General features: G+C 44.3%; 106 protein-coding genes (2 of these 106 cut by a window edge). 30 read left to right on the forward strand and 76 right to left on the reverse strand.

The genetic code is table 11. From position 1 onward, the window contains the following. From IGJ15_RS10715 to IGJ15_RS10740, 6 genes are all read right to left on the reverse strand, one after another. Positions 1–711 carry the 5' portion of a homoserine O-succinyltransferase gene (locus IGJ15_RS10715; RefSeq protein WP_010747802.1) on the reverse strand. It extends 258 nt beyond the left edge of the window, so 711 of the gene's 969 nt are visible here — the first part of the coding sequence; its start codon is at positions 709–711; its stop codon lies beyond the left edge, outside the window. Between the two features lie 398 nt (positions 712–1109). After that, positions 1110–1880, reverse strand: coding sequence for a C39 family peptidase (locus IGJ15_RS10720; protein WP_194186030.1), 771 nt, complete (start codon positions 1878–1880; stop codon positions 1110–1112). 138 nt (positions 1881–2018) lie between these two features. Continuing rightward, positions 2019–2630, reverse strand: coding sequence for a hypothetical protein (locus IGJ15_RS10725; protein ID WP_034857664.1), 612 nt, complete (start codon positions 2628–2630; stop codon positions 2019–2021). A 118-nt stretch (positions 2631–2748) separates the two neighbouring features. Then, positions 2749–3636 carry a 16S rRNA (adenine(1518)-N(6)/adenine(1519)-N(6))-dimethyltransferase RsmA gene (gene rsmA / locus IGJ15_RS10730; protein WP_194186031.1) on the reverse strand — a complete coding sequence of 296 codons (888 nt, stop codon included), beginning with the start codon at positions 3634–3636 and terminating at the stop codon, positions 2749–2751. Beyond that, entirely contained in the window at positions 3633–4205 is a 573-nt protein-coding gene (gene rnmV, locus IGJ15_RS10735) for a ribonuclease M5 (RefSeq protein ID WP_194186032.1), read from the reverse strand. The genes rsmA and rnmV overlap by 4 nt, the downstream gene beginning before the upstream one ends. Beyond that, positions 4198–4968: a TatD family hydrolase gene (locus IGJ15_RS10740; RefSeq protein WP_194186033.1), complete on the reverse strand. Its 771-nt coding sequence runs from the start codon at positions 4966–4968 to the stop codon at positions 4198–4200. The genes rnmV and IGJ15_RS10740 overlap by 8 nt, the downstream gene beginning before the upstream one ends. A 185-nt stretch (positions 4969–5153) precedes the next feature. Here IGJ15_RS10740 and IGJ15_RS10745 point away from each other — a divergent pair, with 185 nt between their 5' ends. From IGJ15_RS10745 to IGJ15_RS10755, 3 genes are all read left to right on the forward strand, one after another. After that, positions 5154–5870 carry a hypothetical protein gene (locus IGJ15_RS10745; protein ID WP_194186034.1) on the forward strand — a complete coding sequence of 239 codons (717 nt, stop codon included), beginning with the start codon at positions 5154–5156 and terminating at the stop codon, positions 5868–5870. Between the two features lie 173 nt (positions 5871–6043). After that, positions 6044–6904, forward strand: a complete 861-nt coding sequence (locus IGJ15_RS10750; protein WP_015509322.1) for a metallophosphoesterase — start codon at positions 6044–6046, stop codon at positions 6902–6904. 134 nt (positions 6905–7038) lie between these two features. Then, a complete protein-coding gene (locus IGJ15_RS10755) occupies positions 7039–7212 on the forward strand; it encodes a hypothetical protein (RefSeq protein WP_010747796.1) in 174 nt (57 codons plus the stop codon). Between the two features lie 28 nt (positions 7213–7240). Here IGJ15_RS10755 and IGJ15_RS10760 read toward each other — a convergent pair whose 3' ends face one another. Both IGJ15_RS10760 and IGJ15_RS10765 read right to left on the reverse strand, forming a co-directional pair. After that, positions 7241–8998 carry a metal ABC transporter permease subunit gene (locus tag IGJ15_RS10760; RefSeq protein WP_194186035.1) on the reverse strand — a complete coding sequence of 586 codons (1758 nt, stop codon included), beginning with the start codon at positions 8996–8998 and terminating at the stop codon, positions 7241–7243. Between the two features lies 1 nt (position 8999). Continuing rightward, positions 9000–9722 carry a metal ABC transporter ATP-binding protein gene (locus tag IGJ15_RS10765; RefSeq protein ID WP_060791832.1) on the reverse strand — a complete coding sequence of 241 codons (723 nt, stop codon included), beginning with the start codon at positions 9720–9722 and terminating at the stop codon, positions 9000–9002. A 573-nt stretch (positions 9723–10295) separates the two neighbouring features. On the opposite strand from IGJ15_RS10765, the gene IGJ15_RS10770 reads away from it, so the two are divergent. After that, the gene (locus IGJ15_RS10770; RefSeq protein WP_034857667.1) at positions 10296–11810 is read left to right on the forward strand and encodes a flavocytochrome c; all 1515 of its coding nucleotides are present in this window, start codon (positions 10296–10298) and stop codon (positions 11808–11810) included. An 83-nt stretch (positions 11811–11893) separates the two neighbouring features. Here the strand turns inward: IGJ15_RS10770 and IGJ15_RS10775 are convergent, their stop codons facing one another. The 4 genes from IGJ15_RS10775 to IGJ15_RS10790 all read right to left on the reverse strand — a co-directional run bounded on the left by IGJ15_RS10775 (position 11894) and on the right by IGJ15_RS10790 (position 17471). Continuing rightward, a complete protein-coding gene (locus IGJ15_RS10775; protein ID WP_194186037.1) occupies positions 11894–13960 on the reverse strand; it encodes a beta-galactosidase in 2067 nt (688 codons plus the stop codon). 9 nt (positions 13961–13969) lie between these two features. Further along, a complete protein-coding gene (locus IGJ15_RS10780) occupies positions 13970–14824 on the reverse strand; it encodes a sugar ABC transporter permease (RefSeq protein WP_010747791.1) in 855 nt (284 codons plus the stop codon). A 1-nt stretch (position 14825) separates the two neighbouring features. After that, complete coding sequence (locus tag IGJ15_RS10785) at positions 14826–16061, reverse strand: carbohydrate ABC transporter permease (protein WP_016608233.1); 1236 nt, start codon at positions 16059–16061, stop codon at positions 14826–14828. A 138-nt stretch (positions 16062–16199) separates the two neighbouring features. Then, positions 16200–17471, reverse strand: a complete 1272-nt coding sequence (locus tag IGJ15_RS10790; protein ID WP_201688730.1) for an extracellular solute-binding protein — start codon at positions 17469–17471, stop codon at positions 16200–16202. A 254-nt stretch (positions 17472–17725) separates the two neighbouring features. Here IGJ15_RS10790 and IGJ15_RS10795 point away from each other — a divergent pair, with 254 nt between their 5' ends. Further along, positions 17726–18724 (forward strand): LacI family DNA-binding transcriptional regulator, encoded by a 999-nt coding sequence (locus tag IGJ15_RS10795; RefSeq protein WP_201688727.1) that lies wholly within the window; start codon positions 17726–17728, stop codon positions 18722–18724. Positions 18725–18806: 82 nt separating this feature from the next. On the opposite strand, the gene IGJ15_RS10800 is transcribed toward IGJ15_RS10795, so the two are convergent. The 17 genes from IGJ15_RS10800 to IGJ15_RS10880 all read right to left on the reverse strand — a co-directional run bounded on the left by IGJ15_RS10800 (position 18807) and on the right by IGJ15_RS10880 (position 39805). Beyond that, positions 18807–19328 carry a GNAT family N-acetyltransferase gene (locus IGJ15_RS10800; protein WP_086294879.1) on the reverse strand — a complete coding sequence of 174 codons (522 nt, stop codon included), beginning with the start codon at positions 19326–19328 and terminating at the stop codon, positions 18807–18809. A gap of 17 nt (positions 19329–19345) precedes the next feature. Continuing rightward, positions 19346–20107 carry a YibE/F family protein gene (locus IGJ15_RS10805; RefSeq protein WP_167822994.1) on the reverse strand — a complete coding sequence of 254 codons (762 nt, stop codon included), beginning with the start codon at positions 20105–20107 and terminating at the stop codon, positions 19346–19348. Beyond that, positions 20104–21135 carry a YibE/F family protein gene (locus IGJ15_RS10810; RefSeq protein WP_430599069.1) on the reverse strand — a complete coding sequence of 344 codons (1032 nt, stop codon included), beginning with the start codon at positions 21133–21135 and terminating at the stop codon, positions 20104–20106. Before IGJ15_RS10810 ends, IGJ15_RS10805 begins: the two co-directional genes overlap by 4 nt. Positions 21136–21303: 168 nt before the next feature. Further along, positions 21304–22263 (reverse strand): D-2-hydroxyacid dehydrogenase, encoded by a 960-nt coding sequence (locus tag IGJ15_RS10815; protein WP_015509314.1) that lies wholly within the window; start codon positions 22261–22263, stop codon positions 21304–21306. Then, positions 22260–23591 carry an APC family permease gene (locus IGJ15_RS10820; protein ID WP_010747783.1) on the reverse strand — a complete coding sequence of 444 codons (1332 nt, stop codon included), beginning with the start codon at positions 23589–23591 and terminating at the stop codon, positions 22260–22262. The genes IGJ15_RS10815 and IGJ15_RS10820 overlap by 4 nt, the downstream gene beginning before the upstream one ends. A 123-nt stretch (positions 23592–23714) precedes the next feature. Then, entirely contained in the window at positions 23715–24935 is a 1221-nt protein-coding gene (locus IGJ15_RS10825; protein WP_010747782.1) for an MFS transporter, read from the reverse strand. Positions 24936–25123: 188 nt separating this feature from the next. Further along, entirely contained in the window at positions 25124–25723 is a 600-nt protein-coding gene (locus IGJ15_RS10830; RefSeq protein ID WP_005225521.1) for a YczE/YyaS/YitT family protein, read from the reverse strand. Positions 25724–25830: 107 nt separating this feature from the next. Continuing rightward, a complete protein-coding gene (locus tag IGJ15_RS10835) occupies positions 25831–27315 on the reverse strand; it encodes a response regulator transcription factor (RefSeq protein WP_005225520.1) in 1485 nt (494 codons plus the stop codon). Further along, complete coding sequence (locus IGJ15_RS10840; protein ID WP_074535017.1) at positions 27308–29056, reverse strand: sensor histidine kinase; 1749 nt, start codon at positions 29054–29056, stop codon at positions 27308–27310. Before IGJ15_RS10840 ends, IGJ15_RS10835 begins: the two co-directional genes overlap by 8 nt. Continuing rightward, a complete protein-coding gene (locus IGJ15_RS10845) occupies positions 29049–29669 on the reverse strand; it encodes a DUF624 domain-containing protein (protein ID WP_154694300.1) in 621 nt (206 codons plus the stop codon). The genes IGJ15_RS10840 and IGJ15_RS10845 overlap by 8 nt, the downstream gene beginning before the upstream one ends. A 278-nt stretch (positions 29670–29947) precedes the next feature. Beyond that, on the reverse strand, positions 29948–31417 hold the full coding sequence (locus IGJ15_RS10850) for an ABC transporter substrate-binding protein (RefSeq protein ID WP_154694299.1): 1470 nt from the start codon (positions 31415–31417) through the stop codon (positions 29948–29950). A gap of 27 nt (positions 31418–31444) precedes the next feature. Continuing rightward, on the reverse strand, positions 31445–32365 hold the full coding sequence (locus IGJ15_RS10855; protein ID WP_005225516.1) for a carbohydrate ABC transporter permease: 921 nt from the start codon (positions 32363–32365) through the stop codon (positions 31445–31447). A 13-nt stretch (positions 32366–32378) separates the two neighbouring features. After that, positions 32379–33314: an ABC transporter permease gene (locus tag IGJ15_RS10860; RefSeq protein ID WP_005225515.1), complete on the reverse strand. Its 936-nt coding sequence runs from the start codon at positions 33312–33314 to the stop codon at positions 32379–32381. A gap of 186 nt (positions 33315–33500) precedes the next feature. Next, positions 33501–34892: a glycoside hydrolase family 1 protein gene (locus tag IGJ15_RS10865; RefSeq protein WP_016613579.1), complete on the reverse strand. Its 1392-nt coding sequence runs from the start codon at positions 34890–34892 to the stop codon at positions 33501–33503. Further along, complete coding sequence (locus IGJ15_RS10870; RefSeq protein WP_154694297.1) at positions 34885–35760, reverse strand: ROK family protein; 876 nt, start codon at positions 35758–35760, stop codon at positions 34885–34887. Before IGJ15_RS10870 ends, IGJ15_RS10865 begins: the two co-directional genes overlap by 8 nt. A 3-nt stretch (positions 35761–35763) precedes the next feature. Beyond that, positions 35764–38442 carry an alpha-mannosidase gene (locus IGJ15_RS10875; RefSeq protein WP_231435231.1) on the reverse strand — a complete coding sequence of 893 codons (2679 nt, stop codon included), beginning with the start codon at positions 38440–38442 and terminating at the stop codon, positions 35764–35766. Between the two features lie 73 nt (positions 38443–38515). After that, entirely contained in the window at positions 38516–39805 is a 1290-nt protein-coding gene (locus IGJ15_RS10880; RefSeq protein WP_005225511.1) for a glycoside hydrolase family 125 protein, read from the reverse strand. 155 nt (positions 39806–39960) lie between these two features. Here IGJ15_RS10880 and IGJ15_RS10885 point away from each other — a divergent pair, with 155 nt between their 5' ends. After that, positions 39961–41013 carry a GntR family transcriptional regulator gene (locus tag IGJ15_RS10885; RefSeq protein WP_005225510.1) on the forward strand — a complete coding sequence of 351 codons (1053 nt, stop codon included), beginning with the start codon at positions 39961–39963 and terminating at the stop codon, positions 41011–41013. 5 nt (positions 41014–41018) lie between these two features. Beyond that, positions 41019–43169: a GH92 family glycosyl hydrolase gene (locus IGJ15_RS10890; RefSeq protein ID WP_412045729.1), complete on the forward strand. Its 2151-nt coding sequence runs from the start codon at positions 41019–41021 to the stop codon at positions 43167–43169. Between the two features lie 85 nt (positions 43170–43254). On the opposite strand, the gene IGJ15_RS10895 is transcribed toward IGJ15_RS10890, so the two are convergent. After that, a complete protein-coding gene (locus IGJ15_RS10895) occupies positions 43255–44061 on the reverse strand; it encodes an HAD-IIB family hydrolase (RefSeq protein WP_430599071.1) in 807 nt (268 codons plus the stop codon). 172 nt (positions 44062–44233) lie between these two features. Here IGJ15_RS10895 and IGJ15_RS10900 point away from each other — a divergent pair, with 172 nt between their 5' ends. The 5 genes from IGJ15_RS10900 (at position 44234) to IGJ15_RS10920 (ending at position 51419) form a co-directional block, all read left to right on the forward strand. Beyond that, on the forward strand, positions 44234–45229 hold the full coding sequence (locus IGJ15_RS10900) for an ROK family protein (RefSeq protein ID WP_005225505.1): 996 nt from the start codon (positions 44234–44236) through the stop codon (positions 45227–45229). A gap of 37 nt (positions 45230–45266) precedes the next feature. Next, complete coding sequence (locus tag IGJ15_RS10905) at positions 45267–47108, forward strand: FAD/NAD(P)-binding protein (protein ID WP_430599072.1); 1842 nt, start codon at positions 45267–45269, stop codon at positions 47106–47108. Between the two features lie 191 nt (positions 47109–47299). Next, on the forward strand, positions 47300–48238 hold the full coding sequence (locus IGJ15_RS10910; RefSeq protein WP_005225502.1) for an AAA family ATPase: 939 nt from the start codon (positions 47300–47302) through the stop codon (positions 48236–48238). Between the two features lie 2 nt (positions 48239–48240). Next, entirely contained in the window at positions 48241–49284 is a 1044-nt protein-coding gene (locus IGJ15_RS10915) for a DUF58 domain-containing protein (protein ID WP_005225501.1), read from the forward strand. Beyond that, the gene (locus tag IGJ15_RS10920) at positions 49281–51419 is read left to right on the forward strand and encodes a transglutaminase-like domain-containing protein (protein ID WP_034868395.1); all 2139 of its coding nucleotides are present in this window, start codon (positions 49281–49283) and stop codon (positions 51417–51419) included. The genes IGJ15_RS10915 and IGJ15_RS10920 overlap by 4 nt, the downstream gene beginning before the upstream one ends. 58 nt (positions 51420–51477) lie before the next feature. Here IGJ15_RS10920 and IGJ15_RS10925 read toward each other — a convergent pair whose 3' ends face one another. Beyond that, complete coding sequence (locus IGJ15_RS10925; protein ID WP_005225499.1) at positions 51478–54129, reverse strand: cation-translocating P-type ATPase; 2652 nt, start codon at positions 54127–54129, stop codon at positions 51478–51480. A 349-nt stretch (positions 54130–54478) separates the two neighbouring features. On the opposite strand from IGJ15_RS10925, the gene IGJ15_RS10930 reads away from it, so the two are divergent. Continuing rightward, positions 54479–55222 carry an NADPH-dependent oxidoreductase gene (locus IGJ15_RS10930; RefSeq protein WP_005225498.1) on the forward strand — a complete coding sequence of 248 codons (744 nt, stop codon included), beginning with the start codon at positions 54479–54481 and terminating at the stop codon, positions 55220–55222. Between the two features lie 119 nt (positions 55223–55341). On the opposite strand, the gene IGJ15_RS10935 is transcribed toward IGJ15_RS10930, so the two are convergent. Then, complete coding sequence (locus IGJ15_RS10935; protein ID WP_005225497.1) at positions 55342–55692, reverse strand: hypothetical protein; 351 nt, start codon at positions 55690–55692, stop codon at positions 55342–55344. Between the two features lie 160 nt (positions 55693–55852). Here IGJ15_RS10935 and IGJ15_RS10940 point away from each other — a divergent pair, with 160 nt between their 5' ends. After that, entirely contained in the window at positions 55853–56161 is a 309-nt protein-coding gene (locus IGJ15_RS10940) for a DUF5960 family protein (RefSeq protein ID WP_008378984.1), read from the forward strand. 128 nt (positions 56162–56289) lie between these two features. After that, on the forward strand, positions 56290–56496 hold the full coding sequence (locus IGJ15_RS10945; RefSeq protein WP_010747766.1) for a hypothetical protein: 207 nt from the start codon (positions 56290–56292) through the stop codon (positions 56494–56496). 143 nt (positions 56497–56639) lie between these two features. On the opposite strand, the gene IGJ15_RS10950 is transcribed toward IGJ15_RS10945, so the two are convergent. Then, on the reverse strand, positions 56640–56933 hold the full coding sequence (locus tag IGJ15_RS10950; RefSeq protein WP_005234725.1) for a hypothetical protein: 294 nt from the start codon (positions 56931–56933) through the stop codon (positions 56640–56642). A 311-nt stretch (positions 56934–57244) separates the two neighbouring features. Here IGJ15_RS10950 and IGJ15_RS10955 point away from each other — a divergent pair, with 311 nt between their 5' ends. Further along, entirely contained in the window at positions 57245–57700 is a 456-nt protein-coding gene (locus tag IGJ15_RS10955; protein ID WP_309420008.1) for a type II toxin-antitoxin system HicB family antitoxin, read from the forward strand. Between the two features lie 161 nt (positions 57701–57861). On the opposite strand, the gene pepV is transcribed toward IGJ15_RS10955, so the two are convergent. Next, positions 57862–59286 (reverse strand): dipeptidase PepV, encoded by a 1425-nt coding sequence (pepV, locus tag IGJ15_RS10960; RefSeq protein ID WP_005225493.1) that lies wholly within the window; start codon positions 59284–59286, stop codon positions 57862–57864. 159 nt (positions 59287–59445) lie between these two features. Here pepV and IGJ15_RS10965 point away from each other — a divergent pair, with 159 nt between their 5' ends. Next, positions 59446–60282 (forward strand): NAD(P)H-hydrate dehydratase, encoded by an 837-nt coding sequence (locus IGJ15_RS10965; RefSeq protein ID WP_034868393.1) that lies wholly within the window; start codon positions 59446–59448, stop codon positions 60280–60282. A gap of 74 nt (positions 60283–60356) precedes the next feature. On the opposite strand, the gene IGJ15_RS10970 is transcribed toward IGJ15_RS10965, so the two are convergent. From IGJ15_RS10970 to IGJ15_RS11010, 9 genes are all read right to left on the reverse strand, one after another. Then, positions 60357–62411 (reverse strand): beta-galactosidase, encoded by a 2055-nt coding sequence (locus IGJ15_RS10970; protein ID WP_005225491.1) that lies wholly within the window; start codon positions 62409–62411, stop codon positions 60357–60359. 1 nt (position 62412) lies between these two features. Further along, positions 62413–64644 carry an alpha-galactosidase gene (locus IGJ15_RS10975; protein ID WP_430599074.1) on the reverse strand — a complete coding sequence of 744 codons (2232 nt, stop codon included), beginning with the start codon at positions 64642–64644 and terminating at the stop codon, positions 62413–62415. 8 nt (positions 64645–64652) lie between these two features. Then, positions 64653–65120 carry a hypothetical protein gene (locus IGJ15_RS10980; protein WP_034868387.1) on the reverse strand — a complete coding sequence of 156 codons (468 nt, stop codon included), beginning with the start codon at positions 65118–65120 and terminating at the stop codon, positions 64653–64655. A 52-nt stretch (positions 65121–65172) separates the two neighbouring features. Further along, positions 65173–66507 (reverse strand): PTS sugar transporter subunit IIC, encoded by a 1335-nt coding sequence (locus IGJ15_RS10985; protein ID WP_005234719.1) that lies wholly within the window; start codon positions 66505–66507, stop codon positions 65173–65175. Positions 66508–66607: 100 nt separating this feature from the next. Then, positions 66608–67642 (reverse strand): LacI family DNA-binding transcriptional regulator, encoded by a 1035-nt coding sequence (locus IGJ15_RS10990; protein ID WP_225000976.1) that lies wholly within the window; start codon positions 67640–67642, stop codon positions 66608–66610. 141 nt (positions 67643–67783) lie between these two features. Further along, positions 67784–68386, reverse strand: coding sequence for a hypothetical protein (locus IGJ15_RS10995; protein ID WP_005225485.1), 603 nt, complete (start codon positions 68384–68386; stop codon positions 67784–67786). Further along, complete coding sequence (locus IGJ15_RS11000) at positions 68383–69243, reverse strand: carbohydrate ABC transporter permease (protein ID WP_005225484.1); 861 nt, start codon at positions 69241–69243, stop codon at positions 68383–68385. Before IGJ15_RS11000 ends, IGJ15_RS10995 begins: the two co-directional genes overlap by 4 nt. Beyond that, a complete protein-coding gene (locus tag IGJ15_RS11005) occupies positions 69243–70154 on the reverse strand; it encodes a carbohydrate ABC transporter permease (RefSeq protein ID WP_005234717.1) in 912 nt (303 codons plus the stop codon). The genes IGJ15_RS11000 and IGJ15_RS11005 overlap by 1 nt, the downstream gene beginning before the upstream one ends. A 133-nt stretch (positions 70155–70287) precedes the next feature. Then, positions 70288–71604, reverse strand: a complete 1317-nt coding sequence (locus IGJ15_RS11010) for an ABC transporter substrate-binding protein (protein ID WP_430599075.1) — start codon at positions 71602–71604, stop codon at positions 70288–70290. A gap of 243 nt (positions 71605–71847) precedes the next feature. Here IGJ15_RS11010 and IGJ15_RS11015 point away from each other — a divergent pair, with 243 nt between their 5' ends. After that, positions 71848–72366 (forward strand): isochorismatase family cysteine hydrolase, encoded by a 519-nt coding sequence (locus IGJ15_RS11015; RefSeq protein ID WP_005225481.1) that lies wholly within the window; start codon positions 71848–71850, stop codon positions 72364–72366. Between the two features lie 55 nt (positions 72367–72421). Here IGJ15_RS11015 and IGJ15_RS11020 read toward each other — a convergent pair whose 3' ends face one another. Beyond that, positions 72422–72706: a hypothetical protein gene (locus IGJ15_RS11020; protein WP_005225480.1), complete on the reverse strand. Its 285-nt coding sequence runs from the start codon at positions 72704–72706 to the stop codon at positions 72422–72424. 287 nt (positions 72707–72993) lie between these two features. Between IGJ15_RS11020 and IGJ15_RS11025 the strand changes: the two genes are divergently transcribed. The 4 genes from IGJ15_RS11025 to IGJ15_RS11040 all read left to right on the forward strand — a co-directional run bounded on the left by IGJ15_RS11025 (position 72994) and on the right by IGJ15_RS11040 (position 75760). Next, positions 72994–74127 (forward strand): alcohol dehydrogenase catalytic domain-containing protein, encoded by a 1134-nt coding sequence (locus IGJ15_RS11025; RefSeq protein ID WP_005225479.1) that lies wholly within the window; start codon positions 72994–72996, stop codon positions 74125–74127. 19 nt (positions 74128–74146) lie between these two features. Further along, entirely contained in the window at positions 74147–74491 is a 345-nt protein-coding gene (locus IGJ15_RS11030; RefSeq protein WP_034868385.1) for a YrhK family protein, read from the forward strand. 28 nt (positions 74492–74519) lie between these two features. Continuing rightward, complete coding sequence (locus tag IGJ15_RS11035) at positions 74520–74735, forward strand: DUF378 domain-containing protein (RefSeq protein WP_008379021.1); 216 nt, start codon at positions 74520–74522, stop codon at positions 74733–74735. A 182-nt stretch (positions 74736–74917) separates the two neighbouring features. After that, positions 74918–75760, forward strand: a complete 843-nt coding sequence (locus tag IGJ15_RS11040) for a hypothetical protein (protein WP_005225476.1) — start codon at positions 74918–74920, stop codon at positions 75758–75760. A gap of 63 nt (positions 75761–75823) precedes the next feature. Here IGJ15_RS11040 and IGJ15_RS11045 read toward each other — a convergent pair whose 3' ends face one another. The 3 genes from IGJ15_RS11045 to IGJ15_RS11055 form a co-directional block, all read right to left on the reverse strand. After that, positions 75824–76603 carry a sulfite exporter TauE/SafE family protein gene (locus IGJ15_RS11045; RefSeq protein ID WP_005225475.1) on the reverse strand — a complete coding sequence of 260 codons (780 nt, stop codon included), beginning with the start codon at positions 76601–76603 and terminating at the stop codon, positions 75824–75826. 99 nt (positions 76604–76702) lie between these two features. Next, entirely contained in the window at positions 76703–77437 is a 735-nt protein-coding gene (locus IGJ15_RS11050) for an ABC transporter permease (protein ID WP_005225474.1), read from the reverse strand. Beyond that, positions 77434–78153, reverse strand: coding sequence for an ABC transporter ATP-binding protein (locus IGJ15_RS11055; RefSeq protein ID WP_034868383.1), 720 nt, complete (start codon positions 78151–78153; stop codon positions 77434–77436). The genes IGJ15_RS11050 and IGJ15_RS11055 overlap by 4 nt, the downstream gene beginning before the upstream one ends. 96 nt (positions 78154–78249) lie before the next feature. Between IGJ15_RS11055 and IGJ15_RS11060 the strand changes: the two genes are divergently transcribed. The 4 genes from IGJ15_RS11060 to IGJ15_RS11075 all read left to right on the forward strand — a co-directional run bounded on the left by IGJ15_RS11060 (position 78250) and on the right by IGJ15_RS11075 (position 81990). After that, the gene (locus IGJ15_RS11060; RefSeq protein WP_171805155.1) at positions 78250–79002 is read left to right on the forward strand and encodes a polysaccharide deacetylase family protein; all 753 of its coding nucleotides are present in this window, start codon (positions 78250–78252) and stop codon (positions 79000–79002) included. After that, positions 78999–79976, forward strand: a complete 978-nt coding sequence (locus IGJ15_RS11065; protein ID WP_005225471.1) for an ABC transporter substrate-binding protein — start codon at positions 78999–79001, stop codon at positions 79974–79976. Before IGJ15_RS11060 ends, IGJ15_RS11065 begins: the two co-directional genes overlap by 4 nt. 115 nt (positions 79977–80091) lie before the next feature. Beyond that, positions 80092–81528 (forward strand): IS1182 family transposase, encoded by a 1437-nt coding sequence (locus tag IGJ15_RS11070; RefSeq protein WP_010748976.1) that lies wholly within the window; start codon positions 80092–80094, stop codon positions 81526–81528. Between the two features lie 57 nt (positions 81529–81585). After that, positions 81586–81990 (forward strand): arsenic metallochaperone ArsD family protein, encoded by a 405-nt coding sequence (locus tag IGJ15_RS11075; protein WP_034868676.1) that lies wholly within the window; start codon positions 81586–81588, stop codon positions 81988–81990. Positions 81991–82046: 56 nt separating this feature from the next. On the opposite strand, the gene IGJ15_RS11080 is transcribed toward IGJ15_RS11075, so the two are convergent. Beyond that, positions 82047–83309 (reverse strand): PTS sugar transporter subunit IIC, encoded by a 1263-nt coding sequence (locus tag IGJ15_RS11080; protein WP_010747740.1) that lies wholly within the window; start codon positions 83307–83309, stop codon positions 82047–82049. 109 nt (positions 83310–83418) lie between these two features. Then, the gene (locus tag IGJ15_RS11085; RefSeq protein WP_034868378.1) at positions 83419–84075 is read right to left on the reverse strand and encodes a YczE/YyaS/YitT family protein; all 657 of its coding nucleotides are present in this window, start codon (positions 84073–84075) and stop codon (positions 83419–83421) included. Between the two features lie 113 nt (positions 84076–84188). Between IGJ15_RS11085 and IGJ15_RS11090 the strand changes: the two genes are divergently transcribed. Next, positions 84189–84839, forward strand: coding sequence for a cyclic nucleotide-binding domain-containing protein (locus IGJ15_RS11090; protein ID WP_205821257.1), 651 nt, complete (start codon positions 84189–84191; stop codon positions 84837–84839). A 121-nt stretch (positions 84840–84960) separates the two neighbouring features. Here the strand turns inward: IGJ15_RS11090 and IGJ15_RS11095 are convergent, their stop codons facing one another. The 3 genes from IGJ15_RS11095 to IGJ15_RS11105 all read right to left on the reverse strand — a co-directional run bounded on the left by IGJ15_RS11095 (position 84961) and on the right by IGJ15_RS11105 (position 88965). Beyond that, positions 84961–86403, reverse strand: coding sequence for a glycoside hydrolase family 32 protein (locus IGJ15_RS11095; RefSeq protein WP_005225466.1), 1443 nt, complete (start codon positions 86401–86403; stop codon positions 84961–84963). A 43-nt stretch (positions 86404–86446) separates the two neighbouring features. Beyond that, positions 86447–87823, reverse strand: coding sequence for a PTS transporter subunit EIIC (locus IGJ15_RS11100; RefSeq protein WP_005225465.1), 1377 nt, complete (start codon positions 87821–87823; stop codon positions 86447–86449). Positions 87824–87969: 146 nt separating this feature from the next. After that, positions 87970–88965, reverse strand: a complete 996-nt coding sequence (locus tag IGJ15_RS11105) for a LacI family DNA-binding transcriptional regulator (RefSeq protein ID WP_005225464.1) — start codon at positions 88963–88965, stop codon at positions 87970–87972. A gap of 363 nt (positions 88966–89328) precedes the next feature. Between IGJ15_RS11105 and mazE the strand changes: the two genes are divergently transcribed. Further along, the gene (mazE, locus tag IGJ15_RS11110) at positions 89329–89559 is read left to right on the forward strand and encodes a type II toxin-antitoxin system PemI/MazE family antitoxin (RefSeq protein WP_005225463.1); all 231 of its coding nucleotides are present in this window, start codon (positions 89329–89331) and stop codon (positions 89557–89559) included. Positions 89560–89790: 231 nt separating this feature from the next. On the opposite strand, the gene IGJ15_RS11115 is transcribed toward mazE, so the two are convergent. Next, entirely contained in the window at positions 89791–91101 is a 1311-nt protein-coding gene (locus IGJ15_RS11115; protein WP_005225462.1) for an NCS2 family permease, read from the reverse strand. Between the two features lie 160 nt (positions 91102–91261). Continuing rightward, positions 91262–91861 (reverse strand): NUDIX hydrolase N-terminal domain-containing protein, encoded by a 600-nt coding sequence (locus IGJ15_RS11120; protein ID WP_005225461.1) that lies wholly within the window; start codon positions 91859–91861, stop codon positions 91262–91264. Between the two features lie 189 nt (positions 91862–92050). On the opposite strand from IGJ15_RS11120, the gene IGJ15_RS11125 reads away from it, so the two are divergent. Continuing rightward, on the forward strand, positions 92051–93055 hold the full coding sequence (locus IGJ15_RS11125; RefSeq protein WP_225000995.1) for a DUF389 domain-containing protein: 1005 nt from the start codon (positions 92051–92053) through the stop codon (positions 93053–93055). Positions 93056–93098: 43 nt separating this feature from the next. Here the strand turns inward: IGJ15_RS11125 and IGJ15_RS11130 are convergent, their stop codons facing one another. The 19 genes from IGJ15_RS11130 to IGJ15_RS11220 form a co-directional block, all read right to left on the reverse strand. Continuing rightward, the gene (locus IGJ15_RS11130; RefSeq protein WP_005225459.1) at positions 93099–93725 is read right to left on the reverse strand and encodes a zeta toxin family protein; all 627 of its coding nucleotides are present in this window, start codon (positions 93723–93725) and stop codon (positions 93099–93101) included. After that, positions 93726–94592 (reverse strand): class II fructose-bisphosphate aldolase, encoded by an 867-nt coding sequence (locus IGJ15_RS11135; RefSeq protein ID WP_005225458.1) that lies wholly within the window; start codon positions 94590–94592, stop codon positions 93726–93728. Positions 94593–94614: 22 nt separating this feature from the next. Then, positions 94615–95007, reverse strand: coding sequence for a hypothetical protein (locus tag IGJ15_RS11140; protein ID WP_005225457.1), 393 nt, complete (start codon positions 95005–95007; stop codon positions 94615–94617). A gap of 18 nt (positions 95008–95025) precedes the next feature. Continuing rightward, a complete protein-coding gene (locus IGJ15_RS11145; RefSeq protein WP_005225456.1) occupies positions 95026–96315 on the reverse strand; it encodes a PTS sugar transporter subunit IIC in 1290 nt (429 codons plus the stop codon). Between the two features lie 31 nt (positions 96316–96346). Continuing rightward, positions 96347–96649, reverse strand: a complete 303-nt coding sequence (locus IGJ15_RS11150; RefSeq protein WP_005225455.1) for a PTS sugar transporter subunit IIB — start codon at positions 96647–96649, stop codon at positions 96347–96349. Positions 96650–96673: 24 nt separating this feature from the next. After that, positions 96674–98743, reverse strand: a complete 2070-nt coding sequence (locus IGJ15_RS11155) for a BglG family transcription antiterminator (protein ID WP_005225454.1) — start codon at positions 98741–98743, stop codon at positions 96674–96676. 236 nt (positions 98744–98979) lie between these two features. Continuing rightward, positions 98980–100029: an FUSC family protein gene (locus IGJ15_RS11160; RefSeq protein WP_005225453.1), complete on the reverse strand. Its 1050-nt coding sequence runs from the start codon at positions 100027–100029 to the stop codon at positions 98980–98982. 261 nt (positions 100030–100290) lie between these two features. Continuing rightward, complete coding sequence (locus IGJ15_RS11165; protein ID WP_430599076.1) at positions 100291–101511, reverse strand: NAD(P)H-dependent oxidoreductase; 1221 nt, start codon at positions 101509–101511, stop codon at positions 100291–100293. 26 nt (positions 101512–101537) lie between these two features. Then, positions 101538–102143, reverse strand: coding sequence for an NADPH-dependent FMN reductase (locus IGJ15_RS11170; protein ID WP_005225450.1), 606 nt, complete (start codon positions 102141–102143; stop codon positions 101538–101540). Between the two features lie 24 nt (positions 102144–102167). Then, positions 102168–103106 (reverse strand): FAD:protein FMN transferase, encoded by a 939-nt coding sequence (locus tag IGJ15_RS11175; RefSeq protein WP_010747726.1) that lies wholly within the window; start codon positions 103104–103106, stop codon positions 102168–102170. Between the two features lie 201 nt (positions 103107–103307). Beyond that, on the reverse strand, positions 103308–104159 hold the full coding sequence (locus tag IGJ15_RS11180) for a helix-turn-helix domain-containing protein (protein WP_010747725.1): 852 nt from the start codon (positions 104157–104159) through the stop codon (positions 103308–103310). A gap of 66 nt (positions 104160–104225) precedes the next feature. Beyond that, a complete protein-coding gene (locus IGJ15_RS11185) occupies positions 104226–104948 on the reverse strand; it encodes a deoxynucleoside kinase (protein WP_005225447.1) in 723 nt (240 codons plus the stop codon). A gap of 15 nt (positions 104949–104963) precedes the next feature. Continuing rightward, positions 104964–105404, reverse strand: coding sequence for a nucleoside 2-deoxyribosyltransferase (locus IGJ15_RS11190; protein WP_010747724.1), 441 nt, complete (start codon positions 105402–105404; stop codon positions 104964–104966). Next, positions 105401–105979, reverse strand: a complete 579-nt coding sequence (locus tag IGJ15_RS11195; protein ID WP_010747723.1) for an LOG family protein — start codon at positions 105977–105979, stop codon at positions 105401–105403. The genes IGJ15_RS11190 and IGJ15_RS11195 overlap by 4 nt, the downstream gene beginning before the upstream one ends. A gap of 323 nt (positions 105980–106302) precedes the next feature. Continuing rightward, positions 106303–106710, reverse strand: a complete 408-nt coding sequence (locus tag IGJ15_RS11200) for a helix-turn-helix domain-containing protein (RefSeq protein ID WP_005225444.1) — start codon at positions 106708–106710, stop codon at positions 106303–106305. 245 nt (positions 106711–106955) lie between these two features. Continuing rightward, positions 106956–108179, reverse strand: coding sequence for an amidohydrolase family protein (locus tag IGJ15_RS11205; RefSeq protein ID WP_010747722.1), 1224 nt, complete (start codon positions 108177–108179; stop codon positions 106956–106958). Positions 108180–108195: 16 nt separating this feature from the next. Next, a complete protein-coding gene (locus IGJ15_RS11210) occupies positions 108196–109557 on the reverse strand; it encodes a hypothetical protein (protein ID WP_005225442.1) in 1362 nt (453 codons plus the stop codon). 349 nt (positions 109558–109906) lie between these two features. After that, entirely contained in the window at positions 109907–110830 is a 924-nt protein-coding gene (gene msrA, locus IGJ15_RS11215; protein ID WP_010747721.1) for a peptide-methionine (S)-S-oxide reductase MsrA, read from the reverse strand. A 324-nt stretch (positions 110831–111154) separates the two neighbouring features. Next, a complete protein-coding gene (locus tag IGJ15_RS11220) occupies positions 111155–111700 on the reverse strand; it encodes a cysteine hydrolase family protein (protein ID WP_005225439.1) in 546 nt (181 codons plus the stop codon). Between the two features lie 120 nt (positions 111701–111820). Between IGJ15_RS11220 and IGJ15_RS11225 the strand changes: the two genes are divergently transcribed. After that, the gene (locus tag IGJ15_RS11225) at positions 111821–112228 is read left to right on the forward strand and encodes an Lrp/AsnC family transcriptional regulator (protein WP_010747719.1); all 408 of its coding nucleotides are present in this window, start codon (positions 111821–111823) and stop codon (positions 112226–112228) included. Between the two features lie 224 nt (positions 112229–112452). Here IGJ15_RS11225 and IGJ15_RS11230 read toward each other — a convergent pair whose 3' ends face one another. From IGJ15_RS11230 to truA, 3 genes are all read right to left on the reverse strand, one after another. After that, complete coding sequence (locus IGJ15_RS11230) at positions 112453–113826, reverse strand: C40 family peptidase (RefSeq protein WP_230209433.1); 1374 nt, start codon at positions 113824–113826, stop codon at positions 112453–112455. Between the two features lie 569 nt (positions 113827–114395). Continuing rightward, positions 114396–115154, reverse strand: a complete 759-nt coding sequence (gene map, locus IGJ15_RS11235; protein WP_005225436.1) for a type I methionyl aminopeptidase — start codon at positions 115152–115154, stop codon at positions 114396–114398. 42 nt (positions 115155–115196) lie between these two features. Continuing rightward, positions 115197–115343, reverse strand: partial view of a tRNA pseudouridine(38-40) synthase TruA gene (truA, locus tag IGJ15_RS11240; RefSeq protein WP_005225435.1) — the 3' portion only. Its footprint extends 591 nt past the window's final position; only the last 147 of its 738 coding nucleotides appear in the window; its start codon lies beyond the right edge, outside the window; its stop codon occupies positions 115197–115199.

The raw sequence follows: 115343 nt of genomic DNA on the forward strand, positions 1-115343 counted from the left end.
GTGGTATTCAAAATGCCCTAGCAAGAAGGCATTTTTATGATCTTCTGATACGAAGATGGAAGGCCCTGTTTCAACACCCGCTGCCAAGATTTCTAAAGGCGCTTGGGCGAGCTGGCCCTCATCGATGCCAGTATAGCGCGAATGAGGCGTATAAAAAACGTCGTCAAAACCGCGAACGAGCGGATGAAAATGCGTGACTGCTTGTTCGAAGACACCGAACAACTTGCTTGGGTACAACACTTTGTCGATACCATAATGGTAATAAAGACCTGCTTGTGCACCCCAACAAATATGCAGGACTGAAGTGCAATTCGTCTGGCTCCAATCCATGATCTCTTGCAGTTCTTGCCAATAATCAATGGCTTCAAAGGCCATTTTTTCAACAGGGGCACCAGTGATGATCAAGCCGTCGAATCGTTGGGACTGGATCACTGAGAATTCTTGATAGAACTTTTCCATGTGATCGACAGACGTGTTTTTACTTTCGTGGTACTTCATTTTCAGTAAAGTTACTTCAATTTGCAGCGGACTTTGAGAAAGCAGGCGCAGCAATTGATTTTCTGTGGCGATCTTTTTCGGCATTAAATTGACAATCGCGATCTTCAAGGGACGAATCTCTTGTTTCGCCGCTTTATGCTGCAGTAAGGCAAAGACATTTTCTTTTTGGAGAACCGCTGCAGCGGGTAGTTCTTTGGGAATAATGATCGGCATTGCTTCAACTCCTTACAGATAAATTTCTTGTTGAAAAGAAGGCGAACAGTTTCGGCTGAGAAAAACAAAAAAAGCCGCCCTTTTATCCTTACGGATAAAAGGGACGACTTGATGCGCGTTACCACCCTAATTCGTGCTATTCTCACAAATAACACCTCAACAGTACACTATGATACTTGGCGCTGTAACGGGCGCATGCCGTTTTGCTGGCGTGAACCAACAAAAAAACTCAGAGCTCATCTTCACTGATCACCGCATGTCTCCTTTTTCACCAACCGGAGTCTCTGTACCTTTGTTGATCTGCTACTCTTCTCTTCAACGTTATCGAAATCTTTGTTTAATTTTAAAAAATTATAATTGTTTTTTCATTTACTGTCAACGGCAAGTTTATTTTTTTCTTATAGTTCTTCTAAATATAAATATTGTTGCCCCATTTTTTCATAAATCGTTGCTAAGTCTTCTTTGCTGACTTCACGATCCTTATATCCATAAGGGTCGTTGACATACATCATATCACCATCAATGCCGGTGATCACCACCGAATGGATCAATGCCGTCACAAGGATTTGCCCACTTTTGGTCTCCCATTCAAAGAAATCCGTATCAGCAGGTACTTGTAATTCTAACGTAGCAATCATCCAAACTGGTTTCCCAGATTGCAATACTTTGACGATCTCATCAAAGCTTTTGTCTCGTCCACTAACGACTTCATATTGCTCTTTCACAATTCTTTCGGCAACATCGGTGATCGGCTCAACGTCAACACCCATCGCGCTATCGCCGCCATAAATGTTTCCAACAAAACCTTCTCGTGGATCTCCATGGTGATCGTAATCTTCATAAAGCGGGACATAGGCTAATTCTTCTGCCAATTGATTTTTATTGGTATCAAATCCGTAAAAATTCAAGAGCATCGATAAAGCTGTTACTTCACAGCCATTCCCTAACGCAACTTCATCGAATTGATTTTCTAACGGAACATCTAATTGAATAACCTCACTGTATTCAGGCTCTGGTGTTTGTTCTTCATCCGAAAGTGCTAGTGTCAATTCATCCTCTATCTTTTCAAAGGGGGACTGCCCGTTCTTACTGTCATAAAAAATCAGCAGAAAGAAGAGCATCAAGACGAACATACCTAAAAGTAACCGTTTTAACTTTTTCTTCTTCATCTACTTCCTCCTCTTGTATATTATAACTTATTTCTGTTTATTATTTCACTATAATAAACTTTTTAGGAAGGAGTATTTTCTTAATCTAAACACAAAAAAATAGACCCGTTTAGGCAGCGGGTCTATTCAAACTGGCGCTTATGCCGCTTCCTTCTGTTTCTGAATAAAGCGTCCTTTTGCTTTCGAAAACGAACGAATATCAAATTGTTTGCTTAAGGCACCTGCAACAAAATAAGCCAAATTGAAATCGATCAAGCTATGGATCAAACCGCCGATCCCCATCAAAACGAACAAGAAATAGTAGAAATTACCATCGAATGCGGTCCCTGGTACATTTCCTGTGAAGTAAAAGGCGGCAACGACTGCCATTTCTACGGCAGAATGGATCAGTCCGATAATCAAGTTAAAGCTCTGAAATTTGATATTCAATAAAGAGGGTTTGCCATTTTTCAGTAAAATATCTGGGTGCTTCTGTAAATAAAAGGCACCGATGACGGCAAAAACAACATGGGACAATGCCCGTAAAGCAATGATTGGTGGCAGTGTTAAGAAAAAGCCAAAGGTCGTTCCTAAAGCTACCGCGATCGCCATCGCTGGTGAAAAGAACATCGCCACAAAGACGGGCACATGGCTAGCTAAGGTAAAAGATGCAGGTCCGATGACGATTTTGGGCATTACCATGGGAATGACGATCCCCATGCCGATTAACAATGCAGCGATCGTTAAATGGCGGATGGAATGATTTTTCATTTATACTCTCTCCTTCAATGTGTCATGACAGTTCTGTCTTGCTTATTCTACTGGTATTTCCACGAGGTGTCAAGACACAAAAAAACGAATGTTTATTCAACATCCGTTTTTATTGAAGTTATCCTTTACGCGCTTGCATTTCATTGCTTAATTTGGCAAATTCCGCTAACGACAGCGTTTCTCCACGTCGTTTCGGATCGATCCCACTTGCTTCTAAGCTGTCTGCCAACCACTGTTTGGTTGTTTCATCTTTTCCATAGCTATTTTGCAAATTGTTCCAAAGGGTTTTACGACGCAGCTGAAAGGCTGCTTTCGTTAATTTGAAAAACTCTTTTTCATCGGTGACTGCGACTGCTGGTTGTGATCGACGCGTCAATTTCAAAATAGCCGAATCAACATTCGGTTGGGGCACAAAAACGGTTTTCGGGACGATGAATGCCAGCTTTGCTTCCATGTAGTATTGCACAGCGATCGACAACGAGCCATAGGCTTTAGTCCCAGGAACTGCTGAGATTCGATCAGCCACTTCTTTTTGCATCATAACGACCATTTCATCTACTTTTACCTGAGACTCTAAAAAGTGCATCATAATTGGCGTAGTGATGTAGTAGGGCAAATTTGCGACAACTTTTAATGAAGCAGCCGTATCGCTGAATTCTGACCGAATGGTCGTTGATAGGTCTGCTTGCAAGACATCTTGATGAATGATCTTTACGTTTGCGTAAGACTGCATCGTATCAGCTAATACAGGGATCAACCGATCATCGATTTCAAACGCCAACACTTGCTTGGCGTGTTTTGCCAACTGTTCGGTCAGCGCACCAATTCCAGGACCAACCTCGATGACGTTTGTCGTCTCGTCAATGCCTGCAGTTTCTACGATTTTCCGTAAAATATTCGGTTCTGTTAAGAAGTTTTGTCCTAAACTTTTTTTAAAGGTAAAGCCATGTTTCGCTAAAATCTCTTTGGTTCTTGAGGGGGTTGCTATATCCCGTTCTTCCTTCACAATTCTTCCTCCACTGTTTTCATTGCTTCTGCCAACTCTGCGTCGGTGATACGAAACATTGCCAGCCGCTTCTCTAATTGTTTGCCGTTCGTATAGCCGATGCGTAAAAGATCTCCTAGCCGCTCTCGTTTCTCTTTCGCTCCAGCCCCTGCGATCAAGCCATACGCTAACAACTGTTGCCGATCAATGGTCCCTTCACTGACTTCATTTGAAGCAATCGGGGTTACGACTTTTCGCAAGGCTTCTTTCAACGCTTCATGGCTGGCGTGTTCCACGCCTAAACTGCCCTTGCTTTTCGGTGCTGCCTGACTGCGCGGTAAAAAGGCATGCTTGGCATCAGGAACGACTTCCATAATGATTTTGCGGATCTTTTCTCCCGAAAAATCGGGATCGGTAAACACGATGACCCCTCGTGTCTCTTGGGCGTGCTCGATTTGATCAAGGATCGTGTCATCGATCGCCGAACCGATCGTCTCGATGGTATCTACATCGAACACTTCTTGCAATCGGCGGGTGTCGTCTTTGCCTTCGACGACAATGATTTCTTCGATTTTCGGTTTATCAGTCATTGATCCTAAACAAGCGATGGGCATTTTTTTTCGTGTAGGCCGCAACATCAGCAACCGCTTCTTGCCGCAGCTCCGCGATTTTATTCACTACATAGTGAGTATAGCCCGGTTCATTGCGCTTGCCGCGATAAGGAACAGGGGCTAAATACGGCGCGTCAGTCTCAACAAGTAGCCGATCTTGTGGCACGACTTGCGCAGCTTCTTGTACCTCCGTCGCCTTTTTGAAGGTCACGACACCACTAAAGGAAATATACATTCCTAGGTCCAAGAACTTTTTCGCCCATTCGCCGTCCCCACTAAAGCTGTGCATGATGCCGCCGATCGTTTGGACTTTTTCATCCTTTAAAATCGCATAGGTATCTTCTAAGGCTTCACGGGTATGAATACTGATAGGCAGTTGATGTTCACGGGCGATCGCCATTTGCCGACGAAAGACCTTTTCTTGAACTTCCTTCGGATCTTCCATCCAGTGATAGTCTAAACCAATTTCACCTAGGGCAACGACTTTTGGTCGTTCCAAGCGCTCTTGCAAATAGGTTTCCACTTGTGGGGTATAAGAACCAGCTTCGGTTGGATGCCAACCGATAATACTGTAAATACCAGGATATTCTTTGCTTAATGCTAACGATTTTTCAATCGTTGGCTGATCGAAACCGACGACCGCCATCTCCGTTACTCCTAGTTCTTGCGCACGGGCGACCGTTTCGGGAATGTCTTCGTTAAACTGTTCTGCATTCAAATGTGTATGAGAATCAAAAATCATGAAATCTCCTCCTTAGTCCTTCTATACTCTAGCATATTTTGACGGTTTAAGAAACGAATCCTCTTCGCTTTTTTCAGCAGTTTAAGAAAACTTTCAGCAAGCAAAAAAAATCCGCCCAAAGTTGGAGGACGCCGAAGCTGATTTTCTCTATACTGAGGGTAACGAAATCGTATGGAGGTGGAAATATGGAACGATCAAAAATTGATCCCGGCCGCTTTTTTTCTGGCCAAAAAGCAGCAACGAAAGGCACGTTAAAACATCAATATCATTACTATCGGCAGCAAAATGCCCATCAAGCATTCAACAGCGATTTTCAGAGAAATTTCCAGCATGATTTCCCGAATTTTGCTACCTGGCTAAAATTGCAGGAACAGACACCACAAAAGAATCAAACAGCGACTTTTTCTCACTGGTTATTGGTTGGTTTCTTCGGACTTTTGACAGCAGCAAGTTTTTCGCAACAGCTCTTATTCCTACTTTTTGTCTTTGTCTTAGCCGCTCTCGTCAAAGGACCTGGCATGATCGTATGGGGCATCGTGTATTCCTTCTTAGTTAGTCTGTTCCCGCCATTGGGTATCGTTCTTTCTGGCTTATTTTTCTTACTGACCCTGCGTCAATTAACCAAAAACGTCACTTTCGTTTTGACTGCATTGTACTTTTACGGTTATCCCTTTGTCATCACAGCCCTCCAACACTTTACGAATTGGGACCCGCAATGGCTGTGGGTCGGCAGTATCGGTTTTGCCTTGATCAGTGGCCATTTTGTCTTAAAGCAAAACTATCCCTTTGCTTCAAGTAAAAGTCTCGCATGGGCGATCATCTCCGTCCCTTATGATTGTGTCATGGCTTTGATCCCCGTCAAACACAAAGCACGCTTTAAACGTTTGGTGAAAATCAAATAATTACGATCTAGGATACAAAAGTCGGCTATTACAGCCCCTTTTGTATCTTTTTTTCATGGAAGAAACAAACGAAATACGATGGATATTTTTTGTTATTTTTGCTTTCGCATGATTGCTTTTTTTGTAAGAATCTACTATGCTAGAAACTAGCAAATCAAAAAAGGAGCCACGCCATGTACACCCTCATTCTTATTGCATTCCTCCTTACGGGCTTGCTAGTTTACTCCTTTATTATTGAACCGCATCTTCTCAAACAACGGCACTACCTCATAAAAAAAGACAAGCGCACCGTCTTAGATATTTCAAAGGCTTACGATCTTTATCAAGCAGAAAGCAATCTCGTGATCGCCCATATCAGCGACCTTCATTTTTCTCGTTGGTACAAACCACGGCGAATGAATCGCATCATTCGATCAACGATCCAAAACAAGCCGGATCTGATCATCATTACGGGGGATCTGATCGATAATTATAAAAAATGGCCGCATCGTTCAACCAAGCGACTGATCGAAAAGCTGAAAAAATTGCAAGCGCCTCTGGGTAAGATCGCAGTTATGGGGAACCATGACCATTTGAATGACGGGCATTACTTTGTTAAGGAAATATACCAGCATGCAGGGTTTACCTTACTTGATAATGAGTCGGTTTTTGGTTCTGATGACAAGACGTCGATGAATATTGTCGGTATCGATATAGAAAGTCCGAAAGTCAGTTTTACCTATGAAGCAACCTTAGCAGAGTGGCAGCTGCTTTTGCTCCATGAACCCGATTATGTTTCTCGGATCACCAATCTGCCAAACTACGACTTGATTCTTTCTGGCCATAGCCATGGCGGGCAGATTCGCTTGCCTTTTTATTACGCGAAAACAAAGGGCGCGTTGAAATATACCGATGGGCTCTACCTTTTAGGCAATGAGACCTTATTAAGTGTTTCCAGCGGGGTTGGTATGACCAAGATTCCCGCCCGACTCGGTGTCCCACCTGAGATCCTTTATTACCATTTAGAACCGCAACAGCAATTGAACGTTTCTTAACTGTTCATCGGTGCAATTGGGAAAAAATCAGCGACTCGTTTCAGCAAACGTTCGATTCGCTGATTTTCTTTTTGCGTCTACCGTGTTAAAATATACTAAATAAACACTTTTTAACAATTAGGAGGAACCAAAAAATGCTCATCTCGGGAACGCTTTGGTTTTTGATCGCCTTCTTCGCTTATACAGCCTATGTATACGGTCAGGGGTTGTACTTTCCTGTCATCGCTTTTCTTGCTGCTTTGATGGGCTGCGGATTTTATCTCTTTGCTTTTCTCCAGCACAAAAATACGACGAAAAAACATCCTTAGCCAGAACGAGCTAAGGATGTTTTTTGCATTATTGATTCAAGCCTTGATAAATCGTATCGAGATTCCACTTCATCATGTTATAGTAGCTGTCGCCTTCTTCTCCCGGTTCTGCAATCGAATCGGTAAAGACGGTTCCGAATATCGGAATACCTGCATCACGAGAAACACTTTGCATCGGACGAGTATTGACGCTGCTTTCGACAAATAAGGAAGCGACGGCTGAGTTTTGCAGCTGATCCACTAAGTTCTTGATTTGCGCAGGGGTTCCTTCTTCTTCGGTATTGATTTCCCAGATATAGGCAGACGGTACACCGTAGGCTTTGGAGAAGTATTTGAAGGCTCCCTCACTGGTGACGATCAATTTCTTCTCTTCGGGAATCGATTGGAAGTTTTCCTTCGCTTGCTGATCCAGTTCTTCTAATGAAGCCAAGTAGCGTTCAAGGTTTTCTTCATAGAAAGAGCGATTGTCAGGGTCCTTTTCGCTCAAGCGTTGAGCAATGTTGCGGGCATAGATCATACCGTTTTCTAGATTTAACCATGCATGAGGATCGGCTTTGCTGTGGTCTTCATCATCAGAAAGATAAAGCACATCCACGCCATCACTGACGGCAAAGTAATCTTCATTTTCTACCTTATTGGCATTGTTCATCAATTTGGTAAACCAGCCATTGCCGCCAGTTTCTAGATTCAAGCCGTTATAAAGGATAAGATCGGCATCGGTCGCTTTTCGAACATCTTCCACTAAAGGTTCATATTCATGGGGATCACGCCCCACTGGTACGATACTGTGAAGATCGATTCGATCACCGGCAATGTTTTCCGTAATATCAGCAATGATCGAATTGGTCGCTACTACTGAAAGTTTCCCTTCTGTTTGGGCCATCTGTCCGTTTTGCTGTGCCAAAAAGAAGCCACCAGCTACAGCTGCCGTTGCTAAAACCGCCGTCGCTGACCAGCGTTTGACTGGACTGGTCTTTTGTTTTGGTGAGAACAAGAAACCGATCACGAAAAAGGATCCTGCGGTCAAAACAATACTTGATCCTGCGGCAATATTAAAGCTGTACCCGATAAACAAGCCGATAAATGAGGCGAAACCACCTAAAACCCCTGCGATGACCATCATATGCTTCAATTGTTTTGTATAAAGATAAGCCGTTGCTGCTGGAGTGACTAACAGAGCCACAATCAAGATCGTTCCGACGCTTTGCATCGCTGTCACTGAAACCAAAGTCAACAAGAACATCAATAAATAGTGATAGGCTTGCACTTTCATCCCAAAGGCCTTTGCCATCATCGGATCAAAAGACGTGATCAACAGTGGACGGAAGAAGAGGATGATCACTGCCAGCACAAGGATAGCGATAGCGATCGTCAGCCATTTGTCGCTGTCTTGCACCGCTAGCACATTCCCAAACAAAATGTGAAACAAATCAGTCGAACTATTTGCTACTCCAATCAAGATAACCCCTAAAGCTAGAAACGAACTAAAGGTGATACCGATCGCCGTATCGCTTTTGATTAGGCTGTTATTGGCGATATAGGTAATGATCATGGAAGCCAAGATCCCAAAGAAGATCGCCCCGACAAAAAAATGAACGCCGAAGATATAAGACAAGGCTACCCCTGGTAAGACCGCATGAGAGATTGCATCCCCCATCAAGGACATCCCTCGCAAGATAATAAAACAACCGATCACCCCTGCCACGATCCCGATCGCGACTGCCGTGATCAAGGCATTTTGCAAGAAATGATAGTTACTTAAACTCGTAAAAAAGCTTGTCAACATGTTAAACGCCTCCTTTCACGATGATCGCATCGCCAAATGTTTGCTTCAAATTGCTCTCGGTAAAGACTTCACTGACTGGTCCCGCAGCGATCAGGGTTTGATTGAGCAGAACCAAGTAATCAAAGTATTCGGTGATTTTCCCCAGATCATGGTGAACGATAAAAATCGTCTTGCCAGCATCTCGCAAGTTACGCAACAGGCCGACGATGATCGCTTCACTGGTGGCATCGATCCCTACAAAGGGCTCATCGAGGAAAATATAGTTGGCATCTTGCACCAACGTTCGAGCAATCAAGACCCGCTGAAACTGCCCGCCGGACAATTCCCCAATCTGACGTTCCGCAAAGGATTCCATTTCTACCGCTGCCAGAGCGGCTGTCACTTTCTGCCAATCGTTTGCCGACATCCTTTGGAACATGCGCATCTTAGGATACAAGCCTAAAGATACGACTTCTTTGACTGTGATCGGAAACGTGTAATCAACCGCGGTCTTTTGTTCGACATAGGCAATTTCCTTTTGAAAGTCTTTTAACGCTTTTTTGTCGACACTCATGTTCCCACTGGAAGGGATCAATTTCAACGCCGCTTTGATCAGCGTCGACTTCCCTGCCCCATTTGGACCAATGATCCCTACGATAGACGGTTTTTCTACTTGAAACGACAAATCCGAGATCACTTGATGATCGCCATCATAGGCTGCGGATATTTCTGAAAAAGTAATCATTATTTTCACTCCATTTCCATAGTTAAGGATAGTTTATTTATTTTTTAGGTAGACCTAACTTATTTTTATTATACTAGAAAGGATTTGTTTTGCAAGACAGTTCTCTTGATTTTTTTAAGAAACACCACAGTTTCTTGGCAATGACTCTTGAAAACTAAGGTTCTATCTTTATTTATTGAGTAAAAATTGGTGCCCACAAACACGGATACCATCAATTTCTTTCTATCTTTTGAGCGCAAAGCATTTGATTTATTCTTAATAAAAGAGATCATTCCTCGGCACCTCAGTGACGTACGTTTTTTCAATAACAGAAGAGAGGCGAATCAAAGCCTCTTTACTTTCTCCCTTCATGATTAATACCAAACAAATCAAAGAATCAATAATTCTTCTATTTCCATAAATTCACGAATTCACTCTTATTTATGATGACCAAGAAACCCTTTCACCTCGACTAAAACGCTTTATAAATTAAACTTTTCTAATTATTATGTGATTTTTCGAACAAAAGCTAAAAATAACATGACAACTATGTTAGTCTTTGATTTGGAAAAAGTTTTAGGAGGAATAAAAACAATGAAGAAAATTTTCCAAACACTATTAGTCCTAACCTCGTTAGCAACTTTGAGTGCTTGTGGCGCTGATTCACAAACAAGCAGCAGCTCAAGTACTGGTTCATCTGCTAATGAAGAAACAGATGCAACTTCCGCTGCATCTGGTCAAGAATACACAGACCCTAGCGAACTTGCAGACAGCTACGATGTCGTGATCGTCGGTGCAGGTGGCGCTGGAATGGCCGCTGCGATCCAAGCAAAAGAAGCTGGCGCAAACCCAGTTATTTTAGAAAAAATGCCAATTTCTGGTGGGAATACATTGAAATCTTCAGCAGGAATGAACGCTTCAGAAACCAAATTCCAAGAAGCAGAAGGCATCGAAGATTCAAACGATCTATTTTATGAAGAAACATTAGCTGGCGGTCACAACACCAATGATGAAGAATTGTTGCGCTACTTTGTGGATCATTCAGCAGAAGCGATCGATTGGTTAGATTCCATGGGTATCACTTTAGACAACTTAACAACGACTGGCGGGATGAGTGAAAAAAGAACGCACCGTCCATCGGATGGTTCCGCTGTTGGGGAATACTTAGTTGATGGCTTGATGCGCAACATCCATGAATTGGAAATCCCAATTTTTGTGAATGCCGATGTCAAAGAAATCAATGAAGAAGATGGCCAAGTCAACGGGGTGACGGTTGAAGTGGAAGGAACCGAACAAACCATTGATGCCAAAGCAGTTGTCGTTACAACAGGCGGTTTCGGTGCCAATTTCGACATGATCACCGAATACAAACCAGAATTGGCAGACTACGTGACAACGAACCAAGAGGGTTCGACTGGTGATGGGATCAAAATGATCGAAGCATTAGGTGGACAAACGGTTGATTTAGAGCAAATCCAAATCCACCCAACAGTGGATCAGTCTAAATCACTGTTGATCACTGAAGCTGTCCGTGGAGAAGGCGCGATCTTGGTCAATCAAGAAGGCGAACGGTTCTTCAATGAAATGGAAACACGAGACAAAGTCTCTGAAGCGATCATTGCCCTACCTGAAAAATCAGCAACGTTAGTTTTTGATGCAGGTGTCAAAGAACGCGTGACAGCCATTGATTTTTACGAGCAACAAGGGTTAGTCAAATCCGCTGACACGATCGAAGAATTAGCAAAAGAATTGGACATGCCAGAAGCAGCGCTTGCTGACACGATCGCTACGTGGAACAGCAGTGTAGCTGCTGGTGAAGACGAAGCCTTTGGACGCAGCACAGCAATGGACAACGATTTGTCAACAGGACCTTACTATGCCATTGCCATCGCTCCTGGTATCCACCACACGATGGGCGGCGTGAAGATCAACACCAACACAGAAGTGATCGCTACGGATAACGAGATCATTCCAGGTCTTTTTGCAGCCGGTGAAGTAACTGGTGGGTTGCATGGTGAAAACCGAATTGGCGGTAATGCCGTTGCCGATATCATCATCTTCGGACGCCAAGCAGGAACAAAAGCTGCCGAATTTGCGCAAGAAAATTAAAACACTCTCTATAAAAAAGAAGTACTTACGTTTTTTTCATCAACGTAAGTACTTCTTTTTTCATATAATTGACACAATAGTTTTTATTGTTCTGGTGCTGTCACTTTGATAATCTGCACCTCATAAGGCGCCAACTGAAGCATTTGGTTTGTCGTTTTTCCAGTAAGCAAATCGACTCCTGTAGTTGCTACCTCTACTTCTTGATTTTCTTCGGAAAAATTCATCACAAAATAATAGGTAGTCGGAGTAAGCTGCTCTTGCTGACTTTCTCTACTTTGGATCGACACGTTCGTTGAACCTTGACGGACCCACTCATTTTGTATGCGAAGCTGTTGTGTTACTTCTTGATAGAAGTCTTCCAAAAAGGCTTGATCCGTCCGTCCCCCAAGATAGTAGGCACTTCCTTCACCATAATCATTTACGGTCACTGCAGCTTGACCTTGATAAAAATCAGCACCGTAGACCCCTAACGTTTGGGCAGTGTTTGTTTGAACAACACTACAATAATCATGAATTTGGTACTGCTGCTCCTTCATTAAAAGCAGATTTTTTTGTTTCGGATATAACGTATCGATTTCTTTCACAGACACACCAAACAGTTCTTCTAACTCTTGGGGCCAGCCCCCTAAATAGGTCAAGTCCGTTTCATTCACGATCCCCGTCAAATAAGTGGAAACCAGCGTCCCGCCATTTTTCGTATACTGTTGAAACTTTTTCATAGTTTCTTTTGGTAAAAGGTAAAGCATCGGAGCGATGATCAATTGGTAAGAGTCAAAGTCATGGTCTTTCGTGATGACATCAACCGCGATGTCATGATCCCAAAAATAGCGATAATGCTCTTGCAACGTTTGTGGGTAGCGTTTGCTCTCCAAACCAAAACCTTGCGCATCATTGAGCGCCCAATTGTTATCCCAATCATAGATGATCGCCACTTTGGCTTTTTTGTGCAATCCTTTGATTTCTTTGATTTCTTCTAAGGCTTTTCCCACTTCTGCTACATCTTGAAAAACACGATTCTGTTCGTCGTTGTCATGGTCCACGACGGCCCCATGGAACTTCTCAGATGAGCCTCGAGATTTTCGCCATTGGAAATAAAGATTACTATCTGAACCGTGAGCAATAAATTGCATAGAAGACAACAGATGCATCCCGGGGCGTTTCGTGCGATTGACTGGATGCCAATTCACACCACTAGGGGTTGATTCCATGATCAAAAAGGGTTGCTTTTTCAAGCTACGGTACTGATCATTGATAAACCCAACCTTACTTGCCAAATCAGCGGTCGTTCCCCAATCATTATGCCAAGCAGGATAACAATCCCAACTAATGACATCTACATGCTGGGCAAATTTTCCATAATCAAGGCTATAAAAGGGAATCAAATCTCGGGTATCTGCCATGAAATTCGTTGTGATCGGCACATCTGGAGACAAACGACGAATGTCTTTGATCTCATGTTCATAGAAATCAATGGTCTGATCGGTCACAAAACGATGCCAGTCTAGATTTAGTCCATGAACTTGCATTTCGCCGATCGGTGAAGGAGATTCGATTTGCGACCAATCGGTGATCGTATGGCTCCAGAAAGGTCCCCACCAGGCCTCATTCAAGGCTGCTAATGTTTGGTACTTCTGCTTAACCCACTGACGAAAGTTTTCTTGGCAAATGGGACAATGACAATCTCCAGAATACTCATTGGAAATATGCCACATCAATAGTGCTGGGTGATCGTGGTAGCGTTCAGCTAATTTCCGATTGATGATCGCCACTTTCTCACGATAGATCGGTGAAGAAAAGCAGTGATTGTGACGCCCGCCGTGTAACATTTTTTCCCGTTTTTCATTGGTCCGTAGAACTTCAGGGTATGCTTTAGACAACCAGGCAGGACGCGCGCCGCTTGGCGTCGCTAAAATGACGTTGCTGTTTCGTTCGGCGAGCTCATCCATGATTTTGTCTAACCATTCAAATTGAAACACCCCTTCTGCTGGCTCTAAGGCACTCCAAGCAAAAATACCAAGGGAAAATGTATTAGCATGAGCTTTTTCCATTAGTTCTAAATCTTTAGCTAAGATCTCGGGATAATTTAGCCACTGGTCAGGATTATAATCCCCACCATGTAAAAAGCGTTCTTCTAAGTTATATCTTGTCATCTTCTCTTCCTATCCTTTTGTGCCACCAGCGGTCAAACCGGAGACAAAATGTTTTTGTAATGCAATAAAGACGAGTGCGATCGGAATACTAATCAAAATAGCCCCTGCCGCAAAAGTCGTATAGCTGGCTCCCATTTTATCCGTGACTAATTTGTATAACCCAATGGGTAGTGTATAGTACTCAGGATTACGTAAAATCACAGAAGACAGGGCAAAGTCTCCGAGCGGTCCAGTAAAGCCATTCATGGCAACGACTGCCAGCATTGGTCGTGATAAAGGAATCAAAATTTGCCAGAATATTCGCGTATTGCTTGCGCCATCTATCTTGGCACTCTCGTCTAAATCTAACGGGATCGAGTCAAAATACCCTTTCAATAAGTACGTGTTCATGGGAATCTGGCCCCCAACGTAAATCAAGATCAGCAACCAATGGCTATTGATCAAGCCGAGCATTTGCGCCAATACAAAAATTGCGATCAAGGCAGAGAACTGCGGGATCATTTGTAGTAGTAAGAACAGCATCAACCCATTTTTACGGCCTGTAAAACGAAATCGTGAAAAGGAATACGCCGTCATGGAGACAAAAATCAGTGACAAGAACATGGTGCATACACTGATTTTTAATGAATTCAAATACCATTGACTATAATAAAGCGAGTTGTCGCCAGCAAACAATTTCGTGTAGTGACTTAATGTCGGACTCGTCGGAATCAAACTCGTACTTACTAAACTGTTCCCAGGATTAAAACTAGCACCGATCGTCCAAAGTAAAGGGTAGACGATCACTACTACCGTAAAAATCAGTACGAGATACGTCAAGGATAGGCGGACAAATTTTTGTTTCTTCATACTTGCTGCCTTCATGTTATCCAACCTCCTTGAATGAATTTGTTCGGCGGAATTGCCATAAAGCAATCGCGATCACGACGATCGATAAGAGAATCGTCAACGCTGCTGCCAGTGCATATTGACTATTTTGCATCGTTAGCTTATAGATCCACGAAACCAAAATATCGGTACCACCAGCGGTCGAACCAGGAACTGCTGGTCCACCAGAATTAAACAGATAAATAATATTGAAATTGTTGAAGTTAAACGTATATTGCGTAATCAAAATCGGTGCCATTGCATAAAGCAGTAATGGCAATGTGATTCGGCGAAATTTTTGTAAAGCTGAAGCACCATCGATGGTCGCCGCCTCATACAAATCATCAGGAATGGATTGCAGCGTCCCTGTAGTCACGATAAAAATATACGGAAAGCCTAGCCAGCCTTGAATCAGTAGCAAAGCTAAGCGGGTCCAATTCGCACTCGTTAGCCAAGGAATCGGTGAAATCTGGAAGAAATTCAAAATCGAATGATTGATCGCACCAAAGGAATCATTGAACATTCCTGAAAACACCAAGATCGTAACAAATCCCGGAACTGCCCATGGGAGGATCAAAATCGTTCGAAAGAACTTTTTGAGTCGTAATTCTTTTTGATGCACCAGCACCGCTAAAAATATTCCGATAGAAACTTGTAACGTTGAGGCGATCAAGGTCCAGATAACTGTCCAGCCCAGAACATTGAAGAAGGTACTACGCCAAATATCGACAGTAAAAATCTTCTTAAAGGTCTCTAATCCCACCCAATCTGCTAAATTGGCAGGTGCAGAATGATACAGATCATAGTTCGTAAAAGCTAACGCGATACTAAAGAGAATCGGAAAAATAACAGAAAACACGAGTAAGAAAAATGCTGGGCTACTCATTAAATAAGGATAGCCTTCTCTTAATAGTGCCTGGTAGCTTTCACGGATAGAGTTGACTGGTAGCTCATTATCTCTTAATTCACCGTTTTTATAGGCATCACGGATGTTTAAATAATAGAACAACAGACCAAAACCGATGACGATCAAGGCAACTAATCCTTCTGCTAATAAAAAGATGGAATTGTCTCTCGGCACTTCCACGCCTAATGTCACGATGCCCCAAAGTCCCATATTAAATAAATCTTTAAAGACGACAAGATACATAGCAAAAAAGAAGAAAAATAAAGCGCCTTTGATTTTTTGCCGATTATAAAATTGACCGAATCCTGGTATGATCGAGAATAGCATTGCTCGTTTTGCATACGACTGCGTGTTTTTCACATTTTCGCCCCCTGTAAGAAAAAGCCGCTGACAAACGTTTCGTTCGGCCTTACTTGATTCCTAGTGATGAATGACCTCCGAAACGTTTGTCCTTGAGACGACTTTCTAGTTTTGAATTGCCGCAATGGCTGATTTGATCTGTTCGACTGCTTGTGGTAAAGCTGTTTTCGGTTCAGCCTTTCCAGTAGCAATGGTTTGCAATGCGGCATCCATTGGTTCCCATACTGAATTCATTTCAGTGATCCCAGGCGTTAGTTCTGCGTGTTGGGACTGAGCGGCAATGGCTGCAGCACTTTCACTTTCTTGAACTGCTGGATCATCTGCCAATGAAGCAACCGCTGGTACTTCCTGTGTTTTTTCATAACGACCTTTTGAATTTTCTTCATTGCTGATAAATTTGACGAATGCTTCAGCTAATTCAGGGTTTTGGGAATAGCTACTTACGTTGTAGCTTTTGACACCGATAAAGGAGCCCATATGTTCACCATTGCCTAATAATGGCAATTCTTTCACACCATAGTCGATGCCCGCTTCTTTATATGGAGACAAGTTCCATGGTCCCGAGATGACAGCGGCAGCTTTTCCTTCCGTAAATAAAGAGTCCAACACATTGATTCCTTGTTCACCGACCAATCCCGATGGAAAAACACCTGCATCATAAAATTGTTGGATATAGTCTGCTCCTTCGATCGCGCCTTCATTAGCTAATCCAATATCTTCAGGGTCATAGGATCCATCGGCATTCTCGCCAAAAACATAACCGCCATAACCGCTCAATACACCTTGTGCGTAATAAATTTGATCCCATAATGCCAGTAACCCATAACTGTCAGCATCTAAGACAGACTTGGAATACTCCAGCCACTCATCCGTTGTCTGTGGCAAGTCTTCTTCGGAAATTAGTTCTTTGTTATAATACAAAATTTGTGTTTCAACCGCTTTTGGTAAGCCGTAGACTTTGCCGTCAACGATTTGCGATTGCATTGCTGATTCTGTATACAGCTCTTGTAGCGTTTGATCGACTGTTAATTCTTTCAACAAACCTTCGGTAACGGCTGTACCGATTTGATCGCCAGGAATCGTGATGACATCCGCACCTGTACCAGCGGGTCCATCCAATCGTAAATCTTCGATCTGTCCACCATAGGCTTTTTCGACCACTTTGATCGTCACATCGTGTTCTTCTTCAAATTGTTTGACTGCCTCTTCAATCCCAGCTGATTTTGCTTGGTCTTCCCAGACCAATAGATCATAGTCCTTATCGCTGCCACTATTTGCTGCAGTACTATCTGTCCCTTCACTTTGTGGACCGCAAGCACCTAATCCTAAAGCTGCTACACTTAAAAAAAGAACTCGAGACATTTTTTTCATCATCATTTCTCCACCTTTTCTTTATTTTGCAAACGCTATCTTCTTGTTTATAATAAATTATTTTACTTAATATGTAAATAGTTTTACTAAATTAATTTCTTCAACGAAGTAAATAAACGGATAAAATCAAGGTTTATCTCACAAATATTTTTTCAAAATACCACCACGCTCTAAATTTTCACTATTCAGTAAATATATTTAGTAAATTCATTTACTTGGTAAAGTTGTTAGCGTATACTAGAAGAAAGAGGTGAAGAAGATTGGTTACAATAAAAAAAATTGCCGAGCAATCAGGCTTTTCACAAGCGACTGTTTCCCGATTATTGAAAGGCGACGAATCATTGTCGATCGCAGCCGATACGCGTCAAAAAATTATTCATACCGCTTTATCACTAGGTTATGATCGCTCAAAAATAAAAACAACACTAGAAAAAATCGCCGTCCTTTTCTGGCTGACAGAACAAGAAGAGCTGCAAGATGTCTATTTTCGACAATTGCGTATCTCTTTAGAAAAATATGCGAAAATCAACAATTTGGAAATTCAACTGATCACCCATGAAGATGATGTTTTAGAAACACTGCAAGAAGTCGCCGGATTTATTGGGATTGGCTCTTTCACTGAGAATGAAACGCAGCAGTTCAAATCCGTTTGCCCCTATGGCGTCCTTTTGGAAATCAACCCCTGTCCAGAGCTGTTCGATACGGTCAAACCTGATACTGATCGAATGACGCAACTGGCGATCGATCTATTTTTAACAAAAGGATACCGAAAGATCGGCTTTATTGGTGGTGCTTATCTAAATCCTGATACCCAATGTGCAGAAATGGATAGTCGCGAGGTCATCTTCCGTCAAACGCTGGCTCGTCGAGATGCGCTCGATGAGGCGTTCTTATTTAGTGGTGGCAATTTTTCCGTTGAAACCGGCTATCGTTTGGCGAAAAAAATGGTGGAATCCCTTGGTGACAATTTGCCAGAGGCGCTCTTTGTGGCTTCTGACACCATCGCAGTTGGTGTGCTCCAAGCGTTAAATGAACGATCCATCATCATTCCTGATCGCTTGGAATTAATCAGTATCAACGACAATGAGATCGCAAAATTTGTGGCTCCCCCTCTAACAACGTTTAAAATTGATGTGGAGGAAATCGCCAAAACCGCGATCGATTTATTGGTGGATCAGATCGTTCATCCTCGAGCGATCACCAAAACAGTCCTTTTAGGGGCTGAACTCATCGAACGAAAAAGCTTTACGCAAGCATAAAAAACGCCCCTAGAAAGTTAGAAAAAGCTAACTTTCTAAGGGCGTTTCATTGTCTAAATCGAAAAAAGCATTCTTACGTTTTTCACATCTCTTTCGCCACAGCATACACAAGATGCGGCATGTCCACTTGCCGATAGTGTTTGACAAAGCGATCCACCAGCTTCATTCCATTGCGCAATGCCACATTTATGGAGGCTTGATTGGTCTCACGAATGATCGAATAAACAATGGCGGCATTCAGCGTTGCAAACGCATAGCCTTTACAAGCCTGGGCGGCTTCTGTGGCAAACCCATGATGCCAGAAGTTCTTTTGAAACAAGTACCCAATTTCTAAAACGGCTTCTCCCTTGACGTCTTGCCATGTCAACCCGCATTGACCGATCGCTTGCCCGGATGCTTTCTCAATCACTAGCCACAAGCCAATGTGATCGTTTTGATAGCGTTGCAGCTGTTTGTCGATCCAACCAGTGACTTCTTGCTCACTGAAGGGTCCTTCATAGGCAATCATAACTTCTGGATCTTGCAAAATCTTTTCAATCGCTGGTCGATCGTCATGACTCATTTCTCGCAGGACTAATCGCTTAGTTTCAATTAGTGGTTCCATGGTGGTTGCGCCCCTTCCTATTCCATTCGGTTTCTTTTCAAAAAATACCAACTTGCTGCCCATGCGGTGATGGGTAAAATAATCACCGCTGCCAGACCCGTGACCAAACAAACGACCAATTCTGAGACGAACGCCTTCGAATTGACCATTTCACCAAAGGAGATCGACAAATCTTGAAACCACGCAATCAACGCCAGATTACTTCCCATAAAGGCAAACAATAAGGTATTGATCGTTGAAGACAATACGTCTGATACCACGGTCATACTACTTTTACTTAATGCCTTGATCGAGACTTGCGGGTTTGCTTGAAAAAGTTCATAGGTCGCAGTGCTGATTGCCATACTCCCATCTGCCACCGCCCCCGAAAAACTCATCAAAATGATCGCAGTCATCAATGTCTTAAAATCGATGGCTACATCAAAGGAATACATCGCCAACTCATCCAGTTCCTCTGCCGAAAACCCATGCAGATTCATTGCAGAGAGCACAAGCGGAAATAGTAGTAGAAAAAGCCCTAGGAAGACCAACACACAGACAAAGGCAATTTTGGTTTTCTGATTGACGCCGTTCACGAAAAACAAGGTGATCGCCGCCACGGCTAAAAAGGCAACACAAGCCGCTGGTATGATCGGTGCCCCTCGGTCAATCAGGACCAGAAGCGCTAGAAAGACAGCCACATTCATAAACAGACCAGTGACTTGAAACAGCCCTTCGATCCGAAAAACAGCGAAAGTCAGCAAGAGAAAAAGCAAGCTCAACACAAACAAAACATTCATCTTGCTTTCCTCCTTTGTAGTTCAAAGCAAAGGAGCGTCAACGGTACCGATAAAACCAGCGCAAAGCCGCCGCATAATGTACGCACTATTTCTAAAGAAAGATGCATCGGCAATGCTTGCGACAGCAGCCAGCCATTTGCTAGGTAAAACAATAGCGCTGGCATACTCCCACTTAAATAAGCAAACAACAAGACATTGATCATCGAAGAAGTCGTATCTTGCGCGATGGATCGACCGATCGCTAATCGTTCCTTGCGGCTAGTCTGGGGATTGATGCGCTGGATCTCATCTAGACTGGCAATCAGCATGACAATATTGTCCATGCTGGCACCAATCGCGCCAATCAGCAGACTCCCTAGATAGACACTGCGATACGGACGGGTCAGAAACGACATTTCTTCATAGCGCAACCCATGATCTTGCAAAAGATCCATGGCGAACCGACAGAGAAAAAACGCCAAGAGGACGCTGGCTAACGAGGCAATGATTTTACGGCTGTCGATCGTACGAAAGCCACAGGAAATCCCCATCGTCAAAACCAACGAGACGATCGTAAAAACGATCATCAAAAAGACCAATGAAAAGGAGCTGTTGCCTTTGTGAAACCACAGAAAAAGGAGCAGCAAGCCAGTATTCACAAAGATACTAAGTAAAGCCCGCAAGCCCTTTTTGCCACCAATTGCGACTACTGCCATCAAAAATAAGGCAAGGAAGAAAAAGAGATACCCATCCCGTTTTTGTGCTTGTATCTGCCAGCCATCCCCTTCTTTTTGCAAAAGCAGCTGTTGTCCGGTCTGATACAACGGATGAATCGCACCGTTGGGGGTGTATTGCGTAGTGACTGTCCGTAGTACCCCAGCTTCTTCTCCGTTACGAACGATCCCTTGGATCTGCTGCTGGTCGGCGGCGACTTGAACCGTTTGTACTTCTATGATCGGCTGTGCATAAAAGCGGCTGCTTTGGGTTTGGATCAGCCAGCTCAAGACCAGCACGCTAACAAAGGCCGCTAGATAATAATACTTTTTCAAGACCGTCTCCTTTCATTTTCAGCAAAAAAAGACTTAGACAAACCACCAGTCCTACGACCAATCACCTTGTGAGGCTGGATGACTGGTCGAAATGGTTACTGTGTCGGCGAGACTAACTGCTTTGCTAGTCGCCTGTTTTGTCAAAGTCCTTTTACTTGCTCGTTTTGATTACACGACATTTTGCGGTGTACCTGCTTTAAAGCCGCTTAAGTTCGCCACAGCGATCCCCATCAAACGACGCCGCGTTTCGACGGGTGCCCAAGCGATATGCGGTGTCAAATAGCAATTTGGCGCCTGTAATAAGGGATTGTCAGCTGCGATCGGTTCTTTTGAAACGACATCTGCCGCCAAGGCTGCGATCTGCCCAGTTTGCAGTGCTTCAGCAACTGCCGCTTCATCGATCAAGCCGCCACGGGCGGTATTGATCAGGATCGCAGAAGATTTCATTTGTGCCAATGCGGTGCGATCGATCATTTTTTCTGTCTCAGGAAACTGCGGAACATGAAGGCTGATGATATCTGCTTCTTGATACAATTCCGCCAGCGAAACTTGTTTTGCCCAATCCGCTTGTGCTGGTTTTGGTCGATGATTAAAGTAGATCACCTTCAGCTGAAACGCATGAGCGATCGTGGCAACTGCTTGAGCAATCGCACCATATCCAATCAGCCCAATCGTTTTGCCTGCCAATTCCATCAATGGTGTCTGCCAATAAGAAAAATCTTTGCTGGTTTGCCAGTCGCCCTGATGCACGGAACGATTATGGTGTCCCACTTGATTCGTCACTTCCAGCAGCAAAGCAAAGGTCGCTTGTGCCACTGCATTTGTACTGTAGCTAGGAATATTGGTCACGGTGATTCCCTGTTCCTTCGCTGCTGCCAAATCAACGACATTGTATCCAGTTGCCAAGACCCCAATGTAGGTCAATTGCGGACATGCTTTGAGCACATCTGCGGTGATCGGCGTTTTATTTGTCAAAATTGCTTCGGCATCGCCGATTCGCTCAATAATTTCTTGTTTATCTGTATACGAGGTACGATCATACACCGTCACCTCTCCTAATTCTTCAAACCCTTGCCAAGACAAATCTCCTGGATTCAACGCATAGCCATCAAGTACAACGATCTTCATTCTTTCGCTCCTCTCGCTTTTCCTTTTGCTTTTCCATAAAAAACGGGAATTCCTAGTAATGTCACGCCAATTCCCACGACTGCTAACCACGTGTCAGTGATCAAGGTCATGATCAAGATAAAACAGCCACCTAAGATCGCAATCAAGGGAATGATTGGATAGAAGGGAACTTTATACGGACGCTTCATCTGCGGTTCTGTTTTTCGCAAACGAAAAACTCCTACAAATAATAATACACTAAAGAACCACATAACAAAAACCAGCATATCGGTCAAGAGATCAAAGGTGCCTAAAAGCATCATGATACACGCGATCCCTAATTGTAAAAAAGCCGCCGCATAGGGTGCATTGGTGGTTTTACTTAAAGTGGCAAAGGTCTTGCTGAAAGGAATCTCATCTTCCAACGCCATGGCATAGGGGACCCGCAAGCCAGTCATTGTATAGCCGTTCAATGCGCCATACACAGAGATCAGGATACCGATCGTGACCAGTTTTCCGCCAAAGCTACCAAACAAGGCCATCGCAGTTTCTGAAGCACTGTTCAAATTACCAGCGATTTGATCGATCGGCAATGTTTTTAAAAAGGCAACATTGATCAACACATACACCAAGGTAACAAAACTCAACCCAAAGATGATGGCTTTTGGTAAATCTTTTTCGGGTCGCTTCATTTCCCCAGCGACATTACCGACTCCCATCCAGCCGTCATAAGCAAAAAGGGTTGCTAAGAGGGCACTACTGATGCCAGCTGCAAGCGATCCTTGAGTATTGGAAGAAAAATCCACCAATGAGACCGATACTTGCCCTGGTGTCAACAGGCCCGCCACGATGATCACCGCAATCGGAATCAGCTTGACTGCTAACGTGACGGACTGGACTTGAGCAGCGGCTTTTGTTCCCAAAAGATTGATCAAGGTCACACTCGTTCCGGTCAAAATCGATAAAGGAAGCAAATAATTGCTGGGTAGATGAAATAAGTTCAAACACTGGGTCGCAAAAATAATACTTAAAGCCGCCACGTTTGCTGGAAAGTAAATGATACTTTGTGCCCAGCCTAATAAAAAGGAGGGTAATTTCCCATAAATTCTTTCAATATATCGAATGGGTCCGCCAGTCTCAGGAATCGCCGTCGCTAACTCCGCCACCGTCAAACCGCCGCAAATCGTTAGAAAGCCGGCAAGCAGCCAGACCAACAATGTCAAACCGGTGGATTGGGTCTGCTGGACCACAGCCGCTGCTTTGAAAAACACGCCGGCGCCGATCACCGTTCCCATTACTGTCGATAATGCCCCAAAAAAACTGATTTCTTTTTTCAATTGACTTTTCACAACATCACTTCCTTTTTAAATGAATAAGTCAAAGTATAGCGGATAGAAACTATCTTGACTAGAGGAATTTCAGAAAACAAAAAGCAAATACCATGAAAAGACGGCATTTGCTTCAAAATTTTTTTATTCTTTTGTGGATTCTTGAAAAACCAGCAACGGAAGCTGTCGTTTTTTGTGCATTTGTTGAACCAAATAAATTCCTGCCAGCAAGATGATCGGGAAAACGATCGCCCCTAGAATCCCAACCTGCAGCTGTTGTCCCGTCCATTCGACGATACTGCCGACGACAGCGGGTCCGATTGAACACCCTAAATCTCCTGCTAATGCCAAATAAGCAAATAGCGCCGTTCCGCCGTTGCGAATGTATTGCGCAGAAAGACTAAAGACCCCTGGCCACATGATCCCTACGGCAAAACCGCTTAAGCCGCAGCCAAGGAACCCGATCAATGGCAATGAAGCAAAGCCGATCATCATATACGCCAGTAGGCAAAGCAAAACACTCAAAAACATAAAGCGTTTCAAATCGATGCGTTCCCCAAACTTGCCGTAAAGCAAGCGGGAGATCCCCATCATCAAGGCAAAAACCATTGGCCCTGCTAAATCGCCTAGCGTCTTACTAACGCCTAAGCCCTGTTCGGCAAAGGTCGATGCCCATTGGCTGACTGCTTGTTCGCTGGCTCCAGCACAGACCATCATCACCAGAAACAGCCAAAAGCTTTTCAAGGAAAAGAGCTGCCGAGTGGTCAACCCTCGTTCTCCTTCGGCAACGATTGGCGCCAACGGGACTTTGGTAAAGAAAAACAAATTGACCAACGGGATCAGTGCCCAGATGATCGCCAAAATCGGCCACTGTTGAATACCGAACACCATGAAGAACGCCGTTGAGAACAAAACGACCCCCACGTACCCCCAGCAATAAAACGAGTGCAGCATGCTCATCGTTTTTTCCTTATGTTCCGTTGGACAGGCTTCAACGATGGGACTGACTAAGACTTCCAGCAAGCCACCGCCAATGGCATACAACAAAACCGCTGCTAACAATCCGCTAAACGGGGTCGGAAACCATAAGGGAAAAACGGCTAGACCAATCAAGCCGATCGCTGCAAAAAAATGCGCGGCTACGATCGACACTCGATAGCCGATGCGGTCTACAAAAAAGATTGCTGCAAAATCGACGGCTAACTGGGTCAAAAAGTTAAAACTAACCAGCAAAGTAATCTGGCTGATCGGTAGCTGGTATTGGCTTTGAAAGGTCAAAAATAATAAGGGGGCAAAATTATTGATGACGGCTTGAACGATGTACCCTACAAAGCAAGCCGCAATCGTCGAACGATAACTTTTCATTTTCACTTCTCCTTTACTCGTCTTATCAGTATACCAAGTCCAATAAGACAGTAACCATGGAGAAAACACTTTTTTTACCCAGAGAATCTTAAGGAAATCAGGATTTTTCTTCCCTCAGATAATTCCCTTAAATGGAAGCAGCAAAAAAGCTGTCCTCACAGACAGCTTTTTCCGACTTATTCTCAAGGCTAGGCGTTTTTCTTCCGAGCAGCGATGGTTTTCATGGTGGCTTCAAAGATTGGGCCAATAAAGACGATACACAAGAGAGTACCTAACCCAACACTGGCGCCTAGCGCAAAACCGATCAAGACCATGGCTGCATCCAAGCCGATACGGATCGTTTTTTGCGTCAATTTGCTTCGTTTGTAGATCAAGGCAGTCAAGGCTTCTAACGCCGCTGATCCCTTGTTGGAAGAAACGTAGATACCAGCGCCGATCCCAAATAAGATCGGTGCTGCGAAAATAGCGATCCAAGGATAAAAAGGCAAATGAATCGATACTTTGTCCATCACTGGTTCAAAGATCCCGATCAACAGGCCTAAGCCGATCCCGTTGATAAAACTGCCAATGCCTAATTCGGCACGATCAAAGACTGCAACAATCAACAAAACAATAATATTAAAACACAAACTGGCAATCCAAAAAGGGACATCGACGAAATTCAAAATTCCTAGTAAAAACGTACTGATCGTATCATATCCTTGATGGGCGGTGATCAATAAGGAAATGGCCAACGCAATCAGCCCGGTACCTATCAAAACTTGTGCAAATTTTTTGGTTTCTTTCACAACATCACGCTCTCTTCTTTATTTTTCCTCTCTTAGTTTACCGTGAAAGCGTCACAATTACTATCATTTAATCACAAAAACCAGATTTTTTTTGAAGAAATCTAAATTCAATCAAGAGATTCATAATGCTGTTCATAGGTATCGCGAAACTCTTTGGGGGTCAGACCATTCAATTTCTTAAACATTTTGGAAAAATAATTGGTATTGTTGTAACCAATACGATCGCCGATCTCACTGATCGTGGCTTTCGAATGAAGCAGCAGCTGCTGGGCTTGCTTGATCCGCACCAGATTGACGTACTGATTAAAACTCATTTCCGTTTCTTTCTTAAAGAGCTGCCCCAAATAAACGACACTGACATGCAGTTCTTCAGCCGCTGATTTGACCGTCAAATCATGGGTATAGCCTTCTTCGATCAACTGGATCGTCTTTTGAACGATCTCTGAATAGCGTTTTTGCGGCGGCTGCGATTTCGCCAACTCCAGCACATCATCAAAGAGCTGCCGCAAATCTGCCAGTGTATTAGACTCACGAATCCGTGCCAAAATCTGTTCATGGTTTTCGTGGGAAAGTACTGGCAGCTGCCGATAAATATCATTGAACAACAAGAACGAAACATAGCGAACATGCTCAGGGTCTGCTTGGGTTTGTTCCAAAATAGCGAACATTTTATCCAGCTCATGTTGGATCGTTTTGACATCCCCAATGGTCAGTGCTTTGTTAAAAGATAGAAACGGGAGTTCTTCGTTTCGCTCTAAAATATCCACGTGGATCGTCTGTTCTTGTAAGAACAGATCTGGGTAGAAGGCTTGCAGTGACTGAACCTGCTTGATTTTTTCATAGGCTTTATACAAATTCTCCCACTCGTTGATGGTCTCGCTCATAATCAACTGCCAGTCAGTACTATTGAGCTGCTGTGCCAGTGCTTTTAGATCAGCGTTGATTTGCTGCCTTGGTCCAGCAGCAGTAATGATCACTTGGTTTTCATCTAATCGCCCTGGTAAGATCAATGGCTGATCGTGTTGCTGAAAAAACGTCGTGATTTTTTGTAAGATCTCAGCAGTCCCATTGAACTGCAAAACGGTAAAGGGTGCTGCTAGTGGCACCCGCTGTTGCGCCAGCAAATGGAGGTACTCGCTTTCGTTCAATTCATCATTCAACCAAAGCAGCAGGCTTGATTCTTGATACAGTTCTTTTTCTGCCAACAGTTTTTGCTGCTCCTCTAACTCAGCTGCAATTGCTTGTACACTGCTGCGTAGTTCTTCTTTGTTAACAGGTTTGACGAGATAATTACGCACACCTAACGCCATGCCTTGTTTGACAAAGGCAAACTCCTGATAGCCTGATAGAATGATCGAGAAAAATCGATTCCCAAACGCTTGTGCTTGGCGGATCATATCGATGCCGTTCATTTCTGGCATCCGAATATCCGTGATCAGCAAATCAACGGAATGCTCTTGCAAGTACTCGAGGGCTTCACTAGCACTTTTCGCTGTATGCACCACCTCAAAGCCCAGTTCTTGCCAAGGCAAGATCATTTGCAGCCCCTGCAAGATCATGTATTCATCATCAACGAACATTGCTTTATACATCTGTCTCATGCCCCCTTTGCAAACGTTTCTCATCTAAGCGGATCTTGACCGTAAACCCAGCACCTGCCTGAGATGTAACGTCCATTTGATAGGCGCTGTTGAACATACCCCGCAACCGTTCGTGAACATTTTTGATCCCGATCGAGGTTTGGGCTCCGATCTCCTGATTTTGCAGTTCTTCTTGGATCATCGCCAACTGCTGTGCATCTGCGCCTTTGCCGTTGTCTTTGACCTCAATCACGATCTGATCGACTTCTTTATAAGCCTTGATACTGATGGCATTATCATTGCGCTGATAATCGATGCCGTGAACAAAATAGTTTTCGACAAGCGGCTGCAGCGTGAACTTCGGCAATTCCAACTGTTCTAATGCCGAATCGATGGTTACATGATAGGCGATCTTATCTGGGTAGCGCATCTGAAACAAGTAGACATATTTTTCACAAAAATCGATTTCTTCTTTTAAGGTCTTCGTCTTTTCTTGCGTCGTATTGTTCCGTAGCAGTGCCGAAAAGGCATAGACGACATCCGCCAGCTCTTCTTGGTTGCGACTCAAGGCATACATTCGAATGTATTCTAACGTGTTATACAGAAAATGCGGATTGATCTGTGCTTGCAGCGCCCGCATATCGGCGTCTCGCTGCTTGATCTCTAACGTGTAGATGTCTTTGATATACTCGTTGATACTGTAAGTCATTTGATTGATGGCTTCTGCGATTTCTTTCAGCTCTTGTTGGACATTGGCGGTATCGATCCGCTTATCAAAATTCCCTTGACTGACTTCTTTCGTCGCATAGACGATCTGCTGTACTTGCGAGGTATAGCGCTTGAAGGTCCGATGGAGCACCCATAGGACTAATAAGAGAATCCCAATCCCAAAGCTAAAGATCCAAATGGCGCTAGAAAAAATATCCCGCCAGATCACACCTTTTGACAACAAGATCAGTGATAACTCTCCGCTGACGGTCGTTTGTTTTTTGATATAAAAGTCTTTCGACAGAGTGTCGTGAATAGTTCCATGAGCCACCGCCTGATCAATTTTCGCTAAGGTCTGCTTGCTAAGGTTCGCGGCATCCTTGTATAGCCGCTGACCATTGGAGGTATACAAAAAACTGTTAATACCATGCGCTTGGTTGTCTTCTTGTCGATTGGCTAAGACATCGTCTGAGTGAAAAATCACGTAGACTTGCCCTAACGGTTGCGCATAATTACTTGGTTGGGCGATCGAACGAACAAAAAACAGACGATTTTTCAAATCGATCTGCTTGCCGCTGCGTTTTTCTCCATAAGGGGTATCTGGGGTTGCCACTAGTGTCTCATTGCTTTCATCCAGTTGAATAATGATCTCTTCGATACTAGGATGATTACGGATCAAGCGATAGAGGATGTTTGGCAAATACACACTTTGACCCGTCTGGCGAAAAATATCATTACTATAGGAAAAATAGTCTGGCAATGAAAGCTGTAAATAATTGCGCAGCGATTCAAAAGCAGTATCCGAACTGGTAAATTCGCCTAATACCGTTGAGACGACCGCGTTTTGATCCTGCACGTATGCATCCAGCTGCATACTGGTGGCTTCCACGAGGCGTTCGCTGCTATTGAAGCGGTCTGCCCCAGTATATGCCGTCAGAACCAGCATGATAATAATCGAGATGATCACCAAAAGGACGCTATACAACTGCATCAACTGATTGATCAAAAAGTCATGTTTAAACAAACGAAAGCGCTGCTTAGTCATGTGCCAAGTCCCGATCAATGACGGTTTTTTCCTGACTGATCGCCACATGGCACCACAAAATCAATAGACTAAAGGTTCCAAAGAGCAAGAGCCCTTTCATCATCCAAGTAAAAGCGAAAATACTGGCAATCCCCACTAACAATTTTAGAAAGGTCGCCATATGAAGAAACAGACACACGAAGGACAATTTCAGGTTATTCCACAAGGAAATCTCATAGGATGTGTCAAAAACCACACTTAGTAAGTACAGTAAGATACTCAATCCGCTGACGACAACTAAAACAAAAGTGATCATCAGCCAAATCAAGCCTTGGATCTGGGTAGCTAAATACAAGTTATACACTAAGAAACCTGTCAGTAGGAAGAAAAGATAAAACTGTTTATTGGCTTTGACAAAGACGCTGCGCCAAATGCGCCATGCGCTGCGAAAGCTTTGATGCTCATAATTTAGTCCGTCTTCATGGATCAAGGTACTAATGGTATGAAACGCTGGACCGATCCCTAAGATTCCGCCACCTGCCAATGTCAATACGACGAAAAACAAATTCAACTTCACGATCGCCCAAATCAAGCGAAAGCCCTTGACCAACCCACTATTTGCTGTTTCTTCCATTTAAAATTCCTCCCTTATTTGTTCCCTATCGAAAATGTAGCATGATTTTAGCTTCCTACTCAAGCTACCTGAGAATCTTTTAATGCTATGTACGTTTTAGAGGCACTATGCTTGCTGCTTGAAGGTTAAAAAACAAAAGTAACGTTATTTTTTCATCAAAGATTTCGCTACTTACTTTAAAGAAAAAGCAGCCAGAAGCTAGACGTGGGAACCATTGGTCCTGATGCGTTTAGCCTCCGGCTTACTTGATCTATTGATTGGTGAGCGGCGCCTGTTGCTTATTCTTGGCTTGCACGATACTCATCAAATTGTTTTTGCATTTCATCGCGGACCTTCTCCCAGCCAGCGGTTTTTAATTCTTCGTTTAGTTTCGGAACATTTTCTTCTGGATCGATCGTTCCCGTTGCTAAACTTGCTTTGTAACGGTTCATGACATTGGCGATATTCGTGATTTCTGTTTTCACATTATCAGTCTTGAAGTTGAACCCTAAGATTGGTGATGCTTCAGCGTTAGCAATATTTTCATCACGCTCTTTGATCATATCGTCTGTGATGGATTCTTGTGTATAAAGGATCATGTTGTTCCCAGTGTTCCAAGCAGCCATCCGGGTATTTGGCAAGTAGCCATCAAGGAGACGGATTTTGTTGTCTTCGCCCTCGATTTTTTCCCATGCTTCGCCTTCGACACCCCAAACCAATCCATTCAACAATTCAGGATCGCTGTTCAACAAGCCCAACACTTCCACTGCTTTTTCTTTGTTTTTCGAAACATTCGCTACGACAAAGTTTGCCATTTGCGCTTGGCCTGTTGATTTTAATTGTTTCGTGATTGGGCGTGAAACCAATTCATGACCTGCGGCATTGCTTAAGATCGTATCGCCGTAATCCATTGGTCCTTGGGTTTCTTCACGCATGAACCATGTGTTGCCTTCTAATGGGTAACCAGTCGTATTAGTGGCTGCATCAGTTGGGATCAAGCCTTCGTTGTACCATTTGTGCATCAATTTCAAGTTTTCCATTTGTTCATCATCTTCGAATTGATTGATGATCTTCGTTGTATCGCCGTCCAATTTAACAGCAAATGGGTAATCTTTCCCGATCACATAATCATAGTTTCCAGAAACATTAAAGGTTTGTCCGATCGCAAACGGTGCGATGTTTGGTTCTTCTTCTTTAAACTTCTTCAACACGTCTTCGGCATCTGCATAAGATTCGATCCCGCTAATATCCAAATCATATTTATCTAAATACTCTTTATTGAAGGTCAAGACTTGTTGGGCATAAATATTGCCGTTGACTGGAAAGGCATATAATTTTCCGTCGATCGTATTGCCTTTGATATAAGATTCGTCTAATTGATCATACGCTTCTTTGGCATATTTTGGTGCTAACTCCGTCAAATCTGCATACGCGCCTTTTTGCGCATTCGCAACATAGTTTGAGGCAAAGGAAATATCGTAGTTTTCACCCGATGAAATGATGGTACTCATTTTTTGATCCCAATCACCCCAGCCGATATACTGCAGATCGATGCGAGCGTTGGTTTTTTCTTCAATGCGTTTATTGGCGATCTCCATTAATTGATCAAAGTTTTCTGGCTTGTCCCCGACTTGATACATCAATAAAGTCGTTACGCCGTCTGCATTGTTTTCTGAATTGGATGTTGCGCCGTTCGACCCACAGGCAGCCATTCCCAAAGTTGCCGCTGCGGCCATCCCAGCAAAAGCTGTTTTTTTCCACAAATTCATTTTTGTTTCCTCCCTATACTTATTTGATTATTCTTTGACGCCACCAATTGTCAGACCACCGACAAAATACCGTTGGAAGAATGGATAGGTGATCGCAATCGGTAAGGTTGCAACAACAACGATTGCCATGCGAGCAGTTTCGCTTGGCAAAGCGGCCAAACCGCCTTGGATCTGGGCAGCCATGCCGGAGCTTTTGGCTAGATAGTCCAAATTGCTTTGAATCCGCATCAAAAGTGCTTGTAACGGCACTAAAGAGTCTTTTTGAATATACAACAATGCATTGAACCAGTCGTTCCAATAGCCAAGAGCGGCAAATAGACTGATCGTCGCGATCCCTGGAACCGCTAACGGCAACACGATGGATAGAAAAATCTTCATTTCGCTGGCACCGTCGATGCGCGCAGATTCTATAATACTATCTGGTACCGTCTTTTTAAAGAAGGTCCGCATAACAAGGATATTAAAAGGCCCTAAGGCAAGGGGTAAAATCAATGCCCAAATCGTATCTTTCAATTGGATCAAGTTGACCATCACTAAGTAATTGGCAACCATCCCTGGCGCAAACAACATGGTGATCAAAGCGAAGATCGTAAAGAACCGACGGAATGGAAAATTTGAGCGAGAGATGACATAGGCATATAGCGAAGTCATCGTTGCATTGACGAAGGTACCAAAAACAGTGATAAAAATAGATACGCCAAATGCTTGGAAAATTTTGCTGCTCATTTGTCCGCTAAACAGGTAGGTATATGCTGCGAACGAAAATTCTTGTGGCCAAAAGCGATAGCCGTTTTCTGCCAAAGAGGTTTCACTGGTCAATGAGATCGCGATCACAAAGAGAAACGGCAAGACACAGGAAATCGCGAACAGACCGATCACGATATTAAAAATCAGGTTGACCGTTGGGTTAAAGGAGCGGATCTCGACTTTCGTTACTTTTTTCTTCATTTATCCATCCTCCTTAGAATAATGCTGAATCTGGTTCTAGTTTACGAACAACCAAATTCGCTGTTAGTAATAATAATGCCCCAACAACTGATTGATAAAGGCCGGCAGCTGCGGTCATCCCGAAGTCGCCTGTGGCAGTCAGTCCATTATAAATGTACGTATCTAAAACGGAGGTGACTTGGTACAACGCCCCAGAGTTTCGTGGGACTTGATAGAAAAGTCCGAAGTCGGCACGGAAGATCCCACCGATGTTCAAAATCAACAAGACGGAAATCATTGGAATCAGTTGTGGCAACGTCACATTTTTAATCTGCTGCCATTTGCTGGCACCATCGACCATCGCGGCTTCGTAATACGTTTGATCGATCCCGACCACTGACGCATAATAGATGATGCTGTTGTAACCTAAGCTCTTCCAGACATTCATAAAGACGAAAATAAACGGCCACCATTTCGGATCAGCATACCAGTTGATTCCTTCACCGCCCATACCCGTGATCCATTGGTTAATGATCCCTTTGTCTGGACTCAAAAAGGCATAGACAAAGTACGAAATAACCACCCAAGAAAGGAAGTACGGCAACAGGGACATCGTGTGATACACTTTTACCAAGCGCTTATTGCGCAGCTCACTCATAATAATGGCAAAGGCAATCGCAAAGAATAGGTTGAATGCTAAAAATACGATATTGTAGAGTAGGGTATTTCTAGTGATCAGCCAAGCATCATTGGATGCAAATAAAAATTTAAAGTTATCAAAGCCGACCCATGGGCTTTGTTTCAAACTGGCAAAAAAGCCGTCTGGTGAAATGTGGAAATCTTTGAACGCCACCACATTTGCGAATACAGGTATATAGAAAAAAAAGATAAACCAGACAACACCTGGCAAAGCCATCAATATTAACGCTTTGTATTGCCAGACATTCCTCCAAAACCCCTTTTTCTTCATATCTCATCATCTCCTTCATGCTACTAGAATAACGCTTTCATCCCTAAAAAATAAGGAACAAACTAAAGATAAAATGAAACAAATTAAAGGTCTTTGTTTATATTTTGTTTTTATTCTCTAAAAACCAGAAAAACGTCCTACCTTTTGCAAGATAGGACGCTTCATTGAGTTGTTTTTTACAAAGGATCAATCGACAAAGCCGTTTTGCTGAATCACTTCGCGGAACCACTCACCTGACTTTTTGATGGTGCGTTTTTGGGTAGCCAAATCAACGGCAATAAACCCGTAACGATTTTTGAATTCATTCAGCCAAGACCAATTATCCATGCAAGTCCACATGTGATACCCGCGGCACCGGCTGCCTTCTTGGATTGCTTGGTGAACATACCGCAAATGATCTTTGATAAAGGTGATGCGGTACTCGTCTTGGATCTGACCGCTGGCATCGATAAAGCGTGTTTCATCTTCGACTCCCATGCCGTTTTCTGAAATATAACAAGGGATATTGCCGTAGTTGTCTCGTAGGTTGATCAAGGTATCATAAATGCCTCGTTCATAAATTTCCCAGCCTCGATGGGGATTGATTTTCTTTTCTGGCCAATCATACACATCGAAGTAATCTTCTGGCATTGGAGTGTCCGCTGTTTTGGCAGAACGCTTTTGCTGCACCCGCCGCGGCTGATAATAGTTGACCCCCAAGAGATCGACCGTGTTTTCTTTAATGATCTGCAAATCTTCTGCTCTGGTTTCTGGCATGATCGCCAACTCGTTTAAGACAGTGATCAATTCTTCCGGAAAGGTGCCTTTGACCGCTGGATCTAAGAAGGAACGGTTGAAAAAGGCATCTGCCAGTTGCGCCGCTTGGCCATCTTTTTCATCATTCGGATCTTTCGGATAGGTCGGTGTCAAATTCAAGATGATGCCGATTTCGCCTGATTGCTGAGACTGACGGAAGCGTTGGATCGCTAAAGCGCTGGCGAGTGCTTCATGGTAGCCGACTTGCACCGCATGTGCCAAGTTGATTTCTGCTGGGTAATGCTGTTGATACAAATACCCCATCTCCACTGGCACGATCGGTTCATTTTGCGTGAACCAATGACGGACTTGATCACCGAACAACTCAAAACACAAAGCGGCATAATCTGCAAATGCTGTGACAGTCTCGCGATTGAGCCAGCCGCCTTCTTTTTGCAGTGCCATCGGCATATCAAAATGATACAAATTGATGAAAGGCTCGATGCCATTTTCGATCAAAGTGGCGAAGTACTCGCGATAAAACGCCACCGCTTGTTGATTGACCGCTCCTCTTCCTTCTGGCAGCAAGCGACTCCACTGGATCGAGGTTCGAAAAGAATTAAAGCCGATCTCTTTCATCAATGCTACATCTTCTGGGTAACGCTGCAGCAGCTGGACGGTATCTTTGGGTCCCCGTTTTTGATAAAAGCGTTCTGGTTCCGTTGCGTACCAATAGTCCCAAATCGAATCGCCTTTGCCATCATCGGCCGTTCGTCCTTCAGTTTGCGGACCGCTGGCAGCGGCTCCCCACCAAAAATCTTTAGGAAAATGCAGGTTAGTCATGGGCAGTCACCTGCTCTTTGCCTAACAAGAGACAGCCGATAATGCCACTTTTGTTCGGCAAGCCCCAAGTGACGATGTAGTCTTCCACTGGTGGTGTCTCCATATAGCCTGCCATTTGTTTCAGGAAGGCTTGTTGGATTTGAGCGAGTAAATGCGGCTGATTCATGACCCCACCGCCTAAAATGATTATCTCAGGTGCTAAAGTTAACGTGATATTGACCAGCGCTTGCCCTAGATAAAAGGCCTGCAACCCCCAAATCTCGTGCGCTTGCGGCAAGTCTTGTCCTTTGATCCCCGTACGTCCTTCTAAAGAAGGCCCTGCGGCTAATCCTTCCAGACAGTCGCCGTGATATGGGCATGTACCAGCATACGTATCTTCACTGTGACGTTTGACATAGGTATGACCGATTTCTGGATGACCGATCCCCTCGAAAATCTTTCCTTCACGAACGACTCCTGCGCCAATGCCGGTTCCTACTGTCAAATAGACACAGCTGTCTTTGCCTTGCGCCGCTCCTTGGCGTAATTCGCCATAAGCGGCAGCATTGACATCTGTTGTCCAAGCAAATGCTGTCTCTGGGTAGCGCTTCTTCAATGCACCGAGAAAATCGAACTGCTGCCAGCCCTGTTTCGGCGTCGCTAGTATGTGGCCATAGGACGCTTGGGTTGGATCGATCCCGATCGGACCAAAGGAACCGACCCCTAATGACACGAGATCGTAGGGATCGAAAAAGGCAAAGATCGCCGCTAACGTTTCCTCCGGTGTTGTTGTTGGGATCGACTCTTGGGCGATGATCGTCAACTGTTCATCGGCAACGGCACAAATCATTTTTGTGCCGCCGGCTTCAATTCCTCCATAAACCATCATTACTCACTCCTTTACTCCAATGGTACGAATTTCATATGGGTGTAATTGCTCATTGACGGTCGATGCTTGTTCTTCCTCTAAAAGGTTCAACAGACAGAGCGTCGCCTGCTCTTTTTGCACGTGAAAGGCAGTGGCTTGATCCGCCAAATTATAGCCCCGCAAAACGATCTGCTGGTCTTGGCGATTGCGTTTTAAGGCGGTGATAGCTACCGTCGTTCCATGAGCTTCCATATATTGGTTGCTGCTGGCTAGCATACCTTGATGCTTGTCGGTCTGACTTGCCGTCCAAGGAATTTGGGCAGCTTGTGCTTGGCGATACGTTTCATAACGTTCTTCAGGAGCCCCATGACAGGCTACGCCGTATTCAAAGGTGTGGCTGCCTAAGCATTGCGCTTCTGGTGTTGGGAAGTAGCCCCAATCGCCTAGCTCTCCCGTACAGCGCAACAAGGTCAAGCAGATCTGATCCTTCACGATTTCATATTCGTTCAAACCAAAATTAGAAACCGTCATGCCGCTAGTTTCATCATGCAAGTTGACAAAGGCGTGCTGATGCTGCGGATTTGTTGGGTTTTCCCAATGACTAGAAACCTGATTCGGCCGTTTTACGACTTCATAAATGCTGTCAGCTTCATGGAAATCCGTGATGATCCCTGTTGGGAATAACACCCGTAGTCGGTGATCTTTGCTTTGGTTGTTGACGGTGGTTTTAAATGCCAGGCGGTTGCTGGTTCGTTCTAAGCGAATCTCCGTCTCGATCTTGAAGGCAACCAATTCTTGACTCCGCTGTGCCTTACGGAAACGGAAATCGACGACAGCTTTTTGTTCTTCTAACAAACGGTCATCTGCTGAAACGGGAATCTGCAATTCTTGCGTCAGTCGCACGATCCCTACCAGTGGATCGTTTTGTTCAATTGTCACGTGATGCGGAAATTTCGTCGATAAGATTGCTTGATCCCCTTCTGGTTGTTTGAAGATGTACTCATTGGCGATATCCCCCACATCCTCGAAAACCAGTAAATTGCGATACGTTTTTTGGGTTGCTTTGTCTGTAATCGTCAAGCTGCCGTTTTCAGTAATGACGGCTTCCAAATGTGCGTTGGCAAGTTTACGCCCTCCTTCTGAAACGATCGGGGCGCTCTCTACTGGCGTAGCGGCTTTTTCCACTAGAGCAAAGGTCTGCCATGAAAATTCTGGCAACTGGTTTGCTTCAACTTGGACCGTGACAAAGCGTTTCATGAAAGGAATCCGAAAGGCATCTTTAGGCAATTCATAGTCAAAAAGGACCTCTTCTTCACTAATGATCGCAGCAACAGGGTTCCCCTGTTCATCGATCACCGAATAAGAACCTTTTGGCTTCGCCAACAATTCGTGGTAAAGCTTGCTTGGCAATCCTTCACGGAATGTTTTACGCTCAAGTTCGATCACGACTTCCACTAATCCAGAACGGGTGCTGCCAGTGGTGTTGAAGACCACGAAGGGGCGACTCTCCTCAGGAAACTGGCTCGTGTCGATGGCGGCTACTAAATTGCGTAACGCTTCATCTGCCACGAACTTGCCGATTTCATTGGCTTTTTCAAAGCGCGGCATCATTTCTCGGTGTACTTCGTCCACTGAACAGCCGCAGATACTGTCGTGAGGATGATTTTGCATCAGGGTTTTCCACGCATGATCCAACATATCGTGAGGATAGCTGCCGTTTGCTTCATAAGCCATAGTTGCTAATGGCTCCGCAACATTTTCTAATTGGCGGGAAACCTTTGTATTCCATTGTTTTAGATAAACTCGGGAAGAGGCGGTATTGGCTAGAGTATACCAACCATCGGTTTCTTGACTGGTCAATTCACCTGTGACAGTTCCTAGGTCATCTGGCAGATCTGCTTGCACTGCTTCAAGGTATTCGGTAAAGCTGGCGTGTTTGAATTCATACTCTGGGAATAGCTCGTTAGCTGTACGAATCGCTGCCGAAATGTCTTTTTGGACGGGTTGATGATCGACCCCATTCATCATTAAGTAATGATTGGTGGCACCAAATTTTTCTACATCTTGCAGTTTTTGTGTCCAAAAAGCTTTGGCTTCTGCTTTATCCACTGGAATCTCATTGCCATTGGAGTACCAGTTGGCAAAGAGTAGACCAAAGATTTGACTGCCATCTGGACCTTCCCAATGCATTTCAGAATATTGGGAAGTAAATTGATCATCGGGTAAAACTTCGTTGTCAAAGCCGATCGGTTTGACGCCACGCCCAAATGCAGCACTTTCAAGATTGGCTTGCAGCATCATTTGCGGAGTTTGTCCCATATTGCCGAAGGTATCTGGGAAATACCCCAACATAACGGGGGTGCCCCACTTTTTGCTTTCTGCCATTCCAATCAGCATATTACGGGTGTTTGATTCGGCACTGATCAAAAAGTCATCTTGCAAAATATAAAACGGACCGATCTGTAATTTCCCTTGTTGGATGGCCGCTTTGACCGCCTCGCGTTTTTCAGGCCGCACTTCTAAATAGTCATCCAAGATGATCGTCTGTCCATCTAGATGGAAGCTGTGGAACTCAGGGTCATTTTCAATTAATTCTAAAAGATCATCCATCAATTCCACTAGCCGCATGTGATGCTGTTCGTAAGGCATGTACCATTCCCGATCCCAGTGGCTGTGTGAGATGATATAAACTTGTTTCTTCATTGATTTTTACTCCTCGCTGTTTGCGTCGTTGGACTGCTTTTTGTGTCACTCGAATGGTGATGGGTCGTGCTGCTTATTTTTCCACTCGGATATCGAAATAATCCATAACCAATTCACAAAACATCATGTTCGCCCACGAGAACCATTCTCTCGTGTATTGCGAAGGATCATCGACATCGAACCCTTCATGCATCAAATTTGTATCCGCATCTGTCGCCACTAACTGATCCAAAATTCGTTTCTTTTCTTCTTTGTCAGTGGTGGTCATGCCTTCCATTGCCATGGCGATCGGCCACACATAATTTTCTGGCGTATGAGAACTACCAATGCCTTTGGCGTATTTCCCTTCATAGAAATACGGATTTTCACTGCTCAACAACGTTTTACGGGTTTGAAGATAAAGGGGATCTTCCATGCTGCCATACCCCAAGTAAGGGGCGGCGATCAAATTCGGCACATTGCTGTCATCCATCAGGGTGCCATTGCCGAATCCATCCACTTCATAGGCGTAGACTTCTTCGCCAGCTTGGTTCGTGGTCAACCCGTATGCTTTAATCCCTGCTTCAATGTCTGCTTGCAATTTTTTCGCTTGTGCCACGATCGCTGCGTCTTCTAAAACCGTCGTAAAGATTTCTTGGATATAGCCTAAAACCACCACCGCAAACATATTGGAGGGAATCAAATAGCCGTATTTGCAGGCATCATCACTTGGTCGAAAGCCTGACCAAGTCAAGCCGACAGGTTTCACTGGTGCGCCTTTGCCGTCATGAGTCAAGGTATCTTCTTTTCGCCAGGTATCCCGTTCAAAGCGATATGGAGACTCCTCATGGTTTTGTTCTGTCACAAACACCTCCAAGGCTTTTTTGATGCCTGTTACAAAATCATCATTGAACTGATCGGTTCTGCCTGTGTTTTTATATAGCAGATAGGCCAGTTGGATCGGATAACACAAAGAGTCGATCTCATATTTGCGTTCCCAGATCCAATCGTTCATTTCTGTATCGTCTGTTTGGTGGCCAGCGCCATTGGCTGATTCGTTAAAGGCATTTGCGTAAGGATCGATCGTAATATAGTAGAATTGCTTCTTGACTAACCCACTGATCATGCTTGCTAAGTCTTCATCTTCTTTGGCGATCACCAAATACGGACGAACTTGTGCAGTGGAATCTCGCAGCCACATGGCTGGAATATCCCCCGTCAGTAAAAAGGTCGTGCCATCCTCATGACGCTTGACCGTCGTTAATAGTGTATTGGCAAAGGCTGCGTTAAAATTTTTCGCCCAATCGGCATGCGTTTCTCCGCATAAATCCGTAATCGTTTCCATAAATGTTGCTACTGAAGTTGGTATTTCTTTATAAACCATTCCATCACCTTCCCTGATTTGATATATCAATTTACGAACCTAGTATATCATGAATTATCTGAATGTCTAGCGCTTTTCTAAAATAATTAAAGGGTTTTCATTTTTACTGGTTTATGGTATTCTAACAAATATGATATATCAAAAGGGGTTTTCTTATGAAACAACCATTATATAAAAAAATTTACGCGGAGCTTCACGAAGCCATCGTTGAAGGGCGATTAGCGCCTGGCAGTCGTGTCCCTACTGAAAAAGAATTATCTGAACAATACCAAGTCAGTCGGATCACCTCTAAAAGAGCCTTGACGGAACTGGAACAAAATCAGCTGATCTATCGCGTGCAAGGCAGCGGCAGTTTTGTCCGAGAATTGAAGGAAAAAAAAGCGACTGGACGAATTTTGTTTGTCTTGCCCTTTGCCAATGATCTCTCTTTAGGAAACTTTACCGAAGGCATTTACCCCGTGATGCAAGAACACGGCTTTGAACTTTTGATGACACCAGTGGATTATTTGGAAAAAACGACGGCAGCTGAGCTGATGCAAGAATTCGACGGCCTGATCTATTACGCCAGCAATACGTTTTCTTACTATGACTTGCTGTTCGAATGTGCTGAAAAGCACTTTCCTATCGTGACCTTAGATAAAAAGCTGCATGAGTTTGATTTTCCAGCGGTGATGCCAGATAACTTTCAAGGTGGACAGCTAGCCACGGAGCATTTACTTGCGTTGGGGCATCAACGGATCGCTTATATTTTTGGTGATACCCATCATCCGCAATCCGTCCGTCAGCGTTATCTAGGTTACATCGATGCGCTGAAAAAAGCCCAAAGAACCTTTCGCACCAAGCTCGACGACACGGCTGCCAGCATCGCAAATGCGCTTGCCTACTTGGAAGAACATCAGGTCACGGCAGCCGTCTGTGAAAATGACTTGATCGCCATCGAATTGATGCGTGCTTTGCGCCAAGCAGATTTGCACGTCCCTGCCAACATTTCCCTGGTTGGTTTCGATAATATCCAAGCCGCAGCCCTCGTTGATCCAGCACTAACGACTATCGGGCAGAATTTTGCCGAGATGGGGCGCTTGGCAGGAAACCAAGTGATTGAGAAAATCAACGCTACGAAGGCAGCACCCCCAGTACCAACGGAGACGACCACCCATCTAGTGGCGGTTTCTTTGATCAAAAGAGAATCAACCCAATTAAAGGAGTGAACCAAGTGAACGTATCAATGATCGACACACGACACGGAACAGACAACCAATATAGTTTTTCCCACGGAAACTGCCTGCCTTATACAGGGGTTCCTTTTGGCATGAACTACTTTGCCCCGCAAACCAGCGATCAACGCGGCAGTTGGTGGTTTCATCCAGAAGATCGAACCTTTCAGGGCTTTCGCATCACCCATCAGCCTAGCCCATGGATGGGAGATTTCAGCCATCTGACGATGCTGCCGATAAACGGCACGCTTTCTGAAAATACCCTTTTCCATGCGCAAAGCTCGTATCGTCCCGAAGAAAGCACCTTTAATCCAGCCTTTCTTAAAATCAAGACGCAGCGGTATTTAACAACAACGACTTTGATCCCCAGTATGTATGGCGGTGTGCTGACTATTGAAAACTGCGGGGATCAGCCAGGTCTTGGCTTGTCACTGCCGGGTGACTATGTCTTAGAACAGTTGGATGAACAAACCGTGGCTGGTCAATTGATCGTATTTTCAGGGTGCGAAGATGAACGCTTCACCTTCCATTTCGTCTATCGCTTTGAAACACCCATCACGGCGATCGAAGGTGCCTTGACAGGCAAAAAAGCCTTCGTCGTTCTCCGCTTTGGGGCTTGCCAAACACAGACGATCCGTTTTGCGACCTCGTTTCTCAGTCGCGAACAAGCTTGTTTGAACTTGCAACGGGAACAGCAATGGGCTCCTGCCGATTATCTGGCTTCTGTCCAACAGCAATGGAATCATTTTTTGCAAAAAATCGAGATCGAGCATCACGATCAAACACAAGTTTCTACTTTTTATCATAATTTTTATCGCTTATTCTTGTTTCCTCAAACCTTCTTCGAAATCGATCAAGAGGGCCGCAAAATGCATTGGGATACCTTGGCAAAAGCAATCAAACCAGGACCACTGTATACAAACAACGGCTTTTGGGATACGTATAAAACTGTCTACCCGCTCTTTTCACTCTTGGCTGTCGAACAATTGGAAGACATGCTGGAAGGCTTTTTGAACAGTTATCGCGAAAGCGGCTTTTTACCAAAATGGCTATCGCCAGATGAGCGTGGATTGATGCCAGGGACGCTGATCGATGCCGTGATCGCTGATGCCGCAGTAAAAGGCATTCGTCCTGATTTGATGCCCGAATTTTTAGCAGCGATGAAAAAAGGCGCCACCGTCCAAAGTGAAAATCCCAATTATGGTCGGCGCGGCACGACGGACTATTTGACTTACGGGTATGTGCCATTGACGCATCATGAATCGGTCAATCACACCCTTGATTATTGTTACAGTGATTTTTGTATCTCACAAGTCGCACAACAGATGGGTGACGAGCAAGCAGACTATTATCAGCAGCAATCGCAAAACTACCGCAACATTTTCGATCAGGAAACTGGCTTTATGCGGGCAAAAGATCCCGATGGTGCCTTTCGTCCAGAGTTTAGTGACACACGCTGGGGCTTAGATTATGCAGAAGGCAGTGCGTGGCAAAGCAGTTTTGCTGTTTACCATGATTTCGCTGGCTTGATCGCCGAACATGGCGGCAAAGCGGCCTTTGAAGCAAAACTGATCGACTTGTGCAATCAAGAACCTCGCTATACGACAGAAGGCTACGGCTTTGAAATCCATGAAATGAGCGAGATGGCTGCACTCGATTTTGGTCAGCTGGCGATCTCCAATCAGCCAAGCTTCCACTATCCGTATCTATTCAGCTATTTGGGCAAACCAGAAATGGCACAGCCCTTGATCAAGCAGCTATTGACACAATGCTTCAATGACTCGCCCAAAGGCTTTCCTGGCGATGAAGACAACGGTAGCATGGCTGGTTGGTACATTTTCAACTCCTTGGGCTTTTATCCAGTCACACCAGGGACGGGGGAGTATGTCATCGGCATGCCATTATTTGATCAAGCAACACTACATCTTGCTTCAGGCAAAGACTTAGTGATCAAGAGCACGCCCAATGCGCCGCAACAGCTCTTCGTGGATAAAATCACATTGAACGAAGAACCCTTCGAGCGATTGTTTTTCACCCACCAAGAATTGACTGCCGGTGGTACATTGAACTTCCAGCTAGGTATCGTCCCTCGCAGCAAAGAGTGGTCAGCCGATGCCTATCCTTATAGCGTCAGTCAACCACATGCATAACGAAAAAACCGCTCCGTAGCAACAGGCAGCAGTCTACTTTCAGTCAAAAGAAAGTACGCGCTATCCCTGCTAGGGAGCGGTTTTTTTATTGGTTCATTTGTAGCGGTAACAGACGTTCGATGGTTTTCAGCACGCCATTTTCATCGTTTGACTTGGTCACAAACGCTGCGGCTGACTTGACTTCCTCAAAGGCATTGCTCATGGCGAAACTAAACGTGCCAGCTGCCATCAACTCCAAATCGTTCAAGCCATCGCCGAAAACCATTGTCTCTTCTGGTGTGACGTGCAGCAATTCTTGCAAGTGTGCCACAGTCGTTCCTTTGTGAACGCCTTGATTGGTGATATCGATCCAAGCGGCTTCCGAAGCCACGATGTAGGCGTCGTTTGTAAACTCGCCTAACTGTTGGACATGCTCAAAGCAACGTAGTTTGGGATCAAAAATAGTGAGCTTCACAAAGTCTTCGGTGATGGTTTGATAATCCGCCACCGTTTTGACCACCCGATAAGAGCCGCGAACTTTCTGGGCATCTGCTTCATTGGTCGTTTCCGCAATGTACGCCGCAGTCGGTGTACAGGCGATGATCACATGATCTTGCGCAATCACAGCGAGCTTCGCAATGATCCGCCGCCCTAATTCGTTTGGCAGCAGTGATTCAAAGATGTATTCGCCTTGATGTTTGATGCGGGTCGCGCTATCCCCAAGAATCCAAACATCCGCTGCTGCTTCACCAAACAGTTCTTCCACTCGTTCACACTGTTTGCCGGTACACGCAGCAAAAGCAACACCCGCTTCTTTCATTTGGTGGCTGACTTGTTCATAATAAGGCCGATCAAAACTGCCTTGGCTGTTCAAAAATGTACCGTCTGAATCTGTGATGACTAATTTGATCATACGTTTCTCTTCCCCTCTACCTCGTGTCCTCTTTATGGCGAATCACTTAATTAACATTGTTAATTAAGTATACTTATTTTCAAGTTTTCCGTCAAGTCAGTCTTTTAAAAACTTTACATCGTTTCATCCCGTCGGTATACTTAATTAAATCACTTCATTAAGGAGAACACCTATGGCTTCTACCACCCATTCCATTCGCCAGCAAAACAAACAGCTGGTTTTAAAAACCTTATTTCAAAACGGGGCATTATTCGCCTCCGATTTAGTAAAGAAAACCGGCATCAGCATGGTCACCACTAACTCATTATTAAAAGAATTGTTGGCAGAGGAAGAAATCACTAAAGGTCCGCTGGAGCAAAAAGAGCTAGGGCGGCCTGCCGTGACCTATCAGCTCAACCAAGACCGAGGCCATTCTCTTTTGCTTAGTTTTATCGATCACGATGGTTCCTTGGCTCTTTGGTCCATGCTGATCGACCGCAAGGGAAAGGTTTTGGCAAAACACGACCAGCCCTTTCCTGATGTTGCCCCTCATCGCTTTCAAGAATGTGTAACGAACGAGCTAGCATTATTTCCCTCTGTGGAACAGATCGCCCTCTTTTTACCAGGAAAAATCAGTGGAGGAACCGTGACTTCCAGCTGGTATGAAAAATTTAATGGCTGGCAGCTGGCAGCCCTCGTGGCAGAGGTCACTGCACTGCCCTTCTACTGTCAAAACGATGCCCATATTTTAACGATCGGCTATTGCATCGCCCAACAGATCTCCTTGCAGCAAACCATCGTCGGCATGTACAATCCCGAAAAAAGCATGCCTGGTATCACGCTCCTGGTCAATGGTGCACTTTTAGAAGGAAAAGATGCCCTAGCAGGAGAAGCAAAATTTTTGCCCGGCTACTTGGATCAAGGGGCACCGCAAGACCGCACGGCTTTGGTTCAGCGTCTGACAAGCTTACTGCCATTTTATAATGCAGCTTTTGCCCCCCACTGTATTATTTTAGCCAGCAGTGATGCAGTAAAAACCGATCTCTTAGACGCGATCCAAAAAAATCCATTGCTGCAGCAACAACCCAATCAGCCTGCTTTTCATTATATCGATGCCATCGAGGAAGCCATGGTGCTAGGCATGCACTGGCTGATTTTCCGCAAGACACCTTTTGACTTAGCCCGTTGATGACACAATGACCATAGAATAATAGAGGCGGTGTGATATGAAAATAGCTATCATTGGTGCTGGTCCTCGTGGACTTTCACTTTCAGAACGACTGATCGCTCATAGCAAACAAAACAAACAAGCCATCAACTTGCTGCTGTTTGATCCCTTTCTTCCTGGGGCAGTTTGGCGCACGGACCAATCGGCGGATCTGCTATTGAATTCTGTAACCAGTCAAGTCACCCTTTTCACGGATGACACATTAAGCACCGGCGGTCCCGTGGTCAAAGGACCTACCTTATACGAATGGGCAGTGACAGAAGGGAAACATTTCGCAGCCACGCATGCCCCTGAGCTCGTTACGGAATGCACAGCACTTGATTCACTTGATCCTAACGGGCATTGCTCGCGGGCGTTATATAGCCTCTATCAGCAGTGGTTTTATCAGCAGCTATTAAAAGAGCTGCCTGAATCCATTACCGTCAACCATCTGTCAGACAGTGTCAGCTCCTTGACCCCTCTTTCCAAAAATCGCTACCAGTTGACGACGGCTCACCAAACATTTCTTGTTGATGCCGTCGTCTTAGCTACAGGCCATTCACAAGCCCAACTGTCAGCAGCAGAACAACGATTGGCGGCGGCCGCAGAAAATAATGGCTGGTTTTATGCACCGCCAGCCAATGCGGCAGATACGGATCTAACGGCGGTGAAAGCTGGCGAACCTGTGATTTTACGGGGACTAGGACTTGCCTTTTACGATTACGTCACCCGCTTGACCAGCGGTCGGGGCGGCACCTTCGTCAAAGTCAATGGATCCCTCGTCTATCAACCTTCTGGTGAAGAACCACAAATCATCGCAGGTTCTCGTCGGGGTGTCCCGTATCATCCTCGTGGCCGCAATCAAAAAACACCGACGCAGCAGCGAAAGCCCGTTTTTTTGACCCCTGAACGCCTCGCTGCTTGGCAAGCAGCCAAAACGGTTGCTGGCAAGACCCTGCTCTTCTATTTAAAAAAAGAGGCAGAACTCGTCTATTATCAGACGCTGCTTTTAGAAAAACAGCTGCTGGACAAAGATCAGCTTGCCGCTTTTACCGCCGCCTTTGTTGCCTCTGAAGGATCTGAAGACTTGCTGAAAAAATGGCAGCTTCCTACGACGGAGTGGTGGTCATGGCAACAACTAGCCGACCCCTTTGCTCAGAAAAAGCAACAGTCGTTGCAAGACTTTTTCATTGCACTATTACGTACCCAAATCCAAGATGCCGAAAAAGGCAATCTAACAGGACCTATCAGCAGTGCCTTGGAAGTCTTCAAAGACCTGCGGGACCCGATTCGGTTTGTTCTCGATCATCAGCTAATGCCAGTACAAGACTTGAAAACACTCTTTTGGCAGTCTTTCGTTCCCTTGAACAGCTTTTTATCGATCGGTCCGCCAGTTAGGCGCCTTCAGGAACTGGTGGCATTGATGGAAGCGGGAGTGGTGACCTTACTAGGTCCTGACATGACTTTTGAGATCGAGGAGGCTTACTGTACGTATTCAAAGCGATTTGACGACACACGCTATCACGCGACGCAACTAATTGAGGCTCGCATTCCATCGACAGCGATTCGTCGAACCAACAATTCCTTGTTGCGGCAACTGCTAAACGATCGGATTATTCACCCGCACCAGTTGGCGATCCCCAATGAGGTGCCTTTTGAGACGGGTGCGATCGCCATCGATCCTGAGACCAATCAGATCCTTGGACCAGATGACCGCCCTTACCCTACCCTCTATTGTTTTGGGATTCCCACAGAAGGCATCCACTGGATGACGGCTGCCACTGCTCAGCCAGGAACCGATGCTTGGAATTTACGGCAGGCGGACCAGATCGCCGCTGACCTCTTGCACCACACCTTCTAGTCGCTTCTGTTCTATCAAACGCAAACTTCCGAGGAAACGCTTCGGAAGTTTTTTGTTTTTCTTTCGCAAATCCGCAGAAAGGATTTCTCTTTTTTGAATATTCTTGAAATTTTCTTTAATTGTTACACGAAAATTGCGACAGTCCTAGAAAACCGTTACAATGGAAGAAACGAACGTAGGGAGGTTATCAGATGACCGCTGAATTACAAAAAATAGATGCCTTGATCGCAGAAGTGGAAAAAGTGATTTTAGGCAAACGAGATGTGATCCAATTTACCGTGGCTGCGCTGCTTGCTGGCGGACACGTTTTATTCGAAGATATCCCCGGTGTCGGGAAAACGATGTTGGTCAAATCGTTAGCCAAAGCCATTCAAAGTGACTACAAACGGGTACAGTTTACCCCAGACCTTTTACCTAACGATGTGTTAGGTGTGTCGATTTTTAATTCCCAAAGCCACCAGTTCGAGTTTCGTCCTGGCCCGATCTTCACCTCCGTCCTCTTGGCAGATGAGATCAACCGAACCACACCAAGGACGCAAGCCTCACTCTTAGAAGCTATGTCAGAAAATCATGTCACCATCGACAATCAAACGTACCCATTGAGTCCCCACTTTTTTGTTTTAGCCACGCAAAATCCAATCGAGTATGAAGGAACGTATCCTTTGCCTGAAGCCCAATTGGATCGTTTTTTGTTCCGCCTGCATATCGGTTACCCAGATTTTCAAGATGAGCTCGCCCTCTTGACTGGAAAACGACAGCAAAGCTTGGATCAGATCCAAACCATTTTACATGCTGATGAAGTGACCGCTTTAAAAGCGATGGTCGATGACGTGTATGTCGATGAGCGGGTCGCCCGTTACGCATTGCAGCTGGTTCAAGCGAGCCGTCAGCATAATGCCATTGACCTTGGTATCAGCCCTCGTGGTGGGATCGCCTTCTTAAAAGGGGCCAAAGCGTTAGCATTGACGGAAGGTCGGACCTTTGTCACGCCGCAAGACTTGCAGCGAATTTTACCAGCAGTCTTCGGTCATCGTTTATTACTGAAAGGTGGCGTTCATGCCAGCACGGAGACCCTTTCAGACTTGATGAAACAGATGATCCAACGAGTGCCTGTCCCAACGAGGAGATAGCGATGAAGAAAAAGAAGCTTGAACGCCTGCTGCGCCTCCTGTTGTTTAGCGCTGCCTATTTTCTGCTGCTGGCTTACTGTGTGATCTTCAATAATAATGCTGGCTGGAGCCTTTGGTTTTTACTGACTTTGTTATTGTTGCTTGATGCAGTATTCTTGCTCCCCTCCCTCAAGAAGGTTCAAATCATTTTAGAAGAATCGATCCAAGCTGAAACACACACAGCGATCACCTTACCGCTGCAAGTCTTCAAGTATCGCCCGACGCTGCTGCCGCTGGTCGATTTCACCTTACAGTTTGACGATCGTTTCAAGGAAAGTCATCACAGCACCTTTTATCGAGGCAATCTGATTCGGCTGCAGCTGCCTTGGACCCCAAAGGAGCGAGGCATCTATGAAGAATTGCCCGTTCAATTGTACAGCCATGATCTCTTTGGCTTTTTTGAAAAAAGCTACGCTGCAGTTGCGAAACAATCGATTTTTATCCTGCCTAAATTGGCGCCAGAAGCCGTTACCCTGCTGCCATTTTTTAAACAGCAAGTCCGCAGCCAAACCCACGGAGAACCCAATTTTTCTATTCGACAGTTCCGTCAATACCAGTTAGGGGATTCCTTAAAAAATATCGATTGGAAATTATCCAGCAAACAACAGGAATTGATCTATCGCGAACGAGAACATGAAGAAGAACATGACATCGTTCTGCTCTTTTGGGGAGAAGATCATCCTGCTTTTGAAGAGACTTTGACACTGTTTTATTCGATCCACCATTTCTCGCAAAATCAACGACTTTTTCAGCCGCTCTTGATTGGTGACGGATTGACTTCTCCTTACCAAACGGATGCCGCTGCCTATGCCCAGATCCTTCCCTTCGAGAAAGTTCCTGAAGGGGTACCGCTTTTGACTGGCAGCCATCTTGTCTTCATTACCCCGGTTTTTACCCCACAACTGGAAGACTACCTCAGTCAGTTGGAAGCAAAAAACAGCTGCCAAGTGTTTACCTACGCTGATTTAATGAGGCAGTTGAATAAACTTGAGGAGGCGGTAGGATGAGATTTATTAAGAAAGCGCTGATTGGTCTTCTGACCTTTCTCAGTCTATCACTGGTGATCTTGCCGTTTATCGCAGTTTATGACCTTGGCAATCAGTTCACCCTTTTAACTTATGCCTTTAGTGTCTGTTTGATTTTGACCGTGGTGCCGAAAGTCCGTTACAGTTTGCCTTTGCTGGCAGCCGCTTGGCTGATCGTCTTGTATCGGATCTTTCCTTATGGGACTGCCTTTTCTTTTGATTGGCTGCTGCGTTTTTGGCTAGACCTGCACCGTGCCTTTCAAGAGATCCTCAGCGGTGAAGTCGGCTATATCACCGAACTGGCGGCGGTGACATTGATCGTTAGTTGGGTTTTGTTTTTAGCGATCTTACCGATCGCTTATCAACGCTTTTTCTTGATTTACGCTACCATGATCGGCTACTTGCTAACAGTCGTGATTTTTAATCAATTTGATCTGACGTGGCATTTGATGGGTATTTTTCTTTGTGCCTTGGCTTCTTCACTGATCCAGCGCAGCGTCTTTCAATCCAGTCAAACGATCGCTCCCTGGTTCGCTGTGATGCTATTGATTGGTGGACTAGCCGTCACTGCTGTCTACTTGCCGCAAACGAGCCTGCGGGAACAGTTGGCAGCCCGTTCCACGCCTATACGGACAAATCTGAATCAGCTGGGTTTTTATCAATTTATTGAAGATCATGGCACGCCCAGCGGCTCTCGCACTGGATTCAGTGAAAACGACCGTCAATTAGGCGGACCACTACTGGATGATGCGACGATTTTATTTGAAGCGCAACAAGAAACCCCGCATTACTGGCGGGTGGAAAGCAAAGATTTTTATTCTGGTAAGGGCTGGATCAGTACGAGCCGCGAAGAGGCTCGCTTAGAAGCAGAGGGCGTCACGATCGCGGATCAAAGCTATCAGCAAGCCTATCTTGAGAACGAATCCGTTCGGGTCCAATTTCAAAACCATGGAGACTATGTCCCATTGCCCTATGGACGCAGCACGTTGTCCCTTGAAAACGGTGCTCGCGGATTTCAGATCAGCGACGCCATCCAGCGGGTCGATCTCATTGATCCACTCCCAGACACCACCTTGACCCTCGATTGGGACCATCCAGACTTTGCCGCAGAAAATCTCCAAAATCTGCCTTTGATCTATCCGGATTCTCTGATCGATTATATCCAGTTACCCGATTCTTTGCCGCAGCGGGTACGAGATCTCGCAGCTGAGATCACCGCTGAAAGCAACAGTCTGTTTGATCAAGTCACGGCGGTTGAAAGCTATTTGAAAGATCCGCTCGTATTCCGCTATTCCAAAACCGATGCCGTCGTGCCTGCAGAAGAGCAAGATTATGTTGATCAATTTTTATTTGAATCACAAGTCGGCTACTGCGACAATTTTTCCACGGCAATGGTCGTGCTACTACGGAGTTTAGAGATCCCTGCTCGCTGGGCAAAAGGCTTTTCTCCTGGATCTCCTGCAACAGAAAACGGCATTACTACCTATACCGTTCGCAACTTGAATGCCCACTCATGGGTGGAAGTCTACTTTGACGGCTACGGTTGGGTACCTTTTGAACCGACCCCTAGTTTCCAAAATCCAGATCGTCCCGTGTTGACTCAAGAATCTACTAGCTCCGAAGAAACACCGACCGCTAGCAGCGAAACAACACCATCGAGCAGCAGGGAAACAGAAAGCAGCGAAACCACGACCAGCAGTTCTGCAACAGCCGCGGTTACCGATGACGTTTGGTTGACTGAGGAGTTGAAACAAACGCTGCGCAATGGCTTCTTTGGAGGCTTAGCTATCCTAGGACTTGGCCTACTTTTCTATTTCCGCCATTCGTTTTTCCGTATTCATTTATGGTTGATCTGCCGCTTTACCAAACAGCCGCTAGTTGCTGCCTATCCTTTGTTTTTACGGCAAACGACGAAAGTTCTGTACCGTAACGAGGCGGAGCCGTTGATCGATTATGCCCAACGACTCGAAGCATTCTATCCACTGTTCCATGGTGATTTTATCCGCTTGACGCAGCAATACGAAGCCTACCTTTACAGCCAAGAACAGCCGGCTGGTCAAGAAGCCTTCTTGAAGCAAGTCGCTGCCCAAATCAGTCAGCTGAAAAAAATCAACTAAGCAGTGAGGATAAACGACAAAAAAACGTATCGATCAAACGATCGATACGTTTTTTGCTTTAGGCGTTTCCTTGACGTTTTTGAACGGCAATAATAATCAGTTTCGTGATTTCCATCAAAACAACTGCCGCAGCAGCCATTGCGATACATAGACCGACATGTCCTAAAGTGAAGGTTGCTGGAATCGCAAAGACTTCACGGATGCCAGGAATCAAGGTAATGCTGTATAGTCCACCACAAACGACGATCGCCAACCATACCATTTTATTGGCAAAAAGGCCAGCTTGCCAAGCAGTCTCAGTGTTTGAGCGTGCTGGTAATGTTTGCAATGTTCGGCTCCAGATAAGTGTTGAGAAGGCCATCGCAACACCTAATTCAGGTGATTGGTTCATTCCTAACCATTGTGCCAAAATCACGACAGCGGCAATCAAAATACCACGATACGTTACTGAGATCAATGTTTTTCCAGTGAAGATACCAGCATTTGGATCTCTTGGCTGGCGCTGCATGATCGTTGGTTCGGCTTTTTCCATTCCTAGAGCAATCGCTGGTAATGAGTCGTTGACTAGGTTGATAAAGAGCAGCTGCAAGGCAGTAAATGGATTGTCCCAACCCATTACTAAGGCAAAGACGATCGCAATGATCGCACCTAAGTTTCCAGCAAACAAATACGAAATAGCTTTTTTGATGTTGTCAAAGACGTTTCGGCCAACTTCTACTGCACGAATGATCGAGGCAAAGTTGTCATCCGTCAAGACCATCGCCGCTGCGTCTTTGGCAACGTCCGTTCCGGTTCCCATTGCGATCCCGATATCCGCTTGTTTCAAGGCGGGTGCATCATTGACCCCATCCCCGGTCATGGCAGAGATCTTGCCTTTGTCTTGCCAAGCCCGCACGATACGGATTTTGTTTTCTGGCGAAACACGAGCATAGACTGTGATTTTGTCTAATTGATCCGCTAGTTCGGTTTCAGAAAGAGCATCCAATTCCGTACCAGTCAAAGCTAAGTCGCCCTCGGCTGAAATACCGATCTCTTGTGCGATCGCCACGGCTGTCGTTTTGTGGTCCCCTGTGATCATAACTGTTTTGATACCAGCAGATTTAGCATCCGCTACGGCTTGTTTGACTTCTTTACGAGGAGGATCGATCATTGCCATCAAACCAACCAAAATCAGCTCGTTCTCATCTTCAAGTGTCAATTCTCGTGATTGGGCATCAGTCAATGGACGGTAAGCAAACGCCAAGACCCGTAATGCCCGTTTTGAGAATTCTTCGTTTTGATGTTGTAATTTCTGCTTGATTTCATCTGTTAAAGGCACGACTTGATCATCGATCAAGACTTTGGTACTGCGCCCAAAGACGATGTCTGGCCCACCTTTGGTCAACAATAAATGTTCGCCATCGATCTCATGTAAGGTAGACATCAATTTACGATCAGAATCGAAAGGCAATTCTTGCAAACGAGGAAACTGTTGACGAATCGCCCGATAAGGCTGATTTAGTTTCTCACTGTAATCCAGAAAAGCAATTTCAGTAGGGTCTCCTAGCTTCGCCCCATCTTCACTGATGGCAGCATCATTGGCCAAGACACTGATCTCTACTAAGCGTTTTTCAGGCAATGTCCAGGTAGTTGGCTCATCGGAGAACGTGCCCGTTTGCCCATTTGGTAAATAGTAGTCAACAACGGTCATTTTGTTTTGGGTCAAAGTCCCGGTCTTATCGGTACAAACGATACTCGTTGAACCCAATGTTTCAACCGCTGGTAGTTTTCGAATGATGGCATGACGCTTCGCCATTTGTTTTGTTCCGATCGAAAGAACGATCGTCACGATCGATTGCAAGGCTTCTGGAATCGCTGCAACGGCTACGGCTACCGCAAACATAAAGGCGTTGACTAAGTCTTGTGTCATATCACCTGTTCCGTCACCTAAGAACAACCGTGCGACTTGAACCCCTAAAATAATCAATGAAAGGACTAAGATCGCCAAGCTCAGTTTTTTACTGAAGCTGTCTAATCCTCTTTGCAATGGTGTTTTGTGTTCAACTGTACTTTCCAATAAGCCAGCCACTTGACCGATTTCCGTCACATTACCAGTCGCAGTTACGATAAACCGACCACGTCCATAAGTGACGATCGTTCCACTGAAGACCATGTTGTCACGGTCGCCGATCGGTGCGGTACGATCGATCACACCTAATTCTTTTTCCGCTGGCGTTGATTCCCCAGTCAGCATTCCTTCATCGACCTTCAAAGAACCCTCTTCGATCAATCGACCATCTGCTGGTACATAGTCCCCAGCTTCTAAAATAACGATATCGCCGACAACCAATTCTTTCGCCAGCACACTTTGTTCTTTGCCATCCCGAATGACGTTAGCATCTGGTGCCGACAGGCTTTTCAAAGCGTCTAACGACCCTTCGGCTTTTTTCGTTTGAATCACACTGACGACGGAATTCAACAAGAGTACTGCGAAGATAACGATCGACTCAACGTGGGCACCCATAACCATTTGGATGATTGCCACGATCAGCAAGACGATCACCATCGCATCTTTGAAGGTATCTAAGAATAAGGCAAAGCTAGATTTCTTAGGTGCTTCCTTCAGCTGGTTCAAGCCATTTTCTAACCGCTTGGCTGCCTCTTGCTGCGTCAACCCCTCTGGACTGCTCTGGACCTCTGCCATAATTTCCGAGATTTCTTTTTGATACATTTCTTTCGCCAATTTTTTTGCCCCTTTTAATTTTATTTTCCTTAGGCACTCTGCTAGAAAAAAAGAGACCTAAGACAAGTATACGCTTGTCTTAGGTCTCACCATTTCAAATAATACCAGAAAGCTGTCGCCAGCTTACTTACTGTTGATATTATCGCAGCTTGCGCCACCGGTTACTCCCCTAAGGAATAATAATAAGAATGTATCATTATCATAACGGAAACTTTTGTGCTTGGCAACTATAAAACATCAATTTGAAAATTTTTTGAAAACATTCTTTTTGTTCCCATTCCTTTTTTTCTGTTACACTAAGGAAGAAAGAAATTTGTACGTTACAGGAGGAAAAACGATGGATCTTTTTGATACTTTTACCCGCCATAGCTCTGTCCGAGATTTTCAACCCCGGCCACTATCAAAGGAACTCAAGCAAAAATTAGTAACGGTTGCCCAGAGCGGTTCCAGTTCGAACTTTGTTCAAGCCTATTCGATCATTGAGGTCAGTGATCCTGAAAAACTGGCTGCCATCGAAGAAATTGCCGGTGCCCCAAATTACATCACTCGAACGGGCGTCTTCTATCTTTTTGTCGCCGACTTACATAAACACCAGCAGCTGCTGACCCAAGCAGGGGTGCCTGATACCCACTTAACCACGATGGAACCATTTATTGTGTCTGTCGTTGATACGACCATCGCTGCCCAAAACATGGTAGCTTACGCTGAAGCGCAAGACTTAGGAATTTGTTACATCGGCGGCATCCGCAATGATTTGCCTCGTATCGCAGAACTTGTCGGCTTACCAAAATTAACGTTTCCGTTATTCGGTTTAACGATCGGCTATCCGCAACACAGAAATGAGCCGAAAGTCCGTTTGCCCCAAGAAGCGATCGTAAGTGTCGATCAGTATCAACCGCTGACGCAGGAGCAAACAGCCCAGTACAATCAAACGACAGAAGCCTATTATGCACAGCGCAGCAGCAATCAACAGCAAACCAATTGGCAAACGAAAATGACGGAATTTTTCCGTGAACCGCGACGTCCAGATGTCGCGGCCTTTATGAAACAACAAGGCTTCTCAGACCACTTCGGCGAATGAGGACACTAATTACCACGGGAAAATAAAAAACGATCTTTGGCAAGGAATCTTGTCAGGATCGTTTTTTGCTTAGTGTAAAAAATCAGGTTCAGGCGGCTCTTGTATCTTTGTCATGCTAATTAACGTGCGGCTTCTTGTGCGGCTTCGTTGACGGCAACTGCCTGCTCACATTTTTCCATTAATGCTACTAACGCTTTATCTAACACTGCTTCATTTTCGGAGGTTCGCTGACTGATTTGCGTCATAGGCTGCGCCGCAAGATCCAGCAAATAGGTAGGGATTGCTTCTTTTTCAGCAAAAGTGCCCTTGATCAGCGGCTGGTAGACAGACTCGCCACAGGGTCCGGTTTTGATAAAGGCTAGTTCGAACTGCGCCTTCCCTGACAAACGCAACCGATAGACCCCTTCTTTGGTCAGCAGTTTTTCATCGGCAAAGCGTGCCTGTAATCGTGCGAAACGTTCGTAATCCATGGTATCTGCTCCTTTTTGATTCCTTCTTTTCTCTAGTGTAGCAAATTTCTTGTTAGCATAACATCTTTTTCATAGAGAACGCCTCCTTTTTCCTCGCTTGGTAATTTTTCACTTTACAAACAGAACAAACGTTCGTATAATTCAAGTGAGGTGAATGTGTATGCCAGCTGCAAAAATCGCTTATGCAAAACAAGAAACCTATGCATTTGAAAAACACTATTATGAATTGGTAAACTTTCCCACACCAGTGGCGCTTTTGTTTGATGAATTCGCACTGACGATGGAGCGCAATCAAAAATCGTATATTGCGATCCCCGCGCGCTATTCCGTCTTAAAGGTTCCGCTCGTCTTTGTTTTTCGACTAGAGACTAAGGATGCGCCTGTTTATTATTATGAGCACGTACTCGCTGAAAATAAGATCATTCGCCGCTACAACCCCGAGCGTAACTATTTGCCCGGCGGAAGATAGACCAATGGTTCAACTCGTTTGCCATACTTAGCGGTTGCACTCTCCTGATGCATATCACCGAGCAGCAGTTCGAATATTTGTCATCAAAACGAAACCCCTCTATACTAAAAAGAAAGGGGTTTTTCACAATGACGAAAAAACCGCCGCAAACGTCTAAAGAAAAGGAAGCCGCTTCTAACAATATGGGACTGGGGATCGGTGTCGGAATGGCATTAGGTGCTGCATTTGGGCTGCTGTTTTTTGACAATCTAGCATTAGGCATGGGTTTAGGCATCGCACTAGGGGTAGCGATCGGTGCGGGCATGGATCAAAAAAGCAGCAAAGACAAGAAATAGCTGCAGCAAGGAGCTGTGTTTATCTGTCACAGCTTGCTGCCCAGTAAATACCAAAAAAGCCTAGGTTCTGCACTTGTTGTGCAGAACCTAGGCTTTTTTGTTACTTCGAGCAATATTCTCGAAAGCAGCTGCTTCACAGTTGGTTACAACAGATTTCTTTTCGCCATTTCTGCGCGATACAGTTCATAGACCGCATCACTTTGCTTTGCATGGCTGCGGTAAAAGAGCCCATAAGAGAAAATCGCTTGGAAATTGCTTCCTTGATTTGCTCGTGCTACAGCGTGGTACAAATTCGCCAACTGCTGATCAGACATCTTCCCGCTTTTGATTCGTTTGGCAACTGCTTTTTGGGAAAGGGTAAATAAAATCGTCGTAAATACTTGATAAACCACCCAAATCGCCAGAATAACCAAAATAAATTTCACCAAATCAGGCATCACTTTTCAACTCCTTACAAAAAGTAAATCATTCGGACGATTTGATGTCAATAATAAATTGGGACATTTTCAGTAATAATAGACACAAAGATTTTTAAATTACCACAAAAGATGATGTTCTTTCAATCATCAGAATTTCTGAATTGATACTCTCCTCTTAAAAAAAAATTGCCTATTGTTCAGTATTTATGACACTGGTACAATTGAAAAAGCAACAACTCTTGCTTAAGACTACTGGGTACTAGTGAAAAATAAGAGCGCTACCATTGCAATCAGATCTGTAGAGAATCGCGAAAAAGGAGTTGTACACTATGTTAGCAAGTTACCCTGCATTGTTTTATTACACCGATACAGACGAAAGCGAAGTGAAGTATTTTATTTCTTTTCCTGATTTTCCTGAGCAAGTCGGCACTCAAGGCTTAGACATCGCCGATGCTTTATTCATGGCATCCGATTGGCTCGGAATCGTTTTGGCAGATTGTATTGAAAATAATCGGGAGATTCCGCTGTCTACCTCCATTAATTGTTTATCACTGGAAGCGAACAATCCATTTATAGACGATTTAGATTTTGAATTCGATTACGACAAAGAAAAATCATTTCTATCGATGGTCCTTGTCGATGTTTCAGAATATTTAGAGAATCAAACCTTCGTCGAGAAAAAACTGGCGATTCCTCAATGGGCGGATAAACTAGGACGAACTATGCATTTAGATTTTTCAGAAATCCTCACTGACGCAATCCTAAAGAAAAAATGTAAAGACTGATTGCTTCTACACCTCATCACTATGAGGTGTTTTTTACTACTCAGCCCCCTGTTCCATACTAAAAAGTGCGGCATTCTCTCACATGAAAAACATACGAGAATGCCGCACGAAACGTTCAATTGTATTTATTTAGCGAGTGAACAGACCCAATCAATGTCTCTTTATTTCGCCAAACGGTAGATAGCATCTGCATAGATCACCGCTGCGTTGAATAGGTCATCCAAGCTCATGAATTCATTGGCTTGGTGCATGGTGTCAACATAGCCAGGGAACATTGCGCCATAAGCAACGCCGCGTTTCAATAGACGGCCGTATGTGCCGCCGCCGATGATTTGTTCGAAGCCTTTTTCGCCAGTGTGTTCTTCATAAACCGCCAATAAAGTTTCTACCAATGGATCATCTGCTGGTACGTAGTGAGGTTCCATGTTGCGGTCATTGCGGGTAACGGTTGCCCCTTCCATACCGACGGTGCGTTCCACACCGATTTCAAGTCCTTCCGCAGTTACGCCTTTAGGATAACGGAAGTTCAATGCGATAAAGTTGTCTGCTTGCGTTCCTGCTTGGTTCGCTTTGAAAGCAAACAAGCCAGCATTCATTGTCAATTTACCCATTTTTTCGTCTTCGTACGCCACACCTAATTTTTCACCGTAGAAATCTTCATGGACATAGGCTGCTGCTGCATGGATGAATTGTTTTGCGCCGCCGCCAAAGGCATAGTTATCTAAGAAGACTGCTAAGAAAGTCCCCGCATTGATTCCTGATTGTGGGCTGGCACCATGAGCACCTTTACCGACTAATTCGATCGTCACTTGTTCATTTTCTGTTTCAATCGTCCCCGTCACTGGATTGGCTTCAACGTAATCGAAAAAGGCTTTTTCGATCGCTAATGCTTCTTCTGTTGATGGAGCAATGAAGCTTGCTGTTGCCGTTCCTGGTACCATATTTTCTCGCAAGCCAGCAGTAAAGCTTTGCAGCGTGAAGTCTCCTTCATTGTTGCCTTGGAAATGGATCCCTAATGTCACATTTCCTTTTTCTCCATTGATGATTGGGAAATTGGCATCTGGTGAGAAGCCAAAATCAGGCTTTTCTTCATGCTCAAAGTAGTAATCCATATCTGCCCAGCCGCTTTCTTCATCAGAACCAACGACAAAACGGATTTTTTTCGATAATGGCAAGCCTAATTCTTTGATGATCTTCATCCCATAATAGGCAGCCATTGAAGGACCTTTATCATCAGAAGAACCACGAGCATAGATTTTGTTGTCATTGATGACTGGATCATAAGGATCGGTTGACCAGCCGTCACCTGCAGGAACAACATCCATGTGGCCGAAGATCCCTAATGTTTCGTCTCCTTCACCAAATTCGATGTGACCAGCGTAGTTATCGACGTTTTTGACTGTGAAGCCATCACGTTCGCCATAAGCTAGCATGTGTAGCAACGCATCACGAGGTCCAGGACCAAATGGCGCATCCGCAGTCGCTTTATCATCTTCTCTTTCACTTTTCACTTTCAATAGATCAATCAAGTCGTTCAGCAAATCGTCTTTGCGGGCTTCGACCTCTTTTTTCCAATCGATTGTCATAGTGTTCCCTCCATTTCTGTTCTCGCTATTTATGATAACACTCTTAAACCAAAAAAGGAAAAAAAATTGTGCCTTTTTCCATGGGTCTTTTCTATGAAATTTCTAGGAAACAGGTATAATAAATATAACTCGATTTTGATTAACGAAAGGAGTCATTGCATGGAGCAACTTGATTCTGCAATTTTATCCAAAGTGATCCAACAGCGCCCGACAAAAAGCCACAAAGGCACTTTTGGCCGAGCCGTTTTAGTAGGGGGCAACCGCCAATTCGGTGGGGCGATCTTAATGGCTGCGCAAGCCTGTGTGTATGGGGGAACTGGTTTGACCACCGTGATCTCCGATGGCGTCAACCGAACAGCCCTGCACGCCCGCTTGCCTGAAGCGATGTTTGTCGATTGGCAGCAAACAGAACTGATCGATACGGTCACCGAATCAGCAGACGTCCTACTGATTGGTCCTGGATTAGGCGAAGGAAAAAGCAATTTTGATCTGCTGCAGCGGATCGTTTCTGCCCAAAAAGAACACCAATGGTTGGTGATCGATGGTTCGGCGATCAATTTGGCTGCCAAATATCCGCTGATCATCCCCTTTCCTGAACAAGTCGTCTTCACGCCGCATCAGATGGAATGGCAACGGCTCAGCGGACTGGCAATTGCCGACCAGACAGAAGAAAACAACCAGCAAGCCCAACAAAAACTCGGAAGTCTGGTAGTCTTAAAAAGCCATCGCACACAAATTTACGGCAGCAGCATCGCCCAAAATCCCCTCGGAACACCCGCAATGGCGACTGGAGGCATGGGTGATACGCTGGCAGGCATGATTACCAGCTTTTTAGCACAGTTTGAAAAAACAGAGGAAACGATCCAAGCGGCTGTCTATCTCCATAGCCTGATTGGCGAAGCATTGGCAAAAGAGCACTATGTCGTTTTGCCGACACAAATCAGTGCCGCATTGCCTCAATGGATGAAAAAGCACCAAGCAGCCGATTCAGAATGATTTCTGATAAACCTTTCATCAAAAAAACGTCCCTTTCTGCATTTGTCGAAAGGGACGTTTTTTCCAATGGTCAGCTAATTGTTAAAATAAACCACTCGCACTTCATACGGCGCCAAGGTTGCTGTTTGAGGGACTGCTTGATTGGTCTCTAAATCAACGACTTCTTTGATCAAGTGTAGTGTCTGCTCTTTCTCAGAAAAATTCATGATGAAAAAGTACGTTCGTTCTGGACTGATCCTGCCTTGGATCGAGACTGCAGGATTGGCATGCGCGATCCTTTCCTCTGCCAAGGACAGCTCACGGACCAAAGAGGCATAAAACTGTTCGAAAAAGTCATAGTTGGTGCGAGCCGCCAGATAGTAGGCGGTGCCTGCACCAAAGGCATTTTTGGTGATCGCAGGTGTTCCTTGGTAAAAATCCGCTTGATACTCCCCTAGTACCTCCGCTGTTTCGGCTTCGATGATTGCAGAATAGTCCCGTGTTTCAAAGGGCTGTCCTTGAAAAACCACTTGATTGTGTTCAGTGTCAAAAAGAGTTTCCAGCTCCAGCACGTTGATGCCTAATAATGCTCGCAACGGCTGTGGCAAGCCCCCCATATACAACAAGTCGGTTTCATTGACCATGCCGCTAAAGTAACTGGAAATCAAGGTACCACCGGCTTGTGTATACTGGCAAAGTTTTGCCATCGTCTCCGATGACATCAAGTAAAGCATCGGAGCGATCACCAACTGATAGTCAGAAAAATCTTGCTCTGGCGTCAAAATATCGACAGCGATGTCTTGTTCCCAGAAATAACGATAATGCTCCTGCAACGTTTGCGGATACCGTCTGGTTGGTCGCCCAAACCCGCCGCCTCGCTTCAATGCCCAGTTGCTTTCCCAATCAAAAAGGATCGCCACTGCTTTTTTTCTTGTGGTTCCTTGAATCTCTTTGATTTTTTCCAAGCGCTTGCCGTAAGCCGCAACTTCTTTGAAGACCCGATTCTCCGTGGAATCATCATGTCCCACGACTGCCCCATGGAATTTTTCTGAATTGCCGCGGGATTGGCGCCATTGAAAATACAAGGTACTATCTGAGCCATGGGCGATCTGCTGCATGGCACTCAACTGATGGACACCAGGCTTTTTCGCTTTATTGAAGGAATGCCAATTAACAAAACTCGGCGTGCATTCCATCACTAAAAAGGGCTGTTTCTTCAATGACCAGTACTGGTCATGCACATAGGCGGATTTCATCGCTGTCGCTGCCAAGGATTCAAAGTTGTTGTTCCAATCAGGGTAACTATCCCAGCTAACGATGTCCACATGACGAGCGAACTTGCTGTAGTCAATGCCTTCTAAAGGAATAAAATCTTGGGTAGCATGTCCTTCCGCCATAAAATTCGTCGTCACAGGAATGTCCGGTGTCAGCTGACGGATCGGCGCACATTCATGCAAATAAAAATCGATCGTCCTATCTGTGACAAATCGTTTCCAATCAAGATCCATGCCATGCACTTTGTGTTCCCCTAAAGGTGAAGGCGGTAAAACCTGCGACCAATCAGAGTACGTACCGCCCCAAAAAGAAGTCCACCAGGCATGATTCAACGTGGCTAAATCACCATATTTTTTTTGCAGCCAGCTGCGCCAGTTTTCCTGACAATAGGAGCAAAAGCATTCCCCAGAGTACTCATTGGAAATATGCCACATGGCTAATGCCGGATGCTTGCCGTACCGTTTTGCCAACTGCTGATTGATTTGCGTCACCTTTTCCCGATAGATCGGTGAAGAGTAACAGTGATTGTGGCGAAACCCATGGGTATGTTTTTGCCCTTGGGCGTTGGTCCGATTGACTTCGGGATACTTTTGGCTCAGCCATTGAGGACGCCCACCGCTAGGAGTGGCCAAAATGACTTTGCCGCCGATGCCATGGATCTGATCAAACACACGATCCAACCAGTCAAACTGATAAACGCCTTCTTGCGGCTCTAAGGCACTCCAAGCAAACACCCCTAATGTGACAGTGTTGACATGGGCTTGCTGCATATAAGCAAGGTCCTTTTGCAAGATTTCTGGATAAGCCAGCCATTGATCGGGGTTGTAATCCCCGCCATGCATAAACTGCTGATCAAACAATTGATTGCTCATCATTCTACTCCTTTTTAGCTTGTAACTGGTAGACAAATGATTGAAAATCGCCAGTGACTTGCGCTGTTCCATGGTTGACGGCATTAAACTGATAGGGTTTACGCAACCCTAATTGCCTTAACAGCTGACCAGAGACAGTTTCGCCATTGACCTGATACACCTGTTGGGCATTAAGAAAGGCTGCGGGCAAAAAGTCTTCCGCCGTCGGATTGGCTTGTGCCAACACGCGAAAGAAAGCAATCAATGCTTCTTCGTTTTGCGGATCATACACTGCCCAAGTCGTTTCATTGGCATGGTCCAACTGCTGCAGCTGGTAAAAAGTGCCAAAGGTCAGCAATTGCCGCTGTTTTTTATAAAAGACGATTTGGGATTTGATTGCCTGCTTTTCAGCGTCAGACAAATGAAAGAGATCGAGTTCATACCCCAAAGGCCCAAACATTGCGACGGTTTGCCGAAAGTCTAAAGACGTTGCCCGGCCGACTTGGTGGTTTGGTGCCGCCGACACGTGATTGCTGAAGGAGGACAAAGGATACCCTAACAACGTTCCGCTTTGGATGGCTAAACGTTCCACTGCATCACTATCATCACTAGGCCAAATCTGCGGACTGTAAAATAAGATCCCTAAATCGTATCTGCCCCCGCCGCCAGCACAGCCTTCAATCAAAAGGGTCGGAAACGCCGCTAAGATTTTTTCATATAAGCGATAAAGACCTAAAATGTAGCGATGATAAAACTCCGTCTGAGAAATTCCCTGTTCCGCTAAATAGGGAGAGTAAGCTTCCGTGATATTGCGGTTCATATCCCATTTGATGTAATCCAGCTTGGTTTCAAGGATCACTTTTTGCATCGCTTCGAAAATCGCCTCGACCACTGCTGGATTGGCAAAATCCAACACGTATTGCCCGCGCCCCACAGAGATCCGCTCATAAGGATGCTTGACTACCCACTCAGGGTGCTCTTGGTACAACTGACTATCTGGCGAAACCATTTCTGGTTCAAACCAAATCCCCAGTTGCAGCTGCATGGCATGAATTTTCTCAGCAAAAGAACCGATTCCTTTTGGAAATTTGGCAGGGTCCGCCACCCAATCGCCTAATGAACTGCGGTCGTCGTTGCGTTTTCCAAACCAACCATCATCCAGCACAAAGCACTCCATCCCTAACGCCTTGCTTTCTTGGGCTAAGGTCAACAGCTTTTCTTCATTAAAATCAAAATAAGTCGCTTCCCAATTATTAAAGACGATCGGCCGCTGCCGCTTTTGCCAATAAGGGGCAATCACATGCTTTTCGATAAATTGGGCGGATTCTTGACTCAAGCCATTCAGACCAGCAGCGGTGAAGGTGAAGAGGCATTCTGGGGCTTCAAAAGTTTCTCCTTGTGAAAGCTGCCAGCTGAAATGCTCAGGATGTATCCCCAACATCAATCGAACGTTGTCCCACTCATCCATTTCCGCTTGCGCTAAAAAGTTGCCAGAATAAATCAGGTTGGCACCATAGACGTGACCAGTGTCATTGGTGGCTTGCTGTTCTTTTAAGGCGACAAAAGGATTGTGCTGATGACCAGACGCTCCTTTTAACGAGCCGACACTGATCGTCCCTTGGGTCAAAGGGACCGTCTTGATATGCCGTTCTTTCAGCCATGCGCCTGAAAGATGCAGCAGTTCAAAATCGCGATTTTTCAGCTCCAAGACACCACTCAAAAAGCGCTGGATGGTTCTCGGCTTGCTCCCCGTATTGGTCAGTGTTTGCTGCCGCGTGATGGTTCCTGATCCTTTGAAGATCGTATAGGTGAGCGCCATTTCCAGCTGTCGCTCTTGATCTACTAATTCAAAGACGATGCTTTGGCTTTCATCGGCAGAAGCAAAGCTGGCTGGTTGCGCCAGCTTTCGTTCTTTGCCCTCAAAACAGTGAAAAGCCACAAGTTTAAAATCAACATAAAGAGGGGTTTCTTCCTCAAAAACCGACACTGCCCCTTCTCGAAAATCAGAAGTCCCATACGTTGGCAATTCTTGAAAACGGTCCGCCAAAGTAAAAAGATTGTCTGCTTCAAAAAATTTGACGGTTCCTGCCGATTTATTCTCTTTTTTCTCAAGGTACGCTTGATCAAACGACGCCAGTGTGCCTAGAGATGGCCCAAAATAGACATGACCCAGTTGCTGATTTGGTAACACATTTATGATATAACTGATTTTTTCATTGTATAAGTGAAAGAGTTGTTCATTCCTAATTTCTATCATTGCTATCCTCAATTTTCCTCATTTTTTTCATTTGTCCCTGCTCGTTGACAAGCTGCTTCAAGATAACGCAAGCGTTTTTTGACGCCGCGATTGAAAAAGAATTTGTAAAACAGCGCCGCCAGCATAAAACTGTAGGTTGTTTTCTGCTGCTCAAAACGGCTTTGTTCCGAATACGTGACTTGCAGCTTCCCTTTTCGTCCTGGTGCAAAACTGTACCGTTGATCGATCACTCCTTCTTCATGGGTCGTACGAAACCACAGCTCATCCGCGGCAATTTTTTTGACCGTCATGACGGCAGGTACCAACCGCGGGGCGGTTTTGGTTTGGATCATCGTTTCAATACGGCAGCCTTCCCCGAACGGTTCTTGGGCTTGTTTGGCTAGAAAGAATTTCTCTTGTTCCGCCAATAACACACGGGAAAAGTCCGTAGGTGTGGTATTCATTTGATAACTGCAAGACAATGTATCGGTTCTCATCACAAATTCCTTTCTAAAGGGTGCGCTATTGCATTCCTTTCCGTTTCTGGGCTTATCTTTCTTCTACTCTTTGATTGATCATTTCAGATGCCGCTTGTTCATTTAATGCCGCTTCTGCTTTTTCTTCTTTCAAGTACCCGCGATCCATTACGATCAAGAATGGCACCCAAATCAAGGTCATTACGGCAACCGTCACTAACTGTAAGATTGCGCCGGCAACAGAACCCGTGCCTAACCAACCAGATAAGAAAACAGGGGTCGTCCAAACCACCGTTGCTCCAATTGGTCGTGGCACCAAGCCTGCGGCGATCGCAAAGTAAGAAATCGTCGTACTGGCTAATGGCGCTAAGATCCATGGGACAAAAGCGATCGGGTTCAAGACGATCGGCAAACCAAAGGTCATCGGTTCAGATACGTTGAAAACAGATGGAGCGATCACCGTCTTCATTAATTTTTTCATCCGAATCGAACGAGCGATAAAGAATGCCATCGTAATCGAGATCCCCAGCTGCATTCCTTGATTGACGAACACGCCCATAAACGTAGTGTTAATGATATGGGGCAATTGTTCCGCCCCTGCTTTGTAAGCTTCATAGTTTTCGATCGCTAACGCATTCATGATTGGATCGATCACCGCATTGACCACTAGTGTTCCGTGAATCCCAAACCACCAGAAGAATTGGGTGAACAAGACGGCGATCAGTACTGCTGGCAACGTACCGCCTAAGCCCATTAATGGTTTTTGCAAAATCTCATAAACGAAATCAACGGCATTGCCCCATGAAGTAAAGGTGAACAAGTAGCGAATCAAATTGAAAAGGAACAACGGTGCCGCACCAGGAATGATGGCGACAAAGGATTCTGCGATCATTGGCGGAACCGAATCTGGCATTTTGATCGTCAGCCCAGCCGCACTGATTTTGCAATAGATCTGCGTAGCGATAATGGCCGTGATGATTCCGACAAACATTCCCTCAGCCCCTAATTTCGACAAGGGGATCACTGTACCTAACTCTTCGGATGAGCCAAAAGGCAGCAGCATCAAAAACGAAGACAGTGAGATGGCACCCGCAAATAATTTGGCTTGTCCATACTTGCCAGCCAACTGATAGCCGATCCCAAAAACAACGAAAATAGCGGTGATACTCATGGTTGCATTTCCGATAGGACCAAAAAAGTCGTTTAGAAACGTGATGAATCCCTCTGGAAGTTTTTCCGAGAGTCCGAAAGTAGCAGGCAGATTTTGAATAATAATCATAATTGACGCAAACATTGTTGCAGGAAAAGCGACCATAAACCCATCACGAAGACTTAACAAGTATTTGTTGTTGGCAATGATCTGAGCAAAAGGCACCATCTTTTCGGCTAATTTATCAATAAACTTCATTTCGTTTTCTCCTTTATTTTTAACTGTAAACGTTTACTACAATCAGTATAGTTGTTTAGTTAATGTTTACACAACCCCTAAAATAAAAAAAGATCAGACGTCACTGATCTTTTTCGGCAATCGATTCTCTAATGATCAATTCACTGCCACAAACGACGCGAACAGGCATCGTTCGCACCCCAAGGATTTTATTTTTCGCTAATTCGACACTCATCTGCCCCATCTCTTCAGCTTTCATCTTGACGGAAGACAGTGCGGGCGTCATAAATTGCGCCATTTCGATATCATCAAAACTAACGACTGACACATCTTTAGGAATCGATAGCCCCGCTTCAGCGAGTGCCTTGTAAACCCCGACAGCCATAGGATCGCTGGCAACGACGATCGCTGTGGGGCGAGGATTCATTTGCGCGATCTGCTGACCAAAATGCAAACCAGTCTCTGGTGACCATTTCCCCTGCAGCACGGTTGTGAACTTTTCCAATTTATTGAGCAGCATCCATTGGCGGTAGTTTTCTGCTCGAATCTCTTGTTCATCGTAAACGACTTCGCCAGAAATCGTCACTCGGCTGGCAACACCGCCCACAAAGGCAATATTCTCATGGCCCTTCTCTTTTAACAACGTGAGGATCTGGTGAGTCTTTTGGGCAAAATCGGTTTGGATGCAATCGTAGCTGGGTGCTTCACTATAATTATCCACCAGGATAATATTGGCATTTTGCTGACTGATCTCTGCCAAAGCATCGCTGGTCATCTCTCCAATAATAATGACTGCGCCATACTTCGCCAATTGTACCAAATCTTTTTGAGGCTCCCGCATGGAAAAGGCCCGAATCGTTTTTAAGCGCCACTTCGCCGCTTCCTTTTCGATCCCATTGCGGATCATCATAAAATACGGATCGTTTCTTTCCGACTCTCGATCGTGGCGGGTAATGATGGCAATCGTGTTTTGGTCGCCGACTTCACGGGAATGGGGTTGATTTTTTTCTTTTGAATAATTCATTTGGTTGGCGATCTCAATGACTCGCTGACGCGTGTGTTCATTGATACTGAAGGTTTCATCATTGTTAAGGATTCTAGAAACACTTGCTACCGACACCCCGGCTAATTTCGCGATATCTCTCATACTTGCCATAGCTGCACCTCATCTGTTTACTGTTTACTAAATTTACATTCAGCATAGGCATAATTTTTGACCCTGTCAACCTTCTTTTCACAAAAAAACCGAAACTCCTTAGCTTTTCACTAAGGAAGTTTCGGGATACCCATTTGTTTTCTATTTGAGCGCTTGGTCACAGAGCACGACATTGACCAAATACAAGGTGCTGATCCCTAAGACCAATAAGTAGACAGGACCAAACAGCAAAAAGGTCAAGACAAGCGTCACTGTTGCTAAAAGATGCGCCAGTACTCGTTTGGGTGAACGAGCAAACTGATAAAAACTATAAAACAATGAGCTGGGCTGCTGCGGATAGGTGTGAAGCAGCCTCGTTTGATAAAGTAAGACCAAGCAAAACAAGCCAAAGGTGAACGCTAACGCGTAACTAGCGATCTGAAACAGCGGGTGCTGCAAACGGCTAAAGATAAAGCTGTCCGCCAAAAGCAGCAGGAAGAATAGACTGAGCAAACGGTCTTGCCCTTTTCTTGTTGTCCACTGTTGATGAAATGCCTGCTGAAAACGAGCTTTGCTGCTTGCCTCCAAGCCATCGTTACGCAGTTCCGTCAACGTCTCGATCAATGCTCGACTAGCGGTGGTACTCGTGATCAAAGGCAAGGAATACAACAGCCACATGCCTTGTAAAACCAGTAAATGCGGAAGCCAGTTGATGCCAGTCAACAGCGCTTGGTTTAAGCGTTGCGGGGTAACTTTTGTTCTCATCCTTTGGAACCTCCCGTCAGATCCATTCCCTCAATAAAGTAACGTTGAGCGAGGAAGAACAGCAAGATCGTCGGCAATAGCACAAGCGTTGCTCCTGCCATCAAGTAGTTCCACTGGGTCGTTGATTGGTTTTGGAAAACTTGCAGGCCAATCTGCAGCGTGTACTTTTCTTGGTTTTGAATATACAGTAATGGTCCTAAGAAATCATTCCACGCCCCATTGAAGGAGTTGATGGCAATCGTGATCAGCGCGGGTTTCGTCAATGGGATCATTAGATGGCTCCAAATATAAAGATGATTGGCGCCATCGATCTTAGCGGCTTCGATCAATTCATTGTTGACGGACAAGTAAAACTGCCGCATCAAGAAAATGTTAAAGGCGTTGCCGAAAAACGCTGGAACGATCAGCGGCAGATAGGTGCCGACCCAGCCGATTTTGGAAAACAAGACATATTGCGGGATCATCGTCACAAAGCCAGGAATCATCATGGTAGACAAGACGAGGGCAAAGATCAGATTTTTTCCTGGAAAGGCCAATTTTGCAAACCCATAAGCAATGAAGGAATTTGATAAGACATTCCCGAAGACTACTAAGACAGTAATGAATAAGGTGTTTTTTGCATACTGCCAAAAAGGAAAGGCGTTGATGGTCTCCAAATAATTGCCAAGATTGATTTCTTCTGGGAAAAAGGTCGGCGGGTAACGCACGATCTCCTCCATCGGTTTCAATGACGTAAAGACCATCCACAGCAAAGGAATCAGCAGCACGATCCCGATGATCGACATCACCACATAGCTGATGATTTTCTTGACTCGCTGTTGGCTTGATTTGCTTCGCGTTTTTGTCGTCATTTCCATTAGCTGCCACCTCCGGTATAGTGAACCCAGCGTGGTGCCAGCTTGAGATTGATAAAGGTCAAGACTAAGACGATCAAGAACAAGATCATCGACATTGCCATCGCATAACCCATATCAAAGGCAACAAATGCTTTGTTCCACATATGCAAATTATAGAATAGCAGCGAATTCGCCGGACCGCCGGTACCATTTTTGGTCATCACGTATGCTTCTTGGAAAATTTGAAAAGAACCGATCGTTGAAGTAATCACATCATAGAAGATGATCGGCGTGATCAAAGGAATCGTAATATTTTTGAATTTCGCCCAAACCCCCGCTCCATCGATCTCAGCCGATTCGTACAGCGTCGGCGAAATATTTTGCAAAGTAGCTAGATACAAGAGCATCGCGCCCCCTGAACTCCAAATCTTCATCAAAATCAACGCTGGTTTCGTCCATTCTGGATCAAACAGCCATGCCGGACCTTTGATATTGAACCAGCTCAAGAAGGTATTGATCAATCCTGCGGAAGGAGATAATAATTGCATCCATAAGACGTAGACGGCAACCCCTGAAAGGATCGCTGGTAAGTAAAAGGTCGTTCGGAAAAAACTGATTCCGCGGATTTTTTGATTCAGTAAAGTGGCTAGAAAAACACTGAATAACGTTGTTAAGGGAACATTGAAGAGTACAAAATACGCCGTGTTATAAAGAGATTTCCAAAACAGGGTATCTTGCGTAAACATGCGGGTAAAGTTCTTAAAGCCGATAAAATTCATTTTTGAAGTCAGATTGTAATCGGTAAAGCTTCCTACGAAGGAAAACAGCATGGGCCCTAACATAAACACCACGAACCCAAGCAAAAATGGTGCTACGAAGAAGTAGCCCCAAAGAGCTTCTTGCCGTTTACTTTTTGAACGCTTCTTTGGCATTCCTTCCACTCCATTCTATTTTTACTCATTGTTTGTTCAAGAAAACATGTCCGCTTCGCAAAGCAGAAAGCAAAGCCCAGTCCGCTAACCGACTGGACTTTCCTTCTTTTTTTAAAAACGCTCGTTTTGAGGTTTATTTGTTTTGCTCAACAAGATCTTCCACCGCTTTTTGCGCATCTGCCAACCCTTCAGCCGGTGTTTTGCTGCCTAGCATGATTTGGTCGATCTGTTCATTGACAAGACTACTGAAGTCAGGCGCTGTCAATGGCACAGGCGTGATCACCGTATTGGCAAAGTTTTCATCCGCCATTTGGTAGATCATTTGGCCGTTTTCATCTAGATTGTCGTTGTTGACCAAGTTTTCGTTGGCTGTCCGATTCGCCATGATATCAAAGCTCTTCTCACCAAATTTCTCTTGAACTTCTGGTGTCGACAAGTATTTGATAAACTCATAGGACGCTTCAGGATCTTTGGCACCGTATGGCATTTCTAGGACGAACCCGCCGCCCCATGACCAGTGACCAGAGCCGCTTTCTTTTTCAGGAATTTGAATGACCCCAAATTCAAAGTCATCTGGTGCATTTTCCGCCAAACTTGAGTAGTAGTTGATGTTTTGCGCACGCATCGCCACTAATCCAGAAATGAATGGATCGGCAACCCCTGAACCAAATTCAGCTTCTAAGCGATTGATGGTATCTTGACCATAATACTCTTGCCAGTCTAAGATCCATTCCAACGCTTCCACTTTGTTGTCTGTATCGATTTTGACGTTCTCATCCTTGTCAAACCAGCTGACGCCATCGTCGGCATTCAACGCCCACACGTCAGCGCCTAGATTCCACAATGGGTAAAAGCCGATCCGCTCAAAGTCATCACCGTTTTTGACATCTAATTTACGAGCAACTGTTTCTAACTCCTCCCACGTTTGTGGCAGTTGCTCTTCACTGATACCAGCCTCTTTAAAGAGTGTCTTATTGTAGAAAATCACTTGCGTATCTGTATTGAAAGGAACGGCATAGGCATCCCCTTCGTATTCCACTGTATCCCATAATTGCGGAAAAAATTCATCAGAAAAGCCCTCTTCGATATACTCACTTAAATTCGTTGCTTGCTGCGCTTCTGCCCGCTGAGCAACAGAATTGATATCTTGTACAATAACATCAGGCGGATTGCCAGCAGTGATCGACGACAGTGATTTTGTCCAAATATCGCCCCAAGGCTGGTAGCTGTATTTGACCTCGATTTTATCTTGTGACGCATTAAAATCATCAATAATTTCTTCAATTACTTCTTGTCTTGCACCAGACCCCCAGAAGGACCAAAAGTCCAACGTCGTTTTGCCATCTGCTGACTCATTCCCCGAGGAAACAGCGGTTTCACTGTTGCCGCATCCTGCCGCCAGTACACCAACTGAAAAAAGCAAAGTCCCCATATAAAATAACTTTCTCATTTAACCTAACCTACTTTCATTTATTTTTAATGCACTATATTAAAAGCTATCACTACTTCTTCTTTTCAGCAGACAAAAAGCATCGTGATTCGAATAAAAAAATAACGTTTTTACCGTTTCTCGACAAGAAGAGCGTTTTCTTTGAAAATATAAAAAAAGTAGGGCATCATAGAAATAGCACCTATTTTTCAACCTCACGTCAGACCATTTGAAAAACGATGTTTATAGAAAGGGAGTAACCACATGCTAGTCATTGTCGATATGCAAAACCAAATTCTCGATGAAGAGAACGAAGCGTATGTACCAGATGGCGCCGCTCTCGTCAAACGAATCGCCAAGCGCCTAGAACAAGCGCGGGCGAATGGGGAGTACATTTTACACACCCGCGACATTCCAATCGAAGTCAAAGGAACGCCTGATGAAGAAGCAGATGCCCTGCAGCTGATCCCAGAACTTAAGCCTCTCGAAAATGAAAAAGTCGTCAAGAAATACTATTACAGTATTCCACCTGAGGTCTTGATCGACATTAAGAAAAATCTATTTGAACCTGGAGAAGAAAAGAAAATCGAAATCACTGGTGTTGAAACCAACATCTGTGTCCTTTCCAATACCATCGAGATCCAAAGCGCCTTTCCTGACGCTGATTTTACTATCAATAAAACATTAGTCGCTGGTAAAAACCACGAGTCACAAGGACTCGACATCTTACGAGACTTCAATGTCGAAATCATTGATGGCACAAAACAAACCAATGACCAATAGGTAACGAAAGCTCCCTGTTCAAGGAACAGAGAGCTTTTTCAATTTGATTATTCATTTAATTCATTGAGCCATCTAATAGCTCGGTCGGAATTTCAATCCGAACCTCATTTTCAGTCTGACAGTTTGGACATATGAAGGTTCCTTCGATGGCTTCCTTCACTTCCCCGTAAGCATAATGAATAGCGATTTCATCTTCTGCCAATTCATTCGTTTCCAACGGTGGTACCATGGTTAATTGCCCCTCGCTGTCTTCTTGTAAATGAACGACCAGCTTCCCATCAAAGTTTTCATTGCAATTGGTGCAGGAAGCCTTTCCTCGAATCGTTAGATCCATGATCATCCCTCCTCATTTCTTGTCACTGGTTGATGCAGGTTCCGTTAGATACTCGTAACGCATGCACGCTTCACTTTAATAGTGTCACGCTTTCACTTTTTTAGCAAATCATCTGTTTTTCTTTTTTTAAACCATTGATGAAGAAAAAACAAATCAACCGTTTTGAGCGTTTTCGTTGTCAAATCGTTAAAATCCTTGCAGAATTAAATTATCTGTTACTAAAAAGTAAAAACGTGTTGTTGAAAAAATTAGTGATTGTCCGAACTTATCTGAACAAACAAGGAGGAAAAATGATGAAAGCAGTAACCTGGCAAGGAAATCAAAAAATGGACGTTCGTCGTGTAGAAGATCCAACGATTTTAGAACCGACGGATGCGATCATCCGAATCACCGCAACCGCAATCTGCGGCTCTGATCTCCACCTTTACCACCATGGCGGCTCGGTCTTGGAAGAAGGCTATGTCGTTGGTCACGAACCAATGGGTATTGTTGAAGAAGTTGGCAGTCAAGTACAGAAACTAAAAAAAGGCGACCGTGTCGTCATCCCCTTCAATATCGGGTGCGGCCATTGCCACTTTTGTCAAAATGAAATGGAAAGTCAATGCGACAATTCTTCAGAAGATACATTGTATGGCGGCTTATTCGGTTTCGGAAAAATGAACGGTAACCACTGGGGCGGTCAAGCCGAATTCTTGCGCGTACCTTTCGCAGATTTCACCTCGTTTATCGTACCTGAATCAACGATCCCTGATGAAAAAGTATTGTTTTTATCTGACATCTTACCTACAGCGTATTGGAGTGTCCAAAATGCTGGCGTCAAAAAGGATGATACCGTGATCGTCTTAGGCTCAGGCCCAGTTGGGTTGTTTGCCCAAAAATTTGCCGTGATGGCAGGCGCTAAGCGGGTGATTGCCGTGGACCCTGTTGCTCATCGCTTAGAAAAAGCCAGCAGCTACAATCAAGTCGAAACATTCCAATTGGATGATTTGGCTACTAGTGCTGATGAACTGTATGAGCTGACCAAAGGTGGCGCTGATGTGATCATCGACTGTGTTGGGATGGATGGTTTAGAACCCGTCAAAGAAAAAGCCAAAAACTTAGTCAGCTTGCAAAGTGGAACGATCTCACCGATCCAGATGGCCGCCAAAGCAGTCAAAAAATTTGGTACCGTCCAAATTACTGGTGTTTACATGACACCAGCTTCTTCTTATCCATTGCAAGAATTCTTTATGCGCAACATCGATGTCAAACACGGGCAAGCACCTGTGATCCATTTGATGCCAAAAATTTATGACATGATTGCGGACGGCTTGTTTGACCCGTCACAGATCATCACCCACACGATGCCTTTAGCAGATGCTGCCAAAGCGTATGAGATTTTTGACAAAAAAGAAGACAAGAACATCAAAGTTGTCTTGAAACCTTAGCACAAATAAAGGAGCAGTGATGGCACCTATGCCAAAAATCAAACGGAGTGAACATCAATTCGATCCGGGAAAAGAAGAAGATGTGATCATCAAGGCAAGTCGCTTTCGCATCTATTTTCAAAATCGCTACATGTTGATCTCACTTACGAATGATATTTTGACGGGCTTGTTTTATATTTTCGGGAGTATCGTTTCATTAACTAGTTTGCCTGCGATATACGGAACGATCGCCTATTTGATCGGCGGAGTCTTTTTGACCATTCGCCCGCTGATTAAAATCGTTCGCCATGTCTATATTTATAATGAGCGCAATCAAGACGGCGAGAAAGAAAAAGATGTCACCATCACCGACGATGAACGTTGATGGGACGACAACTAGAGAGGAGTTTCCTATGTTAAAAACATTTGATGGGATCGCACTGACCTTATTGATCATCGGCGGTATCAATTGGCTGCTGGTCGGCGCCTTCGAGTTTGACCTTGTCGCAGCGATCACCGGCGGCAGCACGTCGATCATTGCCCGCGTCATTTATATTCTAGTTGGGATCAGTGCATTGTATAGCCTGAAATTCTTTCCAGCTATCGCCCGCCAACAAACCCTCGACTAAATGAAAATAAAACCTGCATCTGCGATGTCCTGACCCCAAAAAAGTTAGATTTTTGGTCTAACGTTTTGAGGTCGCATCTGTGGATGCAGTTTTTTTGTCTACAATCATTGAAAAAAAACACCAGTTGTACTACTCTTGTATTTAACCTACTATTTTCAAAAAAAATAAAAAGGACGTGACTCATGACCCCACCTACTAGACCCTCGCTGATACGTCGGATACTCGGTCGGATGCTTTTGCTATTGATTTTCTTATTTATTTTAAGTATTATTGGCGGAATCATTGTTTTAAATAACCTCACCATCGCGGAAAATTGGTTTGGTCTGAATGAATACCAAGTCGTTGAAACCAGGCATCAGATCATTCGTTTGTTCCCCTATTTTTGGGTAGCAGGGATCCTGCTGGTCTTTTTGATCGGTCTGATCATCGGCATCAAGAAACGCAAAAAATCGCCATTCTATTGGTTATTCTCATTGCTCTTGCTGCCAGTGATTCTCTTTTGTATTGGCGTAGTTTCCACCTTTTTACCTGTAGACCGCCAACTCTTTCGAGAAGAAGCCAGTGCCAAAGAAATTATGGCTGCGCTGCCGAATCAATCCTCACTCAAGGACAAAGAGCTGCAACTGGTCAGCTATAGTTTTCACATCCGCAATGTCCCGCTAAAAAGCGGCATTTATGCAGTTGCGCGAGTGATCAATCCAAACACAGGCCTGCAAGACGAGTATTGGTATTACCCAGAAAATCTGTTGACCAAATGGAAAAAAGACGACGATACGATCGAGCTTTCGATGGAAGATACCATTGCCTTTGATGCCATCGATTGGGGCGTCATTCCCAAGATCATCAAGGATTCTGAGGCACGAGCAGCTCAGCTGGATCACTATGTTCCTGGCGTCAGCATCGTCATTTTAAACGGCTTCCAAGGCGAATGGACTTGGACCGTTGGTTTAAATGGGATTCGTAATCGCACCGAGATCAATTATGTTTATGATCTCAAAGGAAATTATCAATCCGAATGGCAATAAAACAAGCGGTACCTATCTTCGTGGATAGGTGCCGCTTTTTCATAGTTAAGCAAGCCGATTGAATTAGAAAAATAGTTGCATGCCATTGTAAATATTGATCAGCAAAACCAAAACGATCACTGTTTGAAAAACCAGTGTCACCCGCTGGGGCGAAAGGACATTGCTAGCCTTTGCCCCGATGAGTCCCCCAACAATGGCTGCCGGAATGACAAACCATAAAACCTTGAGGTCATATAGACCAAAACCTGTCGAAAAAGCGATCGTCAAAATTTTTGCCAACTGTGAGAAAAAAATCGTACAAATGGAATAAATCGTCGCCTCTTTGATCGGCATGGCAAACAGCAGCATCAATAAAGAAACATTGATGGGTCCGCCGCCGATCCCCAGCAAACTGGCTAGAAAGCCAAGAATCAAGCCGCAAGCTGCATACCAGCCGACTTTTTTCAACGCAAACCCGCGCCAGTTATATTTTGTATACAAAAAAGCAAACAATAGTGTCAGCACAGTCACAAGGATTTGGATCAGCTGAACCATCTTGTCGTCTCGAAAGACCAGCAATAACCGTTCAAAGGCAACATTTCCTAAGATACCACCTAACACAGCGCCGCCAGAAACCCACAAGGCAATCGACCAATTGATTTTCCGTCCACTGGCTAATTGTCTAGCTGTCGAAACGATGGACATCGTGAAGACCGCTGTCGCCGAGTAAAAAGAGATCGCAGCAACAGAATGGGCACCGATAAAATCGAAAATCGGTTTGATCAATACACCACCACCCATACCCGAAACAGCGCCTACTGCATTCGCCAAAACAATGACAATAAAATAGATAAACCCTATCACTCGCTCACTCCTTAGTATTGCGATCAACTTCGTTTTTCTTGCTCGATCGCTCTTTCTTATCAATAAATACTATCATACAATGGAGCAACCATTCATTTTCTAAGATTGTCGGTAACGGCACACCACTTTTTCCAACCAATCGATACTGGCAAAAAGCAGATAGCCCATCAAAGCAATCAGGAGGATACCCGAAAGCATTTGTGGGTAGTCCATTTTTGACCACGCACTTAAGATCAGATAGCCGACACCATACGTCGTGTTATAGTTTTCGGCAAAAAAGAGGGAAGCCAACGCGATCCCGATACTGACCCGCACACTGGCAAAAAGCGCGGGCATGAGCGCGGGCAAAATAACGAAGCGCAAGACATGGCGCCATTGATTGGTATAATTTTTCATGACTTGAAAATACGCTGGCGGGATCTTTGTGACTGCATCACGAATCGAGACAATCACTTGAATGACGATCACCGCAAAAATCAAGAGAATTTTTGAGAGATTGCCTAAGCCAAAGAAAATCATAAAGACGGGTAAAAACGCAACTTTAGGAATCGGATATAAAAAGTAAAGCAGTGGACCAAGCCGCCGATCCACTCTTTGGGATCGCCCAATCAAGATTCCTAACGGCACACCGACTAGCAACGCCCCGCTCAACGCCGCAAATACCCGCAGCAAACTGGCACCTGTGTGGATCAGTAAGACTTCTCGCAGTGCCCAAAAACGTTCGGCCGTTTCTAAAGGATTAGGCAGTGAGCGATTGTTGGTCACCCAGCTTACACCCCACCAAACCACGACAAACGAACAGAAGCCCCAAGCAAAAGATTTGATGGTTTTCATTGCCTCGCCTCCCTCATTTGTTCTTTCAACTGCAAGACGACTTCATAAAATGCCAATGAGTCTCGTTCTTGCTGGCTGCCGTAAAAAGGATTACTGATCGGCGTAACCCCCTGATCTTTTAGCAGTAAAATCGTCTGCCCCAAAAACACTGCCTCTTCTGGATCGTGGGTCACCACGATCAAGCTGTTTTGTCTGCGCTGCTGTTGGGCAGCGATCATGGCTTGGGCGTTTGCTTTGGTTTCTTGGTCCAGCGAAGCAGTCGGCTCATCCAATAATAAAACATCGGGCTGTGTGATCAGTCCCCGCCCCATGGCGGTCCGCTGTTTTTGACCGCCGCTAAGCTGATGCGGATAGCGGTCCTGCACCTGCGTCAATCCCAACTCAGCCAAACAGCTGGCGACCCGTTTTTTACGGCGCTCACTAGGGGTTTGGTTGATAATCAGCGGCATTTCCAGTGCTTGGTAGACTGTTTGCCAAGGAAACAAATGCAGTTCTTGGAAAACGACCTCGATGTTGTCAGGGGAACAGCCTTGGTAAGTGATCGTGCCCGATTGCGGTCGCTGCAACCCTTTGACCAAGGATAAAAGCGTGCTTTTGCCAATGCCCGATTCTCCCAGCAGCACATAGGTCACGCCTTGTTCAAAACAAAACGAAAGGTTTTTAAAAATGGCGGTATCTCCATAGGTAAAGGAAACGGAATCGAATAGAATACTCATCAGAGAATAAACTTCTTTCTTCAAATTATTTGTGTTGGTTTTCACATTTTATGCTATACTATTTTTTGCGTGATTGACAAGAAAGGATGGTTTATGATGTTTCAGACCCTCGTATTTCATGAAATACGTCCCGAAGCAGAACTTTATGATCAGGTCCGCCCGATCAAAGTCGCAGACGGGTATCAAGATGCCTTGCCTCTGCCCTTATTCAATAGCACTTCTCATTTTAAACAACAAATCGACTTTTTGAAAGCAGAAAATTACCATACGTTGACCCTTGCAGAAGTCAAAGATTTTTATTTCCGGCAGCAGCCGCTACCAGAAAAATCCGTGTTGCTGACCTTTGACGACTGCTATCAATCGATGAAAGAATATGCCTACCCACTGTTGAAAGAAGCTGGTTTCAAGGCAACAGCCTTTGTCGTGACTGGCTGGCTTTTTGATGCCCCTCAGCCTTACGAGCCAGAAGTTTCGCGGACATTGAGCAGCGCCGAATTAGCCGAAATGAGCGATGTCTTCGAATATGCCAACCATACCGATCATTTTCACGAACGCAAGGACCAGCAAGGGCGTTCGATGTGGGAAACACCAGCAGCCTTTGCGCAAGACTTACGAAGCTGCAATCAGCACGTGGCCATCAAGGATGTTTTTGCCTATCCCTTTGGCTTTTATGATCCGCAGACGATCGCTACCTTGGAAAAGGAAGGCTTCGTTCTAGCATTTACCACCAAACCAGGTATCAACACGGCACAAACCAAGCCAATGGAACTCCATCGGGCAGTCATCCCGTTCTCACTACCAATGGCTGCTTTTGAACAACGATTTAGAAACGAGGAAATGAACCAATGAAAAAAACGATTTTAGCAAGTATCCTAGCACTATTCGCTGTTGGCGCTGCCGCCTGCGGTAACACTGGCGAAACAGCAAGTACCAGCAATTCCAGCACTAGCAGTACAGAAGCTGCGGTCACAGATCAAACATTGACGATCGGGGTGTTACCAGCTGAATCAGCGATTCCGATCATTCTAGCAAAAGAAGAAGGCTTTTTCGAAAAGCAAGGATTGACTGTAGAACTCAAATCCTTCACTTCCCCGAATGACCGCAATGTGGCGGTGCAGGCAGGCGAGCTGGATGGTACGATCAGCGATGTCATGACAGAAGCGACCTTTAAGCAAAACGGCATCGATATGACGATCACTTCTGATATTTTGGAAAACTTCAAGATTCTCGCTTCACCGAATTCAGGGATCACTGAGATGAAAGGGTTAGCGGATAAAAAAATCACCCTTGTACCGAATTTCATTTTAGAATACATCATGGACCAATTTGCACAGGAAAATGATTTTACCTATGACATCGTGGATATCGCTTCTTTTTCTGCCCGTTCCGAAGCATTGCTCAATGACCAAGTCGATGGCGCAGTTTATACGGAACCGCAAGCCAGCATGTTGGCTGCCCAAGGGGCGATTGTTTTAGGCAGCTCTAAAGATGCTGGCATCAAAGGCGGCACACTACAATTTATGGACGAAGTTATCCAAAATCGCCCGCAAGACCTAAAAGCATTCTACACTGCTTACAACGAAGCCATCGATTACATGAATGCTCATTCAGCAAAAGACTATGCCGACATCTTGGCAGACTATCAATTTCCCGATGCTATGAGTACTTACTTAGATAGCCAGGAAGACTATCCGTATGCCCAGGCAGTGCCGCAAGAGCAATTCGACGCAATCATTGCTTGGACGAAAGACAAGGGTCAAATCGACCAAGCGTATTCTTACAACGAGTTGACCAATTTCGATTTTTTACCCGCTGACGAATAAGAAACAACAAAAAAGACGCATTTGCGTCTTTCAGACTGTAGACAAAGTACTAGTTTTTAGTGCTTTGTCTTTTTTTATCCGTTAAAATAAGAGTATCAATTGGAGGTGTATCCAGATGCTCTCAAAACAAGATATGAGTAAACGCGCACAAATCGGTTTCTTTTCTCTTGAAGACTTGGTCCCACAGGACCATTTATTGCGGCAAATAGATCAATGTATTGATTTCTCCTTTATTTATGAATTGGTTAAAGAGAAATACGATGAAATCCAAGGACGTCCTAGCTTGGATCCTATTCTTCTAATTAAATTACCAATGATTCAATATCTATTTGGTATTAAAAGTATGAGACAAACAATAAAAGAAATAGAAGTGAATATCGCTTATCGCTGGTTTTTAGGTTTGAGTTTAGAAGATCCCGTTCCTCATTTTTCAACATTTGGTAAAAACTATACGCGACGGTTCAAAGGAACAGATCTCTTTGAAAAAATTTTTTATGAAATTCTAGAACAATGTATCGCTGAAGGTATCGTAGATACTTCCGAAGTATTTATTGATAGTACGCATATTAAAGCACATGCGAATCGTAACAAAAAAGAATCTGTCGAAGTAATGGAACAAGCTGTTTTTTATACAGATAAGCTGACAAAAGAAATCACCAAGAATCGAGAAAAACATTTAAAAAAGCCCTTAAAAGAAACAAACGCAGAAAGTAAAACTTCCTTGAAAAAAAGAAGTACGACTGATCCTGAAAGTGGTTGGTTTCATAAAGGTGAACACAAAGAAGTTTTTGCCTATAGCTCACAAGTGGCGTGTGATAAACATGGATGGATATTAGGTTATACTACACACCCAGGGAACTTTCATGACAGTCGTACGTTTGTTTCTTTATTTAACAAGCTCAAAGGAGCTTTTCCCCTAGAAAAATTAATTATGGATGCTGGGTATAAGACACCAGCAATTGCACATTTACTACTCGAACATAAATTGACCCCAATTTTCCCATACAAACGTCCTATGACTAAAAAAGGCTATTTCAAGAAACATGAATATGTTTATGACGATTACTATAATTGTTATATCTGTCCCAATAATAAAATACTCTCTTATGCCACTACCAATCGCAAAGGATATATCGAATACAAAAGCAATCCAAAGGATTGTAAAAATTGTCCTTTCTTGTCTAAGTGTACCAACTCAAAAAATCATATCAAAGTAATCACTAGACACATTTGGGCTGAAGCTATAGAGACCTGTGAAGAGATACGCCATCAAAGTTGGTTCAAAGAACTTTATAAAAAGAGAAAAGAAACCATTGAACGAATTTTTGGGACAGCAAAAGAATTTCATGGGTTACGTTATACCAATCAAATAGGAATTGAAAAAATGCACATGAAAATTGGGCTTACTTTTGCGTGTCTTAATATGAAAAAGCTAGCAAAAATAAAAAGGATCAGAGCGCAAAAGAGACGTTTTCCTAAAGGAAAACTGCCTAATCTATCGATTATCCATAGAATATTACATAGAAAAAAGACAAACCTCATGTTTGTATAAGGTTTGTCTACAGTCTGAAAGACGCATTTGCGTCTTTTTTTGTTGTTTCACTTCTTTTTGATACTCTTTTTTGCTCGTGGCAAGAAATTCAGGTATACTTTTGACAAATCAGCTGCCATGAAAGGATTTGATGCAATGCCAACGATCGCTGTTTATGCCGACCAGAAAGAAGATACTTGGGAAGCACACTTGACTCACCAGTTAAAAATAAATGAAGAAAGGACCCAGGCTCATCAAACATTCCATAACGAACCTTTAACGATCGACGAATATTTTTTTGCAGAAGATCCTGCCCCTTTTTATACGAATCAAGCCGTCAAGCAGCAATTAGCAAGCAATGGCCGCAGCTGTCTGCCACTCGTGTATGTCAACGATCAGCTATTTTGCCAAGGTCGCTTGCCAACGATCCGTGAATGGGAACAATTGACGAAATCTGGGATCACTGTGCAATTTGATGAGTAGCAGCCACTGTTTTCTTTGCCAGACAAAACAACGCACCACGTGCCAATCATAAGCGTTTAGTTCTCCCCCTTCGCGGCAACTGCGTCGGTAACGCCTTTTTCTTCTTCTGTTAAACTTCGTTCGCTGATTTTAAAGAATGGATAGTAGATCGCCACACTAATCAGTAAGGAAGCGATACTCCAAAGAACAGCAGGGATATTGCCGCCTGTTGCAAGGTAAGTATTGATAAAGGGCGGTGTGGTCCACGGTGGATTGAACATGATTCGCCCAATGACATTGGTGACCGACAAGAAATACGTTCCGACACATAATACAAGGGGTGTCAGGATGAAAGGAATCATCATAATAGGGTTCATCACGATCGGAAACCCAAAAATGATTGGCTCATTGATACAAAAAATAGCAGAGGGCAAAGCCATCTTCCCTAGGGAACGATAGGCTTTTTTCTTTGAAACTAACATGTTGATGATCAGCCCCAGTGTTGAACCAGTGCCTCCATAGCACAAAAACATGATATAAAACCCGCCTGCAAAAATGTTCGGTAACGGTTCGCCTGCAGTGTAGGCTTCGGTATTGGCTGCTAATAAAGCTAGAAAAATCGGATCGCCGATACTCCCCATCACATTGCTGCCATGAATCCCTAAACACCAAAGCAACAAAATCAAAAAGGTATACAACAGCATCCCAGGCAATGTGTTTAGACCAACTGCCAGCGGTGAAAAGATGGCTTGCACGAATTGATTGACATTAAATTCCAACAAGACCCGAATCACCCAGGCACCAGTGATGATGGCAGCTCCAGGAAGCAAGACCGAAAAACTCTTGGCAACTGCGGGCGGCACTTCTGCTGGCATCCGAATCACTAAGCGGTGCTTGAGAAAAAAGCGATGGATCACTACTGTCGCAATCGCCGTGACGATTCCTGTAAACAGACCAGACGCCCCCAAAGAAGCTGGATCGATCGTCCATTCTTCCCCCGCCTGCAGCAGCAAAAACGCGCAGACTGCCAACACGACTGAACCGATCCGATCGATCTCATACGAAGCCGCCAAATAGTAGGCGATCCCGATACAAGCGGCCAGTCCCAAAATTCCAAATGTAAAATTGCTGGCGGCGCCTAGTTTGACGCCAAATTCCCCGACAAACTCGGTCCAGCCAGGAAAAGGCAGATTGGCTAAAATCAAAAAGAGACTGCCGATTATCGTCAGCGGCATCGTGACGGCGACTCCGTTGCGCACGGCAACTAAAAACCGATTTTCACTGATCCTAACCAATTTTGGTGCAAAATTTTCCTGAAACCCTTCAATCAACCGATTCATCCTGTCTCCTCCTACTAAATATCTCGCTTTTTTAATAAGAGTAGCATAAAAAAAGCTTTCTGCATTTTTAGAACACTCGACGCCTTCCCGATTCCAAGAATACTGCTGGCTAACTGTTTCTTTGCCAAATGGGTAAAGCCCCTGCCAAATCACGTTCCTTCGACCAAGCAATGGCACCTGAGAGCAAAAAGAAACTAATGACGGTCCCTTCCCTCACCGCTAGCGGCAAGCCCAAACTGATCGCTAGCAAGAGTGCCCCCGAAATACAGACTGCATCAACGCCATAACGGTACTGCTTAAATGTCCAACGACTGCGTTGCGCCAGCAAATGACACCAGTACTCGATTGGAAATTTCAAGACCTGCAACCGTAGGACTTGTCCCGTCGCCGTTCCAGAAATCAAGATCCCACCGATCAAAGCAGCTAGTTGGCTCCAATAATTCGTCAAGTGCAGCGATGCCAAGAAGTAGTAAACAAAGCCATTGATCAAATAGCCGAATGCCAGCAAAGCAAAAAACATAATCAAGTACTCACTGCCTTTTTGTTTGAGGGACGTCTGCCGCCGATCCAATAGCCAACAGGCAGCTAAAAAGCTCAAATTGATGGCTGTTGTGATGGTGCCGACTTTGATTCCTGACATCGTTGCCAGCGTAACATTCAAGGCATTAAAACTACTGACCCCAACGCTTGCTTTAATGGTCAAGCTGATCCCGAATGCACTCAGCCCATAAAAAATTCCTGATCCTATCCATTGCTTTTTATTCATTTTTTCTCCCACACTTTCTTTTTTGCTTTTCTAAGTATGTGCTATACTGACTAAAAACAAATAGGAGATTTCTCCTAGTTTGGAGGAAAAAAGCGAAAAAAACCGCTTATGCCTTGGCAATAAAGCAGGTACCAATCAAAGAAAGCTGCCCCTTGCCGATTCCTGAGGAGATTTTACAACAAAGTGCCCTCTGGACCTTTGATCATCGAGAAGCGATCCAAAAAGAAACGGTGCCGATGTCGGTCTTTTTCGTCCTATTGACTGGCAAAGCCAAGATCATTCAAACGCAAGAAAACGGCAAACGTGCCTTGCTGCAGTTTCTCCATCCTGGTGATTGCATTGGCGATCTCACGTTGATTGGCGCCGAAACAGTACCGAAAACCGTGGTTGCGATCGGTGAAACAACATGTCTGGGCATTCCGATGCAAGCAGCAGCTCACGGGCTCATGCAAGACCTGGCTTTCGTACAAACACTAGGCAAAACTATCGGTGAAAAATTGCTGCTGCGTATGGATCATTTTTCCGTCAATCAAACCTATCCCTTAGCTTGGCGCCTTGCCCATCTACTGTTGGAAGCTTCGATCGATGATCTTTTTCAAGAAAAATTAACGGAGACCGCAGAATACTTAGGCGTGAGCTATCGCCATTTGACGTATACCTTAAAAGATTTCAAAACGCAAAAACTAGTCACAAAAACTGCAGACGGCTATCGGATCGATGCACCTGCGCTGCAGACCTTTATCCAAAACCAACAAAAGCAGTAACAAGCGAATAACGACAGCAAAATAGTTGGTATGATGCCCCCCTAAAAGCCAGAGAAAAAGCTGACTCTTGGGGGTGCAACAAGAAAAACCAACTGTTTGCTGTCGTTTTCGGATCGTTGCTTTATTTTTTCGCCAATGCCCAAGTATTGACACAAACCGTGCCGGTTCCGCTGAGAGCGATCGCCTCGGTCCGTTTGGGATACACGCGAGAGGTCAAACAATATTGCCCGCCATTTAGGAAGATCTCAATCGAAGACGTATCGACAAAAATCTGCAGCTGCGTCAGTTCATCGACCTTGACACTGCGCTGTTTACGACCGTAGCCAGAAACGCCATGATGGATCGTGAAGACACCAGCTTCATAAGCCAAAGTCGTATCTTGCAAAAGTCCAAGCTGGAACTGCTGCAATGGGACTTCCACCGTAACTTGCAACTCATATGCCAATTCATCGAAAGACAAGTGCTGCGGTTTCTCTGAAAGCACAATTTTTTGGCTGACTTGCTTGTCTCGCAATTTTTGGAATTCTGGCAAAGGTTCTTGATACAACTGGTCATTTTTGACCGAAAGCTGTCTTGGCAGCGTTGCGGCATGCTGCCAGCCGCGAGGGATCGTAGGATTGCTGTATTCAGGACTGGTATCCCCTAGCCCCATCCAGCCCCACAAGATCCGACGTTTCTGCTCATCTTTAAAGGTTTGCGGGGCATAGAAGTCAAACCCATAATCAAGTTCACGAAACGCAGAAGTTTCTTTGAACGTCAGGGTTTCCCAATCCACCTCACCAATCAGATACCCTGATTGATGAATATTTTGGTAGGCATGTTCTTTGGCTGCCAAGCCTTGCGGTGAGAAGACCAACACATCTTTGCCATCTAAATGGAAGTAGTCTGGGCATTCCCACATGTAGCCTAGAGCATAGTCCTCACCGAAAAAGATTCCTCGATAGGTCCATTCATTTAAATCCGTCGATTCATAAATCAAAATTTTGCCTTCGTTTTCCAACGTACGCGCGCCTAGCAGCATATAGTAGTTATCTTCGTGGGCAAAAACCTTTGGGTCACGAATATGATCGGTAAATCCCTCAGGGTAGTCCTCATGAGGAATCACGACTTCTTGCTTTTCGACGGTATAGCCGTCTTTGCTGATTACATGGACCGTGTTTTGTTCTCGTCCACTAAAGGTATAGTCATGATCACCAGGATGTTTGACATTCCCAGTATAGAAGAAATGGATCGCGTCATTCTCGATAAAGGCAGAGCCCGAGTAGACCCCGTCTTTGTCATAGTCGTGTTCGGGAGAAAGAAACAGCGCTTCTTCTTGAAACGTGACATAATCCGTCGACGTTTTGTGTCCCCAGTGGGGTGGTTCCCCGCCATGGGGCGTTTGCGGTACATATTGATGGTAAAAATGAACCACGCCTTTGAATTGGCAAAGACCGTTCGGGTCGTTCATCCATCCTGTTTCTGGCATCAAATGATAGTTCAAGCGCCACGCATCAGCACTGATTTTTTCTGCTAATTCGCTTTGGGTTTGGGCAAGCTGTGCCCAGTATTCCTTCGTTAACAATGTGGTACCTCTTTTCTCTTGCCGATGAGCAGCAAGGGATTATTTATTGGTTCAACTCTTTGACTAGCGGTTTGCGCTGCAATTGGACACCAGCAAAACCGACACCAAAGGCAATCAAAATCACGACAACGTATTTCAGCATGGCACCGAAATCTCCAGTATACAACAATAGACCTGGAATAAAAGTGATGCCCATCCCAGTAGCAGCTAATTGGAAGACATACGTCGCAAACCCGCCGACTGCGCCCCCCAGCATGCCTGCGCCAAAAATCCGCATCGAGCGTAAGTTGACCCCAAATAGTAAGGGTTCAGTGATCCCAAATAAGGTTGGAACCGCCGCACTGATGGCATTTGAGCGTTTGACTTTGTTTTTATAAATAAATGCCGCAGCAATCGCAGCCCCAAATTGTCCCGCCATACTTGCTGTACCTAAGACTTGTAGGACGTTTTCGCCTGTCGTATTCAATAACCCTAACTCAATAATACTTAACGAATGGTGCAATCCAGTGATTACGATCACTTGCTGAACCCCTCCGTAAATGATATAACCGATGCCCAATGGTGCTTGCACCAAGTAAACGATACTGTTGATGACTGCTCTTTCAGCTACTTGCAAGATTGGTCCTAACGCAAACAAAATCAAACCTAAAGTAATGACAATCGTTAAGAATGGTGTCACGATCAAGTCCATCATTTGCGGAACAAATTTACGGAACCATTTTTCTAGCTTAGAAACTAAGATCCCGACAATAATTGCTGGAAAAATCGACCCTTGATACCCAGAGATCGATAAACCGAATAAGTGCAATGGCTCTGCATCCCCGCTGGCAACTGCCCAAGCGTTCGGCAATTGCGGTGCCACCATCATCAATCCTACCACGATCCCGATGATCGGATTACCGCCGAATTTTTTCGTCGCACTATAGGCGATCAAAACAGGTAAAAAGGCAAACGCTGTATCCGTTAACATTTCAAACATAGCTAACCAGTCAGCACTATAAGTGACCCCCAACTCGGTCAATAATCCCCGAATCCCCATCAAAAGCCCCGTAGTTACCAAAGCTGGAATCAATGGCACCAAGACATCTGACAACGTGCGGACAACTTTTTGGACGGGTGACAGATTCGAATAGACATCATCTTTGAAGCCAGCTTTATCACCGGAGGCGTCATTGCCCATTTCTGCTGCGAAGGCTTGATAAACTTCATTGACTTTTCCTGTTCCAAAAATGAACTGATGCTGTCCCGTGTTGAAAAAATAGCCCTTGCTGCCCTCAACTGCTTCCGCTTTGTCTTTATCTACTAACTGATCGTCTTTCAAAATCAAGCGCAAACGTGTGGCACAGTGTTCAAAGTTTTTGACATTTTCTTTGCCGCCAACAGCTTCTAACACTTGGTCGATCGTTTTTTGTTCCTTCATTTTTCCCACTCCTTTGATCGTCGGTCCATTTGTGGAACCGGTTCTACATTTGTAGATTAACAGAAACCGTTTGCAATTGCAAGCAAAGAAAATAAAAAAACAGAACGCCGCAACTGGACGTCCTGTTTTCTCTAAAAATGTTTGCTTTATTGCTCCTGCTTGTCACGCTTGGTAGTCGACTGTTTGACCACTAATTGATTCGGTAATTCGATCACCTCAGGAACCTCTTCCCCTTGTGTCAGTTTTTGGATCGTTAAGACGGCATCGATGCCTAATTGGACATAGGGATATTGGGTCGTTGTGATGGTCGGATAGACATAATCCGTCGAATCATAGCCGCCAAATCCGTTCAAGGAAAAGTCTTGCGGCACTTGATACCCTAGTTCATGGGCGGCTTTCAATACAGCAACAGCAATATTGTCGGTAGCACAGGCGATGTACGTTGCCGATTGATCTTTCAAGAACATAAGGGCTTTTTGGTACGTTTCTCTTCTTGAAAAGGACGTTTCGATAAAGTCGACTTTGACGTTGGGCGTTTGTGCCAAGACATCAAGAAATCCTTTTTTCCGCAAGACACCTACCGCATAATCATTTTCGCTGACACCAACAAATAAATAACGTCGGTGGCCAGCGCTGACTGCATATTCTGCCATGGTTTTGCCAGCTTGATAATCTTCATGGACGATGGAATGAATGCCAGCTAACTGTTGGCCTAACAATAAAACAGGCATAGGAACCTCTGCCAGCACCGCTTGTAGCTGCGGCGTGATTTTGCGCGCAAACAGGATCATCCCTGCTACTTTTTGTTTGACTAGCATTTCGATATTTTCTAATTCCCGTTCATCGCTTTGATCAGAGTTGGTGATCAGCATTTGATAGCCGTTTTCCCGTGCCGTCGTATCGATCCCTTTCAACACATCATTTGTCGATGGTGAATTCAGTCGAGGAATGATCACGCCCAGCAATTTCGTGTCTTGGGCTTTCAGCGAACGAGCAAATGTATTGGGGCGATAGCCAGTTTCAGCAATGATCTGATCAATTTTTTTGCGCTTTTCTTCACTGATATAACCATTGTTCAGATAGCGGGAAACCGTACTTTTCGCTACTCCCGCCTTTTCAGCAATGTCCTTGATCGTTGTCATGATTTCCCACCTTTGCGTTTTCTTTTATTATAACAATAACTGAAAGAAAAGCGCAGGTTTTGCGTGAAAATTGTTGGGTTGGGCGGTTTTGGAATGAAGCTTCACTTTTTCGTTGCTTTAATCCCCTGGTCCTTGGTATGCCATAAATGATCCATCTAAAAAACTTCGTAATTCTGCTAAAATCTAACATCTATTTTTCTGAGATGTTCATCCATCTTTTCAAACAATATTTCATTGCGGTTTCTTATCTATCTTATGTAAAGTGCGTTTTGAACTTTTGATGTGTTCAAAATACATTAAATCTCACTGTTGTCTTCTCCTTCCATAGTATTGCAAGGGTTACTATCTCTAAGAGGTGATACTATGCTTATTACTAAATCAAGCCTACAAGGCAATTCCATCGTCGTTACGCTTCCTTCTGATAACGGAAAAAATCCGCCTGAAAACCAAGAATATATTGTTGTCTACCCAGAGGATGGGACGATCATTCTTGTTCCTAAAATTGAAGATCCTTTTAATGGTGGAGTGGAATCAGAGTTTTATGAAAAAGATGCGTGGGAAGACCTTTCATCTGAAGGGAGAATGATTTTTTAGTAACTAATGTTCAAACATACATTTCCAAAAAGCGACTATCGCTTGGATCGACTTTGCCCCTTCGGCTGGAAAGGAAATTCAAAAAAAGACGTCCTGGCTTAGATATTTAACCGTTATTCAATTCTGAACATTTTTATAGCAAGCGACATATAATAAAAACCAGCTAAGCCACGCTTAACTGGTTTTTTATTAGTTGAAATCCTATCCTAAGTTTACATTAAAACGTCTCTCTCACACATTCAAAATCCACATAAACCCAAGAAAGACAAAGAACAAGCCGTACATGATTGGTGAGACTTCTTTGCCGCGTTTGGCTGCTAACATGGTGATTGGGTAAAAGATGAAACCCAAGGCGATCCCATCGGAGATGCTATAGGTCAACGGCATGCCTAGTAGAATCAAGAAGGCTGGGATTGCGATTTCCATTTCGTGCCATTTGATTTCTCGTAGCGATTGTGCCATCAGCACGCCTACGACGATCAGTGCTGGTGCCGTCACTTGGGAAGTAACAACGGATAGCAATGGTGAAAAGAACAAGCCGAACAAGAAGAAAATTCCAGTCGTCACGGCAGTCAAGCCAGAGCGACCGCCCACGGCGATCCCAGCGGAGGATTCGACATATGCGCCTACTGGTGAGGTCCCTAATAAAGAACCAGCGAGCATGGCGGTGGAGTCAGAAGCAAGTGCTTTGCCGACCCGCGGCATTTTGTTGTCTTTCATAAAGCCCGCTTGATTGGCAAGTCCCACCAAGGTGCCTGCCGTATCAAAGAAAGTGACGAGTAAGAAAGTCAGTACTACGACCCACATTTGCAGGGAGTTGATGTCTCCTACATGGTTTAGCGCCACTAAGAATGTGGAAGAAATACTCGGTGCAGCAGAAACGATACTGGATGGTGCTTGGATCAAGCCAGTCAAAAGACCTAAAACAGTTGTTGCGGCCATCCCGATAAAAATTCCACCAGGAACTCTGCGAACCATCAAGACGGCAGTGATCACTAAACCAAAAATCGTCAGCCACGTCGTACCGACACTCAATGACCCTAGTGCCACAAGGGTCGAATCATCGGAAACGATGATCCCACCTTCGCTCAATCCCAAAAAGGCGATGAACAGACCGATCCCACCAGAGATGGCATATTTTAAATCAGCAGGAATCGCATCAATGATCAGCTCCCGTAATTTGAAGATCGTGATCACGATGAAAATCAGTGATGCCACAAACACACCCGCTAATGCTGTTTGCCATGGAACCCCCATTCCAATACAGACTGAATAAGAAAAGAAGGCGTTGATCCCTAATGCGGGTGCCGTAGCGATCGGGTATTTTGCTAAAACTCCCATCAAGATACAGCCCAATGCGCTGGCTAACGCCGTTGACGTAAAGACGGCACCTTCGTCCATCCCAGATGCCCCAAGGACCGTTGGATTGACGAATAAAATATAGGCCATCGAGATAAAGGTGGTAAAACCAGCTAAGATTTCTCGTTTAACCGTTGTTTGTAAGGCATCCAGCCCAAAAAAGGAATTGATTTGATTCTTCATTTTTACTCCTCCAGCAATCAAGCAAAGGTATCGCCATTGCTTGATTTTTTATAATGAAAACGACGAAATCAATCATAAACCAACTTTATCTGCAAGTAAATATTATCCAGTTAAAAAAACCAATAAAACGCTTTTTCCAACATCTTACCCTTAGCTGTTTTTAATCAACGTGTAACGACTTCTCATTCACCAATTGCTCCAGTTGTTCCTTGGTGGTGCGCTTGATGGAAAGCTTCGGCAGCTCCTTCAACGAAAAGTAATCGCTGTTGGAGGTTTCACTGTTTTTGATGAAGTCCCCTGCCAAAACATCACAGACAAAGACCAGCTTATAGTATTGAAACACTTGCGGAATGTCTGGTCTTAGATTCGTATCAAAAATTGCTCGCAGCTCCTTGACCTCAACGAGTAAGCCAGTTTCTTCCAGCACTTCTTTTTTGATGTTTTCCCGTGGCGTCAAGCCAATTTCTGCATAGCCTCCTGGCAGTGACCATTCTTTCGTCAGGCTGTCTTCCACCAGCAAGATTTTTTCGTCTTTTTGGATCAATGCTCGTACATCGACTTTGGGCGTAGGATAGCCCTCATTTTTTTCTGTTAAAAGAGTCAACGCAGCTGCGTCTTGATCCACGACGGTACTCATCAAATGCAATGCCAACTCTTTGATCTCTTGGTAACGTTCCTTATCGTAGACATCTTTGCCATAGTACAAACCTGCTTCAGCGATCGATAACAGGCGTTTGTATTGCGCAAAATAATCTTTCATCCATTCCCCACCTTTTCCATTTATCTGATATGCTTCTTATTCTAGAGAAAATCGGCGGTTTTGCAAAAGATTGGCAACCCAATCATTGAATTCTCGTTGCTGCCATCGCCTGATAAACGCAGATTTTTGTAAAATCAGCCGATTTAAGGGACAATGAAAAGAGCCGAACGATTTTTCTCAGAAAGGATGATGAATGTGAACTTAACGCCTGATTTAGTTTCCAAAGAACAATTGATTGGAAAAATTCAAAAAGATATGGACCAAACGATGCTCGTCTATGCACTTTTAGTTTGTGCAACGCTGATTGCTTCGATTGGTTTGAACTACAACTCTACGACAACGATTATCGGGGCGATGTTGATTTCGCCACTTTTAAATGGGATCAACGGGATCGGCTTTGGTTTAGGTCTTTCCCACTTGCGCTTAGTCAAAAAAGGGCTGCTGGTCTTTAGCATCCAAGTCATCATCGTACTTATCATCTCATTCGCCTTTTTCTTACTCACGCCTGTCAAAGACACAACACCTGAGATCATCACCCAAACGTCTGCGACGATTTGGGATATTTGCGTCGCATTGATCGGTGGTTCCGCACTGGCTTTTGCCAAAGTCAGGGGCCGCGACAACGATGTTATTATCGGCGTCTCCATCGGGACGTCCCTGATTTTGCCGCTTTGTGTAACGGGTTATGGGCTGTCGATCAAAGACTATTCGATTTCATGGGAATCTGCTCAACTCTTTTTCACCAATTCCTTTTTGATTTGTTTTTCCTTGTTCATTACCATCTGGCTGTTGCAGTATGGGGATTTCCGTCACCAAAAATGGTGGAAGTTTGCCGTGGTTGCCTTACCGATCACGGTCATTGGGAGTTTCTTCGTTTATACGACGATCCAAACGACCATCGTGGAATACCATGCCAAGCGTTTTGTAGAAGCCAAACTGGGGGAACATTATTTGCTGGAGCAAACACTTAATGAGCAGAAACAATCCCTTGAATTAAAACTCGTCGGTGAACCACTCTCGAAACAAGCGGTCGCGCAGCTTGAAGCAAGTCTTGAAAACTATGCTTTGCCCGACTACCAGCTCAAGGTCAATGTCTATTCTGCCAATAAAGAGGGGCAATTTGATGCCAAAGTATTAGCCGAAATCCTCCAAGTCCAAAACCAAGGAACTTCGAAATTTTTGGGCTTAGACTAAAAAAACAGGCGCTGCCCTTTTCAGGTGTAGCGCCTGTTTTTCTTCAATTTAAGTCATTGAGTTGTTCAGCGATTCTCTCGATCAACGGGCGATAATCCACTTGCTCGTAATCTTCCACATTGACTTCGATAAGCGCTCCTAACTGAAAGTCATCGTAACGGCGATCAGTGATGATTTGCCGAAACGCTTCTTTGGTTATATGGTTGGTTGCAGCTTGTCTATCTTCCAGTACATCCCCGTAATGGTACCGTTCCATGATGAAACTTAAATGACGGTCATCCGCTCGATCACGTAAGAAGCGTCTTTCCCATAAGGTTTCAAAAGAAGCAGTCAAGCGAATGGTCAAGCACTCATAACCATAGCTTTGGGCGAGAAAAGTTAGCAATGGCTTCTGTTTTTCACTAAAAGGGTATTCCGAGACCACCAAGCGTTTTCCTAAAGACATGTACAAGCCCAATGCCTGATAGTAAAAAGGCCAAACATACTGCTTTTCGATCTGGGCTTTTTCTGCCAATGAATCAAAGCCGAGGTATTCGGCATAGCACTCTTTGATTTCATCTGGCGTAAGAGCGAAAAGATCAGGAAAACGTGTCTTCAACAGATCCAGTAAATAACTTTTTCCAGTTCCAGGGCTGCCTGCCAATAAAACAAGCATCTTTTTGCGTACCATCTATTTGCCGATCGCAGTCGGCGCTTTCGTATTCATGAAAAGGCCGATCTTATGCTTGACGATTTCTTTGATGGCTTCATTGGATGGGATCACGTTGTGGCGCAAAGATTTGTTGACTTCCGTTGCCCCAAAATTTTCTTTCGCAATCTTCGTCCAGTTCACCAACAATTCAGTACCTACATTAAACTTACGAATGCCGTTATTGATCAATTCGGGATAATCTTCTTCTTTGACGCCAGTTCCTCCATGAATGACTAGCGGCACGTCGACGACTGCATGGATCTCCTTCAATAACTCAACATTCACTTCGGTTTTGGAACGGAATTGGCCGTGATTGGTTCCGATAGCGATGGCTAGCGCATCGACGCCAGTAGCAGCGACAAATTCTACCGCATTTTCTGGGCGTGTGAAGACTTTATCGTCTTCTTCCACATGAATGCCTTCTTCTGTGCCGCCGATCGTTCCTAGTTCTCCTTCGACGGACACCCCATGGGCATGGGCGTATTCTACGACTGCGCGCGTTTTCAAAATGTTTTCTTTGAAGGGCAAATGCGAGCCATCATACATCACCGAGCTATAGCCGCTATCAATCGCTGCTTTGATCTCATCGAAATCTCTGGCATGGTCCAAATGCAAGACAGCGTCCACTAGCTCGTGATCGGCAATCGTTTTGACGACATTGACCAAGACATCATAGCCAATGTATTTCGCTGTATCGATACTTGTTTGAATGATGATGGGTGCCCCCATCTCTTTGGCTGCCCGCAGCATACTTGGCAGCATTTCTAAATTATGGGTATTAAAAGCCCCCACTGTAAAATTCAATGCTTCTGCTGTTTTCGTTACTTCTTTTAATGTTGTATACATCCTTGATTCCACCTCGTCTAGTTTAATTGCCGCTGATCGTAAGTTGTTTGGCGATTTGCCGCATTTCTTCCATTTTGTCCATGTAATAGTCGATCTTTGCATCGTCGCCGTTTCGTGCGGCGGCGGCACGCTGAGCATTGTAAAGGGACATCAGTTTTTTGTAGCCGTCCCCGATCGATTTTTTCGCCTGCAAGCTTTTTTCCAATGCGTCGATCGCTTCTTCTGTGCGGGAAAGTTTTGCCTGCGCTAAGCCTAACGCTTCATACAATTTTGCTTGTTCGTCGATGTCGGTTTCTGCTTGCAACTGACTTTCTAGATTTGCAATAAGCGCTTCTGCCTCTTGGCTTTCTTCAGCGGTCAAAGGAACCGCTGGTGTTTCTGTGGGCTTTTTTTCTTTTTTGAAAAAAGAGAACATGCGTCTTCCTCCTAGCGATTAAAAGTTTTTCAATAAGGGACTGATGATCCAAGCATATAGCAAGGCTGCCGTGACGGTATCCACATCAGTTGCCGTAGCGTTAACAAAGCCCATTTGATTGAAGATCGTTACAAGTAGGGCTGGCAGTAACGTAATGAAGAAGCCGTGAAAGATCCCTCCGATGATCGCCCCTCGACGTCCACCGACCGCATTGCCGAAGATCCCAGCGGTACCGCCTGCAAAGAAGTTCGTCAGCATCCCCGGCAAGATCATCGCCAAGCCAAAGACTGGTAAAACGAACATGGCGATGACTGTCCCAATCGTTGTAGTAATGAAGCCTAAAATAACTGCATTGGGGCTATATGGGAAGAACACTGGGCAATCGAGTGCTGGTTTTGCATCAGGCACCAATTTCATGGCGATCCCACGAAACGCAGGGACGATCTCGCCTAAGAGCAACCGAACGCCTGCTAACAAAACATAGACCCCAACCACGAATTGAATGGCTTGTAAGAAGGCATGCATGATGTAATTTTGATCACCAGAGAGCGTAGAAGCAAAGGTTTCTCCAGCAAACAAGACCGTCACGATATACAGTGGAACCATCACGACCATGACAGAAAGATAGGTATCTTGTAAAAATTCAAAAGAACGTGGCAGTTTGATGTCTTCGATCGATTTTTTCTTCTCGCCTCTTTCTCCAAACAGATAGGCAACGCCTGCTTCAAAGAGGTAGCCGATCGTACAGAAATGTCCGAGAGCAATGTCGTCTGACCCAGTGACTTTGCGGATGATGGGCTGAGCCATCGCTGGCATCGCTACGGCAAAGATCGCCCCAATCACCCCACCGACAAGAATCAAGACAACGCCGCGTAAACCAGCGAAATAGCCAAAGACCGTCGTCATGGTCGCCATCCATAAAATGGCTTGACCCGTTAAGAAAATATATTTCCATTTTGTAAAGCGTGCCAATAAAATATTAAAAACAAAGATAGCTAAAAATGTCAGCGCTATGTCCCGACCCAAGCCCAACTCATTCATCGCTTGCCCGTTGATGGCTTCGATGGAAGGAATTATGCCTTGCATGTCGAATCCTTCTGTGAAAATCTCGCCGAAATAGGTCAAACTACCGACGATGATGCTAGAACCAGCGCTTAAAACCTGGAAGCCCAATAGCGTCTTCAAACTTCCTGAAATGACTTGACCTGCTGACTTTTTCTGAAGCAGCAGCCCTAACATCGCGATCAAAGCGATCGTGATCGATGCCTGCGTTAAAATATTATCAATGATAAAATTGATGATGCCCATTTTTTCAAACTCCCTTCGTCATGCCTCTTCCTTACAGTGCGCCTTTTTCCGTTAATACCGGGGTGATTTTTTCTTCGATTTCTGGTTTTGAAACGATGTTGCGTAAATAAATGATTGCGGTTGTCGGGTCCAAGGCAAACTTTTCAAATTGCGTTCGGAAATTCTCTGCCGTAATGATGATGTCTGGTTTCATTGATACCGCTGATGAGATATCGACATGATCCAATTTCGCCTCCACTCCTAATTTCGTTAAGACATCTTCTGTTGACATCTGAGCCGCAAAGCTGCTGCCAAGACCTGCACCGCATACGAATAAGATCGATAATTTGTTCATGATTTTTTCCCCTTTTCTTGTTTTTTATGAAAATAGCAATGATTGAAAAGCTTCAATCGTGGAACAAGCCAGCAACTGCGTGACTTTTTTTTCATCATTGATCAATTCGATCAATTCCTTCATGATGGCAAGATGAGAGTAAGAGTCCACCGCAGCCAAGCAAAAAATGATTTTGACAGGGTCCATTTCTGGGTTCCCAAATGCGACTGGCGGCGCCAAGGTGAGGACACTCACACCCAACTGCTGGGCGCCATCTTCTGGTCGGGCATGCGCCAGCGCCAAATGTTTACCAATGACGATATAAGGACCGTATTCCTTCACCGCAGCAACCATTGCCTCGATATAGTGTTTTTCGATGATCTGTTCTTTTAATAGTGGCTGCGCCGAGCGTTCAATGGCTTCTTCCCAATTTTGAACAGGAACATTTAATTGAATATGACTAGCGGATAAAACATCTTTTAACATTGGCTGAATCTCCCTTGCATTAATGGCTAATTGATTTTGTTCAAACAAGTGTGTCAATTTGCGATAGGCGGCAGCATCGACCGTCCCACCGCTTTCTTCAATGACTGTAAGCAATTGATTGAAGAACAGCGTGGCATTTTTTTGGTCAAAGGCGATCCGCTTGAATTGTTCATTGTTTTTTAAGAAACGGCGGATCACTTGGTGATTTTCTTCATTGATGATCGGTGGGATCAGTAATACCGGCTTTTCTCGATAATCGATCTCATAGGTTGAAAAAACCAGATCCACATCGAATTTCGTGATCAAATTGACTTCTTGTGAATTCAAGACTGCCGCAACTTCTACTTCTGGAAACTTCTCCTTGAGGCTGGCTGCCAGCAGATTGCCGGTTGCCATTCCATGGTTACAGACGACGACCGCCTTATAGATCGTAATAATCTCGTGGTTCAATGAACTTAGGGCTGTAGAAAAATGGATCACGAGAAATGTCAGTTCATCTTCCGATAGTGGTTGACCGACGATCTCTTCGATCGTAGGAGCGAACCCCTTGACGGCTTGGTAGATTTGTCCATAATTTTTGCGAACGGTCTCTTTGATCGGATTGGGTACTTGAATACCGCTCTTGGCTCGAACGATCAGCGCTGCCATATGTTTATACAATCCCTCTAACAACTCTTCTTCCTTTTTACTAAAAGGGATCTTGGTTTGGCATTCCACAAATTGGATCAGCTGCAGCGACAAGAGTTGCGCATGCGCCCATTCGATGGAATTGGACAAATCTTTAAAATTCAGTGATTCGATGATGAAAGAAAGATAGTTGACTTCGATTTCTGGTGGCTCAATCGAAAAGGTTTCAGCGATCGCCTGGATATAGGCTGACCCTTGGAGCTGATTGCTGGAAGTAGACCAGTTCATGCGAGTGATAAATTCCTTCATTCTGATACGCATCAGCCAAATGGCGGTAAACAATAAAATTTGGCTGCTATACAACTCATTTTGATTTGGCGGCAACACTGCTTGCATCACTAGTTGGATCTGTTTGATTTCTTTTTGCGGCAAATAGCGATAAAGCAATTTCGTAAAGACTAAATCTGGGGTCTGTTTATCAAGTGGCAACCTACCGATCCGCTGATTGATGATGTCAAAAATCATCGTCCGAATCGCTCGTTCCGATCCATTCAACCGCAGTCCTTTTTTTCCTAGGCTGATGATCTCAATGCCATATTTATTGATGTCCGCCCGCAAACGGCGCATGTCTTCATCCATGCTGCTTTTTGATATCTGGTACGCTTCTTCTTTTTTATTCAACACCAGGATCTCTTTTGAAAAGGTCAGATGCAGCAGCAGATCAAAACGACGCTCTTCACGGGTCATATATTCCGACTGTTGTGCGTGTAATGCCTGCCAAACGATGGCTTGCTGTTTCGAGGTCAGTTTCAAAAGGATGCCCTTTCCTCGAAGGGTTTGGATCGGTCCGATGTGTAAGTCAGCAAGAAACGTGTTGATCTCATTCAAATCATTGCGGATCGTCCGCCCACTGGCTGCGGTCTCTTCTGCCAGTTGCTCAATGGATAGTGGATAATCAGTCACCAACAGGCGATGCAAAACATCTACGATTCGTTTTTTCACAACTTTCTCTCCTTCTCTGATTTGAGTATATGATTTCGCTTACAACAAAAAAAGTAGATGTTTCTGCCACTTTAGTTTGCAAAAATGTAAACGCTTCTATTTCAAAATAGGAACCTTTGCTCGATTATTTCATATTTCCCTTATTTTTCCTATCCGATGGAGATAACGTTTAGATAGAGGATCAAAGGCAAAAAAAAGCAAGAGCTACAGCTCTTGCTTATCGATGATGGTGCATTCTATTGTGTTTGATCCGTCGTGTCTTCTGGCTTACTTCCCAGCGCTTGCTCCATTTGCTTTACTGCCCAATCCATTAGAAAGATCAACAGCATTGCCAGCACACTGCCGATCAATGCCCCTGAAAAACGCAATGGGATCAATTTCAGCGGCGTAAAACTAGTACCGATGGTCATTAACAGCAGGACTTGCGGATTGGTAAAAAAATTAGCAACGGTATAATTGACTGGCATAAAAAACTCCGTCAATATGTTTAGAATGATCAATACCACTGCGATCGCTTCAAGGGGCATATGCAAGGACATCAATAAGAAACCCAGCAGCAGCCCCACGATTCCTCCCAGTACCCTACCAATCGTGCGATTTTTGATTTTTTCCATATGTTCTCCTGCCAAGACGGCAGCAGCAGAAATCAAGATCCAATAGCCGTTGCTGTCCCGCAACAGATAGGCAATGTAGGTCGCAATGAACAATATCAAAGAAAAGTGCAGCGCCTTGATGACCATTTCTGGTTGCTGAGATAATGCTAGCGAATATTTCTCGTGCAAGCTCAGTTGTTGAAAGGCCGTTTTTTCTTCTTTCAACGGCAGCTGTTCAGCCAAAGAAATCACCAGTCCAGCAAGCAGCGAGCCTGCGATGCCATAAAGCAAATAGGAACTGTGGTGCAAGATCTCTCCAAGGTGCGCTGCGTGAAAATTAAAGCCGGTGGCATAAAGCATCAACACGAAGAAATAATCGGGCTTGGGGATCCGCATCACTTTTGACAACAAAAACGCAGAAAACGATAACGCACCGATGATAAAAGGTGCGCTCCAAGGAATCAGTGCTGTCCCAGCGCCTAAAATAAATGCCAGCAGCAGCGCAGCGCCGTGGGTCAAAATGGCGCGCAGATTATAAAAAAGGGTCCGATGTTGAAAAGCCAAGTAGGAAAAAGCCCCCATCGCCCCCACAGAACTTATCAAAGGGTCCTGAACGAGGATCCCTATAAACAAAGGAACCGCCATCGCAAACCCTGATCCTAACGGACGCAAGACTTTTCGTTTGTCTTTCATGCAATTCCTCCTATCAAAAAATATGTACGATGATACAGCCGTTTTATAAGCAACGTCCTAAACTAGTATACGAAGCAAAAGATGAATATGCAAATTTTTTTCAGAAACTTTGTGAAATCCTCGCAACGATGTCCTTGATCAATTCAATCGCTCATAGAAAACCGTTCATTCATGAAAAAGCAGCAAAAAGAGAAGCATTCGCTTGGCAACTGATTGCAAGCGAATGCTTCTAGCGATTCCTTTTCTCCCTTTAGACAACCCTTATTTCACTGAAGCACTGGTGACCGCATCTGCTGCAGGTGCGTCATGAGTGCTGGCACTAGTGACCGCATCGGTCGGTTCTTGGCGCACAGAAGCACTGGAAATGGCGTCTTCATTGCCGACAAGTTTTTGACCGGTTTGTTGCAAATACCATTCGATGATTGGCTTGAAATCAAGGATGTATTCGTTGATCCCCGCATATTCGCCGTTTTCATCGTGCATCGCTTGATAATTGTGGACGATGTATTTTTCTGGCACCTGTTTCGGCACATGGACCCGAACCGCGTCGGTTGCCCCACTGCGCAGCTGTTGGATCACCCACTCAACATTTTTGAAGGATTTTTCAGGATGGCATTTTGCTAATGGATTGCCGACTTGTCCTGGCACACGTGCTGCCAGCATATTTTGGGCTTCTTCCCGCAGATTGTAATACAAGAATTGGTTGTTGCTATCGGCAAATGTCAATTCCATCGGCATCGAATCTAAGAAGTAATTAATCTGATCGACTGTCAGCAAGCCGCGATTTAGTTTGACGTAGGTATTGCCAGAAACGGCACCGACTGCTTCAGCGGCTTTTTCCAGCCATTGATCATCATACATATCCACTCCTTCCACGGTGGTTGCGATTTTCCCTGTGGCGTAGAGGTCTTCGGGCGGCAATTGTTTGGGACCCGCTAAGGCAGAAACGACTTTGATAAATTGCAAGAAGCTGTTGATCGTCGCATCTAAAAAAGCAACCGTTCGGGTATCGATCAAATCACCCGCTTCATCGAAAGCTTCTTTGGCTTTGCCCAACAAAAACTCATTCCCTGGCATCACTAAAGCATTGACTCCCGGTGCGTCCAAAATTTGGCGCAGATGTAGCTGGGCCCTTGAAGTTCCTTGATCATAGTAAGAGGCACCCACGATCATTACTGGTTTGTTTTCCAGAGGATGGATCTTGAATGAAAGCCATTCTAGCAAGCTTTTCAGTCCTGCCGTCACGGTATGGTTGTGCTCTGGTGTAGCAATGATCACACCGTCTGCCATCAATAATTGCCGATTCAAACGCTGGATGGCTGGGCTTTGGGTTTGATCTTCCTCTTGATTAAAGAGAGGAAAGTCTTTGATCTCTACAAGTTCTAACGTGAATTCCTTTTTGTATTGCTTTTTGATAAAGTTCAGCAGCTGACGATTGGTGGAGACTTCAGCGGCTGATCCGACGATTCCGATCAATTTCATTGTCTTTACGCTCCTATCTTTTGCGGTTAGATGGTTTCCCATGAAAATTCAGCAGCTTCTTTTTGATTGGCGGCATGGGCGTGCTGCAACTGGCTGGTAATTTTTACAAATAAAAGAAAATCGTTGAACAGTCCTTGCAGTTTTTGGGTCTGCTCTTCATCGATCAAGTTGCCTTGCTCGTCAAACGCTTGCAGCGAATGACCTAAGAGAAATTCAGAGCTAGGCATGATCCGTGCTTTTAACTCTGGAGAATCCAGAATCTGTCTTAGATGGGCTTGGGCACGAGAAGAACCTAACGTCCCATAAGAAGCACCAGTGATCATCACTGGCTTGTCAACAAAAGGGAAAATTCCATAGGACAACCAGTTCAGGGCATTGATCAACGCTGCGGGTACGGCATGATCGTATTCTGGTGTACTGATGATCACACCGTCTGCTGCCGCGATTTTTTCGGCAAGCTGGGTTACTTGTACGGGCAACTCCTTTGATTCTGGTTTGTTGAACATTGGAAGATCTTTGATCTCGACTAGTTCGATCTCTGCCTCATTGGCAAACATTTTTTTCATAAATTGCAACAACGTGCGATTGGTGGAACGAGTGGCATTGGTTCCTACGAATCCGATAAATTTCATCCTGTCTCTTCCTTTCTGGTTGGGCTATCTTAAAAGTCTTGCCTGAATGCCTTTAGAGGCAATGACTTCATTTTCTTTGGTTACGATGATTCCTTCGATTTCTGGCTGCTGCTGAATCTCTTGCAAAACAACTGGAATGGGCTTGCCAAACAAGCGCGAAGTCCAGATTTCCCCCAGTAACGATGTCGCTGCAACGATCGTGATGCTCAAATACCCACATTCGATGGGAAAGCCACTCTGAGGATCAATCAAATGATGATACGTTCCTTCAGCGGTGGTCAAGACCCGCTCATAGATCCCCGAAGTGACGACGGTTTGGTCCTTGATTGGCAGAATGCCCAAGGTGTCTGCCCGACCGCCTTTGGGATCTCGGATCCCGATCCGCCAATGCCCGTCCGAATGATTTGGTGCAGCGCCGAAACAGACAATATTTCCGCCTAAGTTGATCAATCCATACGCTGCTCCACGGGCTTGGCAATGGGTGCGTAACTTATCAGCGATGTAGCCTTTTGCTAATGCTCCGAGGTCGATCCTCATTCCAGCTTTTTTCAAAAAAACCTTGCCTGCTGCCAATTGGATCTGTTGCGGGTCTGTTAGCGCAAGCAATTCTTTGACCTGCGTCTTTGATACGATGCGGGCATCTTCAAACCCGATGCGCCATGCTTGGACCAGTGGACCGATGGCAATATTCAGCTGACTGTGGGGAGCACAGCTATGATGTTTGCCGATTTCGATCAGCTGGTACAATTCTGGATCAAGCACAAGCCCCTTTTGTCCTGCTAACTGATTCAGCTGATTCAATTCCGATCGCGGATCATTGGCACTAAAGCGATGGTCGTATACTTTCAGTTGGGTCTCCAGCTCGTCCAGTACACTTTCTGGTTTTGTATGAGCAACTTTTAACTCAATGGACGTGCCCATCCGCTGAATCGCGCGAGCGGCTTCTCTCACTGCTGTCTTCATAAAATCCCTTCTCCTAAAAACGATATACCTCAAATTATGTTAGTTTTTTCACAATTAAAGAATACTCCCGATATATTTTTTTGTCAACACGATTATATATTTTTTTATATAAAGAAAATTCAAAAAAGCAGTCCCTTCGTCGAAAGGACTGCTAGTTATCAAGCATTTGCGCAACAAAACCTTTTTGTCGAAAATATATTTTTAATCAATCGTTTCTTCGACCGCTTTTAAATGCGCCAATAATTTTACATTTTTATTGATTTTGGCATACGCTCGTGCATCGTGTAACATTTCCAAAATTGTTTCTTTCGGCTGTTGTTCACGAATGGCATTTTCGGTCAGTTGGGCTGCCGCGCGAGCCAAGTAGTAGGTCAAATGATTGTCGGAACAAATCGCCAACACATAATTCAACAAGGTATCACTAGTTTCCAAATCATCGACTTTCGCATAAAAGACGCCGCAATGAAAGACGATGTTCAACACCCGCCACGTGTCTTCGATCGTTTTGATCGGATAGGTATAAATTTTCTCAAAGACCTTCGTCACATAAAACTCAGCCTTTGCCCATTCTTCTTCTCTGGCATACACCAAACCGATCCCAGTATACGCTAAGAGATCAAACAATTCCTCCGCCGTTTCATTCATCAATAACTGATCGAATTGAAACAAGACATCGGTAATCGCAGCTTCATTAAAAATCATTTCAAAGCCTTTTAAATAATCATATTGCGCTTTTAATGCTGGTTCATCGATCAGCTTCACTTCGATTTGACTTAGCAATGCAGCCAACTGTTCATACTCGCTCGTGATCAAGTAGAATTCGGCTTTTGCCAATTCTTCTTTGATTTTGGTCGTTGCGACATTCATGGAAGAAAACAAGTCGACCAATGGCAAGCCGATCCGATTACACAATTTGATCAAAATTTTGAGGGACGGTACCTGACCGTTGTTTTCAAATTTACTCAAAGTGGCTTGCGTACAGATTCCTTCCGAAAGTTCTTGCTGCGAGAAGCCCGCCTGTTTCCTCGCTTCAATAAATCGTTCAACATTCATCGCCTTGCTCCCTCCCATTGTCGATAAGACACTTGTTTTTTCCCTAAGCTGTCCTCAACTGCTGGGTCAGCTTGTCACAGATGCTGCGTTTTTCTTAGAAAAATCACCTTTTGCGATGGCTTTGTCCGTACAATAGTGGCCTTTGCCATGGGTCTGACGGACTTCCGCCAGTTTTTCTTGGATCATCTCGAGGATCACCATGAGGTTGTCTTCATTGGCAACAAAGTCCAATTGATCCCCATCAATTTGCATTTTCGGACAAACGTCAAAGTTTTCATACCATTCATCGTACCGCTGATTTAATTCTTTGTAATAGTCGTACAATGTCGGATCGTTGGCAATTTGTTCATAGGAACGACCACGTTTGTTGATCCGTTCAATCATTGTATCCAATGAAACCTTGATATGAACCATTAGATCTGGATGCTTCAACGGCGCTGATTCTTCCAATTCCCGCAGCATCGTGTTCAACAGGTTATCGTATTGTTCGACTTCCATCGGTGCGATGCGACCTAGATCCGCATTTAGATGAAACATCAAGCTATCCTCATAGATGGAGCGGTCAATGACATTGTCATCATTGGACAAAGCTTCCCGCATCCCTAAAAAGCTTTTGTTTAAGAAAAAAATCTGCAATAAAAAGGCGTATCGTTCTGGATTGGAATAAAACAATGGCAGAACATCGTTGTCCTCCACGTTTTCATAGAAAGGCTTCGACGCCATTTCCTTCGATAAAAAATCAGTCAAACTGCTTTTTCCTGCCCCGATCGTTCCTGCGATTAGTAACACATTCATCATCCTTTATTAAATATAGTCACCGACAAAGGCTCGGTGCGCCATCGCTTCAAAATCATACGCTGTTCGTGCCGCCAGATCAGTCAAATACGCTTGCACCGACTCCGTCAACATCAGATTGACCGCCGCGGCTTTTTCCTGAAAAGCGATTACTGGTTTATTTCGTACGTGTGCTGCGCCGATTTCAAAGGCTGTTCCCGGATCGGCGATCCCTTCATGGTCATCCAAAACGGCAACGACGACGTCGGCCCGTGTCAATTCCAGCATGTCTTTTTCAAAAACTTCTCTCGCCCATTTCGGTGTATAGGGTTCAGATGAACTTTCTTGATACAAGCGCGGCGCATAGACCGCCAAGGGCTGCGGGTCTTCAGCTAAACAGCTTTCTACTTGCTTGAGTCGTGCGATTGGTTCGTTTGAAAAAAACGGTCCCGCTAAATAGACATGCTTCATCCTGCCAAGCACTCCTTTTTTGAACCCTTCGCCGCCAATCGCTGGATCAACGTCTCAACGTCAGATAGGACAAAGAGCGTTTCCGACAGTTCAGCCCAAGCAAAGCTGGAAGCTTCAAACATAGTTAGCAGCGGCTTCAGTCCATCCTTCAAGCCTTCGTTCATTAACACACCTATGGGCTTGACTGGCAATTTCCCAAGAGTCATAAAAGAGCATACTGATGACAACTCCTCTAGTGTACCAAATCCACCAGGTAATACAAGGTAGGCATCGCTCATTTCCAGCAATTGTTGCGTTTGTTCCTCCCTCGTATCCGTATAGAACTCGGTGTATGTGCTTGATCCAGTGATGATTGGCGGCAAATCTTCTGCAAAGGAACCTGATGGATAGATCCCCGTCACTGCGCCTTCTTTTTCAAAGACCCCTTTCACGATCTCCCTCATCAAGCCAGCCAAAGGGCCGCAATAAACCAACTCGATGTGATTTTTTGCTAAGGCATTGCCGATGGCACGAGCGGTCTTTGCCAACTTTTCCGCATTTTCTAAACGGGTGCCGCAATATACAGTTACTCTCAAAAACAACAGCTCCTTTTTCACTACACCTGCTATTTTACACAATCTCTTAAAAAAGTAAATACTACATATTGTGCTTCATTTAGATAAAAATCGATCTATTCACTATATATTGTATATAGCCTTCTGCATCTTTTCGCTTACCCTTAATCGTTACAAATCTTGAAAATAGCAGAAAAGAAAAAGTAGAATCAGCTTCCATCGATTGCCTCATCCCTCTTTCATCCCACAAAAAAAAACACGACGCAGCTAGGATCGTGTTTTTTTATCCATCGCTTTTTTTTCTCTTGTCCAAGCAAAATTTAGCAAAAAACTGTATAAAAAAATTATTTGTCGTCGGTGGCTGCTTTCAGCTTTTTCAAATCCTCTTGCTCGACAAAAAAGGTCACTTCTCCTGTTTCTAAATCGACGGATGCTTTGACTTCAACCCCTCGTGGGAAAAACTTGCTGGCATCAGTCTCAATTTTCAAACGCATCGTTCCGTCTTTCAATCCAGCACCATAGGTCATCGTACGAAAATTCTTTTTCATTCCTGCTCGCTCCTTTTTTAATAGCTCATCGACACTGCACCCATAAAGGGTACTCAGTTTCAATAAATTCAAACTGTCTGGTACCGTCTTGCCGGTTTCCCAATTTGAGATCGATGTGCGGGTCACTAAAATTTTTGTTGCTACTTCTTCTTGGCTCATTTGCTGTGTGACTCGATGGTTCTTTAGTGCTTCCCCAATCGTCATCTTGGCCTCCTTCTCCTACCTTAACGCAGACCTGCTGTGGTTTCTGCTCAAATCCATTGATATCATGGCGTTGTCAAACAGTTTTGACAGGATTTTCTTAAACGAACTCTCCGTGATAGCGGTTTTCTTTCTATCATAGATGAAAAAAGAACAAATGACTAGAAAATGATTTTTTTATTTCGACTATATTACGACAAAAAAGTAGCACGAATAAATCGTACTACTTGAGAAAACATGATCTGTTGTTAACGGTGGATCGTCACTTCTTTTTTGACTTCCACGGTGATGCGGCCATTTTTGATGACCATCAAACGTTCAGGAATATCGATCAGCACATCGGCTTTTTTCTGGGTATCTAAAAGAATCAAATCTGCGCGGTTGCCAACAGCGATTCCATAGTCTTTGATATTTAACGCTTTTGCGGTATTGGTCGTAATCATTGGCAAGACTGTCGGCAAGTCATCGGCGCCGCCTAAGTGTGCCACTGGCACAGCCAGCATAGCGATTTGGATCAAATCCCCATTGCCATAGGGCGTAAAGGCGTTTCGGATATTGTTGCTGCCTAAGCAAATATTTACACCAGCATCACGTAACTTGCGAATCGGTGTCACGGCACGACGAACATTGTAAGCATCGTTTCTGGCACCTAAATGCAAGTCGGTCGCAGGCAACGGCATCACATTGATTTGGGCTTTGACCATCAAATCGATGACTTCTGCCAGCTGATCCGGTTCCATGGCGTGCAGCGCAGTCAAATGTCCTACTGATACCCGACCTTGGTAGCCTTCTGCGATGGTTTTTTCACACAGATAGACGATCGATGTATCGTCTGCTTCGTCAGCAAAATCTTGATGCAAGTCAATGTCTTTATCAAATCGTTTGGCGATCTCAAAGATCAAGTCGATGTGCTCATTGGCTGGCGCATCATTGTAAGGAATCCCGCCAACGACATCGGCGCCTTTCTCCATCGCTTCGATCATCATCTTATCCGTCCCTGGGGCCTTAAAAATCCCTTCTTGCGGAAAGGCAACGACCTGAATATCGATCAAGTCGCGGTATTCTTCTTTTAAGCGCATAATGGTATCAAAACCAGTGAAGCCTTGCGCCGGATCAAATTCGGCATGGGTGCGAACAGCAGTCGTGCCGTGCAGGATCAGCATTTCTAATGCGCGTTTCGCCCGATCATAAATGTCTTCTTCGGTAAAGGTCGGTTTGAGCTTTGCCGTAACTTGGATCGCTTCTTGCAATGTTCCTGAATTATTGGGCTCACGATCGGCGATCAAGGCTTTGTCTAAGTGGATATGGCTTTCGATCAATCCAAGGATCACCACTTTGCCTTTCGCCTCAATCGTTGTTGCTGCTGATTCTTCAATGTTGGGTGCAACTGCGGTGATTTTTCCTTCTGAAATTGCAATGTCTACTAATTCTGCATCGTCTTCAAGACGTGCTTGCTTGATCAATAAATCCATGTTTTCCTCCTATCCATCAGCCAAACACTAAGCCGATGACTAATAATAATACGGCTGCTAAACTCAACCACTTCACGTTTCCTTTGACTACATCCAGAATCGGAATTTGGAAACCAGAAGATAAAGCTTGCATCGTAATGTTGACAAAACTCATTTGACTGCCGAGGCCAACCCCCATCGTTACAAAGCCAAGAGCTAAGACTGGGAAGCCTAATGAAACGGCAACTGGTAGCACGAGTGTTAAAACGGAGCCGACATAGGCACCTGCGGGAATCCCAATCAAGACACCCGTCAAGATCGCCACGGGAACGACGATCGCTGCGGGGGCATTTTGTGCCGCACCTGCAATTACAGCAAACGTCCCAGTTTCAGCGATCACGTTGATGAAGGCTAAAAAGATCCCCACTTGGAACAAGCGGGTCAAAATATACGTGGATCCGTCCACCATCGCTTCCACCGATTGATTCATGGAAAAGTCGGTACAAACAAAAATCAACGCTAACGTGACCACCATATAAACTAGCGGTGTAAAGAGGACAAAGCCGATCAGGTCATTGATCAACGGTCCAAAGATGACCGCAAAAAGCAAGAAGATCGCAGGCAGTGTCGTTTTGAATAACTCGCCATTGCTTTTGTTTTCGTACTCTTGGTTGGCTGATTCTTTGAAGCCCAGATGACGACGCTTGGTCCCGAAGAATGCCAATAAAATCGCCAAACCAACGAATAACAACCAAAATGGGCGCATTTGATCGACATAAGAAGCGACACTAAAACCGCCTAGTTCAGACACGATACTAGATTCCAAAGAGGCAGGAGAAGTCGTAAAGGAGACCGCTGCCGCTAACGACATCGCTGCGATCAATTCGGGTACCACCCCAACTGCCGCAAATGCTAACGGTGCGATCACCATCGCACTCCCGCCGCCGATTCCAGACATATAAGTCGCTGCTGCCAATAAGATGACAATAAAACCAGCCACATATTCCACTTTTCCTTTGGTTCCTCTTTTGGCTAAGGTTAAGGCCGCCGTATAACTGCCCGCTTTGAAGACCGCCATCGCTACAGCGGAATTGATGATTGGCACCGTAATACTCAACATCGTCGGAATAGCTTCCAACAGTTGCGAATTGGCTTCAGCTAAACTGATCCCGCCAATAATCATCGCCAAGATCCCAGCAATCAAGCCAGCAATGATCATATCTACTTTTTTAAAGAGCAAAACCAGCACTAACACTAATGGAATCAGTACTAGAAATGCTTTAACTCCTGTTGGTGCGACGATCTCATTGATCGCTTCTGCCGCAAACACTGTTCTTTCTGAAAAGATAAAAAGAATGAGAGCCATAAACAGTGAGACGAACGTTCCCTTTTTTTTCATCACATTTCTCCTAACTTATATGAACCTTCATATAATAAATGTTGTGTTGCTATGGGGTGTTGCCGATTGATTTTTCCGCTGATTTTTCTCTGGTGTTTCCCACCTTCTTTCCTCGAAGAAAGGAATCAAGCAAAAGACACCTGCTTTTTCGACCTTTTTCGCCACTTTTTCTTTCTCTATTATAATTCTTGTTGTTAACGCTTTCTTTGGACATTATTCTAAAATAAATCTACGTTTTTTATCCAATTGGCTAAAAGCGCAGAAAAAAGCGCGGCTTGTGGAGAAAAGAGCCTTCATTTGATTCTTTTCCCCTTTTCTCGGAGCCCCGCTTTTTTTAGTGATCCTCTGTTTATGATCGTTTTTTTCCTCGGTTTGTCCAGCGTTTCAGCCGATAAAAAAGCATCAGTTGTTTGCGCGCTCGCTTGATCCGCTGGTAGCGCTTTGGCTGTTTCTTGTAAAATGCTTGATGGTAGTTTTCCGCTGGCCAAAACTGCGTGGCCTTGCGGATCTCGGTCACGATGGGTTGCTGATAATAACCAGATTGGGCTAGTTCCTTTTTGGCTTCTTGCGCAAGCACTTCCTGTTCAGCAGTCGTATAGAAAATGATTGGGCGATAAAAATTGCCGCGATCTTGAAATTGTCCGAAAGCATCTGTCGGGTCTGTCACTTGCCAGTACAACTGCAACAAGTCCTGATAGGTGATGATTTTGGGATCAAAAACGATCTCTACCGCTTCGACATGCCCTGTTGTTCCGCTTAGTACTTGATCATACGTCGGATTCGGGACTGTTCCCCCAGTATACCCCGACAAGACGGAAAGAATGCCCGGCTGGTCTTCAAAAGGCTCTACCATACACCAAAAGCAGCCGCCAGCAAAAATAGCCACTTCTTGTGCTTTTTCACCTGTTTCGTTCGGCTCCACGGAAACTTCTACTGGTTGGACTTTGCTTGTTTCTTCATTCCTTGCCTTTTTCGGTGCTGACTGGCTGATTGTTTGATAAAACTCTGCGACATTCGGGGTCAGATTGTTTCTCAGTGCCAAAGGACGCAACGACGCTTCTAGTTTTTCCAAAACCCGCTTGGTCTGTTGGTCTTCAAGGCTATTTGACGATTCTTTTTCGTGTTTGCCTGCTTTTTGTTTGGTCGCCAGCTGAGTTTCCAGTGTATTTTTTGCTTGCACCAGTTGTTCTCGTTCCCACTGTCTTGTGCCAGGATGCAAGATCAAATTATAGATTTCTGACAGCCACGCCATCGTTTTTTGCTTCATCACCATTGCCCCTTTGCCTCATGAAGGAGCGACTTTCGCTCCTTGTTTGGTTGCACTGTACCATAGTTTCGCCGATTCGCCCAATTTGATGCCCAAAAAACGTTCGAGAAAAATCCTCGAACGTTTTTGGCTTTTGTATGGGTTGGTGCGTAATTGGTTCGCATGCATCCTCTGAAGAATCAGCTCAGTAGAATTGGTGGGTACGCAACTGGGCATTCATTTTTTTAGAAACATTGAAGCGGAATGAGTTAGGATCACCAATTTCAAAGAGTGATCAAGAACCACTCAATGCAAATGAACGTTGCCTTTGTTGGTAAATACGCAATTTTTCTACAATCCGTTTAAATAGTCATCGGTTTTCATCACCGTAGAGAAGGTTTCCAAGGCCGATAAAAACGCTCGTTGAACAGCTTCCGCAGGAATTTCGTGTGCTTCAAATGTTAATGCTTTCGTTGCCGTGGCATCAGAAATCAGTATGGGCTGATAACCGAGTTCTTTACTAGCTCTTGTGGTTGAATCGATGCACATATGCGTCATCATCCCAGTGATGATAACTTGTTGGACACCTAAAGAGTCTAACGTTTCTTTTAAATTTGTTTCAATGAACGAGTTAGGAAAGTGCTTTTCGATAATAATAGAAGAATGCGTTGTTTTTAACTGTTCATGCAGCCGTACGCCTTTGGTCCCTCGTTCAAAAAAATCAGCCGCTTCTTGATCGTTGATGTGTTGGATATAGATGATCGGGAGTTGCTTTTCGATAAAAGACGCTTCTAGTTTATTTATGTTTGCAAGCGCCTGTTCAGGGGAATGAAGGGCCATTCTTCCTTCTTTAAAATAGTCATTTTGGACATCAATAATTACTAAAGCTTTTTTCATAGAATCACCATTTCTTTTCTTATTTGTTATAATCCAGTATAAATACATATGACCCTACAACAAAGCGTCTCTTGAAAAAGATAAAGTCAATTTACTTTCATTATGAAAGGAGGAACCCTTATGGACATCATCGATGAACAAATCCTAGCTATCCTGAAACACAACAGCAAATTATCGAATAAAGAAATCGGCGAAATGGTCCACCTGACGGGACAAGCTGTAGGCAATCGGATCCTGAAATTGCAAGATGAAGGAATCATTCAGCGATTTAGTATTGTAGTAAACTATCCAAGTACGCAATACATCCGGTTTTTTATGGATTCAAATCGCTATACAGATTTTGAAGCCTTCGTGAATCAATACAAAGAAATTGAAGTCTTTCATAAAGTTTCAGGTCAAGCTTGTTATCTCTTGGTCAGTCATTTTACAGATGTAACCTTCCCTTTGTTTATAGAGAGTCTCTCAAAATGGGGCAGGTATAGTGTAGAAACCTTTGTTGCTGATAAACTCAATCATGGGGATGATTGATGTGCTTGCTAAAGGGTTGTTGAATAAAGCTTTCACTGGAGCGGTGAGAGGGATAAGAAAAAGGGGCAAAACGATTTGAGTTTTTTGCTTTTAAATGAATTGTTCGAAATTCATTGTCCTAATTATATTAATTAAACTTGAGAAAGCAAAAAGCGAATCAAGTGTGGATTCGCTTTTTGCTTTCATCTAGGATAATAAAAAATATTGATAATTTTTGCGAGAACTTATTTAACACTTGTACCTTGAGTGTTAACATATCCAATCCATGTATTTGTATTATCATATAAGGAATAGAAGGTCTTTCCATTTCCTAATGTATATTTTACTTTAGCAGTGTAACTATTACCATACAACTGACCTGCTTCGAATTTTTTACTAGTCCAATAAAAATTGTTCCACATAGGATAGTTTTTGCTAGTAATCTGTACTCCTATGTTAATATTTTCAGTTCTTAAATCTTCAGTAGCATCAGAATTAATATAACCTATCCATGTGTCGCCTTGATATATAGAATAAAATATCTTTCCATTTGACAGAGTATATTTATATTTTGCTTTATAGACCAGACCACTCGAATAATTTTCTGTACTTCCTAATTTACTCGTCCAATATAGGTTTCCCCAAATCGGATAATTCTTCGTCGCACTGACAAATTTATCAATATTTTCAGCCTTCAAATCAATAACCGCTTCAGCATTGATATAACCAAACCATTGATCACCACGATAGAGAGAATAAAACTTTTTACCATTTGTTAAAGTATAACTAACAGATGTATAGTACACTGGATTATCGGCGAAATCAGAAGTATCGCCTAGTTTACTAGTCCAATAGAGATTTCCCCATCTTGGATAATTTTTAGTTGCCATAATATTTTTATTCTCGCTTGTAGCGGTTAATTCTTCAACTGCTACAGTATTAATAAATCCTACAAAGGAATCTCCACGATATAGTTCATAAAACGTTCTACCATCACTAAAAGAGATTTGATTTTTCGCATAATAAACTAAACCATCTTGAAAATTAGAAGTATTTCCATTTTGAGAAGTAAATTCTAAGTTGTTCCATATTGGATAATTACTGACCGCCATAACCGTTTTTCCATAAGGCACTGTTTGGTATTCTGATAGATCCATCCGGATGGCAAATGATGGATAGAAACTGTCCCAGATTGGAGATAATTCAACCGTTCTTCCAAAAGTTGGAGCATGAATATACTGATTATTTCCAATATAAATGGCAGTATGACTCGTTTTCCCTCTACTTCCCCAAAAAAGTAAGTCACCTGGTTTAGCCTCAGAGATAGGAATTTGCTTTCCAGCATACTCTTGCTCCCACGTCAATTTTCCGACATCTTTTCCTGTAACTTGATTAAAAACATAATAAACTAAGCCAGAACAATCAAATTTGTCAGGTCCCAATCTATCAGGATTTGTTTGAGTATATGGTTTACCTATATGTTTTTTTGCTTCTGCTACAATTTGCTCTCTTTGACTCAAATTACCGCCTGATAATGAACGAGATACGACCTCTCTTGTTAGTTGATTATTTTGAGAATTAATTTCATTGATGAATTCTACATATTCTTCATATGTCATAACTGAACTACGATTATCCTTTGAATAGTCTTCAAAAGTCACCTGCCCATCGTCAAACTCATCTGCTTGTACAGATTGGAATGTGAAATTATGAACAAAAAAAACAACCAATTCCTAATAATAAAATACCCCATACACGTTTTTTCACTTTATCTCTCCTTTATATTTTTATCTTAAAAGTATATCACGGTTTTTTCAGTAAATAAAGGCTATAAAGAGATAAATATAGATGAATAAAAACTTCTAAATTTAACGATTCTGATTTTTCCGAGAATTTTTTTCGTTCTCTCAAAACTATAACGATATTTTAAAAAGGAAATAACAAAAAAATACTTCGATACTGACTCTTCTTATATCCAGCTTTTATATCTTTTAATGTTTACTCCAAAAAGCTTCTACTGGAAGTAGTTTGATTGTTTCATAATCATTTCCTAAAAAGACCTACTTTTCTTCCTATTTGAATGTGCTATACCCTAGCTTCGCAACTTCGACAAGTAAATGCAAAAAATCGTTCGTGTAGAAACACTCGAACGATTTTCGTATTTTCTTCTATTCTATCGGCCTTGTGTTCACGTTTCTTCCTTTTGCAACGTCATGATAATAGGACCTTCTTTGGTGATGGCGATCGAATGTTCATATTGGGCACAATAACTGCCGTCAATGGTGCGTGCTGTCCAGCCGTTCGGGTCCATCTTCATGCGCCAAGTGCCTGTCGTGATCATCGGTTCGATGGTGATCGTCATACCTTCTTTCAACCGAATTCCTTTGCCAGGTAACCCGAAATGAGGAAAGAATGGTTCTTCATGAATGGTTGGGCCAATGCCGTGAGCAATAAAGTCCCGCACGACACCATACCCTTTTTCTTCAGCGAAGCTTTGGATCGCATAACCAATATCGCCAACTCGGTTGCCGACCTGTGCTTGCTCGATTCCTCTCATCAAGGCTTCTTTCGTGACTTCCATCAGTGCTTGATGTTCTGGTGAAATCTCTCCTACCGCATACGTCCAACAGCTGTCAGAGATTGCCCCTTTGTAATCGACACAAAAATCGACTTTAATGACATCGCCTGATTTTAAAACATATTCTGAAGGGAAACCATGACAAATCTCTTCATTGACACTGATACACGTCGCAAATTCATAGCCTTCAAACCCGATTTGCGCGGCTGTTGCCCCTGCAGCTTCTATCTGTTGATGGACAAAGGCGTTGATTTGGTTCGTGGTGATACCGGGAACGATTTTCTCTCGTAGCTGTTCGTGAATACTTGCCAAGATACGACCAGAAGTTTTCATTTGTTCGATCTCTCGTGGGGATTTTAATGTGATCAATAGATGATCTCCTTTCCTTAAATAGCCATTACCATGTTTCTTTTAATAATACACCTCATCTAGAAATAAGCCATGAGAAGGCACTGTTTCACCAGCTGCTTGTCGTACTTTATCGGCTAACACTTGATCGATCACTTCTGGTGGCAGTGTGCCATCGCCAATGGCAATCAGTGTGCCTGTCAAGATTCG

The organism is Enterococcus sp. AZ079, assembly GCF_050547255.1.
GTDB lineage: Bacteria > Bacillota > Bacilli > Lactobacillales > Enterococcaceae > Enterococcus_D > Enterococcus_D casseliflavus.

Excerpts from the sequence above, each read along its gene's own strand:
- IGJ15_RS11125 (WP_225000995.1), top strand. The coding sequence starts at position 92,051 with ATGAATGTGAACTTAACGCCTGATTTAGTTTCCAAAGAACAATTGATT.
- mazE (WP_005225463.1), top strand. The coding sequence starts at position 89,329 with ATGCTTATTACTAAATCAAGCCTACAAGGCAATTCCATCGTCGTTACG.
- IGJ15_RS11080 (WP_010747740.1), bottom strand. The coding sequence starts at position 83,309 with ATGAATCGGTTGATTGAAGGGTTTCAGGAAAATTTTGCACCAAAATTG.
- IGJ15_RS10770 (WP_034857667.1), top strand. The coding sequence starts at position 10,296 with ATGAAGAAAATTTTCCAAACACTATTAGTCCTAACCTCGTTAGCAACT.
- IGJ15_RS11145 (WP_005225456.1), bottom strand. The coding sequence starts at position 96,315 with ATGGGCATCATCAATTTTATCATTGATAATATTTTAACGCAGGCATCG.
- IGJ15_RS10905 (WP_430599072.1), top strand. The coding sequence starts at position 45,267 with ATGAAAATAGCTATCATTGGTGCTGGTCCTCGTGGACTTTCACTTTCA.
- IGJ15_RS10950 (WP_005234725.1), bottom strand. The coding sequence starts at position 56,933 with ATGCCTGATTTGGTGAAATTTATTTTGGTTATTCTGGCGATTTGGGTG.
- IGJ15_RS10935 (WP_005225497.1), bottom strand. The coding sequence starts at position 55,692 with ATGGATTACGAACGTTTCGCACGATTACAGGCACGCTTTGCCGATGAA.
- IGJ15_RS11085 (WP_034868378.1), bottom strand. The coding sequence starts at position 84,075 with ATGAATAAAAAGCAATGGATAGGATCAGGAATTTTTTATGGGCTGAGT.
- IGJ15_RS10980 (WP_034868387.1), bottom strand. The coding sequence starts at position 65,120 with ATGAGAACCGATACATTGTCTTGCAGTTATCAAATGAATACCACACCT.
- IGJ15_RS10930 (WP_005225498.1), top strand. The coding sequence starts at position 54,479 with ATGGATCTTTTTGATACTTTTACCCGCCATAGCTCTGTCCGAGATTTT.
- IGJ15_RS11175 (WP_010747726.1), bottom strand. The coding sequence starts at position 103,106 with ATGAAGACAGCAGTGAGAGAAGCCGCTCGCGCGATTCAGCGGATGGGC.
- IGJ15_RS11025 (WP_005225479.1), top strand. The coding sequence starts at position 72,994 with ATGAAAGCAGTAACCTGGCAAGGAAATCAAAAAATGGACGTTCGTCGT.
- IGJ15_RS11150 (WP_005225455.1), bottom strand. The coding sequence starts at position 96,649 with ATGAACAAATTATCGATCTTATTCGTATGCGGTGCAGGTCTTGGCAGC.
- IGJ15_RS11035 (WP_008379021.1), top strand. The coding sequence starts at position 74,520 with ATGTTAAAAACATTTGATGGGATCGCACTGACCTTATTGATCATCGGC.
- IGJ15_RS10920 (WP_034868395.1), top strand. The coding sequence starts at position 49,281 with ATGAGATTTATTAAGAAAGCGCTGATTGGTCTTCTGACCTTTCTCAGT.
- msrA (WP_010747721.1), bottom strand. The coding sequence starts at position 110,830 with ATGGTGATGAAGCAAAAAACGATGGCGTGGCTGTCAGAAATCTATAAT.
- IGJ15_RS10745 (WP_194186034.1), top strand. The coding sequence starts at position 5,154 with ATGGAACGATCAAAAATTGATCCCGGCCGCTTTTTTTCTGGCCAAAAA.
- IGJ15_RS11200 (WP_005225444.1), bottom strand. The coding sequence starts at position 106,710 with ATGACGATTGGGGAAGCACTAAAGAACCATCGAGTCACACAGCAAATG.
- IGJ15_RS10885 (WP_005225510.1), top strand. The coding sequence starts at position 39,961 with ATGAAACAACCATTATATAAAAAAATTTACGCGGAGCTTCACGAAGCC.
- IGJ15_RS10880 (WP_005225511.1), bottom strand. The coding sequence starts at position 39,805 with ATGGTTTATAAAGAAATACCAACTTCAGTAGCAACATTTATGGAAACG.
- IGJ15_RS10915 (WP_005225501.1), top strand. The coding sequence starts at position 48,241 with ATGAAGAAAAAGAAGCTTGAACGCCTGCTGCGCCTCCTGTTGTTTAGC.
- IGJ15_RS11230 (WP_230209433.1), bottom strand. The coding sequence starts at position 113,826 with ATGACATATGAAGAATATGTAGAATTCATCAATGAAATTAATTCTCAA.
- IGJ15_RS10965 (WP_034868393.1), top strand. The coding sequence starts at position 59,446 with ATGGAGCAACTTGATTCTGCAATTTTATCCAAAGTGATCCAACAGCGC.
- IGJ15_RS10805 (WP_167822994.1), bottom strand. The coding sequence starts at position 20,107 with ATGAATGTTTTGTTTGTGTTGAGCTTGCTTTTTCTCTTGCTGACTTTC.
- IGJ15_RS10790 (WP_201688730.1), bottom strand. The coding sequence starts at position 17,471 with ATGATGATGAAAAAAATGTCTCGAGTTCTTTTTTTAAGTGTAGCAGCT.
- IGJ15_RS10750 (WP_015509322.1), top strand. The coding sequence starts at position 6,044 with ATGTACACCCTCATTCTTATTGCATTCCTCCTTACGGGCTTGCTAGTT.
- IGJ15_RS10990 (WP_225000976.1), bottom strand. The coding sequence starts at position 67,642 with ATGGCAAGTATGAGAGATATCGCGAAATTAGCCGGGGTGTCGGTAGCA.
- IGJ15_RS11180 (WP_010747725.1), bottom strand. The coding sequence starts at position 104,159 with ATGAATGTTGAACGATTTATTGAAGCGAGGAAACAGGCGGGCTTCTCG.
- IGJ15_RS11100 (WP_005225465.1), bottom strand. The coding sequence starts at position 87,823 with ATGAAGGAACAAAAAACGATCGACCAAGTGTTAGAAGCTGTTGGCGGC.
- IGJ15_RS10985 (WP_005234719.1), bottom strand. The coding sequence starts at position 66,507 with ATGAAGTTTATTGATAAATTAGCCGAAAAGATGGTGCCTTTTGCTCAG.
- IGJ15_RS11225 (WP_010747719.1), top strand. The coding sequence starts at position 111,821 with ATGGACATCATCGATGAACAAATCCTAGCTATCCTGAAACACAACAGC.
- IGJ15_RS10895 (WP_430599071.1), bottom strand. The coding sequence starts at position 44,061 with ATGATCAAATTAGTCATCACAGATTCAGACGGTACATTTTTGAACAGC.
- IGJ15_RS11140 (WP_005225457.1), bottom strand. The coding sequence starts at position 95,007 with ATGTTCTCTTTTTTCAAAAAAGAAAAAAAGCCCACAGAAACACCAGCG.
- IGJ15_RS10975 (WP_430599074.1), bottom strand. The coding sequence starts at position 64,644 with ATGATAGAAATTAGGAATGAACAACTCTTTCACTTATACAATGAAAAA.
- IGJ15_RS11135 (WP_005225458.1), bottom strand. The coding sequence starts at position 94,592 with ATGTATACAACATTAAAAGAAGTAACGAAAACAGCAGAAGCATTGAAT.
- IGJ15_RS10845 (WP_154694300.1), bottom strand. The coding sequence starts at position 29,669 with ATGGAAGAAACAGCAAATAGTGGGTTGGTCAAGGGCTTTCGCTTGATT.
- IGJ15_RS10900 (WP_005225505.1), top strand. The coding sequence starts at position 44,234 with ATGGCTTCTACCACCCATTCCATTCGCCAGCAAAACAAACAGCTGGTT.
- IGJ15_RS10855 (WP_005225516.1), bottom strand. The coding sequence starts at position 32,365 with ATGAAGAAAAAAGTAACGAAAGTCGAGATCCGCTCCTTTAACCCAACG.
- IGJ15_RS10860 (WP_005225515.1), bottom strand. The coding sequence starts at position 33,314 with ATGAAGAAAAAGGGGTTTTGGAGGAATGTCTGGCAATACAAAGCGTTA.
- IGJ15_RS10765 (WP_060791832.1), bottom strand. The coding sequence starts at position 9,722 with ATGATTACTTTTTCAGAAATATCCGCAGCCTATGATGGCGATCATCAA.
- IGJ15_RS11170 (WP_005225450.1), bottom strand. The coding sequence starts at position 102,143 with ATGAAATTTATCGGATTCGTAGGAACCAATGCCACTCGTTCCACCAAT.
- IGJ15_RS10825 (WP_010747782.1), bottom strand. The coding sequence starts at position 24,935 with ATGAAAAGTTATCGTTCGACGATTGCGGCTTGCTTTGTAGGGTACATC.
- IGJ15_RS11105 (WP_005225464.1), bottom strand. The coding sequence starts at position 88,965 with ATGACAACGATCAAGGACATTGCTGAAAAGGCGGGAGTAGCGAAAAGT.
- IGJ15_RS11210 (WP_005225442.1), bottom strand. The coding sequence starts at position 109,557 with ATGAAAAAAAAGGGAACGTTCGTCTCACTGTTTATGGCTCTCATTCTT.
- IGJ15_RS10760 (WP_194186035.1), bottom strand. The coding sequence starts at position 8,998 with ATGTTGACAAGCTTTTTTACGAGTTTAAGTAACTATCATTTCTTGCAA.
- IGJ15_RS10945 (WP_010747766.1), top strand. The coding sequence starts at position 56,290 with ATGACGAAAAAACCGCCGCAAACGTCTAAAGAAAAGGAAGCCGCTTCT.
- IGJ15_RS11055 (WP_034868383.1), bottom strand. The coding sequence starts at position 78,153 with ATGAGTATTCTATTCGATTCCGTTTCCTTTACCTATGGAGATACCGCC.
- IGJ15_RS11030 (WP_034868385.1), top strand. The coding sequence starts at position 74,147 with ATGGCACCTATGCCAAAAATCAAACGGAGTGAACATCAATTCGATCCG.
- IGJ15_RS11000 (WP_005225484.1), bottom strand. The coding sequence starts at position 69,243 with ATGGAAATGACGACAAAAACGCGAAGCAAATCAAGCCAACAGCGAGTC.
- IGJ15_RS10785 (WP_016608233.1), bottom strand. The coding sequence starts at position 16,061 with ATGCTATTCTCGATCATACCAGGATTCGGTCAATTTTATAATCGGCAA.
- IGJ15_RS10755 (WP_010747796.1), top strand. The coding sequence starts at position 7,039 with ATGCTCATCTCGGGAACGCTTTGGTTTTTGATCGCCTTCTTCGCTTAT.
- IGJ15_RS11115 (WP_005225462.1), bottom strand. The coding sequence starts at position 91,101 with ATGAAGAATCAAATCAATTCCTTTTTTGGGCTGGATGCCTTACAAACA.
- IGJ15_RS11015 (WP_005225481.1), top strand. The coding sequence starts at position 71,848 with ATGCTAGTCATTGTCGATATGCAAAACCAAATTCTCGATGAAGAGAAC.
- IGJ15_RS10940 (WP_008378984.1), top strand. The coding sequence starts at position 55,853 with ATGCCAGCTGCAAAAATCGCTTATGCAAAACAAGAAACCTATGCATTT.
- IGJ15_RS10815 (WP_015509314.1), bottom strand. The coding sequence starts at position 22,263 with ATGAAGATCGTTGTACTTGATGGCTATGCGTTGAATCCAGGAGATTTG.
- IGJ15_RS11220 (WP_005225439.1), bottom strand. The coding sequence starts at position 111,700 with ATGAAAAAAGCTTTAGTAATTATTGATGTCCAAAATGACTATTTTAAA.
- rnmV (WP_194186032.1), bottom strand. The coding sequence starts at position 4,205 with ATGACTGATAAACCGAAAATCGAAGAAATCATTGTCGTCGAAGGCAAA.
- IGJ15_RS10995 (WP_005225485.1), bottom strand. The coding sequence starts at position 68,386 with ATGAGAACAAAAGTTACCCCGCAACGCTTAAACCAAGCGCTGTTGACT.
- IGJ15_RS10775 (WP_194186037.1), bottom strand. The coding sequence starts at position 13,960 with ATGACAAGATATAACTTAGAAGAACGCTTTTTACATGGTGGGGATTAT.
- IGJ15_RS10955 (WP_309420008.1), top strand. The coding sequence starts at position 57,245 with ATGTTAGCAAGTTACCCTGCATTGTTTTATTACACCGATACAGACGAA.
- IGJ15_RS10970 (WP_005225491.1), bottom strand. The coding sequence starts at position 62,411 with ATGATGAGCAATCAATTGTTTGATCAGCAGTTTATGCATGGCGGGGAT.
- IGJ15_RS11190 (WP_010747724.1), bottom strand. The coding sequence starts at position 105,404 with ATGAAGCATGTCTATTTAGCGGGACCGTTTTTTTCAAACGAACCAATC.
- IGJ15_RS10925 (WP_005225499.1), bottom strand. The coding sequence starts at position 54,129 with ATGTATCAAAAAGAAATCTCGGAAATTATGGCAGAGGTCCAGAGCAGT.
- IGJ15_RS10725 (WP_034857664.1), bottom strand. The coding sequence starts at position 2,630 with ATGAAAAATCATTCCATCCGCCATTTAACGATCGCTGCATTGTTAATC.
- IGJ15_RS11130 (WP_005225459.1), bottom strand. The coding sequence starts at position 93,725 with ATGGTACGCAAAAAGATGCTTGTTTTATTGGCAGGCAGCCCTGGAACT.
- IGJ15_RS10850 (WP_154694299.1), bottom strand. The coding sequence starts at position 31,417 with ATGAATTTGTGGAAAAAAACAGCTTTTGCTGGGATGGCCGCAGCGGCA.
- IGJ15_RS11020 (WP_005225480.1), bottom strand. The coding sequence starts at position 72,706 with ATGATCATGGATCTAACGATTCGAGGAAAGGCTTCCTGCACCAATTGC.
- IGJ15_RS10740 (WP_194186033.1), bottom strand. The coding sequence starts at position 4,968 with ATGATTTTTGATTCTCATACACATTTGAATGCAGAACAGTTTAACGAA.
- IGJ15_RS11065 (WP_005225471.1), top strand. The coding sequence starts at position 78,999 with ATGAAAAAAACGATTTTAGCAAGTATCCTAGCACTATTCGCTGTTGGC.
- IGJ15_RS10835 (WP_005225520.1), bottom strand. The coding sequence starts at position 27,315 with ATGTATAAAGCAATGTTCGTTGATGATGAATACATGATCTTGCAGGGG.
- IGJ15_RS10910 (WP_005225502.1), top strand. The coding sequence starts at position 47,300 with ATGACCGCTGAATTACAAAAAATAGATGCCTTGATCGCAGAAGTGGAA.
- IGJ15_RS10870 (WP_154694297.1), bottom strand. The coding sequence starts at position 35,760 with ATGATGGTTTATGGAGGAATTGAAGCCGGCGGCACAAAAATGATTTGT.
- IGJ15_RS11205 (WP_010747722.1), bottom strand. The coding sequence starts at position 108,179 with ATGGATTTATTGATCAAGCAAGCACGTCTTGAAGACGATGCAGAATTA.
- IGJ15_RS10720 (WP_194186030.1), bottom strand. The coding sequence starts at position 1,880 with ATGAAGAAGAAAAAGTTAAAACGGTTACTTTTAGGTATGTTCGTCTTG.
- IGJ15_RS11005 (WP_005234717.1), bottom strand. The coding sequence starts at position 70,154 with ATGCCAAAGAAGCGTTCAAAAAGTAAACGGCAAGAAGCTCTTTGGGGC.
- IGJ15_RS11160 (WP_005225453.1), bottom strand. The coding sequence starts at position 100,029 with ATGAAAGACAAACGAAAAGTCTTGCGTCCGTTAGGATCAGGGTTTGCG.
- IGJ15_RS11050 (WP_005225474.1), bottom strand. The coding sequence starts at position 77,437 with ATGAAAACCATCAAATCTTTTGCTTGGGGCTTCTGTTCGTTTGTCGTG.
- IGJ15_RS10865 (WP_016613579.1), bottom strand. The coding sequence starts at position 34,892 with ATGACTAACCTGCATTTTCCTAAAGATTTTTGGTGGGGAGCCGCTGCC.
- IGJ15_RS11040 (WP_005225476.1), top strand. The coding sequence starts at position 74,918 with ATGACCCCACCTACTAGACCCTCGCTGATACGTCGGATACTCGGTCGG.
- IGJ15_RS10875 (WP_231435231.1), bottom strand. The coding sequence starts at position 38,442 with ATGAAGAAACAAGTTTATATCATCTCACACAGCCACTGGGATCGGGAA.
- IGJ15_RS11165 (WP_430599076.1), bottom strand. The coding sequence starts at position 101,511 with ATGAAATTGATCGGAATCGTCGGATCAGCCGCTGAAGTCTCCACCAAT.
- IGJ15_RS10780 (WP_010747791.1), bottom strand. The coding sequence starts at position 14,824 with ATGAAGGCAGCAAGTATGAAGAAACAAAAATTTGTCCGCCTATCCTTG.
- IGJ15_RS11010 (WP_430599075.1), bottom strand. The coding sequence starts at position 71,604 with ATGAGAAAGTTATTTTATATGGGGACTTTGCTTTTTTCAGTTGGTGTA.
- IGJ15_RS11120 (WP_005225461.1), bottom strand. The coding sequence starts at position 91,861 with ATGAAAGATTATTTTGCGCAATACAAACGCCTGTTATCGATCGCTGAA.
- IGJ15_RS11060 (WP_171805155.1), top strand. The coding sequence starts at position 78,250 with ATGTTTCAGACCCTCGTATTTCATGAAATACGTCCCGAAGCAGAACTT.
- IGJ15_RS10840 (WP_074535017.1), bottom strand. The coding sequence starts at position 29,056 with ATGACTAAGCAGCGCTTTCGTTTGTTTAAACATGACTTTTTGATCAAT.
- IGJ15_RS11070 (WP_010748976.1), top strand. The coding sequence starts at position 80,092 with ATGCTCTCAAAACAAGATATGAGTAAACGCGCACAAATCGGTTTCTTT.
- pepV (WP_005225493.1), bottom strand. The coding sequence starts at position 59,286 with ATGACAATCGATTGGAAAAAAGAGGTCGAAGCCCGCAAAGACGATTTG.
- IGJ15_RS10800 (WP_086294879.1), bottom strand. The coding sequence starts at position 19,328 with ATGGAACCACTAATTGAAACTAAGCGATTAGTCCTGCGAGAAATGAGT.